The sequence below is a fragment of the Psychrobacillus sp. FSL H8-0484 genome (assembly GCF_038005325.1).
In the GTDB taxonomy this organism is placed as follows: Bacteria; Bacillota; Bacilli; order Bacillales_A; family Planococcaceae; genus Psychrobacillus.
In genome coordinates, this window is the sequence record NZ_JBBOSZ010000002.1 from 1 (window position 1) to 115,343 (window position 115,343).

114 protein-coding genes, 1 pseudogene and 2 CRISPR repeat arrays (1 of these 117 running past the window's edge) are annotated in these 115,343 nt (G+C 34.8%); of the genes and pseudogenes, 40 read left to right on the forward strand and 75 right to left on the reverse strand.

Annotation, left to right across the window (positions count from 1 at the left end; genetic code table 11):
* Positions 1-404: 404 nt before the first annotated feature.
* The 5 genes from MHH81_RS20465 to MHH81_RS20485 all read left to right on the forward strand — a co-directional run bounded on the left by MHH81_RS20465 (position 405) and on the right by MHH81_RS20485 (position 2,790).
* Positions 405-839, forward strand: coding sequence for a hypothetical protein (locus MHH81_RS20465; protein ID WP_340925417.1), 435 nt, complete (start codon positions 405-407; stop codon positions 837-839).
* A 120-nt stretch (positions 840-959) separates the two neighbouring features.
* On the forward strand, positions 960-1,445 hold the full coding sequence (locus tag MHH81_RS20470; RefSeq protein ID WP_340925419.1) for a hypothetical protein: 486 nt from the start codon (positions 960-962) through the stop codon (positions 1,443-1,445).
* Between the two features lie 205 nt (positions 1,446-1,650).
* A complete protein-coding gene (locus tag MHH81_RS20475) occupies positions 1,651-1,944 on the forward strand; it encodes a hypothetical protein (protein ID WP_340925422.1) in 294 nt (97 codons plus the stop codon).
* Positions 1,941-2,084 carry a hypothetical protein gene (locus MHH81_RS20480; RefSeq protein WP_340925424.1) on the forward strand — a complete coding sequence of 48 codons (144 nt, stop codon included), beginning with the start codon at positions 1,941-1,943 and terminating at the stop codon, positions 2,082-2,084. The genes MHH81_RS20475 and MHH81_RS20480 overlap by 4 nt, the downstream gene beginning before the upstream one ends.
* Before the next feature lies 1 nt (position 2,085).
* Positions 2,086-2,790 carry a TraX family protein gene (locus MHH81_RS20485; RefSeq protein WP_340925426.1) on the forward strand — a complete coding sequence of 235 codons (705 nt, stop codon included), beginning with the start codon at positions 2,086-2,088 and terminating at the stop codon, positions 2,788-2,790.
* A 131-nt stretch (positions 2,791-2,921) separates the two neighbouring features.
* Here MHH81_RS20485 and MHH81_RS20490 read toward each other — a convergent pair whose 3' ends face one another.
* Positions 2,922-5,189, reverse strand: a complete 2,268-nt coding sequence (locus MHH81_RS20490) for a type I restriction enzyme HsdR N-terminal domain-containing protein (RefSeq protein ID WP_340925428.1) — start codon at positions 5,187-5,189, stop codon at positions 2,922-2,924.
* Positions 5,190-5,816: 627 nt separating this feature from the next.
* Here MHH81_RS20490 and MHH81_RS20495 point away from each other — a divergent pair.
* The 6 genes from MHH81_RS20495 to MHH81_RS20520 all read left to right on the forward strand — a co-directional run bounded on the left by MHH81_RS20495 (position 5,817) and on the right by MHH81_RS20520 (position 9,864).
* On the forward strand, positions 5,817-6,569 hold the full coding sequence (locus tag MHH81_RS20495) for a PadR family transcriptional regulator (RefSeq protein WP_340925430.1): 753 nt from the start codon (positions 5,817-5,819) through the stop codon (positions 6,567-6,569).
* Positions 6,570-6,639: 70 nt separating this feature from the next.
* The gene (locus tag MHH81_RS20500; RefSeq protein ID WP_340925432.1) at positions 6,640-6,885 is read left to right on the forward strand and encodes a hypothetical protein; all 246 of its coding nucleotides are present in this window, start codon (positions 6,640-6,642) and stop codon (positions 6,883-6,885) included.
* Between the two features lie 234 nt (positions 6,886-7,119).
* Entirely contained in the window at positions 7,120-7,287 is a 168-nt protein-coding gene (locus MHH81_RS20505; RefSeq protein ID WP_340925434.1) for a hypothetical protein, read from the forward strand.
* 24 nt (positions 7,288-7,311) lie between these two features.
* Positions 7,312-8,250: a DNA polymerase III subunit delta gene (holA, locus tag MHH81_RS20510; RefSeq protein WP_340925436.1), complete on the forward strand. Its 939-nt coding sequence runs from the start codon at positions 7,312-7,314 to the stop codon at positions 8,248-8,250.
* A 145-nt stretch (positions 8,251-8,395) separates the two neighbouring features.
* A complete protein-coding gene (locus tag MHH81_RS20515) occupies positions 8,396-8,632 on the forward strand; it encodes a hypothetical protein (protein WP_340925438.1) in 237 nt (78 codons plus the stop codon).
* Positions 8,633-8,934: 302 nt separating this feature from the next.
* Entirely contained in the window at positions 8,935-9,864 is a 930-nt protein-coding gene (locus MHH81_RS20520; protein ID WP_340925442.1) for a hypothetical protein, read from the forward strand.
* Between the two features lie 106 nt (positions 9,865-9,970).
* Here MHH81_RS20520 and MHH81_RS20525 read toward each other — a convergent pair whose 3' ends face one another.
* Positions 9,971-10,399, reverse strand: a complete 429-nt coding sequence (locus tag MHH81_RS20525) for a hypothetical protein (protein WP_340925444.1) — start codon at positions 10,397-10,399, stop codon at positions 9,971-9,973.
* Between the two features lie 100 nt (positions 10,400-10,499).
* Positions 10,500-10,679 carry a hypothetical protein gene (locus MHH81_RS20530; protein WP_340925446.1) on the reverse strand — a complete coding sequence of 60 codons (180 nt, stop codon included), beginning with the start codon at positions 10,677-10,679 and terminating at the stop codon, positions 10,500-10,502.
* A 501-nt stretch (positions 10,680-11,180) separates the two neighbouring features.
* Here MHH81_RS20530 and MHH81_RS20535 point away from each other — a divergent pair.
* The 14 genes from MHH81_RS20535 (at position 11,181) to xerS (ending at position 24,929) form a co-directional block, all read left to right on the forward strand.
* Entirely contained in the window at positions 11,181-11,429 is a 249-nt protein-coding gene (locus tag MHH81_RS20535; protein ID WP_340925448.1) for a hypothetical protein, read from the forward strand.
* Between the two features lie 86 nt (positions 11,430-11,515).
* On the forward strand, positions 11,516-13,558 hold the full coding sequence (locus MHH81_RS20540; protein ID WP_340925450.1) for an ATP-dependent helicase: 2,043 nt from the start codon (positions 11,516-11,518) through the stop codon (positions 13,556-13,558).
* A gap of 431 nt (positions 13,559-13,989) precedes the next feature.
* A complete protein-coding gene (locus tag MHH81_RS20545) occupies positions 13,990-14,655 on the forward strand; it encodes a hypothetical protein (protein ID WP_340925454.1) in 666 nt (221 codons plus the stop codon).
* Between the two features lie 435 nt (positions 14,656-15,090).
* The gene (locus MHH81_RS20550) at positions 15,091-15,432 is read left to right on the forward strand and encodes a hypothetical protein (protein WP_340925456.1); all 342 of its coding nucleotides are present in this window, start codon (positions 15,091-15,093) and stop codon (positions 15,430-15,432) included.
* Positions 15,433-15,703: 271 nt separating this feature from the next.
* The gene (locus MHH81_RS20555) at positions 15,704-17,047 is read left to right on the forward strand and encodes a helix-turn-helix domain-containing protein (RefSeq protein WP_340925458.1); all 1,344 of its coding nucleotides are present in this window, start codon (positions 15,704-15,706) and stop codon (positions 17,045-17,047) included.
* Positions 17,048-17,240: 193 nt separating this feature from the next.
* On the forward strand, positions 17,241-17,960 hold the full coding sequence (locus MHH81_RS20560; RefSeq protein WP_340925460.1) for a thermonuclease family protein: 720 nt from the start codon (positions 17,241-17,243) through the stop codon (positions 17,958-17,960).
* An 89-nt stretch (positions 17,961-18,049) separates the two neighbouring features.
* A complete protein-coding gene (locus tag MHH81_RS20565; RefSeq protein ID WP_340925462.1) occupies positions 18,050-18,724 on the forward strand; it encodes a response regulator transcription factor in 675 nt (224 codons plus the stop codon).
* A gap of 123 nt (positions 18,725-18,847) precedes the next feature.
* Positions 18,848-19,276 (forward strand): hypothetical protein, encoded by a 429-nt coding sequence (locus tag MHH81_RS20570; RefSeq protein WP_340925464.1) that lies wholly within the window; start codon positions 18,848-18,850, stop codon positions 19,274-19,276.
* Between the two features lie 227 nt (positions 19,277-19,503).
* The gene (locus MHH81_RS20575) at positions 19,504-19,665 is read left to right on the forward strand and encodes a hypothetical protein (RefSeq protein WP_340925466.1); all 162 of its coding nucleotides are present in this window, start codon (positions 19,504-19,506) and stop codon (positions 19,663-19,665) included.
* A gap of 125 nt (positions 19,666-19,790) precedes the next feature.
* Positions 19,791-20,144, forward strand: a complete 354-nt coding sequence (locus MHH81_RS20580) for a hypothetical protein (protein WP_340925468.1) — start codon at positions 19,791-19,793, stop codon at positions 20,142-20,144.
* A gap of 107 nt (positions 20,145-20,251) precedes the next feature.
* Entirely contained in the window at positions 20,252-21,094 is an 843-nt protein-coding gene (locus MHH81_RS20585) for an endonuclease/exonuclease/phosphatase family protein (protein ID WP_340925470.1), read from the forward strand.
* A gap of 501 nt (positions 21,095-21,595) precedes the next feature.
* Complete coding sequence (locus MHH81_RS20590) at positions 21,596-22,594, forward strand: hypothetical protein (protein WP_340925472.1); 999 nt, start codon at positions 21,596-21,598, stop codon at positions 22,592-22,594.
* Positions 22,548-23,465 carry an S-4TM family putative pore-forming effector gene (locus MHH81_RS20595; protein WP_340925474.1) on the forward strand — a complete coding sequence of 306 codons (918 nt, stop codon included), beginning with the start codon at positions 22,548-22,550 and terminating at the stop codon, positions 23,463-23,465. The genes MHH81_RS20590 and MHH81_RS20595 overlap by 47 nt, the downstream gene beginning before the upstream one ends.
* 330 nt (positions 23,466-23,795) lie before the next feature.
* Positions 23,796-24,929 (forward strand): tyrosine recombinase XerS, encoded by a 1,134-nt coding sequence (gene xerS, locus MHH81_RS20600; protein WP_340925476.1) that lies wholly within the window; start codon positions 23,796-23,798, stop codon positions 24,927-24,929.
* Between the two features lie 440 nt (positions 24,930-25,369).
* On the opposite strand, the gene MHH81_RS20605 is transcribed toward xerS, so the two are convergent.
* The 31 genes and pseudogenes from MHH81_RS20605 to MHH81_RS20755 all read right to left on the reverse strand — a co-directional run bounded on the left by MHH81_RS20605 (position 25,370) and on the right by MHH81_RS20755 (position 62,359).
* On the reverse strand, positions 25,370-25,519 hold the full coding sequence (locus MHH81_RS20605) for a hypothetical protein (protein WP_340925478.1): 150 nt from the start codon (positions 25,517-25,519) through the stop codon (positions 25,370-25,372).
* Between the two features lie 38 nt (positions 25,520-25,557).
* Positions 25,558-27,798: direct repeats of the CRISPR family, unit length 33 nt; unit sequence ATTTCAATCCACACTCCCTATGTAGGGAGCGAC.
* Between the two features lie 98 nt (positions 27,799-27,896).
* Positions 27,897-30,018: direct repeats of the CRISPR family, unit length 33 nt; unit sequence ATTTCAATCCACACTCCCTATGTAGGGAGCGAC.
* A gap of 170 nt (positions 30,019-30,188) precedes the next feature.
* Complete coding sequence (cas2, locus tag MHH81_RS20610; protein ID WP_340925480.1) at positions 30,189-30,479, reverse strand: CRISPR-associated endonuclease Cas2; 291 nt, start codon at positions 30,477-30,479, stop codon at positions 30,189-30,191.
* A 9-nt stretch (positions 30,480-30,488) separates the two neighbouring features.
* Entirely contained in the window at positions 30,489-31,520 is a 1,032-nt protein-coding gene (gene cas1c / locus MHH81_RS20615) for a type I-C CRISPR-associated endonuclease Cas1c (RefSeq protein WP_340925482.1), read from the reverse strand.
* The gene (cas4, locus tag MHH81_RS20620) at positions 31,520-32,173 is read right to left on the reverse strand and encodes a CRISPR-associated protein Cas4 (protein WP_445678149.1); all 654 of its coding nucleotides are present in this window, start codon (positions 32,171-32,173) and stop codon (positions 31,520-31,522) included. The genes cas1c and cas4 overlap by 1 nt, the downstream gene beginning before the upstream one ends.
* Entirely contained in the window at positions 32,160-33,008 is an 849-nt protein-coding gene (gene cas7c, locus MHH81_RS20625) for a type I-C CRISPR-associated protein Cas7/Csd2 (RefSeq protein ID WP_340925487.1), read from the reverse strand. Before cas7c ends, cas4 begins: the two co-directional genes overlap by 14 nt.
* 3 nt (positions 33,009-33,011) lie before the next feature.
* A complete protein-coding gene (gene cas8c, locus MHH81_RS20630; RefSeq protein ID WP_340925489.1) occupies positions 33,012-34,931 on the reverse strand; it encodes a type I-C CRISPR-associated protein Cas8c/Csd1 in 1,920 nt (639 codons plus the stop codon).
* Complete coding sequence (gene cas5c, locus MHH81_RS20635; protein ID WP_340925712.1) at positions 34,932-35,648, reverse strand: type I-C CRISPR-associated protein Cas5c; 717 nt, start codon at positions 35,646-35,648, stop codon at positions 34,932-34,934.
* 255 nt (positions 35,649-35,903) lie between these two features.
* Positions 35,904-38,360, reverse strand: coding sequence for a CRISPR-associated helicase Cas3' (cas3, locus tag MHH81_RS20640; RefSeq protein WP_340925491.1), 2,457 nt, complete (start codon positions 38,358-38,360; stop codon positions 35,904-35,906).
* Between the two features lie 42 nt (positions 38,361-38,402).
* Positions 38,403-38,735: pseudogene (locus MHH81_RS20645) on the reverse strand (DEAD/DEAH box helicase family protein); the annotation flags it as partial.
* A 42-nt stretch (positions 38,736-38,777) separates the two neighbouring features.
* A complete protein-coding gene (locus MHH81_RS20650) occupies positions 38,778-39,065 on the reverse strand; it encodes a hypothetical protein (RefSeq protein WP_340925493.1) in 288 nt (95 codons plus the stop codon).
* 287 nt (positions 39,066-39,352) lie between these two features.
* Positions 39,353-39,529 (reverse strand): hypothetical protein, encoded by a 177-nt coding sequence (locus MHH81_RS20655; protein WP_340925495.1) that lies wholly within the window; start codon positions 39,527-39,529, stop codon positions 39,353-39,355.
* Between the two features lie 144 nt (positions 39,530-39,673).
* Complete coding sequence (locus MHH81_RS20660; RefSeq protein ID WP_340925499.1) at positions 39,674-39,949, reverse strand: hypothetical protein; 276 nt, start codon at positions 39,947-39,949, stop codon at positions 39,674-39,676.
* Entirely contained in the window at positions 39,949-40,446 is a 498-nt protein-coding gene (locus MHH81_RS20665; RefSeq protein WP_340925500.1) for a hypothetical protein, read from the reverse strand. Before MHH81_RS20665 ends, MHH81_RS20660 begins: the two co-directional genes overlap by 1 nt.
* Positions 40,447-40,542: 96 nt before the next feature.
* Positions 40,543-41,121: a hypothetical protein gene (locus MHH81_RS20670; protein ID WP_340925502.1), complete on the reverse strand. Its 579-nt coding sequence runs from the start codon at positions 41,119-41,121 to the stop codon at positions 40,543-40,545.
* Positions 41,122-41,139: 18 nt separating this feature from the next.
* Complete coding sequence (locus tag MHH81_RS20675) at positions 41,140-41,694, reverse strand: hypothetical protein (protein ID WP_340925504.1); 555 nt, start codon at positions 41,692-41,694, stop codon at positions 41,140-41,142.
* Between the two features lie 111 nt (positions 41,695-41,805).
* Positions 41,806-42,312 carry a hypothetical protein gene (locus MHH81_RS20680; RefSeq protein WP_340925505.1) on the reverse strand — a complete coding sequence of 169 codons (507 nt, stop codon included), beginning with the start codon at positions 42,310-42,312 and terminating at the stop codon, positions 41,806-41,808.
* Positions 42,313-42,318: 6 nt separating this feature from the next.
* Positions 42,319-42,831, reverse strand: coding sequence for a hypothetical protein (locus MHH81_RS20685; RefSeq protein ID WP_340925506.1), 513 nt, complete (start codon positions 42,829-42,831; stop codon positions 42,319-42,321).
* Between the two features lie 51 nt (positions 42,832-42,882).
* Positions 42,883-45,042 carry a C40 family peptidase gene (locus tag MHH81_RS20690; protein ID WP_340925507.1) on the reverse strand — a complete coding sequence of 720 codons (2,160 nt, stop codon included), beginning with the start codon at positions 45,040-45,042 and terminating at the stop codon, positions 42,883-42,885.
* Positions 45,043-45,057: 15 nt separating this feature from the next.
* Entirely contained in the window at positions 45,058-46,986 is a 1,929-nt protein-coding gene (locus MHH81_RS20695; protein WP_340925508.1) for a type IV secretion system protein, read from the reverse strand.
* A gap of 16 nt (positions 46,987-47,002) precedes the next feature.
* Positions 47,003-49,495 (reverse strand): hypothetical protein, encoded by a 2,493-nt coding sequence (locus tag MHH81_RS20700; protein ID WP_340925510.1) that lies wholly within the window; start codon positions 49,493-49,495, stop codon positions 47,003-47,005.
* Between the two features lie 3 nt (positions 49,496-49,498).
* A complete protein-coding gene (locus MHH81_RS20705) occupies positions 49,499-51,484 on the reverse strand; it encodes a VirB4 family type IV secretion system protein (protein ID WP_340925512.1) in 1,986 nt (661 codons plus the stop codon).
* Entirely contained in the window at positions 51,435-52,370 is a 936-nt protein-coding gene (locus MHH81_RS20710) for a hypothetical protein (protein WP_340925513.1), read from the reverse strand. Before MHH81_RS20710 ends, MHH81_RS20705 begins: the two co-directional genes overlap by 50 nt.
* A gap of 42 nt (positions 52,371-52,412) precedes the next feature.
* Positions 52,413-52,718 (reverse strand): PrgI family mobile element protein, encoded by a 306-nt coding sequence (locus tag MHH81_RS20715; RefSeq protein WP_340925514.1) that lies wholly within the window; start codon positions 52,716-52,718, stop codon positions 52,413-52,415.
* A gap of 69 nt (positions 52,719-52,787) precedes the next feature.
* Positions 52,788-53,084, reverse strand: coding sequence for a hypothetical protein (locus MHH81_RS20720; protein WP_340925516.1), 297 nt, complete (start codon positions 53,082-53,084; stop codon positions 52,788-52,790).
* 189 nt (positions 53,085-53,273) lie between these two features.
* Entirely contained in the window at positions 53,274-53,660 is a 387-nt protein-coding gene (locus tag MHH81_RS20725) for a hypothetical protein (RefSeq protein ID WP_340925517.1), read from the reverse strand.
* Positions 53,661-53,946: 286 nt separating this feature from the next.
* A complete protein-coding gene (locus MHH81_RS20730) occupies positions 53,947-54,702 on the reverse strand; it encodes a hypothetical protein (protein ID WP_340925519.1) in 756 nt (251 codons plus the stop codon).
* Positions 54,703-54,878: 176 nt separating this feature from the next.
* Positions 54,879-56,015 carry a hypothetical protein gene (locus MHH81_RS20735; RefSeq protein ID WP_340925521.1) on the reverse strand — a complete coding sequence of 379 codons (1,137 nt, stop codon included), beginning with the start codon at positions 56,013-56,015 and terminating at the stop codon, positions 54,879-54,881.
* Positions 56,016-56,031: 16 nt separating this feature from the next.
* Entirely contained in the window at positions 56,032-58,242 is a 2,211-nt protein-coding gene (locus MHH81_RS20740) for a DEAD/DEAH box helicase (RefSeq protein ID WP_340925523.1), read from the reverse strand.
* A gap of 60 nt (positions 58,243-58,302) precedes the next feature.
* Positions 58,303-59,415, reverse strand: coding sequence for a hypothetical protein (locus MHH81_RS20745; RefSeq protein WP_340925524.1), 1,113 nt, complete (start codon positions 59,413-59,415; stop codon positions 58,303-58,305).
* Between the two features lie 237 nt (positions 59,416-59,652).
* The gene (locus MHH81_RS20750; protein WP_340925526.1) at positions 59,653-60,903 is read right to left on the reverse strand and encodes a replication initiation protein; all 1,251 of its coding nucleotides are present in this window, start codon (positions 60,901-60,903) and stop codon (positions 59,653-59,655) included.
* Between the two features lie 694 nt (positions 60,904-61,597).
* A complete protein-coding gene (locus tag MHH81_RS20755) occupies positions 61,598-62,359 on the reverse strand; it encodes a hypothetical protein (protein ID WP_340925527.1) in 762 nt (253 codons plus the stop codon).
* A gap of 689 nt (positions 62,360-63,048) precedes the next feature.
* Between MHH81_RS20755 and MHH81_RS20760 the strand changes: the two genes are divergently transcribed.
* Together MHH81_RS20760 and MHH81_RS20765 are read left to right on the forward strand one after the other, a co-directional pair.
* Entirely contained in the window at positions 63,049-63,489 is a 441-nt protein-coding gene (locus MHH81_RS20760) for a DUF4262 domain-containing protein (protein ID WP_340925529.1), read from the forward strand.
* 30 nt (positions 63,490-63,519) lie between these two features.
* Positions 63,520-63,789 carry a hypothetical protein gene (locus MHH81_RS20765; protein ID WP_340925531.1) on the forward strand — a complete coding sequence of 90 codons (270 nt, stop codon included), beginning with the start codon at positions 63,520-63,522 and terminating at the stop codon, positions 63,787-63,789.
* 49 nt (positions 63,790-63,838) lie between these two features.
* On the opposite strand, the gene MHH81_RS20770 is transcribed toward MHH81_RS20765, so the two are convergent.
* The 9 genes from MHH81_RS20770 to MHH81_RS20810 form a co-directional block, all read right to left on the reverse strand.
* Positions 63,839-64,735, reverse strand: coding sequence for a DNA polymerase III subunit delta' (locus MHH81_RS20770; protein ID WP_340925533.1), 897 nt, complete (start codon positions 64,733-64,735; stop codon positions 63,839-63,841).
* A gap of 48 nt (positions 64,736-64,783) precedes the next feature.
* On the reverse strand, positions 64,784-66,811 hold the full coding sequence (gene dnaX, locus MHH81_RS20775) for a DNA polymerase III subunit gamma/tau (RefSeq protein WP_340925535.1): 2,028 nt from the start codon (positions 66,809-66,811) through the stop codon (positions 64,784-64,786).
* Positions 66,783-67,670 (reverse strand): ThiF family adenylyltransferase, encoded by an 888-nt coding sequence (locus tag MHH81_RS20780; RefSeq protein ID WP_340925537.1) that lies wholly within the window; start codon positions 67,668-67,670, stop codon positions 66,783-66,785. Before MHH81_RS20780 ends, dnaX begins: the two co-directional genes overlap by 29 nt.
* Positions 67,671-67,677: 7 nt before the next feature.
* Positions 67,678-68,718: a Mov34/MPN/PAD-1 family protein gene (locus MHH81_RS20785; protein WP_340925539.1), complete on the reverse strand. Its 1,041-nt coding sequence runs from the start codon at positions 68,716-68,718 to the stop codon at positions 67,678-67,680.
* A gap of 246 nt (positions 68,719-68,964) precedes the next feature.
* Complete coding sequence (locus MHH81_RS20790) at positions 68,965-70,053, reverse strand: hypothetical protein (RefSeq protein WP_340925541.1); 1,089 nt, start codon at positions 70,051-70,053, stop codon at positions 68,965-68,967.
* Entirely contained in the window at positions 70,028-70,591 is a 564-nt protein-coding gene (locus MHH81_RS20795; RefSeq protein ID WP_340925543.1) for a hypothetical protein, read from the reverse strand. Before MHH81_RS20795 ends, MHH81_RS20790 begins: the two co-directional genes overlap by 26 nt.
* A gap of 31 nt (positions 70,592-70,622) precedes the next feature.
* Positions 70,623-70,940, reverse strand: a complete 318-nt coding sequence (locus tag MHH81_RS20800; protein ID WP_340925545.1) for a hypothetical protein — start codon at positions 70,938-70,940, stop codon at positions 70,623-70,625.
* 60 nt (positions 70,941-71,000) lie between these two features.
* Entirely contained in the window at positions 71,001-71,213 is a 213-nt protein-coding gene (locus MHH81_RS20805; RefSeq protein ID WP_340925547.1) for a hypothetical protein, read from the reverse strand.
* A 30-nt stretch (positions 71,214-71,243) separates the two neighbouring features.
* Positions 71,244-72,134, reverse strand: coding sequence for a 5'-3' exonuclease (locus tag MHH81_RS20810; protein WP_340925549.1), 891 nt, complete (start codon positions 72,132-72,134; stop codon positions 71,244-71,246).
* Between the two features lie 478 nt (positions 72,135-72,612).
* Between MHH81_RS20810 and MHH81_RS20815 the strand changes: the two genes are divergently transcribed.
* From MHH81_RS20815 to MHH81_RS20825, 3 genes are all read left to right on the forward strand, one after another.
* Positions 72,613-73,563, forward strand: a complete 951-nt coding sequence (locus tag MHH81_RS20815) for a hypothetical protein (protein ID WP_340925551.1) — start codon at positions 72,613-72,615, stop codon at positions 73,561-73,563.
* Positions 73,564-73,628: 65 nt separating this feature from the next.
* Positions 73,629-73,925: a hypothetical protein gene (locus MHH81_RS20820; protein WP_340925553.1), complete on the forward strand. Its 297-nt coding sequence runs from the start codon at positions 73,629-73,631 to the stop codon at positions 73,923-73,925.
* Positions 73,926-74,067: 142 nt separating this feature from the next.
* Positions 74,068-74,703 carry a hypothetical protein gene (locus tag MHH81_RS20825; RefSeq protein WP_340925554.1) on the forward strand — a complete coding sequence of 212 codons (636 nt, stop codon included), beginning with the start codon at positions 74,068-74,070 and terminating at the stop codon, positions 74,701-74,703.
* Positions 74,704-74,958: 255 nt separating this feature from the next.
* On the opposite strand, the gene MHH81_RS20830 is transcribed toward MHH81_RS20825, so the two are convergent.
* The 3 genes from MHH81_RS20830 to MHH81_RS20840 form a co-directional block, all read right to left on the reverse strand.
* Positions 74,959-76,179, reverse strand: coding sequence for a hypothetical protein (locus tag MHH81_RS20830; protein WP_340925556.1), 1,221 nt, complete (start codon positions 76,177-76,179; stop codon positions 74,959-74,961).
* A gap of 289 nt (positions 76,180-76,468) precedes the next feature.
* Positions 76,469-77,725 carry a Y-family DNA polymerase gene (locus MHH81_RS20835; protein ID WP_340925713.1) on the reverse strand — a complete coding sequence of 419 codons (1,257 nt, stop codon included), beginning with the start codon at positions 77,723-77,725 and terminating at the stop codon, positions 76,469-76,471.
* The gene (locus MHH81_RS20840) at positions 77,725-77,946 is read right to left on the reverse strand and encodes a transcriptional regulator (protein WP_340925557.1); all 222 of its coding nucleotides are present in this window, start codon (positions 77,944-77,946) and stop codon (positions 77,725-77,727) included. The genes MHH81_RS20835 and MHH81_RS20840 overlap by 1 nt, the downstream gene beginning before the upstream one ends.
* A 235-nt stretch (positions 77,947-78,181) precedes the next feature.
* On the opposite strand from MHH81_RS20840, the gene MHH81_RS20845 reads away from it, so the two are divergent.
* The gene (locus MHH81_RS20845) at positions 78,182-78,778 is read left to right on the forward strand and encodes a hypothetical protein (RefSeq protein ID WP_340925558.1); all 597 of its coding nucleotides are present in this window, start codon (positions 78,182-78,184) and stop codon (positions 78,776-78,778) included.
* A 40-nt stretch (positions 78,779-78,818) separates the two neighbouring features.
* On the opposite strand, the gene MHH81_RS20850 is transcribed toward MHH81_RS20845, so the two are convergent.
* The 4 genes from MHH81_RS20850 to MHH81_RS20865 form a co-directional block, all read right to left on the reverse strand.
* Positions 78,819-79,163 (reverse strand): helix-turn-helix domain-containing protein, encoded by a 345-nt coding sequence (locus MHH81_RS20850; RefSeq protein ID WP_340925560.1) that lies wholly within the window; start codon positions 79,161-79,163, stop codon positions 78,819-78,821.
* Positions 79,153-79,632, reverse strand: coding sequence for a hypothetical protein (locus tag MHH81_RS20855; RefSeq protein WP_340925562.1), 480 nt, complete (start codon positions 79,630-79,632; stop codon positions 79,153-79,155). Before MHH81_RS20855 ends, MHH81_RS20850 begins: the two co-directional genes overlap by 11 nt.
* A 105-nt stretch (positions 79,633-79,737) precedes the next feature.
* A complete protein-coding gene (locus tag MHH81_RS20860) occupies positions 79,738-80,922 on the reverse strand; it encodes a RecB family exonuclease (protein WP_340925564.1) in 1,185 nt (394 codons plus the stop codon).
* 293 nt (positions 80,923-81,215) lie between these two features.
* Complete coding sequence (locus MHH81_RS20865) at positions 81,216-81,455, reverse strand: hypothetical protein (protein ID WP_340925567.1); 240 nt, start codon at positions 81,453-81,455, stop codon at positions 81,216-81,218.
* Positions 81,456-81,921: 466 nt separating this feature from the next.
* On the opposite strand from MHH81_RS20865, the gene MHH81_RS20870 reads away from it, so the two are divergent.
* Positions 81,922-82,314, forward strand: coding sequence for a hypothetical protein (locus MHH81_RS20870; RefSeq protein ID WP_340925569.1), 393 nt, complete (start codon positions 81,922-81,924; stop codon positions 82,312-82,314).
* A gap of 112 nt (positions 82,315-82,426) precedes the next feature.
* Here MHH81_RS20870 and MHH81_RS20875 read toward each other — a convergent pair whose 3' ends face one another.
* The 10 genes from MHH81_RS20875 to MHH81_RS20920 all read right to left on the reverse strand — a co-directional run bounded on the left by MHH81_RS20875 (position 82,427) and on the right by MHH81_RS20920 (position 90,569).
* A complete protein-coding gene (locus MHH81_RS20875; protein ID WP_340925570.1) occupies positions 82,427-82,756 on the reverse strand; it encodes a hypothetical protein in 330 nt (109 codons plus the stop codon).
* 79 nt (positions 82,757-82,835) lie between these two features.
* Positions 82,836-83,306 (reverse strand): hypothetical protein, encoded by a 471-nt coding sequence (locus tag MHH81_RS20880; RefSeq protein ID WP_340925573.1) that lies wholly within the window; start codon positions 83,304-83,306, stop codon positions 82,836-82,838.
* A 15-nt stretch (positions 83,307-83,321) separates the two neighbouring features.
* Entirely contained in the window at positions 83,322-84,395 is a 1,074-nt protein-coding gene (locus MHH81_RS20885) for a hypothetical protein (protein ID WP_340925575.1), read from the reverse strand.
* 89 nt (positions 84,396-84,484) lie between these two features.
* Complete coding sequence (locus MHH81_RS20890) at positions 84,485-84,850, reverse strand: hypothetical protein (protein WP_340925578.1); 366 nt, start codon at positions 84,848-84,850, stop codon at positions 84,485-84,487.
* The gene (locus MHH81_RS20895; protein ID WP_340925580.1) at positions 84,844-85,275 is read right to left on the reverse strand and encodes a hypothetical protein; all 432 of its coding nucleotides are present in this window, start codon (positions 85,273-85,275) and stop codon (positions 84,844-84,846) included. The genes MHH81_RS20890 and MHH81_RS20895 overlap by 7 nt, the downstream gene beginning before the upstream one ends.
* Positions 85,276-85,357: 82 nt before the next feature.
* The gene (dnaN, locus tag MHH81_RS20900) at positions 85,358-86,458 is read right to left on the reverse strand and encodes a DNA polymerase III subunit beta (RefSeq protein ID WP_340925583.1); all 1,101 of its coding nucleotides are present in this window, start codon (positions 86,456-86,458) and stop codon (positions 85,358-85,360) included.
* Positions 86,459-86,544: 86 nt separating this feature from the next.
* The gene (ssb, locus tag MHH81_RS20905; protein WP_340925585.1) at positions 86,545-87,054 is read right to left on the reverse strand and encodes a single-stranded DNA-binding protein; all 510 of its coding nucleotides are present in this window, start codon (positions 87,052-87,054) and stop codon (positions 86,545-86,547) included.
* A 44-nt stretch (positions 87,055-87,098) separates the two neighbouring features.
* The gene (locus MHH81_RS20910; protein ID WP_340925587.1) at positions 87,099-87,401 is read right to left on the reverse strand and encodes a single-stranded DNA-binding protein; all 303 of its coding nucleotides are present in this window, start codon (positions 87,399-87,401) and stop codon (positions 87,099-87,101) included.
* A 12-nt stretch (positions 87,402-87,413) separates the two neighbouring features.
* Positions 87,414-88,790, reverse strand: a complete 1,377-nt coding sequence (locus MHH81_RS20915) for a CHC2 zinc finger domain-containing protein (RefSeq protein WP_340925589.1) — start codon at positions 88,788-88,790, stop codon at positions 87,414-87,416.
* A gap of 711 nt (positions 88,791-89,501) precedes the next feature.
* On the reverse strand, positions 89,502-90,569 hold the full coding sequence (locus tag MHH81_RS20920; RefSeq protein ID WP_340925591.1) for a hypothetical protein: 1,068 nt from the start codon (positions 90,567-90,569) through the stop codon (positions 89,502-89,504).
* Positions 90,570-91,026: 457 nt separating this feature from the next.
* On the opposite strand from MHH81_RS20920, the gene MHH81_RS20925 reads away from it, so the two are divergent.
* Positions 91,027-91,215 (forward strand): hypothetical protein, encoded by a 189-nt coding sequence (locus tag MHH81_RS20925; protein WP_340925593.1) that lies wholly within the window; start codon positions 91,027-91,029, stop codon positions 91,213-91,215.
* Between the two features lie 417 nt (positions 91,216-91,632).
* On the opposite strand, the gene MHH81_RS20930 is transcribed toward MHH81_RS20925, so the two are convergent.
* From MHH81_RS20930 to MHH81_RS20995, 14 genes are all read right to left on the reverse strand, one after another.
* On the reverse strand, positions 91,633-92,319 hold the full coding sequence (locus MHH81_RS20930; RefSeq protein ID WP_340925594.1) for an MBL fold metallo-hydrolase: 687 nt from the start codon (positions 92,317-92,319) through the stop codon (positions 91,633-91,635).
* Between the two features lie 232 nt (positions 92,320-92,551).
* On the reverse strand, positions 92,552-92,827 hold the full coding sequence (locus tag MHH81_RS20935) for a CD3324 family protein (protein WP_340925595.1): 276 nt from the start codon (positions 92,825-92,827) through the stop codon (positions 92,552-92,554).
* A 759-nt stretch (positions 92,828-93,586) separates the two neighbouring features.
* Positions 93,587-95,479: a hypothetical protein gene (locus tag MHH81_RS20940; protein ID WP_340925597.1), complete on the reverse strand. Its 1,893-nt coding sequence runs from the start codon at positions 95,477-95,479 to the stop codon at positions 93,587-93,589.
* A 2-nt stretch (positions 95,480-95,481) separates the two neighbouring features.
* Positions 95,482-96,909: an AAA family ATPase gene (locus tag MHH81_RS20945; protein ID WP_340925599.1), complete on the reverse strand. Its 1,428-nt coding sequence runs from the start codon at positions 96,907-96,909 to the stop codon at positions 95,482-95,484.
* A 96-nt stretch (positions 96,910-97,005) separates the two neighbouring features.
* The gene (locus MHH81_RS20950) at positions 97,006-97,839 is read right to left on the reverse strand and encodes a hypothetical protein (protein WP_340925602.1); all 834 of its coding nucleotides are present in this window, start codon (positions 97,837-97,839) and stop codon (positions 97,006-97,008) included.
* Between the two features lie 33 nt (positions 97,840-97,872).
* Positions 97,873-98,433, reverse strand: coding sequence for an NYN domain-containing protein (locus tag MHH81_RS20955; protein WP_340925604.1), 561 nt, complete (start codon positions 98,431-98,433; stop codon positions 97,873-97,875).
* Positions 98,426-98,851 (reverse strand): hypothetical protein, encoded by a 426-nt coding sequence (locus MHH81_RS20960; RefSeq protein ID WP_340925606.1) that lies wholly within the window; start codon positions 98,849-98,851, stop codon positions 98,426-98,428. Before MHH81_RS20960 ends, MHH81_RS20955 begins: the two co-directional genes overlap by 8 nt.
* 282 nt (positions 98,852-99,133) lie before the next feature.
* Complete coding sequence (locus MHH81_RS20965) at positions 99,134-100,342, reverse strand: hypothetical protein (RefSeq protein WP_340925608.1); 1,209 nt, start codon at positions 100,340-100,342, stop codon at positions 99,134-99,136.
* 235 nt (positions 100,343-100,577) lie between these two features.
* Positions 100,578-101,024 (reverse strand): hypothetical protein, encoded by a 447-nt coding sequence (locus MHH81_RS20970; RefSeq protein ID WP_340925610.1) that lies wholly within the window; start codon positions 101,022-101,024, stop codon positions 100,578-100,580.
* Between the two features lie 77 nt (positions 101,025-101,101).
* Entirely contained in the window at positions 101,102-101,341 is a 240-nt protein-coding gene (locus MHH81_RS20975; protein WP_340925613.1) for a DUF1292 domain-containing protein, read from the reverse strand.
* A gap of 17 nt (positions 101,342-101,358) precedes the next feature.
* A complete protein-coding gene (locus tag MHH81_RS20980) occupies positions 101,359-102,480 on the reverse strand; it encodes a replication-relaxation family protein (RefSeq protein WP_340925616.1) in 1,122 nt (373 codons plus the stop codon).
* Positions 102,470-103,336 carry a S1 RNA-binding domain-containing protein gene (locus MHH81_RS20985; RefSeq protein ID WP_340925617.1) on the reverse strand — a complete coding sequence of 289 codons (867 nt, stop codon included), beginning with the start codon at positions 103,334-103,336 and terminating at the stop codon, positions 102,470-102,472. The genes MHH81_RS20980 and MHH81_RS20985 overlap by 11 nt, the downstream gene beginning before the upstream one ends.
* Positions 103,337-103,531: 195 nt before the next feature.
* Entirely contained in the window at positions 103,532-106,369 is a 2,838-nt protein-coding gene (locus MHH81_RS20990; protein ID WP_340925618.1) for a type IV secretory system conjugative DNA transfer family protein, read from the reverse strand.
* 147 nt (positions 106,370-106,516) lie between these two features.
* Positions 106,517-107,512, reverse strand: a complete 996-nt coding sequence (locus MHH81_RS20995) for a hypothetical protein (RefSeq protein ID WP_340925619.1) — start codon at positions 107,510-107,512, stop codon at positions 106,517-106,519.
* A 1,003-nt stretch (positions 107,513-108,515) separates the two neighbouring features.
* On the opposite strand from MHH81_RS20995, the gene MHH81_RS21000 reads away from it, so the two are divergent.
* Together MHH81_RS21000 and MHH81_RS21005 are read left to right on the forward strand one after the other, a co-directional pair.
* A complete protein-coding gene (locus MHH81_RS21000) occupies positions 108,516-108,884 on the forward strand; it encodes a hypothetical protein (protein WP_340925620.1) in 369 nt (122 codons plus the stop codon).
* A 5-nt stretch (positions 108,885-108,889) separates the two neighbouring features.
* On the forward strand, positions 108,890-110,260 hold the full coding sequence (locus MHH81_RS21005; RefSeq protein WP_340925622.1) for a cell division protein FtsZ: 1,371 nt from the start codon (positions 108,890-108,892) through the stop codon (positions 110,258-110,260).
* A gap of 139 nt (positions 110,261-110,399) precedes the next feature.
* Here the strand turns inward: MHH81_RS21005 and MHH81_RS21010 are convergent, their stop codons facing one another.
* Positions 110,400-110,627 (reverse strand): ATPase, encoded by a 228-nt coding sequence (locus MHH81_RS21010; RefSeq protein WP_340925625.1) that lies wholly within the window; start codon positions 110,625-110,627, stop codon positions 110,400-110,402.
* Positions 110,628-111,437: 810 nt separating this feature from the next.
* Between MHH81_RS21010 and MHH81_RS21015 the strand changes: the two genes are divergently transcribed.
* The 5 genes from MHH81_RS21015 to MHH81_RS21035 form a co-directional block, all read left to right on the forward strand.
* Positions 111,438-112,310, forward strand: a complete 873-nt coding sequence (locus MHH81_RS21015; protein WP_340925626.1) for a hypothetical protein — start codon at positions 111,438-111,440, stop codon at positions 112,308-112,310.
* A 69-nt stretch (positions 112,311-112,379) separates the two neighbouring features.
* The gene (locus tag MHH81_RS21020) at positions 112,380-113,297 is read left to right on the forward strand and encodes a hypothetical protein (RefSeq protein WP_340925628.1); all 918 of its coding nucleotides are present in this window, start codon (positions 112,380-112,382) and stop codon (positions 113,295-113,297) included.
* 168 nt (positions 113,298-113,465) lie between these two features.
* Positions 113,466-114,890 carry a hypothetical protein gene (locus MHH81_RS21025; protein WP_340925630.1) on the forward strand — a complete coding sequence of 475 codons (1,425 nt, stop codon included), beginning with the start codon at positions 113,466-113,468 and terminating at the stop codon, positions 114,888-114,890.
* 23 nt (positions 114,891-114,913) lie between these two features.
* Positions 114,914-115,171, forward strand: coding sequence for a hypothetical protein (locus tag MHH81_RS21030; protein ID WP_340925633.1), 258 nt, complete (start codon positions 114,914-114,916; stop codon positions 115,169-115,171).
* Positions 115,172-115,194: 23 nt separating this feature from the next.
* Positions 115,195-115,343: the beginning of a hypothetical protein gene (locus tag MHH81_RS21035; RefSeq protein ID WP_340925634.1), read on the forward strand. The gene runs 823 nt beyond the window's last position; the window shows 149 of its 972 coding nt (coding positions 1-149); the start codon lies at positions 115,195-115,197; its stop codon lies beyond the right edge, outside the window.

Consider the following 115,343-nt stretch of genomic DNA (forward strand, 5'->3'; position numbering starts at 1 on the left):
ATAATATCAGAGAACTAATTTTTGATTTGTGGATAGGGGTTTTCTTGTTAAACTACCATGAAAATTAGTTTCTTCAAGAAAAGAAAAATGACAATACTTAAGAAGACCCCTACTTAATCGTTAAAAAAAGAGGAGAGCATAAATAAGTCTATGGATTACGGAAGACTGGATTAAGGTCAGTATCAGTATTGACACTTCCTAAACATTTTCATTCTCTGTGGAGCAGCACTGATTTTGTGCTACATGGATGGCTAACGGGTGCTTTAGTCAAGATCATAGGGTTGTTTAGGCAGCTCTTTTTTCTTATTGAACTAACGCAGCAGGTTAGTTGAAGAACGAGGTATTTTCGGAAATGTGTCGAATAATAATTAATAATTCAATTCAAATTTTTGGGGGGAGTTAAGTTGCAGAAAATAATTACTTTATTATTTACTATAATGCTTTTAACAGCTTGTTCAGAGACTACGAACAATGACTATAAATTTAGTGGAGAAAGTGAAAAATGGGAAGCTGAATATTTCTATAAAGGAACAGAAAAATGGGGGGAAAAAGACGGAACAAAAACTTATTCAAACCAAGATAACTATGAATTTGTATTAAAATATAAAGGTTCTTTAGAAGAGTTGTCTTCAATACAAAAACTTGAATACTCTTATGAAACAAATCATAGTGGTGGGAAAAAAACTGAGCAGTTCACAGAACCCCCGCAAACGGTAATATTTTCGACTTCAGGTGCTTCAAAAGGTGGGGCAAAGGTAAGTGAAGACGAAGTTATAAAAGTAAATGTAAAATGGAATGACTTTGAAGAGTCCTTTGAACTGAATAATACTAGTAAGTAACTCTGTTGAACTCCCACATTCTCTGTGGTGCAGCATTTTTTTTGTGCTGCATGGATGGCTAACGGGTGCTTTAGTTAAAGATCATGGGGTTGCTTAGGTTACCTAAAAGGAGGGGATAACTTGTATTTATATCACATGTTCATTGAAAATGATAGTGACCCAAGTATAAGTCCACAAAGGGTTTTAAAAGAAGGATTAAATCAAAAGACGGCAACCAAATGGTATTCTAATAGCTTTAATCTATTTCCAGATTTAACAAACCGTTTTAGACCAGCAAATTCACCAAAATGGATTGATTTTAAAGTTGCTTTCAGAGCAGACTTGGAAGTGTTTGAAAATCCTTACTATCGATTTCCAGTGTTTAGTGATAAAATTTTAGTTTTTAACCGAGATATATCAAGTGATTTATTTGCTTATAAGGAAGATATATATGATGGTGGCAAAGGACGTTTTGTTGAAGGATTACCTTCAAAGGAAGATTTAATGAAAAATTATTGGGCAAGTATTAACACTCTCGAAGAATTTTTAAAGAATAAGCCTTTTAATAATCCTGAACTTTATATTTTTGAACAAGTTCCTGCACAGTTAATTGACTATATAGAGTAAATTCTTATTCAACTAACGGGTGCTTTAGTTGAATATTCGCTTTCCGAAATAATTAATCTTTTTTAAAATCAAGGTGTTTTCTGCTATACTAAGTTTAATTATTAATGTTTTAGCAAAAGTCAGTGGAAGCACCACTAAACAAAAGGGAATACCTTTGTTTAGTGGTGCTTTTTGTTTTCAAAATTAGAAAGAAAGTTGGTCTACTATGGAACAGTTATTTAATATTATGCTATTATTTTTTGCCACTCTATTAATGATTTCAGCACTTAACAAAAGTAACGAACAACAATCAATTGGAATATGGGTAGGAATGTTTCCAGTCTACTTATGTATCTTAATTCTTACTGTAGTTGGTGTTTTTGTTCCATCGGCGCAACACTTGTTTAATGGTGTAAAAGACGCTTTTATTTTATGCTTCTTGTATGGAGCTGGACTATTCGGATTAACCGATTTCTTAAAAAATAGAAAGTTTAATAATGTTGAGGAGAAAAATGTATGAAGAATTATGAAAGAGAGTACTTAATTAAGGAATTACTTCAATATCATGTGGGTAAAGGACCGCGTGGGGAAAACCTACAAGATATGGACTATTTTTCACTAAGAAGCTTATTAGCAACAAAGAGAGCAGCAAGAGGATAATATGTGGAAGAGGTTACAGTTGAATCAAGGAATACCCAATTTCAATTGGTTTAGAATGAAAAAAGCTTTGAATGTAAGTGAACAAATACAACGTGATGGAAGAGTGGATCTGCTCAAGTGGATAGCTCTCATAACGATGATTATTGATCACATCGGTATCGTATTTTTTCCAGATGAAGCTATATATCGTGTTATTGGTCGCATTGCATTTCCTATTTTCATCATTTTACTTGCGGAAGGAGCAGTTCGGACAAGGAATAAGAAAGCTCATTTGATAAGACTATGGGTATTTGCATGTATTAGCCAGATTCCTTATCTACTCCTAATAGATCCTTACGTATTGAATGTAATATTTACAATGGCAATAGCGGTAACTTGTATTCGATTACCGTATCTTATACCAGTAGTATTTATTGGTTTAATGATAATTCCAGTTGATTATAGTTGGTATGGAGTAGGGTTAGCGTTAATTTATTATTACTTACGGAAGTGGCCAGGGATTGCATGTATCCTTGCAGTTAATTTAACCTTCCTCTATGCGATTCAAATAGGTTCATTCATTCAATTTTGGGCAGTCATAGGATTAGTATTGCCGCTTATAATACGTAAAGTATCTTTTCGAATACCGAACACATCTAAATATTTCTTTTACTGGTTTTATCCAGTACATCTAGCGATTCTATTTATCATTTCAAAGGTGTATTAATCAAAGGGCTTGATATCAACTCTAGTGTTTAAAAATACTCCAATATAATATGTAATTGGATTATTTTAAATAGCAAAAAAAGCGTTAACTTTTTTTGCTATTCCATTAAAATAATCTTCAAATTCTAAGATTTAGTGTACGTTATTAAGTATTTTAAGTGCTTGTGTTATAGTATTTTCAATTTTTTCGTCAGTTACACCAATCATGCTGTTTGCTGCATTGTAAAGTCGATGCTTTAGGAAAGGGTCCTTCTCTTTTACAGCATATTTACAAATTTCAAGTAACTCGTCGGGTAGTGTACTAAAACCAGACATCATTGCATAAGTAATAGGCTCAATAATTCCCACTTCACCACAAAGAACTTCTCCTTCTTCACCATTTTTGTCTATTAAGTTATGTGTGAGATATTCCATGACATTTTCAGGATGTGCTATTGGATCATAGCGTCTAAGGATATTCCGATAACTACCAACGGTTTTTATTATTTCACGATACGCGTACCCCGGATCTTCGGGATATTCAGATAATAATGGTTTTGTCGCCAATTGTGAAAGGACCAGCCAAGGAAATATATTCGAAATTAACTTACCCTCTTCAGGACTTTCGTTCAGCGTTTCTTTAGGGATATTAACTAGCCCTGTTTTGTCGAAGTATAATGCTCCATTGAAATCATTTCGGATTTTCTCAATACGTGGTGGGTTGTTGGCTAACCGCACAATGAGTTCATACAATGGAAATTTGTCCTCTGAGCTTAATCGATCAAAAACATTGGCCGCAATTAAGTCGCTATAAGGAAGCCTTTCACATAAATTTAATACATGTTCAATTGCTTCATCATACCCCATTTTTTTGACCTCTCTGAACAAAGCTTCAACTGCCGATGCTGCGAGAAGTTCGGGTGATTTTGGGGCTATATAACGGTTCAGTTCTTTATCGACAAACCAGTCGATATGCCCTTGATGACGAAGGCGCTCAATTCGGATCTCACCCAAGATAGATTCAGCTTTCTCATAAGTAACAAAACCTCGACCATAAGAAACCATTACCTCCAAAGGTGATTTTAAATCTTGACGCATGGAAACATTCACTAACTTTACCATGTCATCTATAAATGTAATGTCACTACTAAATCCTTCTAAAACTCTATTGAGAGAATAGAATGGGAGAAAACTTGAAATTACTATCTGGGTATCTTCTTTTCTTTCGCTCGGAAGTTGCGATAAAATCATACGAATGATTCGCGGGGTGCGAAGCTCCCTGCTATATTTTGCGCCTTTTTGGAAATCAATGGACCACTGCTCCATTAAATAGTTACGTGCATTTTCAAACTCATCATCGTTCAAATTATCAACTTCTAATTTCAATGACTTTTTTCCAAATAAAGTCTTACCTTGGCGCCCGGAGATCTGAGACATTAGATTAAAATTACTACTATCACAGCCGATAACCAATGAAAATGATTTGCTGGAAGAACAGAAATCGATAAGTTCATTTATTTCCTTAATAATCTTGTCCTCATAATGACGAACTCCATCAACAATCAGTACAGTTTTTCCATCGCTACGCGGATTGCCAACAATACCATTTAGAAACCACTGTCGAACTTCATCTGTTGAAGTAGCTGAGAAGAAATGTTTAGTAAAGTGGTTAGCTAAGTATTGAAAAATGCCATATGGACAATCCTCAACATTGATATATATAGGAACAAATGGAGTATTTTTTAGGTAACAAAATTCATACAACACGTTGGTCTTCCCAACAAGTGGGGCACCCGTTAGAGCTATTACTGGATTATTACCAACATAGTCGATTAACTTCTCAGTACTTTTCCTAGGCAAATGTAAAGATTCAGAAATAGGTAGTGAAAGGGTATCAAGACTACCAATATGATTACTAATACTTTTTTGATTAAAGTCATCAATCACATGCTTCCAAATTAAAGGGTCTTTCCCTAATAATATTTGAATAGCTTCGTCTTTTTTACTTGCTGCAATTTCAAGTACCTGAGTAAATAGCATCTCTAATTGTTCAATGTCAGGATTGGTGATAGCTATTGGTCGGCCCGAAATAGTTTCATAAAACAGAGTTTCTTTACCGTTAGAAACAATTACCAAAGGTGGCATTTGTTCTAGTAGACGCGCATAACTCAGACCTTGTTTACGATCATCGTCAGTAAGAGTAATCGTTGGTTTTTTCAATTCTAATACAGCTAGGTTTCTTTCCTTATGTTTAATTAAAATATCCAAACGAGGTCTTCTAATACTTGGCTTCACTTCGACATTTTCATGCCCTAATTTCACAGTAAAAATCACTTGGTGAGTTATTTCTAAACGAGAAAAGTTTGGAAATATACTTTCAATGGCTTTATGGGCCTTTGCTTCAAAAGTAGCTTCATTCATTTAATTCCCTCCGTTCTATCATCTAAAGTAATATTACCATTAATTTCTTTATTATTAAGACGTTATAGTAGATTAAACGTCACTATTTTCTAGTCAAAGTCATATGTTTTCTTCTAGTATCTTAACAAATCTATGGGAAAATAGAAAAGTAAGGAAGATGTAGATAGAGTACAATAACATAAATAATACACCTCGATAGTCCATATTATGCACCTTATCCCGACCAAATCACTCTTTTCCGTTCCTGGTTGCTGCTCCGCTATCCGGAAGTTACTACGCATATCCATTGCACCAACCTTCCTTATCCCACTTGTTTTAAACCTGGTACCCCCGATATTAATTTGGAAACCAAAGGTTTCTCCCAAGCCAACCTTGCCCCAAAGCAAACGCGAAGGTCAAACCCACCCCCATTCGACAAATACATAGATTCGAACAAATACATTAATTCGAATTAATACATAGATTCGAATTTCTAACTTCGATAGAATAAAAGAATTCGAGGAAACCCAAAGATCAAAACCATGAAAAGAAGTGGATAAGGAGGGGAGAGAAACACGTCAGAACGGGACATAAGGCTACCCAAGTGGACTATCGAGGTGTATAATTATTGGAAAAGGAGTGTTTGTTATGAGCAAAGATACAATGGTTGCAACCGTTGGTTTTAGTCGCAAAGATACCCTCACCCTCTTTTGGTTATTTGAAACACAAACGTCTGCAAGGTACCCAAAAGAATTGACCGATGCTTTTTTAGTGCAGTTCCCAGGGCATCCGATCGGGTACGATTATGTCGCACGCATTGCTAAACAATTAGAGCAAGCTGGCCATCTTTCCATGTCTTTAATGGATGGCAAAAAGTATTATGTATCCACCTCTTCTGGTTCGGAGCAGCTCCGTCTTTACGAAGAACAATATTACCAACGATTCTTTGAAGTAACGCTTGTCATTGATCGTATGTATTATTACCTTACCAAAATCGGACCAGCTCCAGAGAACCCAACTGCTCCACTTGATGAAGCATTTCGTCCTTTCCTTGCCAAACTGCTGTCGGTCAAAGATGTAATTCGATACGTTGCGCTCAAACTCAGTCAAACACGTCCTTCTTTCTACATGGCACAAGTTGCTGATCAACTAGATGATTTGTTTGGATGGTCTCCATCTAACGGATATTTATATCTCATTGCACGCGAAATGGAAGAAACAGGACTTCTTATTGGACACTGGCCAGATGAACGGCGAACCGTTCGTCATTTAAAAGGGACAGATGAAGGACAGATGTTTTTCCAAACCGTTGAAGAATCTTTTGCAGAACGTTTAAAAGATGTTCGCTCTCATTTACATGCTATTCTTTCTTTTTTACAAGGTTCAGCAAAACCCCAGTGATTATTTGCGTCCCTTTCTACATTCACCTAAACTAGATATAAACCTACTAGTTAGAAAGGAGCTAATTACGATGCAACCTAAAATTACTGGACTTACATCACTCGACGCTGCTGTACTTATGGAGAAAGCAATTCTACTAAACGGCATGATTTTACATGGTACTGCAGAGCAAAAAGCTTATGCGAAAGAGGAGTTTCCAAAACTTTCTTCCGTTATACGCAAACACATTAACCTAGAAGCACAAGAAATAGCAAAACGTGAGCTGGCATTAGAACACGACTTTGATAATTTGGATATGCTACCTAACGTATTTTGAGAAGCCACTACGGCTTCTTTTTTTCATTGCCAAACCCCGCTCATTTCGTTATGATAAGTTCATATCTTTTATTTGTTTTTTATTATTCCACCCACGCGGGAGGAACGTTTTAACAATAAACACTTACGTTTGTTTAAGCACTTTTTTGAAAGAGTGAAACAGGTTTTTTCTGTTCATTCCTTGAAAAAAGTGCTTATTTTTTTGCACTAATTTTAGGGAAAGGAGATGATATGAATGTTCACAGCACTGTATGAACAATTTGGTTGGGTTTTACTAGTTGTTGGCGCAGCTATATTATGGGTGATTTTTAAATTCATTCGTAATGCCTTAGTTAAAGTAACAAGTCTGATATTTGCGATTTACGGTATTCTCCGTTTCGCATCATTACTGAACTTGTTCTAAACCATTTTTAAGGAGGAATAACAGATGACAATTCATTTATTGTACGGAGCAGAACCCTTTTTAATAAGGGAACATAGGAACGCTATTTTAGAGGGAGTAGATCCATTTACTATCTCCTGGTTAGATATGCGTGAAACAACTCTTCAATCAGCTATCGAAGAAGCACGAACAATGGACTTATTTGGAGATACCAAGACGCTTATCCTTCGGGATTGCTACTTTCTATCAACGGAAGTGTCCAAATCCAAATTGCAACATGATTTAGATATGCTACTGGGATATATCGATTCTCCGAATCCTTCCACAACGCTAATTTTGATTGTATCGCATGAAAAATTGGATAAACGGAAAAAAGTAGTGAAATCTCTACTAAAGGTAGCAAATACCTTTGAAGCAAAACCACTTCGTTATGTTCAATCGTTTATTCAAGACCGATTCAAGTTGGAAGGGAAAACTATCTCCAAAGATGCGCTCTTCCAAATGGAGCAGCAATTAGGATATGACCTATTTTTACTTCATAACGAAATCCAAAAATTAGGCCTAGCATATCCTGATGCAAATCAAATCGAAGCATGGATGCTTGAAGAAGTAATGTCTCGAACATTAGAGAGTGATGTTTTCAAATTAATTGAACGCATTATACGTAAGCAAGCATCTGCACTAACGATCTTAGAAGATTTATTTCGACTAGGTGAAGATGCAATTAAAATCAATCTATTAATTGCTCGACAGTTCCGTATGATTGCACAGGTAAAAGCAGCTCAAGCAATTGGTCAAAAACCTTCCAGTATAATTAAAGCAAATCCTTTTGTGATTAATATTGCTGAAGAACAAGCTGATCTATACTCAACCGAGGAAGTTCAATCTCGATTGATTGAATGTGCAGAATTAGATGTTTCCATGAAACGCGGTCTTGTCGATAAACAAATCGCTCTGGAAACCGCGATTATTAAATGGATTTAATCCAAAACTTTTTTACGGAGAATAATATCCTTAGGAGAAACGAATAGGAATAAACACAATGATCTTGCCAGTTCCCAATTGGAACTAGTAAGGTCATTTATTTTATTCACTAAACAGATAAAAAAATGGAAGGCGAGCTGACATTATGCAGTTGCAGTTATTCGAAATAAATGATTATAAACAACACAAGAAATACGTTAATGGCGTATTAAAATCAAAAAAGGAAATTATTGAAATTGCTAAGAGTGAAGGAAAAACAAAGATTTATAGAGTATTATCGTTTGACGGTGGGACACAATCAAGCCATTTTCTTGAAGCTCACTTCCGTAATGAGATCGAATATGATTATGTAGTTTTTTCCGATGCAGGCGTATCTCTATAAAAAAGTATGCACATAAATCCTAAATCAATTTCTTTTCCTTAAAATCAATAATATCTAAGTAATTTTTACTGCACTTAATTATTTTGATGATTTGTACATAAATATTTAACTAAAACACACAGAGATTTTATCTTCGATACCCCAAACATACATATAAGTCATTTCATAAACTCAATCCTAGATAAAAATAATTAAAGTTATAAGTCTTTATATATACCGGAATAAAATTCTACCAATAATAACTTCCCTAAAAAATCTATCTGTGGAATAATAAACCTATAAAGGTGTAAAGGGGTGGTTTTATGGCGTATTTAGAAAAGCGTTTTCCTTTAATAATGCATGCTGCTATTCCTGTACGTTTAAACGAGGAATTAAGGAGTAAAGTTAACATAATTTTAGATAGATACACATCGATCCTATCAAACGTTATTAAACAAATGGGAAGAAATATAAATGACTATATATTTTTTGCTCCACATGATTTAGCCATTATATTAACTAAAGATCAATTGATATTTACATTATGTAAAAATAATAAATCTCTTTTTTTGACGGGATTATATTGTTTTGAACTTGATTTCGAAGTTGACGAAACGGTATTAAATCAAATTCTAAAAAATCAATTCAATTTCCATGATTTTATACATTTCAAATTTAGCAAACAAATATTAGAATTAAGCGGTTCAGAATTGGACGAATATTTATTAAAACAAGTTTTGGAATTTGAAGAAATGGAAGCCGAAATAATTAGGAGAGGAAAGTCTATTATGGATGTTAGACCTAAAGTGTTTTCTAATACCGATGTAAGGATTAAGGAAAAATATTGTTTTGTATTAATGCCATTTAAAGATGAATTAACAGAAGTGTATGAGGATTGTATTAAGTTAGCTTTAAATGAAGTAGATTATCAGTGTGAGAGAGCAGATGATATTTTTCACAATACATCTATAATAGAAGTTATTTGGACCAAAATTTGCAGTGCAGAAATAATTATAGCTGATTTAACAGATAAAAATCCTAATGTTTTTTATGAAGTAGGGATTGCCCATACTCTTGGAAAAGAAGTAATTCTATTAACTCAAAATTCAGAGGATGTTCCTTTTGATTTAAGACATTTAAGATATATCCATTATTCAAATACAGGTAGAGGCTTATCCTCTTTAAAAGACAATCTAATTACTACCATTAAGTCCATTAACGCTGATGGTATGGAATATGTAGAACATCAATAAAAATGAACGCCATCTCTTCTTCAGTGATGGCGTTACATTTTCTAATAAGTATAATTTGAAAACTTATCTTCTTCTGTTATACCTTTCTATAAAAACATTCTTTTTTTTACTGAAATCTAGATAAAAATTCTTCTTCATAAAATTTTCTTACAGCCAAATCAACTTCACGAAGACTTATTTCATATAACTCTTTATTTTGAATTTCTAAGACTTCTTCAACAGATTGATACAAATTTAACCCCTTGATTTTATTTAAATAATCATTATATGAAACATTAGAAACTTCGTTAAAATCAAAAATCTTTTCAAAAAAATAACTTATCTTAGTTCTGATGATTTGATGGTCTAAGTCTAAATCTAAATTCGTTTTTAGACTAGTATATAAAATAGTTAAATATCTGAAAGGTACTTCTCCTCGAATATAGGGTACAAATTCAAGTGAAGACATAGTGAATAAAATGTTCATTCCTTGAGACAAATAACCTATTCGAGAAATGAAAAATATTTCGCTTGCGGGAGCATTTCTATTTCCCATATATTCCGAGTCTACAAAACTTAAAAATCTATCTTTTAAAGATAGATTCTAACCCCATCGTCATCCCAACCAAATAGTATCCAATCTTTTACTGGATCTTTTAAGTAACTTCAATATCCTCAAAAGTATTTATTTTAGTAAAGTAATCCTCGAGACTCGATACATCTTCAAATAAAGAAACGAAAAATTGTTCTGCAGCTTTTGTAACCATTTCAATAGGAATTTCTGTACGGATTGGTAAGGTAAAAAAGTCATGTGAACATATCTCAAATAATTCCAATGAGTCTCTTATAATGCTTAATCGTATCTACGCATTTAAAAAAAAACGATTAAGACTTTAATTGAAATTGGAAATTTATCTGAAACTCCCCTGGAGGAACAAAAGAAACGAAAAAAACAAGGCTTTATGGCGTGAACAATGGGCATTCAAAACATTCTCATGGGTTATCCAAAACGAAAACATTACAGAACCATGCATAATTTGTTCTACTGAATACTGAACAGTGCGAATATTAAACGACATTAATAGAATGCGTTAATATATATCTTATCTTGACGGAAAAAGAACAATACTAGTACTTAACAGTTGAATGAGAATATGGTATAGTTACCGTATATTCTCATTCATGCATTTAATTATCTCACCCATGCGGGAGAGACGTTTTATCAAAAACACTTTGTTTTACAGTGTTCATCTGTCTTTTGACAGTTTGACGTTGTATTCAAAGTGTTTTTTTGCGTGCTTTTGAATACACAAAACTTTTTTAAGGAGTGTTACGTTATGCGTATCGATTCATATAACAACAAGCAAGAGGGATTCAAATCAACTGCAATTGAAAATTTTCGTGCTACTAGAGAAATGAGAAAGCAAGTTCGACTAGAAGCAAAAGAGTATTACAAACAAGCAAAAGATAATGAAGAAACTGTTTCGTGGAAAACTATATTTATGACAGCAGGAATGTTTGCTGTAGTCCTTAGTTTTTTCGCTCTTCTAACATTTTCTTTATCTTTCCTAAGCATTTTCAGCTAAGAATACTTTTGCTCAACTGTACTAACAACAAAAAGGACCTTAATTTAGAATTAAGGTCCTTTTTCATTTTATCCAAGAGGTGATTCATGATGAATTTATTTGCTAATTCCTTTACCTATCCAGTAGGTTCTAAAAAAAAGACCAAAATCGCTGCTCCTATTGCAGCTCCACTAACTACGGAGGATCTTGTAATGGATTCAGAAGTAGATGCTCCTTTTTTCCGTTCCTTAGAAAAAGAAGGCATTTATTTAAACCAAGAACAACTGCAAGCTGTTCGTTCCTTAGAAGGACCGCATCTTTTAGTTGCAGGAGCTGGTGCAGGTAAAACAAGAGTATTAACCGCTCGTGCCAGCTATATCTTAACTTATCAGAAAGAAGTAGAGCCCAATCAAATATTGTTGCTTACCTTTACAAAAAAGGCGGCCAACGAAATGATTGAACGCATGAAAAAGATGCCCCATTTGTCTGAGGAAACAGTAGATAAGATAGACTCAGGTACTTTTCATTCCTTTCTATTACGATTGCTAAGAGAAAACGGATATAGACAGCGTATTCTATCAAGCGACAGATACCGTCAAATAATCCTAAAAGACATTTTAAAATCCTTGAAACTACATGAACTCTATGCTGCTGAAACCGTATTAGCTACTATTTCCCATTGGAAAAGCCAAATGATGCAACCAGATCATATTGAGCTATCCAATCGTACAGAAAAAGAGTTAGCCGCTTGTTACTTAGCATACGAAGAATGGAAACAAGAGAACGACTATCTAGATTTTGATGATATCTTATTAGAAACCTACGACTTGTTCCTAAAGGCTCCTGGTTATGCAGCTGCTTTACGGGATCAGTACCGGTACATTAGCATTGACGAGTTTCAGGATACGAACAGGATTCAAGATGCCATTATGAAAATACTTACACATGATACATCCAACGTCATCTTTGTTGGAGACCCAGATCAGTTAATTTATTCGTTTAATTCCTGCTCCAACGATTTTATTTTAAATTTACAGGATTTTTATCCTACACTAAAAACAATTACACTTACCACGAATTATCGGTCGAATCAACTAATTGTAGGTGCAGCGAATAAAGTGATTTCCTTCAATAAAAATCGTATCGATAAATCATCAGATGTGATCGGAGAGGTGGAAGATGCTATCTGGTATAGCCGTCCTGCAGACACAGAAGAAGAAGCATCGTGGATTACCAGTCATCTAATGGAGGAACAAAAGCGACGTGTATTAAATGATTTTGCTATACTTTATCGCACGCATAGTACCTCCCGTGCAATTGTAGACGAACTTGTTTATAAAGAAATACCGTTTATCATCTATGGAAATGATACTCTTTTCTATGAAAATGGTTTTATTGTGCCACTGTTGGCTCATTTACGATTACTCGTTAATGAAGATGACTTAGAAGCAATTGCTGAGATGGCACCTACTTGTTATGTATCACGCGATGTAGCTTATCAAAATGCAAAGGATTATGCAGAATTAAATCCGGACAAACCAGCCATCTTCTCTTTACTGCAATTACAAGTTTCTGAATTTCAGAAAAGACAAATTGTTAATCGATTATCTTTATTGAAACAATTGAAAACAAAGAAACCAAGAGAAGTGATACAGCATTTACGGAAAGCATTTTACAATAAGCATGTTGAGGCGAGAGAGCGAGAAGTAGATACTATGCAAAAAGAGTATGTACAAGAGATTTTGAACGAATTTGAAGCATCCTCGAAACGATTTGATACCACTCATGAATATATTTTGTTTATTGATCGAATCATTTCCATATATCATGGGATGGAGGAATTACGAAAAGACCCAAATGCTGAAGCAGTTCAACTTATGAGCATCCATCAAGCAAAGGGACTCGAATTTCCAACAGTATTTTTGATTGGCGCATCCGAAGGGATAATGCCACATGCAAGTGCTACTAATGCAGACCAACAAAAAGATCGCGTTACTGGCACAACTAGTTTAGAGGCTATAGAAGAAGAGCGTAGACTACTCTATGTAGGAATGACTCGTGCCGAGAATGAACTATTTATTAGTTCTCCTAGACGTTATCATGATAAAGAAGTTGATACCTGTCACTTCTTGCTACAAACTTATTCTTAAAGTATAAATGTTCCTAGTGAAGCACTCTTTTCCCCAGGGGATAAGAGTGCTTTTTTTTTCGAAAGGAGATTTACTTTAAAATATTCATATGGAAAACTCAATATATCCTTAACTTGTAAACAGAAAATAAAGTTGTTCAAAAACTAAACTAAAGGGACTATACTTAAACTTATTTTTGTATTTATATATCTAGCAGCAATAATGGTTCCTAATACAAGTTTTGAATTATAAAAAACTTCAATACATAGTCCAGTTTGATGTTAAACATGAGGATCATCATATTTATTTATATCATAACAATTTGACTGGATAGATTAAATAAAGTTTTCGAGTAGCGTTTACTGCTCGTTTTTTTTTTTTGACATTTACTCTTATAATTCTACTAAAAATCGTATAGAATGCTTTAAAACTATTATTAAGGAGGAAATTATGTGAAGAAAATTTATGAAAAACTACGAACAGCAGAAGGGTGGACTAAGTTAAATATACTTTTTAGATTATTAATCTTTATATTATTTATCACTACTATCGGGCAGCTTTTCTTTGAAAAAGAAGTGACACTATGGGAAGTTGTCAAAAATGGATTTTCGGGAACATATGTAATAGGGCAATATATTATTTATGGATTTTATGTTATTGCCAAAATGCTTGTAATTATCGTACCAACAATCGGTGCAGCGTTACTTATTCGATTGATTAACTATAAAGACACTTTGAGTGTTAAAGCATACAGAATAGCAAGTACAGGAGGAATTTTCACCGCCGTTGTTATTTGGGTTGTTCTTTTATTCGTAGGTTATATTTATAAAATAACGATTGAAGAAAATTATCTATTCTTCGATGCACTTAATAATTGGGAAGCAATTTTCCAACTGTACGAGTATATGTTGCCAGCACTTGCACTGACTTTCATTGATAATACTTTTACCGAAATTAGAAGTGCTAAGAAAATTAAACAACGAAAAAAATTATCACAAGTTGTCGAAAACGAGATTGTTGAAATTTTCTCTGAAGGTAATTTAACAACAGCAGAACAGCTTCACTTATTGAGAAATTTAAAAAAGCAAACCAATAAACATCTCAAAAATAAACATTAATTCTATACTAGCCAATATAAGATAATACAATTCTTGTTCTTTAAAAATAAAGTTGTTCCTTTTTGTGCTGTTCAACTGCTATGGTTGAAATCAAAAATAAAATTGTATTAATATATATAACTTTTGTGATACCAATCAATAAGGTCCTTTATACAAAGTGGTTTCGTTACATTTTGTACGACTTTATTATTTTTGTATGACTTAATTTTCAGTTCACACAACTAACTAATGTCCTTCTGGTAGGGAATCCTGAACTTGTATTTTCAAATAAATCTAAAACTGATATATTACCCTCGATTTTTTGCTCAACCCACATGGTTCAGTTAAGATAAAAGAACCAACATAGTAAGTAGGAAAGCACACAGAAAAATATACAAATAATAGCCCCCCTTTCAGATGGCATTAAAATACTTAAAAATTAAGGAGAGATTTCGAATGTTAGAAAAATATCCTAGAGCTAAAAAAATTGTAGATGATCTAAATTATCATGAATACTTAGCAGATACTAAATGGATTCAAATGACTCCTGAAGAAGCTGCTATAAATTTAGCAAAGTTAATTTTAGTGAATGAATCACTCATTTCTAGTTCTATACCATTAAAACGTATGGCACAAAAACAAGTAGATAATGATTATAACGAAATAGGTAACAGCCTCCATGTATTTGCAAAAGAAGAAGGCCGTTCGCAAGTAGGATTAACAAATGAAGATGTGACAAAACTATTTGCACACATTGAACTTGGTGGTTCACGATATTCTCAACAGTCATTACACTAATTGTGAATATCACTGTTGAGGCAGTATGAAACGAAAGAAAATTAATATACAACTAAAGACAAGAGAAGAATCTAATCTGCAAGTTAAAGAATAGGTTCTTCTCTTTTTTTATTGATATTCTTATTACTTCGTGTATTATAATGGGTTTACTAAAGTATACAATTTGTCCTATTATTACATATAGTCAAAAATAGTAAAATTTCATTTATTAGTATACCAATTTATTATAAATATCGGATGATACTTATTAAATATAGAAGGAGATGACATTTTGGAAAAAACAACAGACAGGCTTAAAGTTGGTATAAGGATACGCAAAATACGCAAAGATAAGAAAATGACCTTAGAAGAGTTATCTAAAGGTATTTGTTCTGTGGGAACAATGTCAAATATTGAGAACGGTTTATCCAATATTAGAGAAGAGACTCTCATTCTTTTAGCGAATAAATTAAACGTTTCTATAAATGAATTTTTCCCCAAAAAAACAGAGGAAGAAGTACGCTTTTGGGATATGTTAGAAATCATAAAACATATGCTAGCATATGATCGTGGAGCGGATGCTCTCGATAAAATTCATGATATTAGACAAAAATATAAGGTGCTTTTAAACAATAGCTCATCTCTAAGAAAACAAATCAAATATACTGAAGCATTGGCATACAAATCATTAGGTAATGAGTTAAGTATGTCATCCTCACTGGAAGAAATACTTGATTTCCCTGCACAGAATCAGAGTGATATCTTGATTCGAAGTAAAACTTATCATTTACTAGGAGAATTATATGTAAAAAGAAATAGTTTTCATATGGCAATAGAAAAATTTAAAGCGGCTGCTAATGAGTTACAATCATATAATTTAGATATACCATGGAGGATTAATTACAATCTATGCGTTTTGTACATGTACCAACATGAATATAATAAATCATCTATTTACTTATCACTTATTAAACAAAAGAATACCCGACTTATTTACGTAAAAGCTTTACTAAAATTACTTACTAATGATTATGAAGCAGGTATGCAACTATTAGATGTAATCCGCTTGGAATTATTAGATAAAAATGACTTAGAATTATTAATTAAAGTATCCATTGCTTCTTTATATTTTGCTAGTTTTTCACATTCACACTATCTAGATCGTATTGATGGTAGTAAATCTTATATGGAAAATGAATTATTAAACACAAAGTTTATAAACGAAAAAGAGATTAAATTAATGGTGCTAAAATTACAATTTCACATTGCAACAAATATTCATTACAAAAATAAACAATCAACACAATATCTATCAATTCTTTATGAATTTGAAAACAAATATAATTATCATGAAACCCATCACGTTACCTTGTTATTAGATGCAATCAACACTAAATCATTAACAAAAGATCCTAAAAAATATGAAGATAAGTTAATGTTAGCTAAACAAATAATGGAGAAAAAAGAAATTTTCAATAACCATTATTTTATGATTTTATACGAAATGGCTTTACTTAATAACGAGACAAATACATTTTCTTTTAAAGCTATCGAACATTGGCGAAATTATTCATCTATCGACTTTCTTGATTTAATTCAATTTGAAAACTTTTTCCCAGAAGTAGTCGAATTATAGAATAGCTAAATTTATAATGTAATGCTAATATTCACTTTTCTAAGTGTAGAAAGTGATACCAAAACATGGTATACTAAATGCAAATAATGTAACTATTCGAATGCGAAGCACGCATCTCTCTATTGAGGGATGTGTGCTTTTTTGTTTTAACCCGTAAAGCATAATAAAATGATGAAGAGAGGTAATTTATGCCATGTATAAAAAGTTGACCGCTATTACACTCAGCACATTACTCTTATCAAGTTGTAGTGAATCCTTTACTGCACCAGATTACACCAATGCCCCATCAATAGAAGTAAATAAAGAGGTGAATGCTCTACAAGTTCCAGAATCAAAAGCTGTCATTGACGGTGTAGTAGTTGAAGTATTAGATGGAAATCAATTTAAAGTACAAGTAGGTGAAAATGCACTATTGCGAGGATTAGGACTTTCTCCAAACCAAATTATATTAGTTCGGTTAGCACTCACTCAGGCACCAGACCGGGTGGATGGCCAACCATTTGGTGAAGAAGCTTATGTCTTTGTGAAAAATATATTAGAAGGAAAAGAAGTTGAATTAGAGTTAGATTTAGACAATCTTGCAATAGAATCAGATTCCCTTTCTGCATTTGCATATGTAAATGGTAAAAGAGTACAAGATTTATTACTTGAGAATGGCTTTTCTATGCTTTTAAACAATCCTAATTCTTCTTTTTTACACATTTCTGATTTACGCTCATTAGAAGATCATGCAGCTCTAAACGGCAAAGGAATTTGGTCTATTCCCGAATACGCAGACTTAGAAACTGGCTTTAATCAACTAGCAATTAAAACGAGTGGAATGAGTAAGGAATTTATAACATCAGTCAGCCAAGAATTAGGTAAGGAAAGTCAACGAATCATAAATGATTTGAATTCTGAAATTGAAAAATAAGAGTTATCCCACTAGCCACTGGTAAAAAAATATATTCAATAGAATAGAACTTTTTGCAATAAAAGATGAAATTACAGGAGGAATTATTCATGACACAAATAGTCATAATCGATAAACATCAAATTTTCCGTGAAGGTTTAAAAGCTTTATTAACTAGAAATGGCACAATAGAAGTAGTTGGAGAGGGAAACAAAGTATCAGATCTCTTTCCACTAAACAAGAAATACAGACCTGATATTTTGTTAGTCGATATAGATCAACATTTTTCTGAATTTACTTCTATAGTTAAAACTTTTTCCTCAATATATCCAGATACCAAAGTCATTGCTTTAACTTATTCAGAAAACGATGCATATGTGTTGGATTGCATTAATGCTGGAGTAAGTGGCTATTTATTAAAAAATATGGAACCCGATAAGATTATATATGCTATTCAGAAAGTGATTGAAGGTTACGCTTATTTTGGTCCAACAGCTACTAAGAAACTTATTAAAGAGTACCGAAAAATGAATGATAATGTGATTACAAATAAATTTATCCAAACAAATCTTCATCCCCCTAGAAAAATATTATCAAAAAGAGAATGTCAAATTTTGCAGTTATTAACCGATGGCAAAAGTAATCGTGATATTAGTACTGACTTGTTTATTTCAGAAAAGACAGTAAAAAATCATGTTTCAAATGTATTGCTAAAACTAGCGGTAAATGATCGTACACAAGCGGTTTTAAAGGGGATTAAAAATAGTTGGGTAGAACTTCGTTGATGCTGTTTTTCTCAGCTTCAAGTGTCACACTTATAGAGGAAGTAAAATCGCAAAAGAGGTTGCAAAGAATAACAATACATTTCACTCATTATTTTAGTATTCGAATCGATCGGGGGATTTTCATTGTTTCCTAAGTATATATTTAGCACAACCAGGTTTCTATTAATAATAGGGGTAATATTATTTGGAGCAGGGACCTATTATTTTTTCGATAACACAGGACATTCTATTTGGATGTTTGGAATACTTACAAGCATGTTTAGTACTTCTTATTGGTTTCTCTTTAGGTTTATTGGAATCATCGATAGAACAGCTAAATTAGAAGAAATAGAGCACCATTTATTAAATGGTCATGAAATAGTAATTAACAAACCGACCAATTGGAGCAAAACTAAACCAATTGATCGGACCAGTGAACAAAAGATAGCAGCCCTTCGATATTACAAACTCGTACTAAAACGAATTAGAGATTTAACCTTTGCTATTTCCTTATTTGCAACTGGGACAATTATTATGAATTATTCGTCATTCATTGAATTCATTCAAAAATAGCAACAATAAAGACAACTATGACAATACAGTAGGGGGGGATAGTTTGAATGACTATGACAGTACAAGTTATATTAGCCAATCTTATACTATCAGGAATAGTTTCATTAGCTTACTATATTGCAAATCCACTAAAAACCAAATGAATTCGAAAATTACATATTAAGAGAGGGAGATATCTTGATGATAAATCAATTAGAAAAAAGAAAAAATTGGAGGTATTTTAATTCATGGCATTAAATGAATTAAAAAAAGAAGATTTTTATTTTGTAAAAGAAGTAGCACTCCGTGGCACGACACCATCTAAAATAAATATGTTTTTGATTGGTGCAACCATATATAGTTTCTTAACAATAGCTGTTTCAACATATGCAGTAATACTAAGGAACTAGTATATGCACCTGTTTTATATAAGTTCAATATGGCTCTTCTAATTGCATTTATTGTTCAATTAATACTCGTTATTTTATTTGTAAAGAATAATATTTTACTCAAATTTCAAAAATTGCAGGCATGGATGTTACCAATCGTAGGATTTAAAATGTCGATTGACTTATATGTATTATATTTCTTTTTATGCATCGATCATAATGCGCCTGAAATAATGTCAACTATAGCACTTATTATGCTAATTATCGGACTTGTACTTTTAATTATTTCTATACTCAGAATTATACAAAGTGCAAAAGCTGGGACTTTTAGAAGAGATGGAAAAGGCCTATTTAAAAATCAAAACAATACCAGTTTGTGGTTTTATGTTGGCGGTGTTTCTGTGATTGCCATTCTAAGAAGACTATGTGTTTGCATTTATTTTTGGAATAGTAAAGATAATAATAGACGCTTTTTAATGCTATTTGAAAGTGAATTTTAATACATATATTAAACATTGAGAAATTAAATTGTTCATTTAACAATACGATTGGTTTGCTAACCAGAAAAGAGGACTGTCGAAATGCAGTATTTACTGGAGGGAATTACATGAAGGAAATTAAAGTGATGGCATGGAACATTGAATCGCTAAAGACAAAAGTGAAAAGGCTCGCAATACAGACGATAATACAGAACTCTTTAGCAGATATTTTTGTTTTATCTGAGTTTCCAAATAATCAGGACGGTCTTAATCTATTGGAAAGTTTATCAAAAGATTATAGCTATATTTTACCTACTGGAAAAAAAACGTATAGAAAAAATAAATCCTCCTTCCCTATTGATGTCGGTCAGAAAATTAAAGTTGGATATGTAGTTCCACCTAAAATTGACACTATTATAGAGCCCAAGGAAAGACTCTGGATGATTACAATAGTGCTGATTCGTAAAGGTAATAATATATTACAAGATGTTAAGATTGAGGATGTTAAAGTTGCCCATTCTGAAGGGAAAGAATTAACAATGGATACACCTTATAGATGGTTAGAAATAAAAGGCGTCCTTTGGGGTGAAGATATTTCGATAATAGGGGTTCACATTAAACAATATCCAAAGGGCATGAACTATTGGAACTATCTACAAAGCCATTTACAAATAAGTGGAATAGACCGTAAAGTAATAATTATTGGGGATATGAATGTTTCAACGGAAAAGAATGCTTGTCAGACTGCATTTGAGAATTTGAAAAGTATATCGAATTTAGAAGATCTTGCTGAATTGGATAAAAATATGAGCAGGACATTTAAATGGGGTACTAGAATTGATTATGTGCTTCTATCTAAGACCTTCTTTGATGAAAACGTAGAAGTAGAATACTTATATGATGAAGGTGGCATGGGTTTTTCAAATTCAGACCACGTAAACATTGGTGTCACTATCAAGAGAAACGATTAAAAATTTGTAAAAGGACATAAATGCATGTTCATATATGCGATTGTACATACATTTTTGTCCGAGCTGTACATACTTTTATGTCGTTGTACAAAACAACATTATTATTTCCACACATAAAAATTAACTAAAGGCGATAGAAGAGTTTGAAAATACAAGTTCGCAAAATACTAATTTAACGAACATATAATGATAATCTAATAGTATTGGTTATAATAAGTAAAATGTTGCGTGATAATAAAGTTGTTTAAAAATAATAAAGTTATTTAATTTTTTGAATGAATTTGAGTTGTTCTCTTTTTGTTGTTGATACTCTGCTAAACGATGTAATTACATCGTTTTACACCAGTTTTCGGGAAGTAGAATCTTACTTCTCGGAAGATAAAAAACCTTAGAATCCGACTGGTTATGACTATAGTTTTTTGGGAAGGTAGATTGGTAGTAAAAGTTAGCATGTAAGGAAGAATATTGTTATAATTTGTTTAAAAGATAGGAGATAACTCGGTGGCGAAAAATATATTTACATCCATTAGCGATTTTTCCAAGAACTGTGTTGATTTAGATCCGACTAGACTCGGAACAGCAAGAAGCAGCCGAAATTGGCTTGTTGAAAAAATTGAAAATTTTGAAAACAGAGATGAGTACTTTCCTGAAATTTATAGTAAAGAAAACAATGTCCAAATGGGATCGTTTGCAAGACGAACAAAAATTCGCCCGTTGGATGACATTGATTTTATTATAGTCTTTTCAGCAAACGGAAGTACTTATAACACAAATTCTAATAACGAAATTACTATTTCCGTTCCTGAGACAGCAACTAATTTAAGGCGTTTGACGAATGACAACTATACCTTAAACTCGGTTAAGCTTTTAAATAAGTTAAAAAGCTCTTTACAGAATGTCCCGCAGTATTCAGCGGCAGATATTAAACGTAATCAAGAAGCTACAACACTTAAACTAACTAGCTATGATTGGAATTTTGATATAGTTCCGGCTTTTTTAACGGCTCCTGATAGCTTTCAAAGGACATACTATCTAATCCCCGATGGTTATGGTAAATGGAAAAAAACTGATCCGCGGGTAGATGCTAAAAGAGCAACTGAAATAAATCAAAAGCGGAACGGGAAAGTATTAAGGATTATAAGGCTTATTAAGTATTGGCAAAAAAGACCGGTTGTGCCGGGCATTGGCTCTTACCTGTTAGAGAATTTAGTTTTAAATTACTTTGATACTAACGAGGTATCTCCTACTGACCAGTTGGCTTTAAGCGATGTTTTCTATAATTTAAGCAACAGTATTTATTCTAGCTGTTATGATCCCAAAGGAATACAAGGGGATTTAAATACACTTCCTTTTGAAACCAAACAGAAATTCTCTGAAGCAGCCGCAAAAGCTTATTTATGTGTACAAAATGCTATTGATTTCGTGGCTAAAGATAACCATAAAGCAGCCCACGATGAATGGAAAAAAGTTTTTGGAAGTGATTTCCCTGAATATGGATGAAATTTACATTAATGGAAAACAGAATGAACCTGAATCATTGCGTCTTTTGGCTGCCATGCGTATTCTGTATGGAAGAGCGAAGATCTTACGTTCTTTTAGAGTCTTTATAACAGTATTGCTTCCTATTGTTAGTGTTTTAAGTTTAAAATATTTCTCTAACTTTAAGGAAGAATTAGCATTCATAGCTGGAGTTTGGCTGGTTCTTAACAGGATTTTCTTTATAGAAATTGAAAAAAGCATGGTAAAAGACGCGGCAAAAATTCAGGAAAAATTTGATGTGGATTTATTTCAAATTTCTTGGAATAACCTTTTAGTAGGTGAGAAGATTCCAATTGAGCGGATAATGAGGTTGAATGAAAAGTCACAGGAAAAAGAGGAAAATCTTAAAAATTGGTATCCTGGATTAAAAAGTCCCAATCATTTTTTTAATGTTTTATTGGCTCAAAAAACAAACATTATTTGGGATATAGAACAAAGGAAGTTTTATAAAAATGTATTATACTGGATCCTTATTCTGTATATTTTAATTTTGTTAGGAACTTGCTTCCTAATGAATTTACCTACCCAAACTTTGATAATTTCCTTTTTAGTTCCATCTTTTCCTTTGATCCTGCACTTAATTGAGACAGCTAATGGGCATAAGCAGCGGCATGAATCATTAGAAAAAGTTTTACCGAAAGTGACAGCCGATGTTGAAAATTATTCAAGAACTGGTGATGGCATAGTAAATACCAGCAGGGGTTACCAGGATATTGTGTTTTTAAAACGTTGTGACGTAAACATGGTCCCTGACAAAATTTACTGGTTAAAGAGAAATCTGTTTGACAAAATAGCAAAAGAGACAAATGAAGCTCAGAGCGATATACGATAAACAAAAAACCTCCGGTTCTTAACCGGAGGTTTTTTGTGGCAGTTACGTTTACCAGCCGTATCTGCAATGCTCATGTCAGTGACATTCCAAACAATCACGCGTAGCCGCATTTCAAGAGCCTAGTTCCTTACTCTCTAATTCCTCAATTATGCTTTATAGCGACAAAACTCTGTACCTTCTAGGTTAAGCTAAATGGGTGTTTTCATCCCCCCACACTTCTGTTACAATAAATTTAAGAACTAATGTTCGTTAATATTTTATTTTGCGAACAGTACACTAATTATTATCGCAATTGTTAAATTATTTTATAAGAATCGAGATGACACCCCTATGCTCCTTACACCTGAAGCACAAAACGTGAATAAACTTATAGAAAAGCATTTATCTACAATGCCATTTTACATCCAAGAATATATACGCGCTAAAAAACGCTCAGGGTTATCCCCTAACACGCTTTTGCAATATCTATACAGATACATCCATTTTTTAAATTGGCTGCTTAGAGAAGCGATAGTGGACGTTGAGAGCATAGATAAAATTCCTCTCTCCTCTTTGGAAAATTTAAAAAAGACAGAAGTTGAATTGTATATTGAATATTTAAGAGAAGAAGAAATCCCAGCTGAAAAAAATGCAAAAAAACATCGTGGTGATCAAGTCGTCTTTCTATCAGTTCAATCTCTTAAATCTTTGTTTAATTATTTAACAAAGGAAACGGAAACTACCGATGGCGAATGCTACTTCTACCGTAATGTCATGAGTAAAATTGTATTACTAACAAAAAAAGAAACGGCAAATCGTCGAGCAGAAAAAATAAGTTCTGTTATTTTAAATGAAGAAGAAATCGATGACTTTTTATTTTTTGTTGAAAATGGATATGAACATACATTATCGAATAAACTTTCTCGCCAACGATTCCTTCGTGATAAGGAACGCGATAAAGCCATACTCTCCCTAATGTTAGGTTCCGGGATTCGTGTTAAAGAAGCAACTCAATTGGAATTAAAAAAAATTAATCTAACAAAAAATAAGATTGGAATCACTAGAAAAGGAAATGGCGAAGATACAGTAGGTGTATTAGATTCCGCGATGCAGGATTTAAAAAGATACCTGGATATTCGTAAAGAGCGATACCCTGGTGCAGTGGACTCCCCGTTCTGCTTTATAACGGACTATAAAGGGATTCGACCTTTATCTAGCCGAGCTGTACAAAAATTAGTACATAAATACACTGGTGCTTTTTCTTCAGATAAAGGAATTAGCCCACATAAGTTACGTCATAGTTTTGCTGCAGATTATATTCGTAAAGGCGGAGAATTAATATTATTAAAAGGTCAAATGGGACATAGAAACATAGAGACTACAACTCTTTATACAAATTTATCAAGTAAAGAGAATCAAGTGATATTAGATCGTATGGATGAAAGTCGTCGCTCCCAAAGTGATATCCACAAAGAAACTGAGTGATCAAATATCACTCGGTTTCTTCTAATACTGACCAATCCTCAGCTTGCGAGAGTTCAACCTCAAATTCTTCCAGGAATATCTTTAAGACAACCTCTGCATTATCTGGTCCGCCTATATGACAATCCTCTGGGGAAAGTGCAACAGTAATTGTATCCCATACGTATATTTCTTTTAGCGTTCTTAAGTTTCTTCGGATCTACTCAATCTCTTTTATAAATAACAAATATGCCCATATTCGATTTCGGTCTTTACCGCAAAAAAATCTAAATCCAAGTCTAAGATTAAGGAGCTCCTATTAGTATAATTCATGAGATTTTTTGTGCTTGTTATACGAGATCTACGTCCCAACCAGCCTCAAACATGTTTCTACAAGTAGGGGGTGGACAGTTTAGTTCACGGGATCATTGTCCCACGCACCCGTTAGTGAAATAAGAACCTAATTACCAATCTGGTCCATCATCACTATCAGCCACTTTAAGGTTAAATGCATTAGAATCTAAATTATTCTTTTTAACTATCCCAAAGAAAATTGATTTTACCTCTTCTTGTTCGGATTCAGTAGCGTCTTTATTGTTTAAGATATATTTCACCTGAACATCATCCACAGAATACGTGTTTGGCCATAATTATTTCAATCCACACTCCCTATGTAGGGAGCGACTCTTTAACTTCCTCTTCATATTCATAACCAATAGCAATTTCAATCCACACTCCCTATGTAGGGAGCGACATATGAAGGGACGGTTAAATGGCGATTACTAAAATTTCAATCCACACTCCCTATGTAGGGAGCGACCACCTTGGAAAAATTAAAAGACATTGTAAATCATATTTCAATCCACACTCCCTATGTAGGGAGCGACTAAATTCACAGTATCCCATACAATTACTGCATTATTTCAATCCACACTCCCTATGTAGGGAGCGACCGAACAAAATCAACATAAACAGAGGAACGATTGCAATTTCAATCCACACTCCCTATGTAGGGAGCGACTGATGGAAAAGAGATTTCATTCTCCATCTCAATATTTCAATCCACACTCCCTATGTAGGGAGCGACTGAACAAAAATAATATCGCTCTCATATTTTTCAATTTCAATCCACACTCCCTATGTAGGGAGCGACATATCACTTAATGATGAATTTATTTCATCTAAAATTTCAATCCACACTCCCTATGTAGGGAGCGACAATATGTTTTCCTCCACGGCATCTAGTACACAAATTTCAATCCACACTCCCTATGTAGGGAGCGACAGCTGTGGTATAGAACGGCACAGGGCTTTCTTTATTTCAATCCACACTCCCTATGTAGGGAGCGACGTTGTTTCCAGTGATTCCATTTTCTCCTCCAACTTCTATTTCAATCCACACTCCCTATGTAGGGAGCGACTGCGTTCCCAATTCCTCTTTCTAACATAGATCATTTCAATCCACACTCCCTATGTAGGGAGCGACGGTTGCTTCACCAGACTACTACTTAGATACAATTATTTCAATCCACACTCCCTATGTAGGGAGCGACTTGCTCTTTGGATTTTTGTAGTAAGACCGATGTTATTTCAATCCACACTCCCTATGTAGGGAGCGACAAACCTTAAAGCGCAAGAGAAGCAAGTCCAACTAATTTCAATCCACACTCCCTATGTAGGGAGCGACCTATATAAATGTTGTTCACTGTTGTTTGTTTCGATTTCAATCCACACTCCCTATGTAGGGAGCGACGCGAAGTTGGGTTCGACTGCTTCATACGGTATATATTTCAATCCACACTCCCTATGTAGGGAGCGACTTTTGGTCTTTCGAATTCGTATTCCTTCTTTGTATTTCAATCCACACTCCCTATGTAGGGAGCGACAATAGCCACTTTTTTTTCCTCCTTATCATTTTTTAACTTCAATCCACACTCCCTATGTAGGGAGCGACATCAAGCTTTCACAACACATAAAAGTAATGGTGGATTTCAATCCACACTCCCTATGTAGGGAGCGACGTCTTTTTTGGTCTATTTACTTTAGTACACTAAAATTTCAATCCACACTCCCTATGTAGGGAGCGACTGCTCGACTACTAGAGGTAGAGCTGAATGAGATGCAATTTCAATCCACACTCCCTATGTAGGGAGCGACTACCACTCCTGGTAAACATCTTGAAAAAGTTGATTTATTTCAATCCACACTCCCTATGTAGGGAGCGACCGTTTGTTGTTCTTGTAGATTCAAGCCATTCAATATTTCAATCCACACTCCCTATGTAGGGAGCGACATGCGGCAACTGTGGGCACGTACACCCAGCTACCATTTCAATCCACACTCCCTATGTAGGGAGCGACTTTAATCTTCGTCATATTATTTCCCCTCTTGCTGATTTCAATCCACACTCCCTATGTAGGGAGCGACGTAACACTTTTACCAGGCGATACAGAGCCATCGATTTCAATCCACACTCCCTATGTAGGGAGCGACATCGATTTATAGATTCAGCAGCGTACACATTTATTTCAATCCACACTCCCTATGTAGGGAGCGACCCCCTCGCCGGGTGGCAGGTTCTCACAATGGGTGAATTTCAATCCACACTCCCTATGTAGGGAGCGACGCTATTCAAATCATCCAATGCATTAACTTTGCGATTTCAATCCACACTCCCTATGTAGGGAGCGACGAATACGCAGGGCAATTATTAAAACCCTTTGTTATTTCAATCCACACTCCCTATGTAGGGAGCGACCTCCTTATTAATTTAATCCAACGTGCCAATACACATTTCAATCCACACTCCCTATGTAGGGAGCGACGCTGTTCGTACCATTGAAATGTTATTCGAAACAAATTTCAATCCACACTCCCTATGTAGGGAGCGACGCTTTGTTTAAGAGAGGTGATCGCATGGAAACAGATTTCAATCCACACTCCTATGTAGGGAGCGACGCCATTGTAAAAGTGGATGCTGCCAACTATGAAATTTCAATCCACACTCCCTATGTAGGGAGCGACGATGAAGTCTTTTGGTCTTTCTCACGATACTTCTTATTTCAATCCACACTCCCTATGTAGGGAGCGACTCATAGTATATTGTGATAGATGTCGAAATAGGGCATTTCAATCCACACTCCCTATGTAGGGAGCGACCAAAACTAATTAATCACATGGATGATCTACAAAAAATTTCAATCCACACTCCCTATGTAGGGAGCGACCACAGATCCAGTGTTAAAGAGAAGACATTGGAAATTTCAATCCACACTCCCTATGTAGGGAGCGACTTAACCACCTCCAACAGGTGGTGTAGTACCTGTGTATTTCAATCCACACTCCCTATGTAGGGAGCGACCTCGGTGAAAAATATGATTCTCCTGTTTTAAGAATTTCAATCCACACTCCCTATGTAGGGAGCGACTTTTGGTGGCTGCTGTAAAACATGTGCTGATAAGATTTCAATCCACACTCCCTATGTAGGGAGCGACGTACTCTTAAACTAATGAGGGGGTTACATAAATATTTCAATCCACACTCCCTATGTAGGGAGCGACGCAACCCAGGTAAATTACCAAAAGCACCAGAACCAATTTCAATCCACACTCCCTATGTAGGGAGCGACCCAGAACCAGAACATTGGGATGGTTTATTACCAATTTCAATCCACACTCCCTATGTAGGGAGCGACACCACCTAAAAATCCAAGCGATACGATTATAATTATTTCAATCCACACTCCCTATGTAGGGAGCGACGCGGTTCCAGTCTTAGGGATGCGGTACAAGATCCTGATTTCAATCCACACTCCCTATGTAGGGAGCGACCTTATCAACAAATTTCATTGCTTAACACCAACTAATTTCAATCCACACTCCCTATGTAGGGAGCGACGTAAGCGGTCTTTGGTTGCTGAATTCGCATAACTAATTTCAATCCACACTCCCTATGTAGGGAGCGACAAAAAGGAGTGTTTTGATGGGGCGATTAACCCAAATTTCAATCCACACTCCCTATGTAGGGAGCGACTGTTTTGTTTCAACTTGCCAACGTAAACCAAGTTATTTCAATCCACACTCCCTATGTAGGGAGCGACCATTGTCCCTATTGCGAGCATGGCCATACAAACCTAATTTCAATCCACACTCCCTATGTAGGGAGCGACTAACCAACAGCCCCCATTAATACATCTGTTAATTATTTCAATCCACACTCCCTATGTAGGGAGCGACACTAGCCCCCAGCGCTGCCCGCTATTGATAATCGATTTCAATCCACACTCCCTATGTAGGGAGCGACGATACCTCCGAAAAGGATTAAACCTGCTCCTGCTACTATTTCAATCCACACTCCCTATGTAGGGAGCGACGTAAACTATGCTGATATTTACGCAAAACAAGTAAGATTTCAATCCACACTCCCTATGTAGGGAGCGACCCTGACTATGAGTTTAATGGAAACGAAATGAATGTAATTTCAATCCACACTCCCTATGTAGGGAGCGACGTGAACAAATTGACACCTGTAAATATTTAATGCTATTTCAATCCACACTCCCTATGTAGGGAGCGACACTTTACGCACACTTTTCCCGTCAATTGTAACTATTTCAATCCACACTCCCTATGTAGGGAGCGACAATTTTAAAAATTGGTGCTTCAGGTTCGACATTATTTCAATCCACACTCCCTATGTAGGGAGCGACATCTGCCGTTGGTGCCGCACTTGCCATAGTTGTTATTTCAATCCACACTCCCTATGTAGGGAGCGACTCGAATTGGGTAATTGCGAAGGCGCAAATATATGTATTTCAATCCACACTCCCTATGTAGGGAGCGACATTAGGCTTATCTGGAATATCTAACCACGATACTATTTCAATCCACACTCCCTATGTAGGGAGCGACTTCGTAAAATGTCAATAAAATTTTTAGGAAAAGATTTCAATCCACACTCCCTATGTAGGGAGCGACTGTTTACCCTCATAAGCCGTTTTTGCAAAATCACGATTTCAATCCACACTCCCTATGTAGGGAGCGACCTTGATATCATTGATAATACAATTGCTTCATAATCAATTTCAATCCACACTCCCTATGTAGGGAGCGACTGCGAAAATCAACAAAAAAATATCTATTCGTTAATATTTTCACTAAAAAATATTTTTTATATAATTCTAATAACCTAAACAATACATCTTAAAATAGCTTTAATTCATAAATTCTTGGTGCGAATCCTCTTATACTTTTATGCTCACTTAATGTTCGCACCAATAACTAACTATAAAATTAATGTATCTTCTACATTAATCGTTTCTTTGGCTCCGATATGTTCTACTTTCATTTTGTAATTTTTACCTAGTTGATAAAAACGTAAACTATCTTCTTGTTGGTTGATAATTTCAGCTAAAGCTAATTGAAGTTGTTTGAATTGTGTTGCGTCTACTATACATTCGAACACTGAGTTTTGCACACGTACTCCATAATTCTCACAAGTTTTAGCAACTTTCCGTAATCTTTTTCGTCCTGCAGCGGTTTTTGTTACAACATCATAGGTCACAAGTACAAGCATTACTCTACCTCATTTCCACAAAAAGGGGGGGTACTCTTCCAAATCACCACGTAAAAATCTTGCTAACAACATTGATTGTGTATGAGGTACTAGTCCCCAATTGATTTTTTCTTTTAGAAAAGGATGAGTTAATGACTCTTGCTTTCTCTCTTGCCATGCTTTAATAAACTTTTTACGCCCTTCATCTGTTAACAGAACAGCCCCATTCTCCTTTTGTACAAAATCATTTGCAGTCAAAATCTTCTTATTAATGACTTTCAATACAAAGCGATCAGCTACTACACCACGTAATTCTTCCATAACGTCTAACGCTAAAGAAGCCCGTCCTGGTCGATCTCTATGCAAGAAACCGACATATGCATCCAATCCAACTGCTTCTAGAGCTGCAGCAACATCTGAAGAAAGTAATGTATAAGCTAAAGATAATAATGCATTAACATTGTCTGTAGGTGGACGACGGTTTCGTGTTTTAAAAAAGAATGACTCTCTTTGTTGTAATATCATTTGATCAAAACATTTAAAATAACTATTGGCGGCTTGACCTTCAAACCCTCTTAGTTGTTCTAAATCCTCTGTTTGTAAAATATCTTTTAGAATACCCGATAAACTACTCGAAGTTTTTTTGATCATAGGGACATCAATTCGCATTGGATAATCACGTGTCATACGCTCCAATATCCATTTCTGATTTGCCACTTTAGCAAAAATAAAATTTCGTGCAATTTTTGCACTTTCAATTTCATTATCTGAAATACGATATTGTATTTTTCTTAACACAACATTTCCTCTCGATTCCCCAATAACACGAGCCAAAAATCTACCAGACCGAGATAAAAAGGTCAAAGATATATTTTGAGTAGCGCAGGCATGCATTAAAGAAGGACTTGCTCCAGCATAACCAAATGTACAAATTGCCTCTAAATTATGAAGTGGAATTCTCCCCAATTGTGTATCATCTTTTGTGATAACTACGTTTTCACCTTTCAAAGATATATAAATATCTGGCGTCGTAATAAACAATGTATTAAGTAATTTTCGCATTATAAATACCTCTCCATATAGCGACGTACAGAAATTGTTTGTTCTAATACTGGCAGGCACAGATTAAGTAAAGAACAACTTTGACAGTGCTTACCCATTTTCACTTTTGGCGTAAACTGGTTTTTATAATAGTGATGCATTTGCTTGAATATCTTACTCACTTCATCACGCATTGATTCTGTAATTTCTATTTCCACTCTTCGTTTTATTTCGTCATAAAAGAGATAGGCCACATTTATTTCACAAAGCAGCATTTCTTCTAAGCACATAGCCTGCGCAACAAGCTGCACTATATCTTCTTGACCTTTTTTTGGTTTTCCACGCTTATATTCAATAGGAATTGGTTGATATCTTCCTAATTCTCCATGGAGTTCAATACCATTCTCATCACTGATAAATTCCACTACATCACAAATACCAGACGTTTTTAATTCATGCGAGCGAACAGGCATTGCTCGCACAATTAATTTATTTCCTCGTTTTTCACGAACAAATGGTCGATCCGCTTTTTCATGAATATATTGCCCTTCAATAGTACGAACATTTTCTTCCCACTGTTGTTCAATATGAATAAGTGCCCATTGACGTTGACAAAATCGGAAATGCTGGATGCCTGACAGCATTAAATAATCTGATTCATCATTTTCCTTCAAATTCATGAACATCTAACCCATCAAGTTCATTTAATTGAATTGTCACTTCATCAAATGACTTAGCATCTTCAGCCATTTTCACTTGCAATGAACGATGAACTTTTGCAGAAGAATATTGACCTAACTTGGAATTATGTTCCCACCAATATACTTTGTGAACTTCAAGAGAACCTTCTGGACGAGCAGAAGATGCATCATTTTCGAATAATGAAATGAAAGCTTCCTTTAATTTTTCTGCATCTTCATTTGTAAAACCGGTTTTCTCTGCTAATTGGGTATTGATACTACCGACAAATTTATACACACCAAAATCTACACGATGCTTCATACCCATTGTGTCCGAGCCTTTTTTGTCACTCGTCACAGAGTTCACACTTTTTGTAATTTGAATGCTTGAGATGTTGATTGGCTGTAAACTAATAGCAGGATGGATTGATACAGGTCCACGAACACCAACAGACAAAGAATCTCCTTTAAAAGCGAACACTTGACCAAAAGCCCGCACATCGTACCAATTCTCACTAGCTAGTAATGCAAATGAATCTGCATTTCCTTTTTTATCGTTTTTTATCTTTTTAAGTTCAGGAACCGACTCCGCACGATCATTTAAACTTTTAAAACCATCGTTCGCTCGGTCATCTGATTGTACAAAAATGGTTTCACCTAAATCTTGCAAGCGATTACGGATTTTCCGTTTAATACAAACATCTGATACTTCACCGTAACCATCATAGTTTTGACGAGGACGATTCCCATTTAGTGGATCTCCATTCGGATTAGCATTGTGTACAGAAAAAATTACTGCGAAATCAATTTTATGATCTAAAGTGGCCATGTTTTATTTCTCCCCTTCTTCTATTTTCTCTTTTTTCGTATATAAATCTTGACGTTGACTATAATATCCAAGTAAATACTTCCCACTTAACGGTTTATTACTGTAACTTTCAATTGGAATCGTTGAAGCAATTTCATCTATTAACTTCGAATAATAAATCCCTTTTTCTCGTAATCTCATTTGATAGGGTTGCAAATTCATTTGAATTGTTTTCCACGTACGTTCAGGTTGTCTTGCAAATGCATTCATATAGCGAAGCGCATTCGTTGAGCGATTTTCTTCTCTACCTAAAGCTGAACGCTCTAATACATCTGCTACAGCTAATAAGCGACCAAATAAATAATCTCGATCAGTATTTGTCTTATCTAATGCCACTCTGTATTCCTCCTTCTCATATCGTTTTTTTACTAATGAACACGCTACCATAAGCGCTCGCTCCCATTCCCACGCTTGCTCGTAAAACTGCGGATTAGATGCACGTACTATAGCACTATTAATAATATCTAGCGGTACTCTTCGACCATCTAATACACAAGGCATTAGACGTTCTACTACACCTTTTATGACTTTATCATTCGGGTGTGGTCCATAAGCAGCATGAGCAATGGTATAAAAAGAGGGTGAACCATAATATTCAATCCACTTATCACCTTTTTTATGCACTTGACGCCAGCTCGCGGAAGTATGCCACTTCAATAATTTTTCCAAATAATCATTCACTTGAAAATCTCTATAATATAAAACGGCTATTCGCCCAGGTGTTGCTGCATCAATCGTTAACACATAGATTATTTCATCATCTACTTCTGTAATGTGCACCTTTTTTCTTATTCCAGCAATAATTTCTTTGTACTGTCTTGCTAATACCTCTTTCGTATCCGCATAAGATGAGTCGTCCGTTTCATATTCCATTAATAAACTATTAAAATCCGTAAATGTATCATCAGATAAATCATCCGCAACATAAGGAACGTCGGGATTTTTTGACCCCCAAATAAGAAAAACTCGTCCATCAATTGTTTTCCCTTGGCGTTCAATTAACCACTTTAGTGCGTTATGTGCTTTTTGTGATACATCATAGCTAATATTGGCAGCTTCAATGCTTTCTTTGAATCTACCACGAAATGTAAATCCAGTACTATCATTAGCAGAAATAAGCTTAGCCTTATCTCCTGAATTACGTAATTTATTCGGATGACGTTCGATAATTGGCTCATTTTCCCCTGAAACATAGCAAATATCTTTTTCTTTCAGTTTCGTATTATAGAAGTTTATATACGCATCAAAAATGTCTTTATTACGCCAGATAGGTTTTGTTATTTCACCTGGTATATGAACATTAAATCGAACAAACGTACTTTCTTGTTCTCCTGTTAACACGGTGAATATTTCTGCCTTTTCTTCAGCTTTTACATTCTTCTTTGCGATTAATAAACCATCATCATTAAGCTGTAGTATCTCTCTAGAAACTAAATCTCGAATGACAGTACCTTTTTTTACATAATTAAAAATAGCCTTTACATGTTCATGACAATACGGTGATTCACACCATTCTTGTAGTTGTTGTATATAAGTCGTAAAACCTACTCTTTTTTCTATGTCGTTAGTATACGCCACATAATCTCCTGCTACATACATCAATTTGTCGTGCAAAACATGTGGTGAAGTAAAATTTTTGCCAGCCCGACTCCCAGATCCTTCAGTAAAAGGTAAAATAGTGCTAATCTTATTAATCACTGTTGCGTTATTAAAGGTACCATCAAGATTAACCGTCAGTTCAACATGAGCAGTTTGTGTGGTATGAGAAATGGGAAGTAACATATATTCAATCATTTTATGATCTCTTGTCTCTTTCGTGGCCACTTCTCCAACTGCAGTTAAATTATTTTCATACGTTGAAAATAGTGCTCTTAAATAACTCACTTACACCCCTCCCTCTAGCTCTTTGCTGACTTCATGAACACTTTGCATTGATTCACCAAGCACAAAAGATTTTGCTGACATTTCATGAATCGGACGGACAAACTCGCATTCCTCTGGACGAATAAAATGAATAGAGCCATTTCTCATGACAGGATGCCACAATCTTGTTTCAAGCATATTGCGCCCCGTTTCATCTGGATAATTCAACCCATGAACCATTGTGCCAAAATGCATTTCATCGATTTCATCATAGAAGCTGGCTCCCTCACCATAATTACATGGTTCCACATATGCTTGGCATTCTCTTGTCCCTAGAAAGACATCTCGTCTCCCACCTGCATTAACACAACGTTTCGCAATGTTGTGATGCTTATGTTCATTAAAATCTTCGCTTAACTCTAAACGATTTTGATTGAACTCAAAATGGGCTCTTACCTGGTACTTTACATCACGCAAATAACTATAATGTGCTAATGTATTGCCACCGCTCATATTAATAGGTCGGACACCTTTCGACTCCATACGAATAGCATTCATTACACGAATCTCATCAATAACCCATATAATACTTGGTTTCCAATAGATTGATTCTACGATTCCTTTTATCGCTTGATACGAAGGGATTTGCGTGGTCATTTTTTCGCCGCCAATTTTCATCAAAGGATCTGTAAATAAGGCATAATCTCCGTATACTTCAAATTCTATTTTATTTCTAATTTTTGTCATAAAAAAACACCTCCAATTCTATTCTAGTTAAATATTACCAGTATTATATAGATAATATATCTTAATGTTTTGGGAATATCAACCTTATTAATTTTAATAATATATTATATGAAAGTTTTAAAAAATCATATTTTTTGTTAATATTAAATTGTCGCCTAATGAGCGCGGATTGAAAAATATAGTATATTATTAAAAAATGCAGCTCTAACGAATACAAAAGTTTGTATTCGTTAGAGCTGCACCTTATTAAAAATGATATTCCTCCAGTTTTGCCTCTCCATCTATATTTAGACCATTTTCTAAGCTATATGCGTTTTCCTTAGCTACATAAATTTTACAAAAACCAAAATCCACTTCTCGTATTAATTTATTTCTATCTAGCTTATTAAACTCATGTCGAAATACATTAACACTATATTGTTGCGCTTTTCTAAAAAAACGTTTGAAGTTGGAAATCATTTCTTTTCCTGTAAGTATATTGATTAATTCTTTCCCGCCACCGTAAGGAACTAAAATTGGATACGTATTCGCCTCAATCACCTCAAAATAGCTTGCTGCCGTCTTAAAGCTTGCAACCATTCCTAATGGTTGTCTGTTATTATTCTCAGATTTAAATTGACTATTAGCACCTAATAATATGTCATATATAGATGTATTCAAATCATAAATCGGATAATCTAATCTTGTTTCAAATGCTGTAAAGTACATTTTAAAATAATGTTCTAGAGAAGCATTCGATAAAAAATTCCCCTCGAAAAGATTTGGATCTTTTTCTATATCACTGACAATATATTTCGAACATTCTCCACCCTGCTTAATTGTCGGAAGTTTCTCCAGTTTTTCCTCTGCATGATTAATTACATATACTTCACGCAACGAAACTTCACCATTCCGGTTACACCGACCCGCTGCTTGTGCGATTGAATCCAATCCAGCCAAAGAACGAATGACACTGTTAAAGCTCACATCAACCCCAGCCTCAATCAACTGAGTACTAATACAAATAATTGGCTCGCCTTGTTTTAATTTTTGACGTATCTCTTGAATGATGACTTTCCTATGAGCAGGACACATAGCTGTACTCAAATGATAAATTTCTGCATTACAGTTTACTAACTTGTCATATAATGCTTTTACTACTTTCTTTGTATTCAAAATGACAAGAACATTTCCACATTCATACAACTTATCCGCTACAAATCTCGCTAAATCTTCTGTATGCCAACCAGCATTTTTCAATAATGGCACTATCTCCGTACGTTTAAACGCTTTAACTATTTCAGGTAAATTCTCAACAAGTTCCCCATTTATTTGAATATTTCTTTTTACGTATTGAAGGGCCGGTTGTGTTGCTGTACATAAAAGGATAGTCGTTTGACATCCTTTTTTTAAAAAATTTAGCGCTTCATTGAAAAGTGAAATACATTGAATTGGAACGGTTTGCACCTCATCAAAAATAATGATTGTATTTGCCAAATTATGAAGCCTTCTTGTATTACGAGATGCTCCATTATAAAAAGTATCTAAGAATTGAACCATGGTCGTAAATATTATCGGAATATCCCAATCATCCTTCGCTATTTTCATCTTTTTTATTTGTTGATACTTTTCAAATGAGACATTATCAAAATCATCATATTCAACTTCATTCAATATGACATTGCTATGATGTTCTAATATATAGTCCTCAGCTCTTAGTATTTGTCGTACTTCTTCTGCATTTTGTTCAATAATAGTTGTAAATGGCACAATATATATGATTCTTTTTTTACTGTGCAACTGTGCATGTCTTAAGGCAAAACGAAGACTCGCCAACGTTTTCCCACCACCAGTCGGGATAGATAATGTATAAATTCCTGTTGGCAATGCTGCTTTTGTAAAACAGTGATCAGACATTTGTTGACGTAGTCTCGTAATTTCATTTGGAATAGCACGCACTTGTTTTTCTCTTAATTGTTCTTCCAATTCCATTTCAAATTGTTCAAATAGCGCGTTAATTTCTATTGGAATCTCCTCTGATTTTTTAACCTCTTCCTCAAATTCTCTTGAATTCCGACGATCCGCGTCAATCAATGCACTAAATACAAATTTTGTTAGTAGTGCCAATGTCTTTCTCAACAATGCCTTACCTTCAGTTTTTGAACTAACTTTCTGTAAAGTTCTATCGATAAATTGAATAAATTCATTATTAGCTTGCTTTATATACTCTAACAAGTATGTCTCATCGCATACCTCATGAAAAAATCGTTCTGCGACACTATTAATTTCGATAGGTTTTGTTGGTGTCATCCTATCTATGAACGGGGAATTACCCTCAGGATTAATCATGTCTAGTAATTGTCCGTGATGAGAAAAGATGACGTTTGAAATACATTCAATCAATGCTGGATAAATTTTTGATATTTTATTAAAAGCACTATGGTATCTCTCCATCAAAAATTTCCCACCAGCCGTAGAATGATTAACACTCCCCCTTTTTGGTGGATTTAACTGATTTGCATAAGCTTCTCTTAAATAGTTTTGAAATTCATCGCTAAATTTCCCCATATCATGGAGCATCCCAGCCAACCCAGTCACATGTGGTATACCAATCTTCTCTCCAATATTCTCTGCAATCACTTGTACCTCTTTTAAATGATCCACTAATGATTGCTCTGCACCATCACTTTCTCTTATGTGTGCGATATATTGTTGACTTTTCATTGGCTAACATCCTTTTAATATTAGATTTATATAATTACTATAACTTAAATTTTCTTCAAAACGTGGTGTTCCAGTAAAGACAAAATATTGAGCGAACTTATAATGATGAGAAATAGCCGTATGCATCTTGCCAAATTGACTGCGATGACATTCATCCAAAATGAAAATAACACGTTCATCTTGATACTGTTCAAAAATGGCAGAATACTTCGAATTCTTTGCGGCATTGGCCATCTTTTGAATGGTAGTCAGGATAAGTGGCTTCGTCATATCTTGTGTTTGTTCCACCAATTTATCTGTCTTATCTGTTGTATCCACAGAGCCTTTTTCAAATTCTGCAATTGTCTGGCTGTCTAAGTCTTTACGATCCACTAATAAACACTTTTGGTTCTGGCGTGGGTTTTAATGATTTACTTTTTATTTTGGGATAAACAAATATCCTATATGTTCGTCATATTCATTATTTACATTGAAACAAATCTCACAATCAGTAATTAAGTTAGCGGGTTTAAGACATTCAGTTATTTTGTTTTTTGACCACACATGAAAGTTCCCACCTACAAAATCCACTGTTATTCCACTGTCATAATAAGGCACAACACTTATAACAGTTGCGTTAATGCACAATCCACTTTTGTATAGATGGTATACCATATTTAAGGGTTCTGTACTAAATACAACATCTTTAAACTTTTCATAGCTCATTAGTAATCACTCCTATATTAATCGCATTACTATTCTTTCTATCTATTTACAAAAATATCCTTCCTTGCTGTATAAAACATAGCTTTATTCAGGATATTTAACTTATTTCTCGTCAGTAACGCGCACTTGAGCTTCAAATATTTTCTGATACGGAAATTCTCCAAGTACGATTATTTCGAATATGAAAAAACGAATGAAACAGTATTTCTGCCTCACTCGTAGATTCTATGTATATAGTAGGGCGTATAAGTAAACTATCAATCAAATTTGCTGCCACGCAAACGGTATTAAATAATTACTTGAACCATCTCTCGAAAGAAACAGGATATATCAAGTGGTGTAGAAAGAGTAATTCTAGTATCAATTTGGATAACTTCTTGTTCTTCAACTGGTGCCGTGCTATATCCGATCACTTTATACTTTTGTGGTTCTTCTTCGATATAGCGTTTAATTTTTCTAGGCAAAGCAAAACCCCCTACAATAGTTCTATGTAAATGTTAATATACCCGAAAATAAACAAAGCACCACCTTCGAATACGAAAGTGGTGCTTCCAACTTTTGATTAATTTTAATTTTTATGGAATTAGATTTACTCTTAATTAATCTGATTATATCACAATTTTTAATAGATTGTCACACTGTTTTTTCAACATTTCCATCGGAATATCAAATATTCTATCAATACTTTCATTTAAATATGTTTTTTTACTATTACAGCTTGCTATTACATAACCCTTTTTAATTAATTCTAAGTTTTCGTGTTGATAGGTTACTTTCCATCCCTCCAATTCATAGGATACATCAGCTGCTCCCGCTTCCTGCAAAGAACTCCACCATTTAAATAGGGATACATGCATATTAGATCGAATATCATTACGGTCCATTACCATTTCTCCTCTTCTTTTGCTAACCAGTATGTTTTAGGATCATGAGTTTCTCTTCTTTTACGAGTTAGTAGGTATTGCTTTTTCTCTGCTTCAATACCTACAGATTGTTCTTCCCCTGGTAGTACAAGAAGGTCTACATTTCTACTATCTGCTACTTCTTTGGCTAGTTCTACTCCTAAGTCATGGATTAATTCTCGTTGTCCTTGAAATGTTAATACTTTATTTACACCAAGTAACATGTCTCCTCGGAGTTGAACTTCTTTATTAGCAGGTATTGGTCTTTCCATTCCCCGTTTTGTCATAACGAATAAAGGTACTCCATTATCATCCTTTGGAAGCTTTGATAGATTGATTCGATAAGTGGATGGTACTACCTCTTCAGGTCCATATATATGATACGCATCTAAAACTACATTCATATCTCTAAGGAAATCCCCATTTTTTACACAAGCCTCTGGTTGTTCTTGATTCATAGGTGTAGTTTGCATTTCCAAGCGATTACATCTATTAGAATTCGGTTCAAAATGAACGCAGAGGGAACAAGTTGGATAATATTTCATCATTTTTCATCCTTTCAACGTGTTATGTATCTATTTGTTCTTTTTCAAGTGTTTTGGCACATGCTCTAGACAATAAGGAATTCGAATATCATTGACTTGCAAAAATAGATTATCTTCATTAGTTATCGGCTTCCGACATCTTGTACATAAAATTGAAGTAACTCCTCCAGTTGAAGTAACCGAAGTACCGTTTAATTGAACTCCTGGATTATTAGACCAATCTCGATAAGGAGCTAGATCCTGCCAACCCATTAAGAATTTATCACAAGCATTCCGTATCGCATCGGACTCTGCTGAACTAACTGCATTTTTAAAAGAGGTGACATTTCGGACCGGTTCTTCCCGGATATATCGAGCTGCTCCAATTCCGCTTCGGGTAGAATCCATGATCGTAAGCTCTCCACGAACAATCATCGCTGCGTCTTTTTCATAATAAGTTGGTTCTGCTACCAGCCTCCATGACCATTCACCAGTAGCAACTTCTTCTAAACGGCGAATATACACTTGAACAGGTATGTAAGCATGTGCTGTCGTTTGACCATGTTCTACAGTTCCTTCAGGAAATTTTGCTTGTAAGGCATCCGCTATCAATTGAAATGATTTTTCCATGTCGTATGTCCCTCCTTTTTATAAATTAGCTAATTTCATTTTCCACTTTGTTGAATGAATTCTTTCTTGAAAAACTTCTATATGTTCACGCCAATTATCTTGATGATTTACGACAAATTCGATGAATAAATAATACAAAATCAGATCAGCAATATCATGCACACGCATATCTGTCATATATCTTGGAATATCAGACGGGTAAGTATCGCTCTGTAATGAAAGTTCTGGCAGCAGTACATAACCGTTCGGAGCAATTGTCGTCTCTAATGAAAAATTGATCTGGATCTCATAAGACTGCATCCAAACAGCAAAAAATTCGGATGGATGAAAGGGAGATGGAATGACGCCCCTTTCTAAGCAAATAAAACAAGGTTCATCTTCTACCTGGCCATTTCCTTCGCAATGAGGACAGGTGTTCTTTGCATTTAATACTTCTATATATACTCGCTGATTAGCTGGTTCTATCGAAAACAAGAGGTGAGTTCCTGTATCCGCTTTTAATACATCCCGTATTTTTTTGGGTAATGTGACTTGCCCTTTGGAAGTCATCTTAGCGATGGGAGCCTTCTTCATTCTGAAACCCTCTTTCTAATTCCTTACTTTTCTCCTTACTTATTAACTTTAGAATAAGTCTAGCAAGAACGATTGTCAAACAAAAAAACAACCTTTTTGAAAAAGGCTGCTTTATGATATGAAAATATGATAAATGGTTGGTCCAAGCAAAACGATACCCCACAAGAATGGAACGCCAATTAAGATACCTGTGCCCAGCCTTTTTCTCCCTGGATTCTTAGCTGCTAGATAAGAAACTCCTAGTCCAATACAAAACAATATGGCTAACACTGGTTGTAAAATGATTTCAAATACATGATAAATCGGTGCTCCTAATCGTTCTACCCAACTAACCATCACCTCTACACCTTGTCCTTCTTCATTTGCAACAGGAGCAGTGACCACAAACCTCACAACAAAGAGAATTCCATGTAAAAATCCTAAAAATGCTATTGGTGAAATCACTGTGAACAAAAAAGCAGCTCGACGCTTCATTGGGTTTTTAAATGAAAAGATAAATAAGAATATACCTATTAATGTCATGATACCAAAGAGAGGAACCATAATCATTTGAATAACTTTAATAAAAACAAGTAATGAGTCAGCAACTCCATACTTCCCTGCAAGTATATCTTCCATTTACCATTAAGCCCCTTTCTTTTCTATCCGAATAATTTCCCCGTCTTTCACAGTAATCCAATATAAAGGATGTTCACTATCTTGTAGGAGATCAAAAGTTCCTTCATAAACATATAAACCTTTATCTGTATCGGTTTCTGTCTTATTCAACACTACTTTCATATCAATGATCGCTTTATTATTCGCGAACAGATTATAGATGTTTTTTCCTGTTTCATCTACATTTTCAGTTTTCACTACATCCATATTAACAAGTGTTGTAGTATCATTTCCTACCATCCCACTGACACATGAATATGTTTTATATGCATAGGACATTTCCATACATTGTTCAAAAGAGAGCATAGTCGTTTCATTTTGAATATTTTCATCCATTACCCCGAAGGAATCGAGATACTCTTGCTGTTCTTTTTCATTCATATTTGTTTCATTACTAGGTTCTAAGAATTGTTCTGTGAGAAATTGATACCCAAAGAAGATCACACTTACAAATACAATAACAAATAGTAATTTTTTCACTTTACACCTCTTTTATAAATGCCTCCGCAACTAAGTAGCGAAGGCATAATTTTATGGTAATATACTACGAACGTGCCCTTTAAATTTGGACATCCAGTAATCAGAATCTACATTGGATACGGCTACTCCTGAAGAAGTATTACAACCAATCCACTTTCCAGAACCGATATAGATTCCAACATGACTATCTTTGTAACCAGTTGTATCCCAAAAAATCAAATCGCCTGGTTGAGCTTGATTTAATGAGACAGCTCGTCCATGTTTTTTTATGGTTTGTGTATTGGTATTCGATGGTTTTCCAAAATCGTATCCGCCCTGATAATAAGCCCAGCGAACAAAGGATGAACAATCGCATATATAATTGTTAATATCTCGGTCTGTTCGACCTCCACCTAATACATATCTCGAATTACCCACCCATGTCATCCCTGCATTAATAATGGTTTGACGGTTACCACCGACTTCTCCGTTTGCAAAGTTACCTGCAAACATACTTCCTCTTGCTAAGACTTCACTTACATATGACCAATCTTGGTTATACGAATGAAGTGCATTCTTGATGCTCTCTTCATTCCCTGGACGATATCCACTTCTACTTAAATAATTTGCAGCTGAGAATACAGCATCTTGTAAATTCCACGGATCCGCAAGACCATCCCCATCCCCATCTACTCCAAATCCACCATACTTTCTAATGTTAGAAGGTTCTTTTAAGAAAGATAAATCTCCCATAATATGTCCTAAATCAGATGTGTCATAAGCCGGATCGTTTCTCACCCCCCAGCCAACCCAAGTCATTGGCATAAACTGCATGTGGCCAACTGCCCCAACAAAGTTTCCGTTTGCATCTTTAGAGCCTTTCGATGGATCAGATGCTACTGGATTACTACTAAAACCAGTTTCTTGTCCATGAATAGAAGCAAGAATCCACCAGTCTACTTTGTATTTATCTCCCGCCGCTTGATAGATTGCTAGATAATTGGCTGGATACCACATACCATTGATGCTTCCACCAAATCCACTAGAACCTCCTGTAACAAATTCAGTGATACATCCTAATACGTCACTCTTCTGGGCACACTTAATGAATTTTGGAAAGTCCATTACGACTGATGGGAAAGCAGGATCTACTTCTTTTCCTAAATCTAATGTATACTCTACATCGACAGGTCGAATATGTTGAGTAAGTTTCCCTTCAGGAGCAGTTCCAGTCAAAAATGATACTAATGTTGTTGGGCTAAACGTAACTGAAGGCGGAGCTCCATCATCTAGAATGTACAAGAAATACTTTTCACTCTTTTTGACTTCACAATCTCCACTTTCTTTTACTTCTTCTGATGACCAATCTGACTCATAATCTTTATATGGGACATCTGCAGAGTTATAAAGAAGCGTCATACTAAGAACAATTTCCCTTGTTGGTAGTACTACTTTTTGAATACTCTCTGTTTCTGGACCATATTCCATTTCATCTGGGTCATTTGCAGATGGTCGCAGACAGCGTCGCGTGGTTCTTATTTCTTTATATTCTTCCTTTGGGGGAGTACCCCATACTAAATCGGGTTCATATGTTGAATCTGAGTAAAAATAGTCCCATTCTTTTGAGATTACTTTTGTAAAATCATTCTTCACCTTTTGCTTTAGGGCTTCTGTAGAAACATCTCTCACATCGAAATCTTTATGCCATGGCCTATAATTCTCATTTTTTAGGTTTTTATAATAATGAAGTATGGAAGGAACAGCATAACTAATTTTCATTAATTCTCCTGTTTGATATAACCAAGACTCCGATATAGAAGGATACAAACTGTCATTTTGTGTTTCTCTTAATGCATTCCGTATCGATGTAGGACCTTCTTCATTGCGATTTTTAACCACTTCTAAGACTGTTTCATCAAACAAGATTTGCGACTCTTCCCGTTTTCCACCTTCTTGATGGATATCAAAAACATCAATGCTATCAATAACAAGAAGTAAGAGAATAATAATCCCTATTACCAACAATACGTAAGGTCCAAAAAAACCAATAACGGCTTTGAGTATGACCAGGACGATCTTTTCCATAATAAACTTCAGCATTTTTAAGGCAAATTTACTTCCCTTACTCAACATTTTCAGCATGTTTTTCCCGCCAAGAACTTTCTTTCCTGCCGATTTACTTCCATCCATGACACTCTTGGCTATATCTTGACTGTCCTTATTTTCACTCACCGCTTTACCTCCCTTCTACACAAATCCTTGATGACGTGGAGCTAAAAAGTCTGCCATTCGGTCTGAAGGTGTTCTATTTTCAGCACCGTTCATTCCACTAGCATAATAGCTCTCCGGATTAAGTTGGTCTGACTTCATGCGGGGGTCACTAAATGTATTACCTGTTACATCTTTAATGTAAGGTTCGGATGTTCGTTGTAATGAATAGCCCGAAGTTAATGGGTTTTCCCCCATTTCTGTTGCGTTTTGATTTTCTGATTTAAAATCAATCATTCTATTTTCTCCTGGAGCAAGGGAGGGATCTGCTGCTCCGAGTGGAGAAACGAGACTCATATCTCCACCGTTATTCATATAGAAACCACTTCCTTGATTGTTCTGCATCCATGCTATATTCGCTTCTGGATATTTTTGAGCAATGTCGGATAGTGTTACTCCACCAAGTCCACCTAACTCTGAAGAGTTTAATAGACGTTGACGCGATACACCGCTAAATCCATGTCCTAAACTTCGACCTAGTTCTCCTTTTCCTGCCATGGCTCCGATAGACTCACCCATACTACCGAAGAAATTCCGTCGGTCTTGTAAGTTACCCATTGTGTTTTTATAACCTGCGTTTTTCGTTTGTTTAATCGTGTCAATGGCACCTTTTGCTCCACCCGCTATATTGCGAGGAACTTGTAACATAGCACCCGCTCCTGCACCACCAATACTTGAACCTAGCATCATTCCACCTGGTCCCAATACACTTCCTGCAGCGGCACCGACGAGCATGCCAGACTTTTGAAATATCGATTTAGTTGCTCCCCATGACTTCGAATTAGCACCAGAAGCAACAGTCGAAATACGGGTTTGATTTAGCTTTGAAAAGTCCGGGGATTTACCTACTTTGCCATTTCCAAGTCTTGCTTTCCCCATTTTCGCCATACGTACCGCTCCAGCCATACTATTTACACCAGACATTCCAATGCTTGTAGCAAGTGCTCCAGAAGATAAGTTCATCCAGTTCATAATCGCTGTAGATAATGGGATAAACATAATTAGTAATATTAATTTAAAGACAACAGCTGCTTCACCAGATAACGTAGATACAAACAACAAGACAATCGTCAAATAAAAGGAATGAATCGCTTGCATAAAAACTGCACCCGCAAAGTCTTGCAACCATGTTTTAAAATAATCACGAGTTGTCTCAAACAAAAGAGAAACAATGGCTAGTCCACCTAATCCAAGTAATATCGCTATCATAAAAGTTCGTAAGATATAGACGAAATTCAAGAACAAAACGAGTATCCATTCTGCCAAAATGATGATTATATCCGTAAAATTAAAATCATCTTGGGAGGATATAATCGTAGCTCCGTTTAAGTTAATTCCTTGATTAACTAATAAATCACGGAAAGTCTGCACAATAGCCCAGTTGACATTTAAAATCTCTTGAATAATTATCCAGTATCCCGCAAGCAAGATGGTGGTTCCTACGTACATGTATAGATCCTCTGTAAACGCTACTTTTTTACCGCCTAACGGTTCATACGCTCGTTTTAAAGAACCTATCATAATTGCTAAAATCATGGCTATAACATAAAAACCTGTAAATATATTAAACAGGGGATCAATAATCTGCTCTTTTTGCTCTTTTGGAAAGGTACCATATACAAGCTCTGTTTCTTTATCAAACCATATACAGTAGGGATTTCCGAAGACTAGCGTATCCAATGTATTGATTCCTACAGCGTTCCATAGTGTTTCTATTAAATCCACAGCGTAGCTTTCTTGCAAACTCGCATCTTTTTCCTTAAATTTTTCTATCGATTCTTTCTTCTCTTCTGTCATGAATGGCCCACAACCAGTAGCTTTATCTACAGTTGTTGACTCTTCTGCATAAACAGATAAAGAGGGGAAAAGAAAGAAAATTAGGATCCCTACTACCAGGATTTTTTTCACCTTTCCTCCCCCTCTTCTAAATGATATTTTTTCTTCGTTCTTCTGTATTCTTTTTAAACGCACTACTCCAACTTGATCTCACATTTTCTTGAGATTTAATTGAAGGTGTATGAGAAGAGACTACTTGTTTAATCGTATTCGATGTGCTCAATAATCTATCTGCATTTCTGTCGCTTTGAGTACGTGTGTCTACATTTGGAATATTATGTGCTACAAATGAAGATGGATTAATATTTTCCGCTTTAAATCCACTATCTGTATACCGCTGAACTGATCCACTTGTCGCTTGTCCCATCGTTTCCATTGAGATTCGACCATTACCACCTGTACCCACCACGTAAGCGTTGGATGTTCGCATCACTTCAGGGGTAGATCCGGACAATCCTGCTATCGTATTTTCCATATGACCTGTGGAAGCAGAAATCTGTTTCGTTTTATAAACTCCATTGTTTTGCAACTCATAACTTTGTGCTGGATTTGATAACTCATAATCCGTCATACGCATTGCACCTTTTGCTAAAGTAGGATCGGCTGCACCAGATAATCCAACTTGTTTCCAATCGTTTGCTCCTTGTGGTTTAACCCACATAGAACTTTCCATATTAGTTTGAGCAAAACGTACATCTGCTCCTGGGTATTGTTTCGCCATCGATTCAAAGGATGTTAATTGATTTGGTTTTGAAAGTGAATCATTCTTCAATGTTCCACCCATGGATTGACGCGATAAAGTCGCTCCACTTAGTTTGGTAGGATTTCCTGTATAGACAGGAACTGCACCACCATTAGCAGTTGGAATGGCTCTCATTTTGCCATCTAAATTCATAGCAGACGTTGGTAGATTGGAACTTGCTAATCTTTGACGCGAAACCATACTTAAAGACTGACCAATATGTCGCCCAGCTTGTCCTTTCCCTACCATTGCTCCAACACTTTCTCCCATGTTTCCAAAGAACGCACGACGCTCTGCTAGATTACCCATCATCCCTTTAAATCCTTTGCTACCATCAGCACCAACATAATTTTGGGCACCTGATATAGCACTTATTGCGTGTTTCATTCCAAATCCCACGTTTCGAGGAGCTTGTAATAAGGCGCCCGTTGCAGCACTACCGACTTTAGAGGCAATCATCGATCCACCAGGACCTGCAACCATACCTGCAGCACCAAAAACAGCACCAGCAGTATTGGTTAATTTGTTTTTTGTATCTGTCCAGGCACTTGAATTCATTCCCATTGCATCCATGGAAATCGAAGTTATGGAACTATCTGATCCTCCACCTGCAGCTGATAGAGAATTACCTTCATTTAATGCTCCACCCATCGATGCCGTAGAATTAGAAGAGTTACTCATATCGCCATTACGCATAGAGCCACCTCTCATGATGCTACCCGCCTGACTGGTTAACATCATGGTTGACATTACCCCTCCAAGCCCCACCATCGTAAGAGCAGAACCCATTTTAGAAGAACTGTCTCCGAGTTTTAACCACTTACTTATCATTCCGGTTAGTGGAATAAACATCATCATTAAGCCGAGTTTATAAATAACTCCTGCTCCCATCGAAGCAAACATTGCCATTCCGTATAAAATTATTGCATGAATTGACTGTAAGAAAACATTTCCTAGTAATTCACGCATCCATGTACCAAAGAAAGCACGGGAGCGATTAAATAATAAGCTATAAGCAGCAACATAGCCGAGAGCTAGTAAGATCAAAATAACAACCTTCCGAGCGATGTAAACAAAGTTCAATATTAATGCTAGAATCCATTCACCTAAAACCACAACTAGAAAACTTGGAATCGGCATAATCGTTATTGTATCTGTCCAAGAAGACATAATGGAAAAAGAATTAACATCTACTCCATTACTTTCTAACAAACCCTTTAAGGAAAGTACGACTGCTGCATTTAACTGAAATATCGCGTTGGTTATAGTGCTATATCCTGCAATGAAGAATAAAGCAAAAATCCACATCTTTACATCTTCACCAAATTCGGCTATACCACGACCTCGTACTGAACTAAATCCTAATTTTAACCCCGAAATTAACATGGCAAGAGCAAGTAACGTAACAAATAACGCACTAAACATTTTGAGGATAGGATTAATAATTTTTTCCCGTTCATCTACTGTAAAAATTCCGTCTGGAGCCATCTTGATTTCCGTTTCATCTTTGAAAGCACCATCAGCCCAAACACAATAGGGATTACCGAAGATTAAAGTAGATAAACCGTTGATGTCTCCGATATTCCAAAGATTTTGCATTTGGCCAGTCATAAAGCTTTCAGCCATATTGGCATCATTTTCTTTATAATCCGTTACCTTTTCATCTAATTCCTTGGAGAAGAATCCATCTTTCGAACACTTAAAACCTTCTAAAGTGTTTTCGCCTAAAGCTGCATTGGCTTGATTTTCACCATCAACATCTACGAGTGCTGCTGAAGTATAAGTTGGTAGGAGGAACATGAATAGCATCCCAACGAGGAGAATTTTTCTCCACATCATGTATCACCGCCCCGCCATAAGAGATTCTGCAGAAATATTTTGATTGGTATTGATGTATTCCCATTCCGAAGGGGTTGGTTGACTTTGGAAAGTGACAATTTCTTTCCCAGCTTTTAAAATGACATCTCCCGTTTCTGCAGTACGAATCATTTGACCAACATCATCTGAAAAGCGGAATGTACGTAAAATCGGTTCAATATCCTGGTCAGACTGTTTCATAAATGCAACAGTATTTAACTGAGCTATAACATCTTGTGCTTCTTCGGAGCGGTCAAACATTTCATATCGTTGTGATACAAGTGTTAACGACACGTTCCATTTACGCCCACGGGCTGATAACAATTTGAAGAAATTCATCATCGATGGATATTCAAGCATCATCCAAGCTTCATCCTGAATTACTCTTTTTTTCGGTTTTGGATTATTAGAGATGAATCTATTCCAAATCCATGTCATTAATACATGTTGTGCAAGAGGACGTTCAATCCCATTTTTCGAAAGGCGACTAATATCAAAGTTTACAATCGAGGCAACATCAAGGGCATTGTCCGATAAGATTTCCCCTTCGCTATTTACGATTTTCGTTTGACAATCGAACATACCGTAAGCTCGTCCTCCAACAAATAACCCGACTACACTGTTTAAATCATCTAGGCCAATTGCATTTTCTTCTTTAATCCGTCGTTCAATTTCCTTTTTAACATCTGAAATTTGTGGCATATTAATGTAGCAACGTTGATATGTAATACGTCCACCCGGCTGAACAGCCTCCTGTTGAACAAAGAGAGATTCTGGATCTTCCGTAATACCACGATCACGATATTCATGTTGCAGGATATCATCAAGCGCTCCTAATTCCTGTGGAGTCAAAAACGGAGCTTGAGGTGAGGCAGACTCTTTCATTACTTTAAAAAACTCAATTGCTTCTTTTACTTTCTCGTTAATATTTACTTTCTCGACAATGTATTCATCTGGTCTATAGCGATTCATAATCTCTTTTTCTACATAAATATCAAGAGGATTAATACAACTAGTATTCTCAGCTGTCGTATCACTTCGAATCTCAATAACAATACCGCCAAGTGCGTGTGTAAGCGCAACGTACTCTGGCTCAACATCCATGATTACCGTCTTTTCTATCCCGTCCATTGGACCACGACCAATAATCTGTTTGACGAATACCCCTTTCCCTGCTCCTGACTCACCAAATATCCCCATATTATAGTTATTTAATTTCGTGTCAAAATTATTGAAATAGACATATTCGTTCCCATATACACCAATTGGCATACCGCCCGTATGATTTAATTTGGAAGAAGTATGCGGGAAAATAGCGGTTAAAGCCATCCGATCTAAGTTACGATGTGATTTTTTTAAATAGTTATTTGCTAATGGAAGTGTTGATAACCAGCCTTCTTTTTGACGGTCAAACGCATTGATTAGCTCAATTGATTCCGCTGCTAAAGAACGCTCAATACTGACACTCTTATCATTCAATTCGGTTAAACTTTCTGCATAAATGGAAGCTGAAATACTAACATAATACAAACCATTTTGGTTATTCCGTATTTGATCCCTTAATGCTTTAGTATCCATTAGTTTTTGATAAGATTCTTCATAACGAGCGGCGTTATCATTCTTTTGTGCAGAATACATAACTGCTTCTAACGCATCAATTTTATCCTTCAACTTACGAATAGCATCAGTTCGGTCAAATGGCTCAATATGGACAGAAGTATCCATGTCTTCCCCTGTAAACAATCCTTCTAACCAATTTATCCTTACAGTACGTGGATACCCACTTGGTTTAACGAAGAAGGAGCGACCAAATCTTTTTTGACCTAATCCTGTCTGCACTTCAAAATAATCAGTGGAGAACTTTATTCCGTCATTAAGTGCATTATCAATCAAGGAAGGAAAGGAAAATTCCAGTTCATCATCAACCGGCTGTGGTAATGTTGGTTTCTTCTTCTCGCGGATCTTGAACAATTTCTAACGCCTCCTCATAATCATGTACTAATTCTGCAAATCCAGGAATAGTCGTTGGGTCCATCGTGACAAATGCGGCCATTTTTTCTTTTTCGGCAATATCTTCAATTGGATGCAATACTGTTCGGTCACGATTTAATGCCCTTTTAAGCACTTCCATCGTTAATAAGGAATCCAATACTTCCGATTCGATTTTCGCACGTCTAAGGGCGCGTTTAACGGTATTCGCACGTTGATATAGACTATTGACAATAACACTTTCTCGTTGGTCCTTGTTCAATTTCGCCATTTTGGATGGCTCATAAATGTAATTGATTACATAGTAAATCCGAAGAGTAATACGGAAATCATTCATGGTTCTTGATTGGATGTGTTCAATTACTTTCATGTTGTAGTCGCGTGTTAGCGGATTCGCATTTTTTAAGTTTTCTTCAAAACGAGTTCGATCTTTACGGAAATCTTGACGTACTGCTTGAGCGAGTATCTGAATAGGAAAATTCACCACATTATAGAGCTGCTGATAACCTTGTAAAATACTTAATTGCTCAGATAGTTTCAATAAATCAAAGTTTACAAAGTCGCTACTTAGAGTAATTGAAAATTCATTACGTTGTTTATGTACGATTCCATATTGAATATCCTTTAAACTAAGTAAATCCTTTAAACTCTCTACATCTGGATCTTCAGAAGTTAGCTTTTTCTTCTTCCACTTTTCACTTGAAGAGGATACAGGTTCCCCAGTGCTCTCTCTTTGTTCTTCTAAAAATTGCTTTCGCTTCCAACCAAAAATTGGTTCATTGTTGTCCATTCGCTTTTTAGCAACATAAACAAACCCCAGTGTGACGAATAAAAAAATGATGCTAAATATGACAAAAATATCGAACAAAGTAACACCTCTTTCACAATACGGGGTGCATCCCGTAACTTGTTAGTAGTAAATTTTTTTGCTTCGTATAAAGTGCAATTTACTTATAATAAACTCTGATAAATATTGGTCACGTCTATCAAGCTTAACGAATGCCAGTAGAATTGTTGTGACATTAACAGTCAGAAATAGTAGGAATCGGAGCCCAAAATCTACAAACCCAGAAATGAAAGGTAGATTGAAAAATAACAATTGCATAAAACTCAGGACACCTGCAGGAACTATTATTAAAAATTGTCTTGTCGACAGAACCGCAAGAATCGTTTTTTCTTCTTCCGTTAAGTCGATAGGCACAATAATTTCATTCATCTAAATCCCCTCTTTCTTATTTAAAAAGGAGCGGAAGAAATAGTTCTCCACTCCCTTTACCCTTCCTAATTATGCAACTATTTTTGCGATTGCCGGTGCAAGGAAATATGCTGAATAGAACAATAAAGCGCCGCCTAGGCATGAAAATAAGGCTCCCCAAACTTTCCCAATATTTTTGGAAGATATCGATCCAAAAATGATGACTATTGCGATGATTAAGATTGCTAATGTGAATGCAGTACCCCCAATTCCACCAACCATCTTGATAATTGCGATACCAGCTTTATTGATTTCATTATCTTGTGTGGTATAAATTGTGTTATTGATTGGATTTGTTAACAATGTGATTGTGTTCAAAAAGTTCATTGTTTCACCTCCTTCTATGGAATAAAACAAAAAAGCACCGCAAAACAAGAGATTACTCTCGTTTTGCGGTGCTTCCGCTTTAAGTGTATATGTATTTCATTCACAATTATTCTATAAAGTACTAAAAATGTCAATGTAAACTTGTCATTGAAAATAGAGTCTATATCGACAATAACGTAAGAGGCGAGATCAGAATGTCATTGAACCATTTCGATGCAGCTCACGTAAAACAGAATAATTTACACTTGTAAACTCGTTTTCGATTTTATCGTAATTCCATGAGACTTCAATGGTTTTATAATTGAGGTCAAATTGGATGCTCTCGACTTGTTTACTTATTAATAGACATGCATTTTCGTAAATTTCCTTTGGCATTTCACAGTATTCTTCTTCTTCATTTTCAACTTCTTTCAATGCGTCAACGTTTAACTCTTCGTAATTAAATTTATTTAATGTGTTAAAACGGATAAACATGCGAATTGTAGTTTTTTCCATCGAACGTAAGGTCATAGAAACCTCTTTACCCAACATAACACTATAAATATCCTTAGCAATTATCGTATTGTCAGAACCCATTTACTCTTCAACTCCATTTCAATTTCAATTTCAATTTTCAACATAATATTTGAATGAATTTTTCAATTATTTACTTTCATGAGTATATCGGACCAAAATACCTTTTTCAACAATAATATGATAGATTAATCGAATTTTGGCGAAAAATAGTTATTTTATACCATTTTTTTGAAATTAATATCAAAAAATAGTTATTTAGATATTAAACAACATCTTTCCACTCCCTATAAATACTTATATTATTGGTATTCATAGGGAGAGGAAAGAAATCTTCCCTCTTTTAGAATCACAGTATCATTTTACTATGACCCATTTGAAAGTCGGAGTAGCCATGAGCCACCATTTCCGGATCTTCCCAGTGTTGAACAAAAAATGTTCCATCATTCAAGAAGTTTCCTTTCACTAAAAGAAACTCCTTATCTAATTTTTCCAATTGTTCGAGAACATCACCACTTAATTCGACATAATCGTCACTGAATTTTAAGTGATTTCCCTCCTTAAAAAATTGTCCAATCATAATCTGTGGACCTGAACTTCCTTGTAATGGTGTCCATGTAACAGTTTTAGCTACTTTTTCTCCAAATTGTTTTGAAATTGCTTGAAACTCTTCGTCTTTCAGTGGAGTGAAGCCTTCCAAATTTTCATAAATTTCGTAATCTAGTACCTCTAAATCATTCTTGTCTTGCACTTCAACAGATACATCCATTGTCGCTTTTAATAGTTTAGAGATATTATCGATCCCTTCATTACTTGGTTCACTAGCTACCATATTCATGAAAGCAGAGTCTGTTTCTTCAGGCATTTTATCCACGGTATGTATTTCTAAATCGAATGCTGGAATGTATGGTATATCAACATTCACATGTGTCTGCGTGGCAGCAATTACACTTGAAACTTTTGCATTTGATTTTGAAACAGAAGAAACAACAGTAGACGCCCAAGGTGATGGTCTTTTTTCCGCACTAATAGCAGAAAAAACAGGCATAATACCAATCATTATTACAGCAGCAATGATCAGCATGAGAAAAAGAAACGTTCCCATTCTTTGAAACCTCCTGAATTCAGTTTTTATCTATATAAAAAAAGCCCATGAAAGGACGTATATAGATATACGTATCCCTTCATGGGCTTATATTACGATTAGTCAAACCATTCTCCCGCGTGGGTGAACGAAAAAAATTAAGTAGAAAGATATAAGGTAATTATACAGTTCAGACCTTAGAAAAGCAAGGTCTGTCCTGCTCCAAAATCTTCTTTTTTCGCCTTTTTTCTTGGTTTTTTCGGTTTATCTAGCACCTGAACAGAAGGCTTTCTTCTCTCCATTTCCACCTCTTTAGTCGGACTAGAAACAACCACATCTTCTTCGGTTGTAATAGTCTCTTCCGTAACGGTCAATGGGATATTCTCAGGATCCTCTTCTTTAATAGTTTCTTCCTCTTCTTGAACAAGTTCAAGTGGAATTGGATCACTATTCGTTATTTCTATGGTTGGTAGTATATCCTCTACAGTAATCTCTTCCAGTTCCTTTTCAATGACTACTTCAGTGACTTCATTTTCAGAAATGGGTTCCACTGTGTCAGGAGTTATTACATCGTCTAATGAAATTACTTCATCATCATCAATTTCTATAGTTGATTTTCCTGTAAATAAATCATCTAGTACAAAATCCTCTGATTCAGTAACTTCAATAACAGGAGTTGTTGTTATGAAGTCATCCATATCTAAAGCTTCTTCTTCCTCTTCATCATCCAAAGTAGGTAATGCTATCTTTTCAACTGGTATTTCGCGTTCAATTAAAAGTTGTTTAACTGCATTTTGATACGCTGGCCAATCAGTTAGTGTGCAAATACCATCTTTATCTTTGGGAAATAAATCTTGTTTCAACACCAACAAGCCTAATTCTCTTTTTTTGAGTTCATGACTAAAGAGTATTCCCTCTTTCGTTAACTCTTCTGGAAAGTAAAATAGATTTTTTTTCACGATGTCGATATTATCAACCAATCGCTTTTCATCATTTCTACATTCGTCTGGCAAATTTTGAAACCATTCTCCAATCATTCCTTCGACGGATGGAGTTGACAGGTTTATATAACCATTTGCATTGCCATAATCAGCTATCCACCAACCCTTACCTAATTTAGTTGACGTTTCATTTGTTTGATATCCAAATTTCCTAGCAAAACGTTCAATCCATGCCGGTTGAGCTCCTTTAAAGTACGCTCTATAAATGGTACCTTTTCTTGGATGCAAGATTATTGTTACTGGATTACGTCGCAAATAATGATGTTCATCTGTGCCATTTTTTGCTTCTAGCCATTCGAACGTTACCATCCCTTTATGTTCATCCCAAATCATATTGGTCTTTTCCTCCTTAGGAAGCATAGTCAGCGCGAGTATTTCCGCTGGCTAACATCTTCGATGCAAATTCTTGATAATCAAGTCCTTTTTCCAAATCTGTTGTGCCGTCAGTTACAAACTCTTTCGCTAACTGCTCCGCGTCCATCACTACACGATCGATGGCGAGGTCCACCCCAGATTTCTTAGATAATACAAGTGCATGGATATTTGCGTCGATAGTATCAACTCCGATAAGCCATATCACTTCTACTGAATCTTTTTGTCCTAAACGCACCGCACGAGAAAAACATTGTTCTATTTTCTTTGGGTTAAATTCAAGGTCATATAATATTACTCCTTTTGCTTCAGTTAGCGTGTAGCTTTCAGCTCCTGTACGCATAGTCATCACAAGGATTGATAAATCATCATTTGGATTTTGAAATCTAGCCATTAATTCATGACGGTAGTCCATTGCGACACTACCATGAATATAAGCTGCTCGCATCCCTGGAGAAACGGAGTCTAAAATAACTCCTAACTCTTCTGCCGTTTTTTTATGAGCTGTAAAAATCAGCATTTTTTTCCCTGTTCTCGCATACTCACGAATTTTATCCTTAACTGTCGTAAGTTTAACTGGCTCTGTCATAGACTTAGCATCATAATCTTCTTGAACCCAAGGACAAGATGCTACTTTACGGAGTTTATCTAACCAAGAACATACCTCGATTGTAGAAATGCGATATTTATCCCCTCGCATCTCAGCGGCTTCTTTTTTAAGATGTTCTTCTTGATACCATACACGAAACTCTTCCAAGCGTTTATCGTATAAAGTTCTCTCTGCCTCACTCAATACGAGATGTAAGCGGTGGTGTGTGGGAGCAGGAACATTAATCTCGCTCTTTACATCCACGTCCGTTTTTTTCTTACGTAACATAAACAAATCAAGGAGTTCCCAAAGTTTTTCTTGATTAGATACACGAGCTTCGATACTTTTTGTGTCCATCAATGCTTTTTGAGTTCCTCCACCAAAGTAAGCGCGGAAATGCTCTTCTCCTTTTTTCCCATATCCACGGAATACTTCTTTTTCATAAGGATCTTCAAAGTGATGACTGTCGCCATAAACCCATTGAAGAATCCAATATAAATCATCTGTACCGTTTTCTGCAGGCGTTCCAGAGAGTGCAATACGAGTTTTAGTTTTGATTGCTCGTATAGATTTTGAAGTCAGATTTGCTCCATTCTTAATCTTATGTGCCTCGTCAATTGCAGCTGCGTCATAACTTCGATCAATAAAACGGAAAAGACCTTTTTTTCGTTCTTTTACGACGGTGTAACCACAACCACAAAATAACTGTCCCTTTTTCCACGTTTTGTTGCATCTCGTACAATCTTCTGGCAACGTATCTCTCGTATATAAATCCTCAGAATTTTTATGTGATTTGTTACAAGCTTTACAATGTTGACGTTTCATATTCCAATAAAATGTACTATTGCAAGTGGGACATGAAGTGTATTCTTTCTCCTTAAAAATGATGGATTCTTGTTTCCATTTTTCATACGAAACTAAATGTATACGCTTATCCGATTTCATATCCATTCGATTCATTAATTTAATATAATCATTTTGAAATCCTAATAAGTGAATCTCTCTTTCCCAATCGGAAATATTTCGACTCATAGTAACAATTAGGATTTTTTTGTTTTCCTCACGCGAAGTTAGTCCAATTAAGGTTGTCATAGTTTTTCCTAAACCCATATCAAACCCCAAGACTAAACGTTTTTTTGAACCAATCAACGCTGCTCCTGCTTTTTGATATTCAAATACATGACGTCCATCAGATAGCTTTCCGCTATAAGCATTTTGAATGCGTTGAAATGCCAACTTGTATGCAGGCTTATTCTCATAATCTATTAGACTAATACCTTCACTACCATACTTTCTTTTCTTTGATTCCAATGTATCCAACACAAAATTGGGTGTTTCAACATTTAAACCCCAATTATTCAAAATGGGGAATACCTTATGCTCTTTGAAAGGTTCATCTGTTCTCGTAATAAGTGAATGCCAATTAAAACTGTTAACGACTTTCTTTTTACGCTTTGTATGTCCCTTTTCCAAAATATCGTAAAAGTGAGTAGAAGTACTTAGCTTATTATTATGCATCGCTTCGTCTGCGCGAATATTTTCTTCTAATTGGTCGCCTTCAAAGAAAAGACCTGTTTTGTTGTATGTTGTTGTTAGCATAATTAGAAAGACACTACGAATATTTTCGTAGTGCCTTTTCACCTCCTTATATCGAGTTAGTTACTGTTTTGCATATTGTGCAATCAGTGATTTTATATCATCATTACCTTCGTTTAAGATTGTTAATGGTTTGTCATTACCATCTAAACAAAGTACGACTTCATCTGAGCGATACAGAGATAAGCAAAATTCTAAATGATCACTATGAACAGTGAATTCTAAATCATCTCCTTCAATCATTGCTCCTATTTGTTCAATCAGCACTCCTGGAAGTTCCACAAAAGCTTTGGTCCCTTCTTTACGGAACACCATAATTGATTCTTTTACTGCTAGACGCTTAATACGTCGAGCGGTACTTAAAAGTTCTAAACGGTCAACTCTCCACAAGGTAGAAGTGCCCTTTTCATTCGCAAACTTCGAATCAATGTCAGGAAACTCTCCAACCAAAATACGTGAGATCGCTCTTGTATGACCACATTCAAAAACTAATAATGTTTTAGCGGCATTGAGTGATACTTTTACATCACCATCTGACGATAAAATTTCAGCTAATCCTAAAATAGTCTCCGACGGAATAGAAGCTGTAAAATCTCCAAACCAATCTATTCCTGGTACACGATATGTAACTGCTCTGGCACCGTTGGATGCACGTACATTTACTATACCTGTATCTTCTTTTGTCATGAAAAGACCACGTAAAGTAGGAAAGCGTTGCGCACTACTATTCCCTTCTAATGCTGTAAATGATGGAATAGTTCTACTCATTAATTGCACCTTACCAGGGCTCCATTGCACACTTTCGACAATACTTGGCATATCAATTAATGGTGCAGTTTCAGGAATTGTATCCATGGAAATTTTTGAAGAACGGCCCCATTTCAAAAATAGTCGTTCATTTTCTGTTTCTACTTCTGCTGTAATGATTTCATCATCTGGTAAAGCACTTACTTTAATGTCGAGTTCATGAACAGATGTTGCGAAAGCAAATGGGGCAATAACCTCACACTCTACTTTCTTTTCCACTTGCAAATCATCCCCCACAAAATAGAAAACAACTTCGTTTGCTACTGTAGAAGAAACAAACACGCGTGATTCTCCTAGACGTGCTCGCTTTGCTCCTTTCGTTAAACCTCCAACAACTTGCTGTAGTAATTCTCCTTTGATCTTGAACATAAGTATGTTCCTCCTTAAAAAAGTTTTATTGTATTCAGAGAACGCAAAAAAAACACTTTGAATACAATGTCAAACTGTCTAATAGACAGATGAACACTTGTAAACAAAGTGTTTTCGGTAAAACGTCTCTCCCGCATGGGTGAGATGATTAGGTTGCGTACAATAAATATAAGGTAATCATATCATAAATTATTTTATAAGAAAAGATACGTTCTCCTAGGTAGGAAAATTAAAAGTTCAATTATGTGAATATATGTTACTTACAACTTCTTTACAAATAGCTTGTAGATATTCATCTTTAAATTTCTTTGGGCTAACTAATTTATCATATGTTCGTTCTTGATACTTTTGATAATCCATTAATTGTAGATATATGGCTTCTTTTGTCTCCTCTGCACTTGTTCCAAGTAACTCTTTCAACTCTTTTACTTTAAGCATATGTGCTTCTATTTCCTCTATCGGTTTATCGAAACGTTCTCTTTCTGCTTCTTCATTATTTCCTTTTAAATTCTTTAATGTTTCCTCTTGTTTATCGATTTTTTTAGGTGTTTCTATTGAGGAAGAAGCGTAATTGTCTTCGATAGCTTTTATTACATATGCTGCTGGATTTTTAACTTCCCCTAAATGCATTTTATCTTTCGTGTAAGCAATATTTAGTTCAATTTGTTCTTTGCTATATTTATCAATTATTTCACTCATGACTTTTGGCTTTAATCCAAATTCGCTTAACCTGTTTTGTTCTTCTAATACCGCGTCAATTATTAAATTTTTTATAGGCTCTTTTGGACCATTTCGATAAATATGAAATTCAATTTTATCGACGGATCTTCCTTTTTTTATTTCAACAAAATCAAAATAAATATCTGACTCTGCTTTTAATTCTTTTTGAGCTTGTAAGATAATACGTTGCTTAAAGTTTGCGTATTTCGGGTACTGGTCTGGCTCAATCCCCATCTTTGCTCTTAAATCTTGTAATGTAATAACACGAATCGAATTTAAATTTACTCTCGATTTTAATAACTCATATAATCGTAAAGAATAAATACTTTTTAAGTTTGTAATATTAAAAAGTTTATAAGAAGTGAAGTTGCTTGTGAGGGATAACAAATACTGCTCCCAGAACTTATGAATTTCAATCGTAATCGTGCCTTTATTGTCGTTATAGTTTACCAAAGATAACCATGTGAATTGATATGTTTGATTTTCTATAGTAATAGCGATTGGTTTTTTAAATAAATCTAAGGTAATTTTCTTTAATTCTAGATAACCTGATTTCCCCTTTAGTTCCAAAAGATCTAGGAATTCTTTGATAGGGAAAGAATATGTATGTGTTTTTGTGTCACTTGGTTGTATATTTGAAAAGATCGTTTGAATCAATTTAAATTCAGAAGAAGAAAGTTTATAAGCTGCTTCAATTAGTAAATTCGATTTTGTAACAGTGTTTTCTTTACTTATTATTAATGCTAATTCTTCTACTTTTTCTGTCATTCCAAACACCACCTATCAATAATAATGATAGTATAACATAAAAACAGGTGTGTTATATTTTGATTATAAGTACCAAATCCGTTATAGTTCCGTCCTCGTACCATTTTTGTTATAGTTCGTACCAAATCCGTTACCTTTCGTTTTTTCGTACCATTTTCGTTATAGTTCGTACCAAATCCGTTATCTTTTGTGTTTTCGTACCATTATCGTTATATTTCGTACCAATTTCGTTATAATTCGTACCCCAAATCTGTTATCTTTTGTACCATATTTGTTATCTTCTGTACCATTATTGTTATCTTTCGTACCAAAAACGTTATCTTTCGTACCATAATCGTTATATCTAGTACCAAAAACGTTACCTTTTAACTCTATTAATCTATGTGTAACAAGGGATTCAGAGATTAGCAAACAATTAAACATACAAACAATTGAAACAATTAAACAATATAAACATATTGTATATAAACAACTAAACAATGAATCTACTAAGTTGTTGTTACTAATTAAATTATATTAAGAGACTTACAATAAATATTATAGTGTTGGTTTGAAATAAAGATTGATTAAAAACACAGCTAAAAATGCTGATTCTAATAAAAAATCATAGCCCCTTATTTGAACAATGATTGTTCAAACAGGGGCTGTTTTTCATACCAGTATTGTGCTTTTTGTAATAAAGATTTAAGAGTTTTTATTTGTTTACAAATGATTTATATCCGTACTTTCTATCTTCAAGTATCCCATTAAAAACTAAAGATTTAACTTCATCAATCGGACTTAATGATCTGAACGTCATTATATCTGCCCAATTAACCAAATGTTTCCCTTCAACATTTTCCTTTGCAATATATTCTCTCATTTTTCTTTCGTAAACATATTCTAACTCCTCATTCATATTTTCTTTTAATTTTAATAACTTTGATTGCAAATAATTAAAGATTACTATTGCATAATCCAGTGTTTCTTTTTCAGTTGGGAAGTAACCTTTATGAATAACTTTATTTCTAAACTCTACTTGTTTGGTTGTTATTAATTCAGGAGCGAATTTATAAACTGATAGATATAGCATTGTATATGCACCTAATTGTCGTTCCGATGAGTTACTAATTTTGCTCCATGCTTTATCGTATTCAGATGTTTTATTTTGCATTAGCCATGGACTCGTATTTTTTGTATTAAATAACTTTTGGATGAATATTTCAATTGAAAACTCATGAAATCTCTCAATGCTAGTCGCAAAATTGGAAACGGCTTCTCTATAATAACCATCCAGCATTGCATAAATTCCCATTTCAAATAATAACTCGAACTTATGTGACTTATAGAAAATAATAGATTCATGACCATAATCGCACTTAATAGAATAAGTATTATCATCCCTTAATTCAAAGCTATATTCTTTTTTAAGATCTGGATCATTATTGCATTCAATACAAGATAGTTTGATTTTCACTTTTATTCCTCCCAAATTTTCCTTATTCTATCTACATTTTAAGCTTATTTTCACTTCGTTCTATCGTACCTAAACCATATAAGAAAAAAGAGCCGTCTGAACAGGTTTTATTAAATGTTCCTTATACGCTCTGTGATTTAACATCAATGTCCACTTAAAACTTTTGCCATCATCACTAAAACTATAATTAAAAATATAGCAATAACAATAAGACATCCACATCCTGATCCATTGGGATGTCTATCACCGCAATTTGGACACATTTCTGCACGAAAAGATACTTCTTTACCGCAGGATCTACAACGACTGAGTTTCGAACTAATTTTATTTTTATTCACCTTCATTACCATATTTATTCCCTACTTCCATAAGTTCTATCATATTTCCTATTTTACTATAGAGGTTGTAGAGAATGTGCAGAATTTACTATATTCCCATATAAAATAACTTAGCTAATGCTGCGTCTAATGTTCCGACTACAACAAAAAAGCCAACTATTTAAATAATATTTACTCCGCGTTTTTTGTGTTTATTTTCATAAAAGGTAAAACTAAGGTAACAAATAAGTCTTAAATCGCAGAGATATTTTGTATATAAGACAAACAATTATTTGAAAATAAGGAGAAATTGTCGATTGGTGAGACTTGGCTATCCTACATGCTTAAAAAACACTAAATGGAGGTTTAATAATGGGAAATAGAATTATGGAAGAAAGAATTAAAGCGTTTATGGAACGTGAACAAGCTCTAATGAAAAAATATGGTTATATAGTTCATAATGTGTTTGAAACTGGCAAAAAAGAATTTGATGGGTTGGCTAATAATCATACTCATGGAATAATAGAAAATTTTGGTCATGATGATTTTCAAATAGTAATACCATTTGAACAAAAAGAAACTATTTTACTGTTTTATCATTTAGTTGAATTGATTAAAAAAGGAGAAACTTTTGAACCTGATATTGAATACAAAAATATTATTCAAAATGGCTCCGTGCATTTTAAAGAGTTTGAGGACGATGGTAGAAAGATTTTGCGATTAATCTTGCCAGATGAAAAAGGAAAAATGCCAAACGACGAGGATTGCTCAGAAATATATAAGAAGCAATACAACGAATTAAAAATTGTGTAATGAAATATTTTTAGGTGGAGGTATACATTAGTGAAATGGTCATTTAATTATTTAGGGGATAAAGATAATAGGCAATACTTTTGCATAACAACAGATGACGGCACTGAAAGAGGTCAAGGAATAAGCGTAAGATTTCATTACTATTCAAGACAGTTAGACGGCAGTTTGAAGTCATTAAACTATATGGAAATCCCAATCTTCGGTCATAAACCTAGTAAAGAAGAAGCAAAAAAACTAATGGATATAATAACAAGATTCTTTCACGGGTGGCTTCCCTATAATATGATCATATCGAATTAATAAAATAAAACAGACAGTGAGTTAATATTAACTCACTGTCTGTTTTATTTTATGCTGCAGGTTTCGTCAAAAAGAATCTTTCTAATCCCAACAAGTAATGTTGATTGGAAAAGAATGCTCTACCTAATTCATCTGCTAAAGATTGTAATAGAATTAACTCGTTCCATTTATAACGAGGTAGCTTCTCCACATTCCAAACATTTGGTTTGGATTGTTTCCCTAACCACATTGCCTTTACATAGGATTGAATTAATTTAATGCTAATGAGTTGTCTCGGTTTATCATGAAACTGTTCAGCCCAAGCCGTTTGTACGGATAATAAGGCTAGCATAGTGTCTTGATGAAAGGTTTCTCTAACTAAAACCACCCATCCCTCTACTTCCTCTTGATAGGCTTCAAATTCTTCAATGTCTTGCAACACGGTATTCAAAATCGGAAGTGAAGGATAGTTGTTATACCCCTTCCCCCTTGCTATACGCTCTAAGGAATGCTTCTTCGTCATTTTAACCGATTGCACACGGGACAAAATGGTGGGTAGAATCACATCTCTATTTTCCGCGACCAATATGGCTAACGTATCTTGAGAAGGTTCCTCTAAGAATTTCAGCAAAGCATTGGAAGATTGTGCGTTTAATTTATCGGCATGTCGAATGATAAATACCTGTTTACTCCCCTCAACACCTTTATATGCTGCTTCTTTCTTTAACCCACGTATTTGGTCAATCTTGATCGTTTGACCGTCTGGCTCCACAATAAACACGTCTGGATGATTATGATTGGTGATTCGTCTACAAGAAGAACATGTCTCACATGGTTCACTCTCTCCACTTATACAAAAGAGCAACTTGGAAAGCCATAATGCAAACGGATAACCATCTCCTTCAAATAAATACGCATGAGCTAAATGGTTGTTTTTAACTAGCTGTTGAAATTGTTCTTTCAGCATGGTTTTACAGCTCCTTATTAAGAAAACAAGAGGAAAGGATCCCCTTGTTTAACTGTTTTTTTGTTTAATCACATTTGTTATTCGTTCCCATTCTTGATCAGACACGACAACCAATTGAAGTGCTCGTAGCTGTTCCTCCAGAATGCTTTCGACTCTACTTTTATTCGTGATTTTATTCATCAACTTCACGGTTATTGGGTTAGGATGCGACATAATAAGATTCGTATCACTTACCGCAAGAACCTTGAACTCTCGAAACAAAGTATGAACAGATAATCTTTCAATTTTTATCATCTCTGAAATGTTATTTGAAACCTTCATAAATTCAGATCTCAATTCCTTTGAACATGCAGATAAGAGTTCTAATACTTCTGCTTCGTATTCTGTTAATACTACTGCTTGTTCAGTAGATTCAACAGGTTCAATAAGTTCATAATTTTCGTTATCCTCGATAGCTGGTGGAATGTTGTGTTCATCAACCCAATGGGTCCAATCTTCCGGTCTATTTAAAGATTGGTCAATAAAACCATTCACATCATTAATAACAACACTATCATTAGATGGACCTGTTTCTAAATCCACTTTTTCTGATACCACTAAATTATCCTGGTCTTCCATTTCAGTTTTTACATGAGGTTCTTCCACTATTTCAGTACTTGACTCAACAACTGCTATAGTGCCTTCAGAAGATAAGGATTTTTCCTTCAGCTCTTCGAATGATGGAATAGAGGACAAATCTTGCATTAAATCAGTCATGGTGAAAGAAGGTATTTCGATTGGTTCTTCTTTCCCTACTTTTTCGTCTACCGTAATCTTTTCTTCAATTGGTAGTTGAATTTCTTGAGAAGGTAATCGTTCCACTGTAGCTGCTATTTCTGCTTCTACAAGCGGTATACTAACCTCTTTATCAATGGAAGGTACAATAGCTACACCTTGAGCCACAGCTTGTTGTAAATCCTTTACAGCCTGTTTTAAAAGAGCAATCTCTGCATGAACATCTGAACTATTATCGTTCGACATTTGCACGACTGCCATTTCGACCAATAACTGTGCATCGTGATGGAATTTTAATTTCCCCATTGTATCTTGCAATACTTCTAAATAATGATAAATGAGGGCCGATTCCACATTACTAGCAATCGTCTCAAAGTTCCCGTCTGTTAGCCCCTTTTTTAAGGTCGCCTTTTTCCCTAGCTTTTGATGTAGCAGAATGTCACGATAGTAGATCATCATTTCTTCTACAAAAAACTTTGGTTCTTGTCCACTTTGGAAACATAAATTGAAATGCTCTAAGGCACCTTCTGTATCTTTATTGGCAATGAACTGAATCAACTTCCCAATTTTGCGAGTATCGACTGCTCCTGTTAGGTTAATAACGTCTTGCAAAGTTACCTTTCCAGTAGCATGTGAAATCGCTTGGTCCAGTAAACTAAGAGCATCGCGCATTCCACCTGCAGCAATTTGTGCAATCAGTTGTAATGCTTCATCATCAATTTGAGCCTCTTCTTGTGCCACAATAGAATTCATACGTTCCACAATGTCTTGTTGTGAAATACGACGGAAATCGTATCTCTGGCATCGAGATAGAATCGTTAATGGGATCTTATGTGGTTCAGTCGTAGCTAAAATGAAGACAGCATGAGCGGGAGGTTCTTCTAACGTTTTTAGAAGCGCATTAAACGCTTGCGTTGTAAGCATATGTACCTCGTCAATGATGTACACTTTATATTTTCCGAAAACTGGAGCATAGATTACTTTTTCACGAAGTTCACGAATTTCATCAACTCCATTGTTACTAGCTGCATCCATTTCCACAATGTCTGGGTTAGAATCTTTACAAGAATCACATTCTCCGCAAGGCTCTAAACTATTCGGTTGTAAACAGTTTAACGCCTTTGCTAAGATTTTAGCTGAAGACGTTTTCCCTGTACCTCTTGGTCCTGAAAAAAGATATGCGTGCGATACCTTATTAGTTTTTAATGCGTTTAATAAAGTCGTTTTAATCGCATCTTGGCCTATTAAAGAATCAAATCCTGTAGGTCTATATTTACGATACAATGCTAGATGTTGCGCCATTGTTAGTCATCTCCTTAAAAAAGTTTTGGTATTCTTTTTCGACATGATTCGACACAAACCTTGCTTGTGCAGTACCATATCGTGCATTAAAAAGTATTTCTTCTTGAACAATCTCACCTGAATAGAAAAGGTTATTTAAGAAGGTATTAGTCATCTGAGCTGCCATTTTATTCGTTGCAGATCGTTGTGGATTATTTAAGATTAAATCTCCACAAGATTGTGTTGGAAAAACACTCTCTGCATCTTCTAAAACACTTGGATATACATCGGCAAGAGGAGGTAAAAAAACTTTCCCCTTTTCTTTATAACCACATACAACTTGGCCAGAAAAGCCAGATGTTCGTATCTTTTCTTCAGCATTCGTATCTCCTACTAACTCTTCCTTCAAGAGCACCCCTTCTACACCAACATCGATGTATAGTAGATGTTCTACTTCTTTGGAATGAAAGTATTCGTGGAGTAGCATACGAGTTCGATTATTATCAACAAGACCTACTAATACAGGTATGTCGTTCGGTCCTTTAAGTGCAAATATGGCATTTAATTCTTCTAATGTAGTTACATACATATCAAAAGAACGCACATCCACCTTATAATGAGTACCATAACGATCAGCTAAAGCATCCGTCTTTGATAATCCTATATCTTCCGAATCAAATAATTGATTAGCAAGATTTTTCTTCTCTACTTTATCTCCATCTACTAATGCCACTTTCGCCAGGGGATAATAAGAACGATAATTATTTTTTGGTGCATAGGTTGCTATATCTTGAAGCAAATTACGCACGAAATGACTTCCATTTGCACCTGCTCCAATACATACGATAAAATATGTTGCATTTTCATCCGTAATCTTCATTGAATAATCATCCTTTCAATTCTACGAGATTGTCCCATTCTGGAGGGTATGAACAGCCGCCGTTTAGACTTGCTGGCAATTCAAATATTTCCGTAACAGGTACATTAACTTGGGCATCATTCGCTTTAGCACGAACAATAATCTCCAATTTAGGAGTATCTAATTTTCCTACAACAGCATAGATACCAAATCTTTTTTCGTCTCGATCATCGATCTCAGAGAAAAAAGCAGGCATAGTATTATGCGAGTGTATTTCTACTACCGGTAAGTACCGAATCGAATTACGACCAATGTATGATTCATTATAGGTCGCATCAATATGTGTATGAGTTACTACTTGTTTAGGACATTCCACCAAATAACTTTTGGTTTCTAGATCCCAATAGATTCGATTCATCACTTCAAATCTTCCTTTTTTCGTATAAGCACAGAAAAAAGCTAGTATCTGTGCAATTAACTCTTTCGGAATCTTTGGTAATGTGAATGTGAAATTAGGTTTTAATACTGGTTTATCAGCTAAATGCTCGGCTTTAGTAAGCATTTCACCAAATATTGATTTTCGCATTTCGTATACCTGTGCATCTTGCCCGACAATATAAGCAAAATTACCATCGTATGCTTGAAGTTCGTCTATAGATAGAAAATAAGGGGCTCGCAAAGGCGATACCCCTCCCTTACTTCCAGCAAATGAGTCTGGAAATAAACGTTTATTCTCTTTATCCACGTCCCATTTAGTCCGTGCAGCTGAAAACTGTGCAAAATGTTTTTCCATTTCAGCACGAATTTCATCTAAAGTAACTCCTTCTTCTGGTACTTCTTCCACAAAATCCGTCACTTTAAATTTTTCGGCTCCGAAATGTATTGTCCAGTCATCTGTAACCTTTATTGGTTCCTTTGGTGGTGTAGGAGCAGCCGTTGGCGTTTCCTTTCCTGCTGGTTTTGAAGATGATGTAGTTGTTTTGGTTTTTGGAGAAGTTGTTTCTTTCTTTTCCTCTTTCTTCTCCTCCACTTTTTCCAATCCTAAATCCCACAATGTTAATTCTTCCATTTCGTATCTCTCCTTAAAAAAGTTTCATTCATTCAAAGTACACAAAAAAAGCACTTCGTCTAAATGGTTCGGCTGTCCTTAAAATAGACAGATGAACACATAAAAACAAAGTGCTTTTTATAAAACTTCTCTCCCGCATGGGTGAGACTAATAAGTGTACGTTCAATAAATGTAAATTAACTATAGCATATATACATAAAGATTGTACAGACAGAAAATGCAATTGCATCCCCTGTCTGTAGCTGTTTAAACGAACTCTTTTAATGTTTGTTTAAAAGGAAGCAATTGATTGTTAGGAAAGTCTTTTCCTTGCAACTTTTCAAACATCTCTCGCACATTGGAACGTAAGTGATCGTTGCTATTACCCCCTAGAAATACAAAAGGAAGCATACTCACATCTTGAGCAGAATTTATCTTTTCTCCTTTGTATCCAGACCAACAGACCTGCCCGCTTCCATGTACATTGGAGAATGGAAAGTGACACATTTCTGTATCGTTAGTTAGGGGTGCATCTCCTTCTACTGCGAACATTTTCATTTCAGATACTCTTCCTTGTGTCACGTAAATAAAACTAACAAGCCGCGGATGTCCAACATCTTCAAATGGAATATCATGATACTTTACTCGCATTCTCATTTTTGGAATATCTAATACATAGATTGTGCGTTTATTAGTTTTTTTCACCATAACACAATACTTTGGTATTTCTTCATCCAGTGTTAAAACTTCTTCCCCGTCTTGCATTCGTTCCATTGCTTCCAATAACCATACAATGTCTAATTTAGGTAAGATCATCGTAAGCCACTCTTGTAGCAAACTTACATTTGCATCACGCGTTATTTCCATAACTTTAGGTAAAACACGCTCCGCTATCTCTTTCTTAGATTCTAAAGAAATGGTTTTTTGGAGTAATTCGACTAACAAGTCTACATATATAGGTTCATCGGGTAGTTTTTTAACATTTAATAGTAATGTACTAATCAATCGTTCAATATGTTCGTTAGCCAATTCACTCAGGTCTAATTTTTTGAACACGGATAGAATGAATTGCATAAATTGTTCATGCTCCATAATGTCATGTCTAGTGATGTACTCAAATGTATTCGTGATAAATGCAAATAATTCTTTATCATCGTCAAGAGCTTCTTTCAAAAATTCCTTAAAATCTGGTGTTCGTCGGAGAAATGAAACCATCACATTCTGTATCGGTAATTCGTCCATTAATCCATCGACAAAATCATTAAAATATAATCGCTTTGTCCCACTTTTTAAGCCGTTTTCGTGCCGTTCAATCTGCACCTTTTCTCCATCACGAAGCTTTACTAATAGTTCCATTGGTAAATTCCCCTTTCACCTGTTTTTCATCTAACAGTGTTTTCACAAATTTGTGTAAATTTATAAAACAATTGCAAAATTCATAACTAGGTCCCGAAAAAGAAATAGGCTGATACATAAACCTCGAACCTTTCAGTATGGGTTTCTTTTTGAACTCTGCATTCGTATTTTCATCGAAATCACCTAACAAATAATTGATTAATTGATTTAGCCTAGTTTTCTCTTTTTCTGTTAAGTTGATTTTTTTCAATTGGTTTAATACATCTAGTTGAATGGAAAAAGTTAATTGCTCATTTTCTATATCCTCGGTAAGAATGGAAAACACCCCAATCTTCGAATAGGTAAAGAAATCAGATACCGACTGCAGATTAATATAATCGTAATCCATTGTAATCGCATCATTTTCTACTAGAGAAAAAGAATCAGGAACCGTTCCACCTACTTGTTCAATCATTTTGACGATCATGATACGATCTAATCGTTCCAATATAAAATTTTTATCTTCCTTCCAGTATTCAAAATAACTAAAAAAAGCCATTCATAACACTCCTTAAAAAAGTTTATTTTAATTAAAAGAAACGTTTCTTTTCCTTATACAAATTCCATACCGTTTTTGGTAATCCGTTTAGCAATTGTACTTCGTGTAATCCTAGATAGGTGGTATCGTGCAGATAGCCAAAATATTTCTCTTCGGAAGCACCTTCATCAAAAGTAGGAATACAGTCATAAGCCTGTAGCAATGATTCTATCTCCTGTTTAGTAAAACTATTTAAAAGGTCTCTAATATCTCCTAAGACGCCATTTTCTGTATTAAGTAATTTCTGCAATAGTTCAACATCTGCATCTACTTCCATTTTGTTTTTCATTGTTTTCCAGAGCTTTTCCATCTGGTATCCCTCCTAATTAAAAAAGCAGCAGTTCGTTTATACGAACTACTGCACTTAGTTTTATAGGTGAAACTGAGGTAATTTACGAAAGCCTTTTGGGGCCTCGTCTCCATACCCAAGATTTAAAACTGTTTTTCCTATCTTATGTTGAATATAGTCGGTCGCTTCTTTTAACGACATTTCAGGTGGTACTTTCATTACTGCCCATTTGATCTGATTGTTATCCATTACGAAAAACCAATAATCAATTGGGCGATTAATTGTTTCGTTCAAAACAAACGCCTCCTTTTCTTAGTGTTTCTTTTAGTATAGCAATTTATCTATATTCTTAATTGCTAACTTATTACATATAGACAATAACCCTTTACTGTTAATTGTTACCTCTTTAATATTCAAAGGAATATCTCTATGTAACGTTGTTAATTTTTTTGCAAAAAGTGTTTGTTCTTTACTGTTTGCAACTTTCTCTTTATAGCGGTTTAAATGCGTAGGAAATTCAGAAACCAACATCTTTTCAATAGTTCCAAAATGTTGGATCAGCTTAATCGCTCCTTTATCTCCTATCCCGTCAATTCCAGGAATATTATCTACACTGTCTCCGGTGATTGATTTTAAATCGACAATTTGGAGAGGTGATAAACCAGCATACTCTAATTGGAATAACTCTGGTGTCATCCTAACATCCTCTTTACCTTTTCTAACTATTACCGTCACGCGTTCATTGATTAATTGAAACACATCTCGGTCATTCGACAAAATGTAAATATCCCCGTCTGCCTGTTCTGCAAAGGAAGCAATAAAATCATCAGCTTCAAATTCTGCATTACTATAGACAGGAATTTCCGCATGTCCTAATACCTCTTTGATCAAAGGAAATTGTTCTTTTAATTCAATCGGTGTCTCCTTACGTCCATCTTTATAAGCAGGATAGATTTCCTTTCGATAACTTTTCCCTTCGTCAAACATCACGATGGGAGCAGTTCCTAATGATTGATTCAACTTTAGCATCATTTTAATAAACAAAGATACAGCATTCGTGTACCTTCCGTCTGGTGCTTTCATTAAATTGTTGGGATCATGGGCCGTTGCGTAATAACAGCGATTCATTAAGTTATTCCCATCAATTAATAACCATCCATTAGACGACTGAACTGTTACTTCGGTTTCATCGAAAAATGACAATTGTTCGCCCATTTAATACTCTCCTTAAAAAAGTTTTGTCATTATTTATTCTTTAATCCTCAAAGTATCTAAAAAAAAAGCTCGTTACGATGATTTGTTGAACGTCAAAAAAAACGTTAATAATCTCGTGTCGAGCTTGTTACTTGAAAAGTACTTTTGAAGGACACTTCTCCCGCGTGGGTGAAGTAAACAGAAAATAAAATAATTACATTAATTGTATCACAATAACGTGACTATCGTATAGTGGGCAACAGTGAAAAGTAGACTAAAAGCTACACAGAGAGTATCTTATTCTAAGGAAATCATTCTATTATTCCTAATTAGATTATGATATGATTTGAATATATTATTTTATTTACCTTTTGTACTTCACCCATGCGGGAGAAGCGTTAGACCAATTGTTAAAGCATTCTATTAGAATGAATGAGCGCGAGCCATTTTTTCCTATGGAATGCTTTTTTATTTATCAAAAAATAAAGGAGTGATTCAAATGGGCAAAGTTTTACTTTGGGTAATATTATTATATCCGCTATTATGGGGAATCGACTTTTTAGCAGATGCTGAATTGTTAAGCGCCTATCATTCATTTTGGATGAAATGGTGGGAAATCGGATTAGTTTTGGTGATATCCTATTACGTTGTACAAAAAATGCCAAAGTTTCGAAATGAAATCTTAGAGCAACTTCGAATAAATCAATATTTTGAAGAAGTTCGTCGTTACCGTAATACACCTTATATTTCTCCATTAATGGCGATGTATTTAATAAGTCCACCAATTGCATATAGTCCGTATGATTTGGATTATGTCAAAAACACATTTTATCGAACAATAGTCAATACGTTTCGTGATCGTGTATATGTATTATCCGACTATAAAAATGCTCAACCTTCTGAAAGAAAACCCTATTACCAAATAGTTGGTTTTAAAATGATTGCACAATTCATTTTCTACTTTGGATTGTCATTCGGTTGGCTGGCATACTGGGTAATCAAAGATTATTCCGTATTAATTGTCGAGTGGCAGCTTTTTAGCTTACCTTTCGTCATCTATGGACTAAGCAAATCGACAATGTTGCTTCAAGCTATTATGGAACATCTCCCTTCTCGATTAGATCGCAAAATAGAAAGAGAAACAGTCAATGGAGAAAATATTAACTGGCGTGATGCTTTTCCAGATAGACCTTTTGGAGAAACTATTATTCGTGCGTATTATAGCGAAAAAGAAAAGAGGATGCGTTACTTCTATGCAGCGACCAATCAACCTGTCCCTGCGACAACAGCAACCTTCCGACACGAAGCTTTACCTCCATATCCATTCCCTACAAAGATAGTACCAGAATGGGCAAATGATATAGAGGAGCTTTATGAAGCAAAGAAACACGAATGGAATAACCCCAAAAAAGTTTCAAACGTTGTACCGTTAAGGAGACGTTCAAAATAAGAAAGAAGGTGAGGGCGAAAAATTTTCGCCCTTTCTTTTTTTTAGAAAAGAGGAATATAAAAGAAATGTCTATTATGGAAAATGTACTAATGGAACTTCAGTCCAAAATTACAGAAGATATGGTTTTATGCAATTTTATATTAGAGCTTACAAATAATAATCTATTGACCGATGAAATGTATGAGATTTTCATAACTGAAGAACGAAGTTATGGAGAAGTTCCTTTTGTTTTAAACAATGGAATATTTGAATTTCCGTTTATGGATTGCTCTAAATATGAAGAAAATTTGAAGCCTACAACCATCAAGGAAGAAATGTATATTCATATTTACCATATGGTGAACAGCATTTTATCCCATTGAAGTAATAAATAAAGACTACTTACACCTGGGATAACCCTAAGAAAGAGTCAAACGTTGTACCGTTAAGAAGACGTTCAAAATAAGAAAAATAGTCGGAGCGAATAATTTTCGCTTTTTATTTTTTAGAAAAGAGGAATATAGGATGAAAAATTATAAAGTACAAACAAAAGAGTTATTTGAAGAGCTGTGCATGGAAATGAAAATAAAAAAACCGCCATTTAGAATTTCAGGAGGCGGGTTAAATGCTTTTGAGCGATTTGGGAGGATTATTATCACTAAGGATTTAGCAAAAATGATTTCAACAAATTATAGAACCGTTCGATATTTGTTAACGCATGAATTAATCCATTTAAAATATCAAGATAGCAAAACAAGAGTGGCTCGTTTAGGGATTTTAGCATTTTCTATACCAGAATGGATTCCTTTTGAACACAGAGTTAAGGCTTATACTTTATTAACGGAATTAAGAGCAAGCATTGAAGGGTATTCCTTTAACAAGTATAAAGAGATAGATGAAATTATTAAAATAGAAAATTCCACTAAAGATCCGAAATTCTTCAATAAAGAAATAGCATATAAATACGGATATCCATCTACAGAACAAATAGCTAACTATGCCAGTAAATATGAAAAGTTAACCGAAGAATTAGCTCGTGAAGTCTTAAATGATTTCTGCATGGTACGAAAAATAAAAGATGCAGATAAAGATAAATTTATTAATAAAACGTTAGCGAGATTTCGGGTTTTGTTTATTGACAATAGAAAAGATAATTTGTAAGATAAATACATGAGAGACGAACCTTCTCCGGGTTCGTAATTCTCCTTAAAAAAGTTTGGGAAAACCTCGTAGATTATTCTACGGGGTTTTCTTACGTCTTATTCTAAAATAATAGCCAAATCTCCACATCTCTATTTTTTTATGCTCCCATGATTCCGCATTAGGTGACTATATATAATAAATAGCCCCCGTAGCAATATAAGATACGGGGGCTTTATGTTATCGCTGAGATTTAAATTAATCTTCGAAAGAAAATTATGTAATCATCATATGAAATACTTTTTCACAATGGTTCTGTCGAGTGTACGCGACAGTTTCTTCCTCAAACAAGGCCTCTTCATCCCAACCTTGAAATACACATCTCTTAACTTTATTAGCTAAAGCAACTAAAGCAATTGAAGGCAATTTAAGTGTTCCCTCTATCCCTGAAAGTCTAAATAGATCAATACCTTGTTTTTTATGAAAATAATATAGTTTGGAATCAGAACCATAAATATTTAAGGAAAGGCTATTCATTTCTTTGAGTATTTCAGCTTCAATTGCCTTTCTATTTGGTAAACCACTTGCTGTTAATATGACATTAACATCTAAAACTTTTTTATCGATGAGTTTGAAAATATCAATGTCTGATTCTACTAAATTCTCTAATAAAGCAAGAAAAACGGTGGTTGGCGTAAGTTCCTTATTACTGTTTAGTAAATCGTTTACAATCCCTTTAAATAAAGTCCCTTTTGTTCTCTTTATTTTTTTGTAAAACTTTAAGGGTAAATTTAAACTAATACTTGAAATAGCTTTACTTAATTTAAATGCATGTAATATAGACCCTAGATTACAAAAAGATGATGTCAAATGAGCAGCTATAGAATAAACAAATAAATTAGGATTATATAAATATGCCTCATAATGTGCCTGAATATTAGATAATTCAACCAAACCTTGTTCTTCATCTATTAATCTTACTCTATCAAGGTGATATTCTATTTCTGACCACATTGCACTAGTTTCCCATAAAGATTCAATTGTAAATGGCACTTTCGCATAGTCAGTTCCAAGATTTTTAAAAGTAACTGTTAATATTTTTTCAGTAGAAGAATGTTCAAATAACTCTTTAGCATTGAACGTTTCAAAGTTAAATTTCCAATCTTGATAATGTCTGGTATAATCCTTTGTCTTGTAAATAGAGCGATATGGTGTTCTCTTCCATTTTTCGAACATAGTCAAAAATTCAAGTATGTATGGTACAGAAGGTTTTTTATTCTGGACATAATTATTATTAAAATGTTCATATTCGTTAAGAGCGTTAAACACTTTCACAAGTAAATGTTGACCAGATAATGTAGCATGATGGTCAAAATAATGAGTTACTTCATGAACAATTAATTTACCACTATTAATAGTAAAATAATCATATGAAAGTGTTTCAATTTCTTTTATTAGTACATCTAAGTGTTTTTGAGTTAAATCATTAAAATTCATAGTTTGGCTCATAATATTATATGAAGCAACTGTAGATATGCTTGCAAATGTAGCTTTAATATAAACTCCCCCTATTATTATTTAAATATACAGTGTACACCAATATACTTACAATTTGGAATATAAATCTAAATAAAAAACCCTTTAATTAAAGGGTTCTCTTTACATATCTTTGATTTCAATTCTTTCGGAGGCATTATTCGCTATTCTTTCATTGCTTGGCTATTTTGATTTAATAGATGCGTGTAAAAGCGTAATACGCACGTTCTTTTATCAATATTGTCCCTCTTTAACCTTTATGTCCGCCAACCATTTTAGAGCGTTTTACTGCAGTCCCAGCTGGTGTATATGATACCGCTCTTAATAAAGCTGCGGAGCCAAATCGATTTCGAACACTATCCAAAGCAGCCGCTAACTTTCTGTTTTTCCAATTATCTTTCTCGAAAAGGCTTAACTGCATAGAGTGTTCATCTTCTAGCTTCGTGATGGAAACAGACAACTGTCTCACTGGTTTGTTATCGTAGTTTTCTTTTAATAGATCTAAGCACACCTTGTATATTTTCATCGTGTCGTTGGTTGCTTCGTAAATTGTTCTAGCTCTCTGAAATCCTCCACCGAACGCATTCTTGCTATATCCCAAACCTAATGTAATCGCTCTAGCTGCTTGATAAGTATCTCTTGCCCTTTTTGCCACATCTTCGCACATTTCAAGGATGACTGCTTTTACATCCTCGATTTTATTGTAGTCTCTCATTAGGACCTGACTTTTACCGTAGCTAATTTGACCTTCTTCTAAAGGAGCTCCTAAATTGGATAAATCGATACCCCATGCATGATGGTAAAGCTGATTACCCATCACACCAAATTTACTCTCTAATACATTCAAGGGAGTTCTGGCTAACTGCCCCACTGAGGTGATTCCCATATTATTTAGAGTCTTTTCTGTTCGAGAACCGATTCCCCACATTTCACTTAAAGGACTCACTGGCCATAATTTTGTTTGTACATCATCGTATGTCCATTTTGAAAATCCAATTTTCTTTGCTTCTAAATCTAGCGCCAGTTTTGCCATAAGAATGTTTGGTCCCATTCCTGCAGTTGAATGCAATTGTAATGAGTCGAATATTTCTTTCTGAATATGCTTTATGGTTTGTTCTGGTGGTCCCCATAGTTTTTCTGTGGTAGTTAAATCAATCAGGCACTCGTCAACGGAATAGACAAGTATAGCTTCAGGTGGAACATATTTGTGTAGTATTTTCGTGACTGCCATCGACATCTCAAGGAAATAACTCATTTTTGGTTCGAATAATCGAATGTCTGGATGGTTTGGTATTTCAAACAACCTGGTTCCAGTCTTAACCCTAAAGCGCTTTTTCATCGCGGGCGATGCCGCCAATACCACGCTGCCCTTTTGTTCTAGGTTTCCTACAACTGCAATAGGGACGGTTCTAACATCTAAATTGTGTAAGACAGCTATACAACTTGAATAAAAACTAACCATGTCAATAATAGCTATCGATCGGTTAGGCAATTTACTGTAATCCATCATATAATATCACGCTCTTTAATAGTTACGGGAACAAGTGCTAATACGTTGTTTAATGTAAAAGTGCGTTTAGACATCCTTGTATAACAATAGGCCCTAAATGATACTTCACCTATTTGAATTACTTTAATATACCTTTTACTTATCTGACCATCTTTTGCTATATAAATCATTTCTAATACATCACCATACCGCTTGGACTTCATTAACAGATTTCGCAATCGAGTTCACTCCTTATCTTTTCATTATAAAAACAAACACTTGTTCTGTCTAGTGTATGTCAATTTACATGAATGATGCTCTAATTCCATTAGCAATAGCTACTCTTTAATATGCTGGTTCAATAGAGGTGGCACAGTGTTATTATTTGTGATATTAAATTCAATATTAGGGGTTATACTTTCTTCACATGGAGATTGATTTTGCTTATTCGAAAAATTTTAAAGGGGAATACAAATGGAGACATTAAAAATAAATGATATAAGAGATTCAATTATGAAGTTTATTCATAGTTTAAACACTCAAGATAAAGCAGAAATTGTACTAGAATTTTTACAGGTTGAAGCTAAGAAGAAAAAAGATGAAGACGCACTAAATGCAATGATGATTGCAGATATTAAAAATAATAAAATTAAGATCTACCCAGAAATTGTACAATTAAGTTATGAAAAAGGTAATTATAGAAATAATTTTAAAATTAGTCTCTTAGAGTTCTTCAATTTGGTAATATGTCATGAGTTTGGTCATTTTGACGATAATTTTGATGTTGAAAAAGAAAAAAACGAGCTACATTCACTATTTGAGAAAAGCTATAAAGAAGGTCAAGTAAGAGGTATTAATAGTTCAATTATTCCTGAAATCAATGCTTGGAATTATGGAGAAAAATATGTAAGCACATACCTCTTAGAAGCATATAAAACATTTAATGTGAGCAATTTATTAACGTACACCAAAAGGTATAGAAAACTATTAGGTGAAAATTTAGAAGTCTTTATAGAGCATACAGACGAAAGAGTTAAAAATATTTTTAATTATGAAGAATTATTCAACTAAAAAAAGTACAAATTCGTGATTAGCGAATTTGTACTTTTTATTAATTTCGTACTAATGTATCTTGTTCGTTACTAGAATCTTCAATCAAGTCAATATTAAAGCGTTTCACACCTAATGCTTTAAAAATCTTTGTATAAGTGTCTGATTCGATCACAGCATCACCATTTTCAACTAACGAGATAGTTTTTTGAGTAATCTTTTCTCCTTGTCTAATCACAAGATCTACTACATCTGATTGCGTTAATCCCTTATCAATTCTTCGTTGTAGGATTTTCTTACCCATTTGAACTTCAAAACTATTCATATGCTCTTGTACTCCAGGTACTTGATTTAATAGTTTGACGAGTTCATTAAAGTCCTTATCCATATTTGAATTATTCAACATGACCACTTCTTTCCAAGTATTTTTTAGGGTTTTTAAGAAACTCTAAATAAATCTTGTAACTTTCAATAATCTTTACTTGCAATTCAGGAGGATTCGGATCTCCCTTTTTTAACAATGACTTCGTAAAAATCAAGATTTTTTCGTTATCATCATTATCATATTCAAAATAGATTGCTCGAAATGCACCTGGTACACTTCGATTGATCCTTAGTTCTAACAATGGTGGATTATTAGGAAATGGTTTGGTGATACTCAATGTACGTGGATCTCCATTATCTTCTTTAAAAAATGCTTGAAGCTTTTGATTAGGAGGTAACTGAGTTGTTTTTAGTATATCCAACCCTTCAAGAATATACCTAGCCAAATGTTGAGCATCTTTATCTCCTGCTATCCCTAGCCGAGCAATTTCAGTAATCTGTACAAGTACCTCTTTTACACCGTTCTCTTCCCAGAATATTATTTTCGTCATATTATACCTTACAGTATATAAATTGTCTAACTATTATATGCTGTAAGTTTTTTTCACTCCTTCGTTAATGAGTTTTCTCAAGAAAATAAGGCATTTATATAAAAATCAAACACCTTCTTCTTTAATATCAACTTCAACCTCTTCTGCTTCTACTAAAGTAGGAGTTTCTGCAAACTTCAATGTTTTCTTTGGCTTGGTCCAGGTGATTAGCTGTTTCATCATGCCACTTTCATCTTTATCTAACCAAACTTTTATCTTTTCTGAATCAGCCTTTAATACTTCTGTGAAAGTTAGTCCGTTTTCTAATGCAAAACGTTCTAACTCTAACATATCCGTCACTTTCGGAGATGGTTCTCCAAAAGTAATTTGCCAGCTTTTGTTACCAATTGTCACAGGTTCATGTTCTGAGACAAAGTCTTTTAAACCTGCTTTCATATTTTTGATCAGTCTTTCTTGCATGAGTATATACTCACCCATTTTTGTCGCTTCTTCCATAGTCGTGACTTTCCCACTTCTCGGAAACCCTTCTTCCATCATTCCACTGGCACATAAACCAACAAACGGGCAGGTATCACATTTGCCCTTATCAGTTGTCCGTTCCCAATCATCGATGTCTAATGAATTTGCTCGTATAGTTTGAACGTTTTGGATAAACCAAGATTTTGCTTTGTGGATGTGTTCTGTAGTTATCTCTACTTCATTCCACCGATTTATCCGTGGAAAGAATAAACGACCAAAAAAGGTACTACCAATCGTATTTCCTCTTAGTTCTGACAGTATCCAAGCATAAAGAGCTAGTTGCATCGATTCATTTGCAACTTGTTCCTTCCAACCCGATTTATAGTCCCATATTTCCGTTACATCGTTAGCAAGGTCGTCAATTATAATATCAATATACGCTCGAACGATTCCTAACGTCGTCTTTATGGAAACATACACTTCTGATTGGACTTCCATTGTATCCAAGGGGATCTCATAAATTGCATTTACAACCATACGGAGTAGTTCTTGAAATGTTTCTCCTTCTGGTATTCCCCCAGCCTCATACGCTGCAAATCTAAGTGCGTCACTCGTATCATAGCCTTCTGATACTACCCATTGAATTGCCTTATGCATGATACTACCTATTCGCATTGGTACTGTTGAAGGGGTTGGTCTTTTCAATACGTACTTATAATAATAGCTACGATTACACCATTCATAAGACGATATTTTGGAATAACTCCACATCTCTTCTTCCACCGAACTAACCGCTATTGGTATCGCGCTAGGTTTTGGATTTGGTAACATGGTTCCTCCAACTCCTTTTCATTTCGTTTTGGGAGCAGCACTAATGGAGTCTTTTTCACAACACTTATCTCCACACTCTCACCAAACATTTCTTTTATTTTTTCAGTTATACTTTGCATGAAAATTCTCCTTAAAAAGTTTTGTTATATTCAAAAAAAAACACCTTGAATACACGTCAAACTGTCTAAAGACAGAAGAACGCTGTAAACAAAGCGTTTTTGGACAAAACATATCTCCCGCATGGGTGAGATAAGTAAAAAGTTTAGATTGAATATAAAAAAACTATCACAATTTTATTCTTCATCATTTATAAATTCCATCGCCAATTCTTTACTTCTAAAATAGGAGTAATCATTGGTAAGCAAATCTATCTGATCAGGTGCATCACTTGTATCGTCTAGGATGATATACACTTCGTATATTTTTTCCTTGTGTTCCCATCCTTCTAACACTTCCGATGCCTTTTTCTCCTCTTTAAAAGCTTGATCGAATACAAGAAAATATCTGACCGCTCTTTTTGAGTTATTCTCCATTCCAAACACTCCTTAAAAAAGTTTTAACTACCTCACAGCATTAATTTAAAGTCATTTAGCAAGCTCCATCTGTGCACTATAAAAAATACAAATAATACTCTTTTGGTTGCATAAATTCTCTCCTTTTGTTTCTAAATTTGAGCAAAAAAAATACGCCCATTCATTTATAAACAAAATTAGAACCTTATTAATAAGGTCATTTGTTCGCAAATGAATACGCGTATGATATGTCATTGGTAAAACGTCTCTCCCGCATGGGTGAGATGAATGAAAAAGTAAAATTAGATATAGAGGTATTATAGCACTTAGTCTCATGAAAATCCAAACAATCTTCCGAGTGCTATTGTTTTAATCAGCTGGATTTCCATTAACCTACCCTGTCTGATGAACAAAAAAAGACCTAATATTTAGTTTCTAATTTCACCTACTTTGCATATATTGGTAAAAAAAGCAAAGGGTGAAAAATATGAAGGTAAAAATTAGAAAAGATAGTTGGAGTGCTGACGAAGACAATCTCCTTAAAGATATTATTTTAAAGAAAATAGAACAAGGATACACGCAGATTTCTGGATTTGAGGAAGCTAGCATCTTGTTAGGCCGCTCCAAACAGGCTTGTGCATTCAGATGGAATAAAAATCTTCGCCCATTTCATTTTAAGAGAGAAGCACCTCCTAAAGAAGAGCTCATTAAAGAGGCTTCTGATTCACCGTCTGTTCAAAACCATATGCAACTGGCAATGGAAAGTTATGATGAAATGAAACAATCGTATGGTCAAATTTCTCAAGAATACAACTTACTAAAAAGAGATTACGAGCAATTAGTAAATTGGGTCAAGCAAGGAATTACGCATTTAAAATGAATAATTGTATAGATATCTCTGTGAAATTGTATTCACTAAACCATCAACAAAAATATAAAAAGCAGAGTTAATCTGCTTTTTATATAGTAATTAAATTAATTCTTGTTCCTACTTATAAAGATAGGGTATAATTTCGTCCTATATCGACAGGAACCTTGGCTACAGTTAATTCGAAATCATCATCTGCAGACTGCTTTAAGTCTTTAAATGTATTGATGCCTAAATCAATTCCTGCAATTAATTCAGCAGGCTTACATATAGCATTCGGACAATATCCTAGTTTAATAATACCTTCTATTAATTTATCTACTGTTTGTTCAAATGCTTTTAAGCGTTTTATCTTAACGCTACTTAAACACTCCTTAGTGTAGTTTGCATGTTTATATCCAACAAGTACCGCTCCAATAATTTCTTCTACATTGTCTTTCGATATTTGATACATGTTATATTCCTCCATTTATCTTATTTATTCCTTCTCAACTTGAAGGTTTCATTTGGTTAGTGTAAAAGGATATTTAATCTTATCCAACCATTAATAAAACTAATGCCTTTTTATCAAAAGTAGCATCGAGTTCCTTGGCAATTAGTTCAATAGATTCTTCCTTTATATAAAAAGGTTCTTCCGGTAATTTCATGGCAAGATTAGCTGGCTCTGTCTTTGGCTCAAAAACTCTTATATAAACGTGAGGAAATCGTTCTACATATCTCCAACGCTGATACAAAGCCTGATAGGAAGATAAGCCATCCCCATCTAAGTAACAGCTGCCCAATCGAATGAGAGCGTGCTCAGAATGGAGACAATCTCGTCTTTTAACTATTTGATAAGTTTGTATATCTTCGTCTGAAAGCCAAAGTTGGAATGCTTTCATTAACGAACGATATCCTCCATCCATCCAACCACAGCCATCTAATAAATCGACCAAATGTGGTTGCCAAATAAATTCTTTAAACGCTTTGTTAAAAGCCCTTTTAGATTGATATATATTCTGCATTATATAACCCCCAACTCAAAACAACTGTAGTTGCCCTATACTTGGAATATCCTCAATTACATCGATAGGAGCTTGAAGGGATTCATAAAATTGTATATTTTCCTTTTCAATAGTCTTCATTTTTTCAATATCAAGTGCATTCATTTTTCCAAAAGGTGGATTACTCATAACGACCGTGAATTTATGCTCCCTTGCCATAACTCCAACAAGGATCTTTCGACGCTCGACATCAATAGAACTCCACTCTTCTTTTAACCAATCTCGGTATTGATGAATTTCCCTAAGACTTTCTTGGTATGGATTGACGTATACATCTTCAAATTCACTATCCTGAATAAAAATGTTTTTAGGAGCTTGAAACTCACCAAATAATGAGTTTCCCCAATATATACGACTATCTGTTTTCACTTCAAAATATTGATGAATTCTTTTTTCCACGGGATGTGCATGTATACCTACAATTGGTGTCGGTACAAATAATAATGAGGGTTTATAAAAGAAAGCTTGAATACAAGCTGCTTTCACCATTAACAAGCTCAGATCCATCCCTACCAGGTTTAATGCCTTAACTGGTAATAACATTGCTCCTGGTCCAAGACAAGGCTCTAAAACGGAATCTGTTAAGTTTGGCTCCACTGATATATTGAGCATACGAGAAATGGCTGTAGTAATAGTCATAGGAGTAGGATAATATTCTAAGTTACCCGATGATCCATTAAGCACCAAAAAGGTACTCATATAATCAGCAGGATGTTGAATAAGCCCCTCCCACGGAAAGTGTTCTTCTAAGAATAATTCCACTTTTTCCGTGATATTTGGTTTTTCACTACACCATGCAATACCAATTGCATATCCGATCCAGTCGATAAAATCTGTGGCACGTTTACCTGTTAAAGAGAAATAATCAAAGCATTTCTGTAACGCTTTTTTTACATCTTCCTTTTCAACTGTAGATACAGGTACATACGGAATAGCATCCCCTTCACAGAAGGTTCCTTTGTTCAGTATAGCGAACCAATTTCCCCATACGTTATGGCCTTTTTGATCAATCTCAAAACATACTTTTCGTTTCCAACCAAATGATTTCATTATTTGTTCCTCCTATAGAAAAAGAGACACCAAAATGAATTGGTGTCTACTTCCCATTAATCTTATTATCTAAAGTTTGTATCGTTCACTCACGAATAGCCTTTTGTAATCCCATGAAGTGTCCAATTATTTTCTGCATTGTTATTATAGTTAATAATAACTCCACATCTTGGAGTTTCCACCACAACGCTAAAACGTTCTTGGTTGTATTTTAACTTCACATATTGAGCGATTTCTTTCAATGTAAGAAGTATGGATCCATTATCTTCTTTCCTACAAGGAAGTTCATTAAATGAAATACAATGATATACCCCTTGTTGTAGAAAGCTGTCTGATACCTCAAAATGAACATTTAGAGAGTCAATCATTCCGTCTATCTCCAAGTTTTCATCCACAAGCTCGCCTAAACTCAAGCCTAAAATTCTACTTTGAACTTCATAAATAGATCTCACCATGGAAAAGCCTCCATAGCTTCCATTCGTTTTCTAAAGGCATCATACATTTCTGGAATCTCTCCAAAAATAGATGTCAATTGGTTGTTTTCATACCGAAGTAAATAGGAGTTTTTTTTGTCTATCAACGGATTATGATTTATTTCATTGAAGAACTTTTCCACTATTTCACCTGAGATGGGTTCATGGAAACATCTAATTCTAAAGTCGTCTGTGATATAAGAAATAAACAGTGATCCATATCCATCTTGAATTGTAGTTTGATAATTACCGTCAGTTGGATTACCATGTTCATCACGATTTAGTAAATGTTCAAACGTATAACCGCAATGAGAACAAAATTTATCTTCTTCTGAAGTTCGTAAATCAAAATCAACATAGGCTTTACCACCGCATTTACATTTCTCAATGTCTTGTACTGAACTCATATTTTGTTTCCTCACTTTTTTCATATTAGTTGGAAAAAAGGACGAATCTCTTTTATAAACTAAAGAGTTCGTCCTTTTTTATTTATGCAGTACGCATTGGTAATATCAATTCTGTAATATTTGGTTCTTTATCAGAAGAGATAAACACTGGTTTTAAATTACTTTGAAGATGCAAAGTTACCTCTTCGGAAGAAAAAACTTTTAAAGCATCAAGCAAATACTTGGAATTCATCGTCAGTTTAAATAGTTCTCCTTCTGAGGAGGCTACTATTTCCTCTTCAATGGACCCATTATCTGCTCCACTTGAAATACTTAGTCTATTTTCAAATGCTTCTAATGTAACGGCGTATCTTTTATCATCTTTTGCAAATGTGCCAGCTCGGTCAATCGAATTTATTAAATCTTTGCGATTGATTTTCACTTTTAAAGTAGGTAAGTTTTCGAGTAATTTACTTATATCTGGATATTTGCCATCAAGTTGACGAATATAGACTTCTTTATCTTCAGATTCAAGTAATACATGATTCCCAGAATCAAATAGTGATAACGATTCATTATCTTCAAACGCTGCCACAACATTTACTAATTGTTTAGCAGGTATGTTGAGTGCCGGTAGTTTTAATGGTTTTGGAATTAAGTTTTGACTTATACGATGGCGATCGGTTGCAACAACTTTAAAACTCTTTTCATCACTTACCATATGAATCGACTTGAGAATTGGTCTGGAATTATCATCTGCTGCAGCAAAAGCGGTCTGTGTTACAAGAGCAGCTAGTACCTTTGCATTAAACTTAATCCCTTCCCCTTTTTGTTGGTTAGGAATACCAGGGAAATCTTCTCCTACGACTACATTTACTTTGGCTGAAGTTTTAGCTTGTTTTACTTCGATTTGACCATTAGCAAGAGTAGTAATACTAATCATACCCGAAGCTAGTTTTCGCGTTATCTCGTCCAATTTAGGTGGTAATAATAACTCCCCAGCCTCGTGGATCTCTGCATTCACATCTTCTCCAGTTTGAATAGCTACTTTTTTAATAAATGTAACCTCTCCGTCTGTCGCACGAAACGTTAATAACGATTCTGTTGCATGAAGATGAATATGCTGCATGATATCTTTCCCTCTGAATTTCGAAAGATCGTTAAACACCGATTTTATTAAATTCTGTTGAATATTCATTTTCATGATTATATCCTCCTTAAAAAAGTTTGATAGGAAGGAGCAGTTGTTGCTCCCTCACTTTATTTACATACCGTAAACACTACCCATTCCTAAAAAGGCAGGTCATCGTCCGAGACTTCGATTGGTCCACTACTATTTGCAAATGGATCTTCATCTATACGAGTGTAGTTTTGCTGACTCATTGATTGGTTTTGCTGATAAGTCGGATATGAGTTTTGCTGCTGTTCACCGCCGCCAAATGATGGTGTTTGTCCACCTTGACTTCGTTCTCCAGAACTACTACGTGGCTCTAAGAACTGTACACTGTCTGCAACAACATCCGTTGTATAAACTCGTTTGCCATCTTGTCCTTCATAACTACCTGTTTGAATACGGCCTTCTATACCTGCAAGACTACCTTTTTTCAAAAAGTTTGCGGAGTTTTCAGCTTGCTTTCTCCAAACCACGATATTTATAAAGTCTGCTTCTCTCTCACCTTGTTGGTTAGAGAATGTACGATTAACGGCTAATGTAAATCTAGCCATTGCTACCCCACTTGGTGTATGACGTAATTCCACATCTTTTGTAAGTCTACCTACTATTACGACTCTGTTTATCATGCGAATGCACTCTCCTTAAATAAGTTTGATTTTTGTATTGTTCATCAATTAGATGTTTTAGCTGGAGCATCATAAAACTCAACCTCATATACTTCCACTTCATACCGAACAGAATCCTGATATGGTCGGGAACGTAGCGCTCCTTTTATGCCAATCCTTTGTCCCTTCACCGTATAATTTGCAATAAGTTCTGCAAGTTCACGCCATGCTACACAAGGAATATAATCTGTTGACACAAAAGTTCCATTTCTAGAATCAACCACGATTGTAAATGTCACTCTAGCTTGATTGCCGTAAGTTAATACAGGTACTTTGGTTAAGCGCCCTACAGCCGTAAAACTCTGCATATTCATTTCCTCCTATCGATTTTGCAACTCAGATAAGTTTACCAATTTTCGTTCCCCTGTTCGAAGGTTTACTTCAAGTGGCAGTTTATTTTGGAGTAGCAAATCATCCAGGCCTTTACCATCTTTCAAATTCCATGACCACAAATACACGTCTATCCCTAATTTGATCACTTCTTTTGCAAAGATCGTAAGTGTATCAAAGAGGGTTTGTTGTGTCTTCGCGGATTTTACCGAATCATCTACTTTCTGCAGAGTATCCATATCATAAGCGATGATGAATTTCTTCACCCCCCACGATTGGATCATCGGAATCATGTCTTTGAAATTACCAACACCAGGAGCTCCCCATATAGGAATTTCAAGTTTGTTGGCGGAAATGTATGATTTATGTTCCCCCTCTGTTGAGAGAACTGTATCCACTCGGAAAACGTCGGTAATATGAGTTCCTGGCTTCCAATGTTTCATAAAAGAAGCAGGCACAACTACATTTACTGGTGCACCACTGGTTACACCATTTTTACGTAATTTTAAAAGATGTTCTTCCACTTCTAAATTATGTTGGGAAGAGAACCACACGTACTTAGGTTTCCCTTTGTCTTTCCGAACACGTAGTCGAATAATTCGTCCATATTCATCACGAACTGGGATGAAATAACCTTCAGAAGCACTTGGAGCATAATGCCAAATACCTTTACGTTCGTTATCCTGCTCCACTAATGCTTTAGGAAAAGGATGTTCCATAAATTCTGGTATAAACTGTTGAGCAAATCCAGGAATCCGTTCAAATGGGTAACCTTTACTATGCATTAGTTCATAAATACGAATCCATTCTTGGTTCGAAGGAACAGAACGCAGCTGCATAATCTCAATTTGTTCTTTTGTGTATTTACGTTCTTGTAGCCATTCTTGTGAATGATGTGGCCGAATGGGACATAAAGATAGAAATACACGATACACTCGATCAACAATTTCTGGTGACTGTGCTTCCAGTTCAACATAACGTTTGATTTCACGGGGTTTATATGTTTCGCTTCCCTTAGAAATGATATTGCCATCTACCGTTTTAACAGGAATCCCCATCAAATCTGCTATGCCACGAACTGACTTGATAAAATGTTCACCTGGTTCATAGCCACCAAATTCATGCCAGCTGTAGTATGGAATAGAATTATTTCCTTTAGCACCACATCCACCCGCACCGAAACAAGTAAAAATATTCCGGTTAGGATCAATATAGGTATCAGGTGTTTTTTCCGTATGGGACTGGTTAGGGCAGTTTACTTGATATGATTTACCTAACCTTTTTGGATGATCACCTAATTGCTGTGCTAATTCTAAAATACTAACCGCTTTTACTTGTTCGATGGTTTCTTGGCTGATACGTGCCATGAAACAGCACCTCCTTAAAAAAGTTTTTAAAATGGGTATAACAAAAAAAAACACCCATCTCAATAAACGATGCTATCCGAAAAATGGACAGTCGTTCACTCAGATGAGTGTTTTAGAAAAATTAACCGAACGTTCCTCCCGCATGGGTGGAATAAAGAAAAAAAGTAAAAAGTTATATATCTCAGTATAAATCAATCTATGGGCTTTGTCATGTTGTTTTTCTTACTTACTGCTCCTTCCTTTTATTATATGAAATATACATTATTCTTTTATTTTCATTTTGTTATAGAAAACAAAATAATAGGAACAATAAATAGTGATTACAATCTTTTTATTATAGAGAACAATAAATATTTATAGAGAGAAGCGCCGGAGACAGTTAAACCTTAGAGCACCAAGGGATGAAGAGATTTGGTAATTACATAGGTTCGTATTATCAACCGATTTTTATCACAAATAAGAATCTATCCACTAATTTAGATACGTTTAAAAGGATTATTCACAACTAATAAGATTTATATGTATATTATTCACAACTTCAAATAAATCCCGTTATATGGATATTTGGTGATTTGTAATACAAAAAGGAGAAAATAAAGGGGAAACAGAAAAATAAACAAAGAAAAAACCACCTGCCAATGGCAAATGGTTAAAAATGAACAGGTTTATTTTTTTAAAAGCCACGACAAAAAGCCTTTTGCTATGGTTCTTTTAAGCTAAAGGCAATGACTTTTCAGGAATGAAGTTTGGTAGCTTGTGTTTATTCAATTTCATAGCTATCCTCAACTCTATTACCATCGCTGGAGTTAACGATTCAAGTAGATTTGCTATGAAAGAGCGGCCAATTTTACGCCAAAAACCACCAAAGTTCTCGATAGAAGCCTTATTAGATTCTAATAATCTAGTAGTATAAGCGACTGTATCTAATAGCATGAAACGTAATGCTCTCTCCCCATTTTCCGCTTTGATAATTGGGTAAAAAGGATTTAAGCAATCTCGTATAGTTGCGTTGCAAGCATCTTCGATATCTTTACTTGAAAGAGATAAAGGTAAGCGTGACAATGCTGTTTGAATTTCTTTTCGAACATTTGCTTCTAAACGAGATTTTTTAGGATCTTTAACCTTCTCGATAAAACAATCATCTACAAAGGTAAAGGTCCATTCTTTTTTACGTCTATGTTTTCCTTCTTGTGATTCAATTTTAATAAGTGAACTAATCCGTTTGATCCAATCCAAAATATTTCGAGTGGTTTTTTTCATTTTCCGGAGCAGCGTCGTGCATTTTAGGAGGTAAGAAAATTTTCCCTTTTTCGTATTTTCCCTAGATAGTGAATTAATCAAATCTAATAATCCGATGATTCCCGAAACGTCGCGTGCATGAACAAACTCAGCTAGAACACGAGAATCCAATATGTATTTAGGTAAAATAAAGTAGTTTAAGTTACCTTCTTGATTAAGTACATCATAACCACTGATTTGGATATAACGAATACCATGTTCATCTATGTATTGAAGTAAGCCTAGATCAAACAACTCGTGAAAACCTTTATGTAATGTACTGTAGTGAAAACCATACTGTTCAGCTAATGGTTTTAAAACAAATTCATCTTCGCGAATACGCCCAAGTGTATCGATTTTGAAATGTAACAATATATAAACAGCCAATGAAGAAGATTTTACAGTTGAGCCACCTGGAGCTTCGAAATGTAAAGCCTTGATATGATTTAATTCCATTTGATGGAATTTAACGCCATATAGAGATTTAACTTCAGTATTCACCAGGTTCCCTCCTCTAAAAATTCTTTATTTTTTATGAAACAAAACAATGTTTTAGCATTGTAAATCACGATGAAAATCAGTATAATGAGAAGTAACAGTTAAAAAAGACAAAATTAAACCGAACCACTAAGTATTCATTTTAAAAAATGAACTTACTGGAATAAATTGTATTTAGTTAAACAGTTTATTTTGACGGTTATCTACTCAGAGATTTTCCTACCGTGATTAACAGTTGGCGCTGTTCCTCACATCGTCCAGTTCAAAACTCGCAATTTTGAAGGACTAACTTTTCCTACTAATCCGATCGCCGGCAAGCGATGGGATTTTTTTCTGTGTAAAAACAAAAAAATCAATTGTCGACTCACAATTGATTAACGTTATGGGAAATATAGGTATACCAAAAAAAGGTACAACATGTCCCGTAAGGTTAATACAATAATTTCAAACAAGAATTTCAATGAAACTTGAAAAAGTTCCAGGGAATCCTCAAGAAAAAACTTCTAAATCGACTATTTTTATTCTAACACATCCAAATCCTAGACGTAAAGATGAAAAACGGTGGTCTTTCAAAAACATCCAAAAATATCCACAAAAAAGAGCATACGAAATAAATCGTATGCTCGGTGCTTCCGATGCGAGACGTTAATAGGAAATATTCAAAATTGTAATGTTATAGAAACAATTATCACGAATTATGTCGGAAAAGTCAATGGAACGTATATTCTTTCTGTTGGTTTGTAATAAAGATTGATTGAAATACAGCTACAAATGCTGATTCTAATAGAAAATCATAGCCCCTATCTTGAACAAAGATTGTTCAAAAAGGGGCTATTTTCTGTATAAGTCTTTTTGTAATAAAGATTGATTATTTCGGAAAGCGAATATTCAACTAAAGCACCCGTTAGCTTAATAAGGAATTTTTGTTACTCCTCTTCACTATCAAGTAAATAACCAACAAATTCTTCGTGTAAAGCAACTTCTTTTTTTAATTGTATTCACGATTATTGTTATAAAACTGAATAATAAAGTTGTTTAATTCGAGAGCTTTTACGTTTGCCCTCAATTATAAAGAAAATTTCCCACCATGATAACAATAGTAAGTTTCAGCTTTAAGATTTTTAATCTTTCTTAAAGACTGCTGTGCATTATCGACATCTAGACAAAAGTTTGGATTTGCAATGATCAATTCCTGTTTTTCATTAACAGCTGCATCACCAGTAATTACGCTATTCAAACTAGGGAAATACAATGAAATATGCCCTGAAGTATGCCCAGGAGTTGCTATTATCCTACATTTATCATCTAAAATCATATCACCATCATGTACCTTTTCATCAACTGAAATATGCTTCAAATTCTTTAATTGCTGTATAAACCAATTACCAAAATCGACTTCGCTATTCGGCATAGTCTTTAGCATTTCTTCAGCTTGAATCAATCTCTCTGACTTCATTTCACCACTAATGTATTTTGATTCAATTTCACTAGCTATAATGTTAATCCAAGGATACTTTTCTTTGAAATCATATAAGGAACCTATATGGTCATCATCATAGTGAGTAATGATAATATTCTTTAAATTCTTCATTTCATATCCATTTTTTAAAATTTCATTTTCAATTAAAGTTAAAAAATTTGCATACCCTGTATCGACCAAGGTTAATTCATTATTCAATATAATTAAGCTAGGATAAATGTAATTTTTTTGTCCATTAAATTCAAATTCAACTGGTAGTTCCAATATCTTCATGTTTCTTCCTCCATAAATTATTTATTCAAACACTGAACAAGCATTATTTGTTTTTAAGATTACATCATAATTATTAGTAAAGATAGATAAAGAATAGTAATGAAACATTTAATACCTAATAATACTTTTTACCCATACTGATTTGTAATTAGACAGCATATTTTAGATTTTAAAAAAACAAAAAGGCTATCTGGTGTATTATTTTAATAATTCCCCAGACTAGCCATATCAATTATTTTATTTCTTTTTTTGCATAAACAATTTTTTTGATTGTTTCAACTGATAAAAAATACTTTTCAGATATTTCTTGGATGTTCATTCCACACTCAAAGTTTTCTCGAATGTTTTGATTTCGATGATTCAGTTGCTTTTGTATACCACTAACAGAACCCCACTTTTTTCGAGTGGTTTGTTGTATTGGAATATATAATGTTTCCCCTTGTATATATTTTTGAACTTCTGCCAATAGCTCTTTTGGTAATACTTTTGTAGCATTTATATAATTCAAATTTGCTCGCTCCTTATTTCGATTTAACATAAATAAGGTGCAAAGCCAAAATATTAGAAATACTATCTAGCGATTAAATATTTTTCCCCATGCAAAGTATCGCTCTTCTAATTAAAGGCTTTGCATGAGTTTGAATTTTATTTCTTAATAAAATAGATTTATTTTTCAATTAAAAACACCCCTTTGGATAATCATATCCAAAGGGGTAAAACGATGCAACTTTATAAAAACGGTACATCTTTACAAACGGTATAACTTTATTTCAAACCTACAATTGGAGGGGGCCATTTGTAATGCAAGAACTAAACAAGTAGAAAGTCAATTGCCCATCACCCACGCAACCAGAATTCAATATCAAGTGAATCAGAAATTGCACCAATTTCTCTCAATACTTTTAATTGCGATTCAGTTTGTTCATCGAAAACTTCATGTTTCATATGAGTCCACCTCTTACTCAATTTTTAACTAATTAGAGAGTTGTTATGACTACATTCTTATTCAACTAAACTGCTGCGTTAGTTTAAGTGAACTACTTCACAAACTTTATAGTGATATTAACATAAAATGGCTAATAAAAGAAAAACGAAGAAGGCTCCCTGTAAACAGGAAGCCTTCTTCTAGTCGATTTCATTTGAAAGTATTAATTAACCTTCATATTAAGTTATAAAGTGATTGTAATATAGATAAAAATAAAATGCAATAGTTATTTATAAAATTGCACAACAAATAGTCACTCCCATAGGAAGTGACTATTTGTGGCTACCGTCGTGAACGAATAATACGTTTTACATGTTTTTGTAACTCGCTAGCAATTCCCTTTTGTGCAAAAATCACACGACCAGGATACATGCTCTTCACTCGTTCTACAGTATATTCGGAATGATTACCAATGAATAAACAAAGGACATCGATTCCCTCTTTTTCTGCTTGCTTGACCATTTTTTCAATTGTCTCAGGACCTTCATTTCGTTCGAAGATTGGTTCTCCGTCTGATAGCATTATTGCTAAACGAATTCCTTCAGATCGTTTACGTACTTGCTCTAAAAGGAAATTTAATGCAACAGTATCTCGGTTTCCTTCCGAATGCGTGATTCCTCCAATAGCTGCTCGATTACTTTCAGTAAATAGGGTTGCTTTAGGTTTTAAACGGAAAATATGTGTATAGTACTCTTTTGTATAGTCAACCTCTTTTTCTGTAAATGCATAGGCTTCTGAAGGTAAATGAATAGAATGAGAAGCCTCCAACAATAAAGTTAAAGAACGACGCATTTCTTCCACAATAGTATTACCTGTTTGTAGTCGAGTGTAAGTAGAACCACTAATATCCGTCATACATCCAATAAATGCATCCTTTTTAGGTACACCAGGATTGTGTTTTTGGAATACATTCGAATCATCACAATGAATTGCTCGCCATGCTTGATTTGGCATAAAACGACCACTTCGCACGTTTCGACGCACTTGCTCTGGTTCCCCTTCTAAAAGAGATTCCAACTGTTTAGCAACAGGTTTTACGTACCGTCGGACATGTTGGAAAGAATCTTTGTATTGTTGCAGAGAAGGCTCTGGATAATCGGTTAATTCAACCGTAGCAGATACTTCTTTTCCGTCATTTCCCGAAAAAGTAGCTCTCATTCTATAGTCAGCTGAATCAATTAGTTCTTGCTCAACTTCCTTCGCTTCTTTTACTATTATTTTTGCTAGTTTATCAAGCATTTGTTTTACTTCTTCCTTACGTTTTTCCTCTTGTTCTTCCTGGGAAGGCTCGGAAGGTGTTGCTGCTCCTTCTTCCTCAGTCGGATCATCAGATGAATCTTCGGTAGAGGTAACACGTTCTAGTATTTCGACACTTCGACTCATAGCTTCTTCTTCCGAATCTGCCCATTGTCCTGAAGTCATATCAGAACTTTGTTCATCGTTTTTGAAAGGGTCTTCCTCTTCATCCAAGTCATCCAGATCTATATCCATCCACTCAAGGAGTGTTGGCCATACTTCCTGAATAAGCGCTGTTACGTGTGCTAAACACAATGCAGTGGTTGGAGCAGTCCGAATCTCTTCGACAAGATGTTGAACACTATCAACAAGTGCTACAGCCTCTTCTTGCCAAAGCGATAAGTCTGTCATTCCTAATACGCGATGTGCATAACAAGAACGGAAGTCGTTTACTAAATCTTCTCCCATTCCCTTTTCACGATGACCAAAACGCCAATCATAGTTATTTAAATCTAAATAAGGTTGCTGGTTCGGAGATTTTAATACAATTAAACGCTCCATTCGACCATCTAGAGCCATGTTGCCAAAAAACTGCAACCAAGATAGAGGATATTTTAGATTCTCCTTCCAATCTTTATTACAAGTAGCATTCATTTCTTTTTGCCAATCGATATAAGCCTGTAAATAATCGAACTCACTATGGCCTGCTTCATGTACACCATGCCCATGACGAAGTGCTCGTAATTCGACATCTGTAAATTCGCGGTGATTTCCTGTTTGTAAATCATATTTAACCCAAATATCTTTTCCATCATAGAAAGAAGTGTCTTTATTGGTCCAATGAAACCCAAATGGTTTAGCGAATAAACGACGAAGGGACACGACTAATCGTGAGCCCTCTCGTTCCTTTATACGTTCTATACGGTCTGTGCTAATCATAATTAAAAACCACCATCCATATATTCTTGTTCTTCTTTAGAAATAGGGAAACCTGGCCAAGCATCTTCACGAATCATATGACGTAAGGCCATATATTCATCCAAATCCTCGACTTTATTTAATACAAAATCTTCGATAACCTCCGTTTTTGTATCAACCGTAACCGCGTATTCTAAGAAATATCGTGCAGCATCAATATATCCTCGGATCGTAGAAGCTGCATGTCCTTGATTGTTTTCTTTGATAAGTTTTTCGACTGCATTTTTCACTTTTTCTAAAAAGTCTAATGCATGGGTGTCGTGTAAACTTGTCTTTTGCGAAATCATTTCTTTAAACTCTTGCGTGTATGGTAGGCGAATGATGCTGAAGCGGTCTTTAAATGCGTCATTTAATGCACGAACCCCTACATACCCTTCTCCTACGTTCATAGAACCGATCATAATAAAATACGGATGACGAGCAACAGCACCAACCGGAGAAGCAAGTACTCTGTTTTCATCTAGTAAAGAATGATAAACAGAAGTGACATCTCCTAGTAGCATATTGATCTCAGCCATATTCGCAAGCCCTCCATTTTGAACAGTTTGAGCAAATTGACTTAAATCAAATGTACTTTGTCCATCACGGAAAGCAGGTTCTCCTACAATCGATTCTTTCGTTTCATCTTTATTCCCTACGTGAATAGATACCGGTAAGCCAAGTATCCAGCTAATCGTGTTGATTAGTGTGTCTTTCCCAGTACCTTTGCCACCAACAAGGATTAAGTCTTTACCTAATGCAATGTGACGTAATGCGCGGGCAAGAACATCACCAGAATACGGAAAGTCCGGCTTTTTAGGAGCAATCATCATGGGCAAACAAGAAACCGTTTCATGAATTGTTTCTCGACGTGTTCTTAATCGGTTAATTAAATCAACCGAACACCTTTCACTTCTTAAATAAGCTTGGATGTCTCCCCAACCAATCGTCCAATCACGTTTATCAGCAATCGGGGATGGTGCAGGAGCAGATGCTACAGGGGCACCACTTATTTCTTCCTCTGAAATCACAGTTTCTACATAAGGTTCGAGTAACCCGAAATAAGTATTTACATTATAGAAGTTAGGAGACTCGACACGTTCTAATAGTTCTGTCATTTCTTTCACGGACACTTTAAATGCAGCCTTATCCATTTCCCCTCCGATTTGGTCTGCAATTGCTCCAAACATCGTTAAATGAGAACAAGTGGAGCCATGTTCATTAGATTCACAGTAATGAATGGCTACGTATTTATCATCCTTTGGGATTAATAAGCCCTGTAATTCGGATCCATTAAACGTCACACGATAATTCGCCGCTCCGTCATATTCTATGTTGCTTATATAATCAGGTAAGCTATCCTTCATCGTTTTAATAGATAATGGTGTCATCGTAGTCTTTTTGAAATTCATAATAAAATCTCTCCTTAAAAAAGTTTTAGTTTTGTTTTACTCATAAAAAAAGAAAGACAGAACAAATAATGTTCCATCTTTCGTGGTTTCGACAAGTTATCCTGCCTGATTAAGTTCTACTTGAGGTACGTCATTCGCAACACGAAGGCGGTCATTATTTAACCAACCTTTCACATTAATAACGTCGTTTAGTTTGAGTGTTCTAGCGAATTCCACATGCTGTTTAGGAATAACTAAACTCACGACTACCTGGGATTCTAATTTCACTTTTGCACTGGATGATCCATCTCGATTAAATACAACTTCTTCTACAACTTGACAACGAAACGGTTGTGGTGCATTACTTTTTAGTTCCGTAGAAGGAGTAGTGGTAGTTGTGCTTGGTTCTTCAATGAACCCAGCCATTTCATCTGCAGTTGCGATGACACCAGTTCCTACTAAACCATATCCTAAAAATCCAAGAGCACGACCAATAGCCGAGGTTTGAGCATTAGCAAAAGGATTTTTAGAATCCACTGCTCCCCCTTTTCCAACTTCAATCGTTCCAGTTGCAGAACCTAGGATGTCAGATTCAACCGTGACGGAAACAAGGTTAATGTCTCCAAATGGTTGAATGACTGGTGGGTGGATATTTAGTTTAGCTCCAGCTTCTAAATGCTGTTCACGAGCCATACAAACACGACCATCTGCCGTCATATATGGTTTTTCAATCGACACATAAGTACCCTTATCAAAAGAGAATACGCCTAACTCTTCTGCTTCTAATGTTAACTCATACTTATTATCATTGAGTTTCACATTTTGCGGTAACAACAGTAAGAAATCGTGATACTCTACAGGGATGCGTTCCTTTGCTTGTTTAATTTCAGCTGTGGTATGAAGCTGCGCTTCTTTTGCTTTTTTAATAATGAATTGAGGTACTTTTGCCATGGTTCGACACTCTCCTTAAATAAGTTTGGTTTATTAAATAGCTATCGGAACGATACATTCCGAGGACATCCATTTTAATACACGATCAAGTGGGATCACCACATCTGCTATAGCAGCCATTTTAGCAGCAGGAATGTTGTAAGAAATCACAACATGAATTTTTGCTCCATTTGCTTTTGCTTCTTCGATTGCAGGTACATAATCACTATCACCACTACAAACAATGATGTCCGTGTAGCCCTGGTAAGAGAATTTATTAATATCCATTGCTACCATGACGTCTACGCCTTTTTCCACTAATTTATCTTCAGAATCAAGTTGCGTGAAGCCTTCATGAACGTTAATTGATGCACGTTTTAAAGCATTAAAGAAACCTGCACGTTTTAGATGACGTTCTGGGAATAACTCTATTGGCACATTAGAACAATAAAAATGTTTTTCTGCGTTATGCCCTAAATAACTTTCCAAAGCTTCATAAAAAGAGAACCAGGGATTGACCCCTTTTACTCCAATGCTATGAAGTTGCCCCATTATATTCATCTCGTCGACTAAAATAGCGGATTTGAATGGTCTGGCTGATATACAATTATCCATATCCTTCTTCCTCCCATAAGTTGATTTGATGTTCCGGATGATAAATCGGTACGTGGTCTAAAATGTGCATTGGCACACCATGACCATTCCTTTTATCAATCTGTAAACACCATTCTTGTTTCCCATAAGGTACTGCAGCAATCGAAATCGAACGATGTGGGTACACGTACCATTGTTCTTCTTTGCTATAACCTAACAAAGATAGATCTGGTAACGGTCCTACAAAAAACAATTTCATGCTACGGCAAGAGAAACCTTGTCGTTTAATCTTCGTATACACCGTTTTGATTTGGTCATACGACACTTCCAGTTCACCGGTAATAATAGTCCAGTGTGGAGTTGTCTGTACTCGTAAACCTGGTATATCCTCCTTAAAAATGGCCGTCCTGCTTCCTCGCCAGACGGTATGCAATCGCATAATCATCTCCTCCTTTCAAATAAATGAGCATAAAAAAAATACGCTCATTTGCAAAGGATTGATGTTGAAAACTCCATAGAAAAAGAGTTTTATCAATCGCTTACAAATAAGCGTATAGCAAGAAAAGCTGTTGTGTAACGTCTCTCCCGCGTGGGTGAGATAAAGGAATCAAATAAATAAAATATAAAATTATCATACCATACAGACTTCACCTTGAAAAGTAAGAAAAAGCTCCTTCTAGTAAATAAAAAGGAGCAGGATAGACTATCAATTTTTAAGATGTTAGTACGGAACTAACTCAGAATTCAAATAAATTTCTTTATTAGGAATATACCCTTCCCCTAATTTCATCTCCTGCGTAATTAAGTAACATTCAAGTTCCGATAAATCTATATATTGTCGTATATCGCTGCTTAAAGTATCTACGCTACATTTTTGGAAATAAATACAGCTAAAATTTGATAGCTCACTCTGTATAAAGTTTACATCTAATGTTTGCAAACTTAAACGAATTCCATAACGAAAACGTCTTCCTAGTCTCAGTGAACGATTTACTAAATAAGAATAACACGGGTTATCAAAACAAGAATAACTTAGATCATGATAAAAGGAGATTCTCTGTTTATTCCTATTACTATCGTATGTAACACTAGAATTTTTTAATTGTTCATGGTAAACGTGGTCCGTTAATAAGGATACAAAGGAAATTAATTGATGACTCAACGAAGAAGCATCAAACAGCACAAGGTCAGAATCACTAAAATCTGGTACATTCGTTTGTCCGTTGAACATGGCAGAGTAAGGAGATAATTCCTCTGTAAAGCAACTTAATATCGATAACAATTCAATATGAACCATTAAACTTTGATGTAGACTATATAATGGTTTATGTTTCTCCAATAGTAAAAATTCTTTTATATTTTCTGGTTGATATTCAGAGTATAATTCTTGAAACACGTCCATCGTTAATTTTCCTTCTACCATCAAGTTTTGCAAGACTAATTCTTGCATTTGCCCCAATGTCGGTATAGATTTCTCTTCTTTTTCATCGAGTAACATATGAATATAAATGCCACACAAACGAGTATGTTCTAATTTCCATACAATCGAGAGCTCATTAGCTATTGAACGTAATAAAGAACAGATCTTACTTTCTGTATGTCCGATATTCTCGTAACAATAATCAAATGGATTGATGGTAAAGTCCTTGATTTGGTGTACTTGTACAGCATGAAAATTTTGAAGTATATCTGCGTAATCTTCTATTCCTCTGCTACTTACCACTATAGATGTAGTTGGAGCAGAGTCATTGTGTTCTTGCTCAATTAACTTTTTGAAGAAAGGTGTTTTACCGCTACCACTATACCCAACCGCTACTACATTATGATTTAGTTTATCCGCTCCATATAGATTGAATAAATAAGGCTCTTTTCCTTGAGGAATAGGAGTTACAATTTCCGTTTTTGTTTTCTTTTGAAATAAACTTATCATGTTTCTAAATTTCCTTCCTTTCCAATAGACAAAATCGTTCCATATTAGTCGTTCGCAGTATTCCATCCTTTGTAATGCTAAGATGGAAGTCAAAATACTGCTGTGCTTTATCCAAAACAGGAATTAACTCTATCATTTGAGACATCAAGATTAGATTTGTTTTTTCTGTTAGATTTTTAATGAAATCAACAGTAATATCTTTTGGTAACAGCAATTGAGCTTCATCAACTATTAACTAATCTAATGAGTTAGCCATATTTAATAATGTATCAGTGGAATAAGCTTTAGGTTCGATATAGTTTGGTGCAAGATAAGCAACACTTTTCTCAGACTGAATAAGATATTGTGCGTAATGAGCCATAGTGACAGTCTTTCCTAATCCTATTTGGCCAGTGATGATAAATGATTTATTTAACCATCCTGGTGCAGATATAAGTAATTGATATTGTTCATTAATAAATACACGTAGGGATATCGAATAAGATTTGTTAAAAAAACCGCTTTGTTCTTTAGTATCTAGAATTTCTAATAGTGTTTGTAGGTATGTTTCGGGTGCTAATGTTTCGACTTCAGAAATTTCACTATTTAATCCCAATAGGTATCCAGTTGATTGTCCACGAAAAAATTCATCTTGCTTTGCTATAACTTCTTTAACCCCTAATTCAAATTCTTTATAATACATCTTTTAATCCTAATTTCATCGTTAGAATTTTGTAAATCAATTACATCAAAACTTCAATTACAAAATAGGAGCAGCCATTAGTTAGCCGCTCCTACGTTTAAATAAGCTTCTTGAACTCTTTCAAACTCTTCATCGTCAACAATATCAACTAAACGCATGGTACCGTCAAATTCTTTTGTAATCTTACAAAAGGTCTGTTCTGTCGGAGTAACATGTACGACTGCGTATTGAATATCATCTATAACTAGTGTCATATTGACTTCTAATAAGTCACTTGTATTGTCCTGTTCGTCTAACATTAAGATCTTAATACGCACTTACGTAATGCTCCCTTCTAAAAATCCTCAAATTCATCATTAATGTCGATGACTTGATGGCTAAGATACTCACTAGCCTTCATACCAGGAGCATCTTTTAATAAGAATGGCATAGCGGAAGCAATTAGTTCGCCGTTTGGACCACATTGTAAAAAGGTTTGTTCATTCATTCCTTGTAGTAAGCGTTCATCTGTTGTGAAACGTAATACTACATCGGGCATATGTTCTTCTGCTAATGCTGCAATAATCGGTACACGGGAATCACTATCTGCAATCACAATAATACGGTTTGGTTTTTGTGAACCAGACGATTTTTCATAAGCCGCTTGTATATCGCGGAAACGTTGCACAATTCTTGTAAACCAACCATTAGTGATGCGAACTGGCTCAATCCAAAATTGGAGCAGTTCCCCAGCACCTTTGATGACTTCAGCTACAAAGGCAGGCTTAAAAGTAGTTTGATCGTCTAATAAGATATGAGGCTCTCTTTCCCATGAAATCAATCGATCTACGGATTTCAACTGACAAAACAATTCATTAGATGTTAAGTAAGGATAGAAAGAATTCATCTTCGGTCCTGCTCCATTTGGAAAGTTCACCGCATGGAATTTGTAACGATCATGCACGCGTATATGAAATAACTTCTCGGCAACTTCTGCTCCTACGCGAGTTAATCCGTATATAAGTGGTTTTTTACGTTCACCCAAACAAGGAGAAACCCACGAAAAGGCAGATATAATTCCACGATGATGACATTTTTGAATAAATTGTTTTATTTTATCGCCTGAATCTCGTTCCGTGAATATAGCACGAGCTATTTGGGAACGAGTAGCACAACGATGTTGGGATAAGAAGTTAATCAAATTTAGTTCATGATCAGTGAAAGAGTGATTCTCCATACGCTGCTCCATCCAGTAGCGAGCACTATGTCCACCTGCTTTTGGCATGTAGTAGACCATTTTTGCATACGGATCGGAGAATAAGCTAAATTGTTCTCCACTTGGTGGAAGGTATTGCAAGATATCGGGTGGTGAAGTTGCTGGATTATAAGGATTGGTCGTTGCCACGGGAATCTCCATTCTTGGAGACCCTCGATGGTGGTCTGGTGCATGGGTGAAATCAAGAAGATTATCTGCCATTTGACTTTCCTTTTTGTTTGTTCGTTTGACCGACTCTTGGAATAATAACCAAACCGTTTACACGACCGTTCACTTGATTAATATCCGTAACTTTGAAGTTCACTTGTTCGCCTTCTTTTAACAGTCTTTTTCCCAATCCAGCAGGGATATTAGAACGACCTGTAATGTTACGTGGTTCTAAGCGAACGAATATACCCGCATCTACATCAATATTGATGATTGTTCCGGCATAAAAACCACCTAATTTATATTCTTTTAGGAATTCTTTTGGATCTTGTTCTAATACTTTACGGCTAACTTCAATTCGTTTCGCTTCTTTATCAACTTTGGTAATACGAACATCTAGGGTATCACCAATAAATACTTCTTCTTGTAAATCTTTTACGAACGTATAAGAGTAATCCTCACGTTCCATACGAGTACGTACACCTTCGATTACTAAGTAAACACCGTATTTGTCAACACCAGATACAAAAGCTTCATATTCTTGACCGACATCAGCTGTTCTCCAGAAAGATTCAGCTAGTATTTCTAATGCTTCTTTACGATTACCTAAGAAAAACTTTCCTTCGCCTTCTTTATCCTCAAATACACCTTCTACGATAAAATCTAATTGTGTTCCTACAAACATTTGCAAACTCTTAAATTCATAATCATCCACTTTAGATATAGGGATATAACCATATATTCCTTCGTAGTACATTTTCAAGGCTTGTTCCTTTTTAGTACCTAGAGAAAGGTCTTCTAAACCGACTACATTCGCTTTTAATATGAATTTCTTAGCTTTCTTGTTATTAGCCTGTCGTAAATCTGCCCATGTTTGTGCTACCTGTATTTCTTGTTGCTTTTGAACCATTATTGTTTCCTCCTTTTTGAATTAACAAAACAAAAAACGGAAACACCAAATTTCACGCATAATAGCGCAAAACGGTGCTTCCGTTTAAGTTTCATTATTGAATTACTTTATACTATATCTTTTTTCAAATTAATTGACAAGTAGTATTTACCAATTCGCTAGGGAAATTAGATGCATATTTCTAGATATGGAATCTTAAATATCATCTACTACACTTGGTAATACCGCTACACTTGGTTTTTTATTAGCGGGTTTAAATTCGGCTTGCTTATTTTCTAATGTGTCTTCAATAGGAATATCCTCTTTTGGCTGTACCTTAGTTTCTTTATCTCCAAACGGTGATTCTTCTTTAGGGTCGTCTGGGCTATCAGAAGTTGTATTTATTGGTACAAATGCTAACGGTTCTTCTTCCTCTGTTTGTATAACTGGAGCAGCACTTACAAATTCTTCTGCTTCTTCCTCACCAACTTGATTCACTACATGAACTAATTCCTCGATCTTCTTGTCAATTTCCTCAGATGGTATACTCGCAATTCCATGGGTTTCATCGTTTTCATTTGAACGACCTAACATTTTTAGTGCATCATCTTTATCCATTGACAAATCGGTAAATAAATTATCCATATTAATCTGACCAGATTCACTTACAGCAATATTTCTTTGAGCATACTTTGTCTTAGATTGTTTTATTGGTAGTAGCTGCTCCTCTTTCACATCTAGTGGAATACTTAATTGTTCTAGTGACTTTGTTGTTTCTGAAGAAGATGTATTTAGTTCATCTCCCACTACGGACATGTCTGACAAATCATTAGTAGTATTTTCATCCGATTCGTTCATATCATTTAGTGGAGCAGAAAATGCTTCAATTTTAAATTTGACTTCATCGGTTATTAAGTCTGCTAATTCGAATTCCTTTTCTTTAGTAGATTTAATTTCACTCGCTTTCACCTTAAAGTAAGGTTTTAGAAAACGAGCTTCATGAACAAACTTACCGATAGCATGAGTAGAGATGGTAATACTGTTGTTTTCATCAACTACTTGCATAATCATATGCTTAAACTTTAGTTCGCGTATAACTGTTGGCGAGAAACGTGGCATGAATTTTTTTGCTGTGTTCATACGAAGTCCCCATGTTTGTTTTTCAGTAGTCATTGGAGTTGCACTTTCATTTAAGGATTCTTCAACTGTTAAATGTTCCCCGAACTCTTCAGAAAAATATTTATTATCTGATACAGTCCCACGTCCAAATACAGTTTTGGATGAAGCGTTGGATAATACGGTTTCTTTAAAACCCTTTACTACGTTATCTAACTGCCCTAATGATTGCATGGCGATTAATGTTCCAACTTTATATGAGCGTCCTAATGTTAAGAAACGTTCAAAGGCTTCATTCACATATAGAGGGAATTCATCAACATTTAAAAAGATAGGAATTCGCCCTTCTTTTGGTCGTCGGAATACAGCACTTTGAAATTGTCTTATAAAGAATTGACCAAACATCAAGGATAATTCTTCAAGCTCTGCAAGTGCCGTATTTACGAGTAGGACACCACCATTTGCTAAAAATTCATCTGCATCAAATACTCGATCTCCCTCGGAGCTGACAAACAGACTACTTAGGAGAGAGTTCGTAGCAATTTCATTTAGATATTTCTTAGCACCAGTAACATATTTGTCCTTTTTGTTCTCAATGACCTGTAGGCCAGGATAACGACTATCTTCACCATACAGGATAGGTAGTACTTCATCTTTCACACGAAATGTTTTATAGTCCAAAACTTCATCTTCAAAGTACCGAACAATTCCATCCCAACTAACTAATACTTTGCGAACATCCGAGGATAAATCCGGTTCTTTCATTCTATTAGATATTTGTAGACGTACTTCCTCCACCACATTTGCTAGGTAGCGTGGATCGGTAAACATTCGTTGTATATGTGTAATATTAGTTAAGTTACCATAACGAATCTTTGCTAACATGGTATACGTTTTCGCGGCTTCATTTTGTTGTCCTTTAAAGAATTCATCTTGGTCGCCTGTTAGTGCGTTCAATGTACCTTCGAAAGAAGCAGCCGCAGTTTCCAATGGACCTGCAAATGGATTGTATTTGATCGAGAAGGATTTAGTTGGGTCTATCACCATGATCTTTTCGTCGGGAATACCGAGCTTTTTACAAAGTGTTAATACATCATCTACACCATCACCTTTAGGTTCGAGAAAAACAACTCCCATTTTACGCCGACCTGTTGCAATTTTAATCAAGTCTTGTACTATGCGAAGTAAAATACTCGTGCTCGTTTTACCAGATCCAGTGGCTCCGAATATTCCTTCATGTAAGTATCGTTGGTCTTCTTTAATGACAATAGGTTTTTTTGTTTTATGGTCGTAACCTGCAATGACATCACAATTATTAATATCTAATGGATGGGTTAAACGTGCAAGTGCTGGTGATTCCCATTCGATGAATTGATCTGCTAATATGTCTTTGTTGATTTGATAATGTCTTGCTAGGGTAAATAATAAAAGACCTGTAATGATAATTGGAGCAGAATACAATAACAAAATAAAAGAATTTAAGTTATCTACTAAAAAGTACCCTTTCAATTCCTCTGGCACCTGAACACTTTTCAAGTATGTTAGATAGTGTTCTGTTATATATTTTGCGCCTGCAGCCCAACCCATTATTAAAAAGGTCCCTATGTTTAAAGTAATACTAGCAATTCGCCCTGCTTTTGTCTTTGACCAATCGAGGATTACCTTATACCCCTTCTTTATGGGGTAAGTTATTGTGGTATACACCCAGGTGAAATAAGGTAAGAACCATAATATTAGAAATACTGGCCAATTCAACTCATGTAACCATGTGACGGTAAACTGGTTGGTTAATGATGTAAACCAGGTGAATAAGCCAAATGGAAACAAGATTAACACATTAAAGCAAATTAATGCTGTGGCAAGATAGGTATGCCCTTTGAGCCGGATAAATTGAAATATTTCTGCCCTTCTCTCTGCATACCGGAAACGATTTTCCATGAATGCCCTCCTATGCTCCCTTTTAAAAAAACAAAAAAAGCACCATTAAGACATCGAAAAAATGTCCTAACGGTGCTTCCGTTTAGAAAAAAAGTTTATATTTTACTAGCTATCAGTATATGAAATGAATTAATGAACTGTCAATGTTTAAAATGGAGCAGCATCTAATACTTTATGTTGGTAGTCAAACCAAACAGAATCCATCCCTCCTGCATTTAGAAAGTTCATCGCCTTATAATAATTTTTCAATTCGGGGTTATCAATATTGTTTATATGTCCCTGACTAATTGGGGGAATAGAGTGATTTTGACTGTAGTAAGAGATCACTTTTAATTTTGGATATTTTCTTAAAAGTTCTTTATAGATTCTAAAACCATTTATCCAGGGAACATTTGTATATCCTTCAATCTCTTGAAGCATATAAAAAGTATGTTCATTATTTTGTTTAATTAAGGCAACTGGATATCCTTCATCAAGAGTAGTGCTTATGTCTGCTTGTTTCGGTGCGTCTAGTTTTAAGTGAGCTGTTACTCGGTCATATAAAACTTTCTTATTACCTGGGAGCAGCAATTCCATTCGTTGTTGAAAATCTTTTAATTCAACACATATTAATCTGAACGTATGTTCGTAATCTTTCAAGTGCTCGCGAAACAAAGTAAATAGTGAATTAAATCTCTGCTGTCCTTGTAGGTAAATTAATCGATTGTTATATCTTTCATTCCGATTCGTAAAAACAAAAATTACACCTTTAGGTAAACTCTTTTTTTGTGAAGTTAAATAATCTAAATACTTTTTATAACCTACAAACTTATCTTTAAGTTGTAGTCCTCTTTCTGTACTCATATCCGCTTCGATTAGAAAGCTATTATCCCCCACTATTAATTCCCCATCTGGTCGGAACTTAACAGAAGGTATGTTCTGTTTCGTTTGATAAGAAACCGCACTATGAAGATTATCACGATATGCAAATTTCCCATTATGTCTTTCTTGCAATATTAGCGCCTCGTTTTGAATATCAGTTTGTAGAGAAAAGTGTTCAGTTCTTAATTCAGGTGGTTTGGTATAGTCGTAAGGGAAAAACCCAAAATCGTTTCCAAAGCCAGTACCCGTATCCCCTTCTCCTATGTCATATTCTAACTGCATGAAGTCAACGCCCTTTTTAGTTAGACAATAGATACCAAACTCTCTCTTTCTAACGGGTATTGTGGTTACATACCCACTCTGCACTAATTTCCTTAAAGAATCATACCTAGAATATTGACGATTGCGGAAGTCTGTATGTTTAGGATAGATCTTATCTATACCCCTTACAATTTGTTTTATATTAGCTCCTCGGACTCGAAAAAGATAATGTAAAATTTCCATTTGTTTAGGCGAATTATATAAAGAACTATTATTCAATCTATTCACTCCAAAATTACTATTTTTTATGGCTCAATATTAAGCTATATACTTGCGCCTTGTAAAGAAGTGATTTTAAAAGGAGGTTTAAGCAGAAAATATAAAGGTTCAAGGGGGTTCAAGTATATCTACATATGTACTCTACATAATGTATCCTATTTAGTAAGGTCATTATGTAGACACTTCTCCCTTAAAAATAATACAAGATTATACTCAGTATTTTTGGAAAAAACCACAGTGAATATTAGACATCTTATAGAATTGTTTTCTTATTCCAGTAAAGTAAGTGCTCTAGTGTTATTGGGTAAAAACAATGACTTTTGTGTATTGCAGTGAGACATGGTGGTGTTGCTACTTTAGATGGAGCCAATGTGGATATGAGTACCAAGGTAAGAAGCCAGCTAGATTAAGGGCTGAATTTGATTGCCGAAGCAATCATCCCCCCCACTCCGTGTGAAGTTGCAACATTTGCAATGGCAATAATCTCTACTATTCCACTGCAAAATACAATTTATTAGTAAATGTACCAATGTGGTACACTATGAATGTACCACATTGGTACATTGAAATGTTTTTGATGTAAATTTGTATCTTATAATATTATGAAATATCATTTAACCGTTGGTATAAAAGAATTCATAATAATGTACCACTATGGTACATTATTATGAAACTTATTGTACCAACTTGGTACAATATGGTACAATGTCTATATGTTATTAAAACTTGAAAAGGAGGCCAATAAGTGAGTGACAACTACGATTTTGAAAACGAAAAAGAAGAAAAGCAAATTGCATATATCGACTTAGAACAGCTTCAATATGGGGTGGACGTTCTTTACTTTCTTAGAAAAAAGCTAGATAATTTTACGATAGATTGTTTACGAAAAGTAAAAGATTTTCACAATCTAGAAGGACTCCATAAAACGAAACTTGAAAATTACAAAGCGCATCGGAAGAAATATGACGCTGCTTTTCTAACTTTGGAAGTTCAAGGATTTATAGAAAAGAAAAACGATGGTAAAGCAAAGCCCTATTACCTATCTGTTCGTGGATTCCAGTTGATTCATTTATTAGTACAAGAAAAAAATAAGGAAAAAGCTGAAAGAGAGTGATAAATATGATTAAACTAGACAAATTACTTGGAGCAACAAAAACGATATTATCTGAGCATATGTTTTCCGAAGAAATTAAAAATGAAATGGAACGATTCCCATCAATGTCAGTAATAGGTTTAGGACAAGGTGGAGGAAGGATCGCGGCTGAATTTTCCCGTTTCGGATTTCCAACGTATCTAGTTAACTCTTCAAAATCAGATATGGATGAACATCATTTTCTAATTCCTGAAGAAAAAAGAATTATTACCAAAAGTGAGAACTATCCTGAATTAGAAGGAACTGATAAAAACGCTCAATTAGGATTTGAAATTGCAAAAGAAAATCAAGATATTTATAAAAAACTTGCTATTTCAGATGATGTTCAAAATGCGGACTTCGTATGGGTATGTGTCTCTCTTGGTGGAGGAACAGGAAATGGTGCATTAAAAGTTGCTTTAGCTTATCTGTCACAGGTACGGCAAAATCGAATGTTACCAGATGGCAGAATACCTCTAGGTATCATTTGTTCTTTACCATCAAAAGATGAACGTGGTTCTTCTTTCCGAAGAAATGCTTTAGCAGGTATTAGCCTTTTGCAAAGTATGATTAATACTAATAAAATAGGCTCTGTGCTAGTAATCGATAATGAAAAGATGAATGACTACTATGCGAATAGCCCGCTTAAAACCTATGGAGGAACGGAGATTGATGCAAAATCATATGGTAACATGTTGGTTGCATCATTGACTGTAGAGATTGCATCATTACCGCTACTTCAAGGGCGTTCTGTTTTTGATAAAACCGAGTATTTAGGAACTATTTCTACTGCTGGATGGTTATCAGTTTCTAAACTAACTGACATTCAGACAGATGATAATTTAGAAAAACTTATTCGTGAACTGTATACCAAAAGTGAAGTTCTAGCCGAAAATACTATTGAAAGTGTTCAATCTGGTGCTATAGCGGTTTTGTATCCTACTAATAAGAATATGTCTCCGAAAATTGCAGATGATGTTTATAGTTATGCATCCGAGCAATTAAATGCTAAAGTTCATAGATCCATTTCAGCTAATTCAAAACTAAAATATATAACGCTTTATGGGTTAACAGTTGCAAATACTCCACCAGTACGCATTTCCCATATACAGAAAGAATTAATAGAGTGGGAAAGAATTGAGAAAGAACAAGAAGAAAAGAAACAAAATGTAAGTGAATCATTGGGACTTGATGAATTTAATGATTTCTTTTCTGGTTCAACGTCTCAGAATAAACGCCGTGGTAATATTAGCCTTAGTTCTTTAGATGAAATGGAAGATAATAATCCAACAGTATTAAATAATTCAAAGGTTGCAGCTAAAGTAAGTGTAACCGATTTAAAGAATATAGATTTTTAATAGCAAAGTTATCCTAGCCCTCTCCTTACCAATTACTATTAATATAGTTCAAGTTTAAAAGCCATAAGGAAAATCTTATGGCTTTTTTGCTTACTTGATATAGAAGTTGGGCAAGGCTCTTTTTACATTGGTGATGTAGTTATTTGTTTTGGACTTTAACTCTACGTTCCACAATAAAGCCAACGACTAACCCGATAGCAATTGGAAGTAGAGCAATCTCCGCATCTAAAAGTGAACCATCCTTTAGTGGCTCATTTTGAAAAATTTTAAATTCTAATATAGATAAATCAAATATAAAGCCAATCAAATAAAGTAAACCCATTGTCCCGAAAGATGATAATAATGGAAACCATAAAGATTTTCTCATAAAATACCTCCTTATTTTATATATTAAAACAGAGTAAAATAATGTCAATTATTCGTTCCTTAAAAACAACAATCTTTACAATAATAGCGTATTAAAAACATAAATTGGATTCTATTATGAACAATATCTCCTTCAACAACAACTTTCTTATAATCGTAAGCATTATCATTCTTTATTGCAGTCTCCAAATGTTCCAGGCCATGCTCAATCGAATTATCTGCGTTCTCCCATAAAGATATCCCTATCATTTCTATTACCCCTTATAAAGCCCTTTCTAGATAATATTTGCATGCAAGTCATTGCTTTTCAACCGTGTCCTTATCCAGCTTCATTAGTTATTAACTATTTAGTAACTTTCTTTATTAAAATACTATTTTTATGCTTTCAACAACTTTATTTAAAATTTGATGAAAAATAATGCGAAAACAAGCGTTTTTCAAACTAAATCAAACCTAATAAACCAAATAATAGTTAAAAGCAAATATTGATTGAATCATATTGAATAAGAATATGTATTTGATTTTATTTGAATATGTATTTAAATAAAATATAACTCAATAAACTCAATTTATGTGATGACTCAATCAATACTCAATCGTATTTTGTGTTATATGAGAATATTGGAGTGAACTAAATATGATTTGGTTGTATTTAAGGTGAATCAAAGTCAATAAACCCAATACGGAACTTGTATTATCAGGCTTATTTCGTTAAAATGAGATAGGAGACAAACAATAAAAAGTATATATACCAATGGTTAATCAAACTAAATATCATAAATATAAAATATGGGAGATAGGAGGTTATAAAGTGAATACTCAATTGATAAGTATTGAACAAAAAATTGGTGAATTTAAAGAGATGTTTAATAATGATCCTTTGTACCAAAAGATAGAATCACTGGGATTAATGGATAAACTATTTAGTGAAGATAGTTTTTTTGGTGAGTTGGTATGGGGATTTGATTACTCAACTAAACAATCGGCTGGCTTACTTGGCTTAGATAAAAATCAAACAATAATAAACTTATTAAATCGTCATGACTTAGAAAGTTACTTTAATGTAGTTCAAGGTACAAATGGTTATTATTCTTATGATCATAATGCTTTATTTCAACTGAAAATGGCATTTTTATTAATGGAACATAATGTACAACCATTAGACTTAGCTGCACTCATAGGGACTAAAACACAATATGCGCGTGGGGAGAAACGAAGAAAAGAAGAGCCAATTAGCTCCGAAATAACGACTGATTATATTGACCAAAAGTTTAATGAGAACCTACAAGCTGTATTGCAACCATTCCTAGAAAGAATGAACAACAGTATAAATTTGTTAGGAAATAACCACAAAGCTCAGTTAGAAAGACTTGAAAAGGAAACTAACTTGAGGATTTGGGAGGCTGAAATGAGGAGTCTCGTTAATCAAATAGATACGTTAGAATATCAAGAAAGTATAATGAAAAAATCACCTAAAATTGAAGATAACTTTTTTACCAAATTATTTAAAATAAAAACTAATGATACAGATGAAATTGATGGCAATTTATTGGGGAAAATTGAACAGAAAAAGTTAAAGCTAGTAGATGAAAAAAATAAATTAGAGAAAAATAAAGAAATATTACTAAAAGAAATAAGTGACTTGAAATCTATCGAGCAAATTGTTACATTAGATAAAGGTTAAGTTATGCGAAGCACGCATCTCTCTATATGAGAGGTGTGTGCTTTTTTCGTTAAAAAGGAGAGGTTTAGAATGATAACAGTAGCACGAAATGATGAAGGAAGTTTTGTTTGGCATCATTTACATGAAGCACATGGCCGTCTAGGAATTGTGTCAAAAACCGCTCAAAGTCAGATTTTCTCTCAACTACAAAGCAACATGAGAGAATTGGAAGAACGAGTTTTTACAATTACGACAAAACCAAGACCAAATCAGGAAGGAGAAATTGATAAATTAAGTATCTTAGAAATGGAAAAATATCCATCTCCTGAAGATGATCCTACGGGGTATGCAGATGTCCGTTCTCGTTGGGTGCAAGAATACTTCAATTTATTATGTCACTTGTATAATAAAGAAAGATTGGATTTTATTCCATTAGCAAGATACCGCCCACATGTAGAAGGACCGTTATTGGGTTATGTTCGTTCAATTGATTCATTAGAAGATGCAGAACAAAAAAAGGTGTTATTCAAACATTTAGAAAAGCTAGAGAATGTTGATTGGGTATTGAGTGAAAATGGAGATTTAACCTATTACGTGACTGGAACCACTGAGAAAGAAAGGTTGGAATCCTTTTATATAGCTGCATGGTCATATTGGTCATTTACAGCGTTTATTCAAGAGCCTATCCCAATTAACTTGTTTATAGATTTAGATGAATGGTTGGTAGCATTCCCAGTACAAAATGAGAAAAGGGACTATATCAATTATATTATGAATAATCTATCTAACCTCACATTTAATTTATGTATGAGCTTAACGGTAAAGAGCGCGACATTATATCCATTGCCGGAATCAAAAGTGGAGCATGTTCTATATGAAACGAATGAGGTCGAAGATTTAGACTTGAGTGGTGTTGAACTATTTAATGCATCTGTGTCAACGGACCAAGTGATATGGGAAAATACGGGCATATATAGGAAAATGAAATTACTACTTGCCAATCAATAATTGTTATGATAAATTAACTTTTAGTGATAAAAACACATAAACGCCGAAAAAACATGAATTTTTTAAATTAAATATACCTTTTTAAAGATGCGAAGCACGCACTACTTTCTAGTAGTGTGTGCTTTTTTTTTGTTTTTTACGGCAATTATCGTTGGGAGGTGAGTAGAAATGGATTTGCTATTTGCATTCCATAACGTCAAATTTGCTAAAGACTTAAAAAGTAATTTTGAAGAACATGACGGGGTAAGGGTTATTGATATTGTAAGTTCCGAAGAAGACTTAATCGAAGCAATTGCTAAGAACCCGAATGTAAAAGGGGTACTAATTGCAACGGACATTGCAACAAATAGGTCCGAAAAACGATTGGAATTATTAGTTGACATTTTAGAAGCTGCCCGTGCCAAATTTACGGATGTTGTTTTTACTGTTATGTCGAATGAACGACCTGGGCATCCTCTACTAGCTGAATTAGTTGAGATGGGGATTTATAACATCTTTGTAAAAGATAAAGATGAGATTACTATTCCATTATTAATGAATTCATTTGAAGAACCTTATTCATTCTCTTCTGCAATGAAATATAGAAAAGTAAATACTGATATTCCATGGAGAAGAAATATTCAACACCAGTCGACATACAAAATCGAATTGAATAATGGAGCAAGAGGAGAAGAAAAATCTGCTGTCAATGTAGAAAAGTCTGAGGAACCTAAGAAAAAATTCAATATTAAATGGCCTTCAAGCGAAGGGAAAGCTCGAAAAGATAAACCAGATGAAGATAACTTAGAAAATGAAACGCCAACAACAAAAGAAAAGCAAGTAAAAGAAAAACAAGTAAAAGACGAGGAACAACAAGACGATTGGCTATCCATTGAAATGTTTACAGAATCTAATAAAGTAACAGAGAAAATTATAGGGACAGTTGTGATCGGAGTAGCAAGTGTGGCTCCGCATTTAGGTTCTACACATACTTCAATAGGAATTGCCACTGTATTACGTCGAAAAGGGCATATGGTCGCCTTAGTAGAGGCAAATTACACCTCGGACTTTGATCGAATACATGCTCTATATGAGGGTGAAAGTAGACCTATATTACACGAAGCTCAATTTGAATTAAATGGCATTACTCATTTTAAGTACCGCGAAGATCAGTCATTAGCAGATATTTTCGCTCTTTATGAATTTGTTGTATTGGATTTAGGAGATATGGAATCGATGGCCTATGAACAAGAGTTTAAAAGGTCTCATGTAAAATGCGTAGTCTGCTCCGGTCACGAATGGAAGTTTCATTGGATACAAGAGTTTAGAAAAGGAAACTTAGGAGTTGAAAACATAAAGTATGTCTTACCAAATGGTACGGATATGATTGCTCAAGATATGGAAAGTAGGTTAGAAGGGTTACATGTTATCCCTGTACCTAACGAACAAAATCCGTATAAACCATCTAAAGAGACCGAATTATTTGTAGAGAATTTAGTGGATGGGTTTCTTGGAACAGCTAAGAGGGCATTTACGATGGGCTCCTTAATTTTAACAAGCGTTGCAAGTATCTTGATCACAGTATTAATTATTAGTGCTTTTAAATTCTTTTGAGTATTAAATGGGGGTGAATAAATGTGGAAATAAAGTTAATACGTAATGTACTTCCGTTAAGGTCACCTGAAGTACAAAATGCAAACTTATCAGAGGAAGAAGAAACTATCATTCGCCAATTCATTTATCACTCCATCCAGGAAAAAATAAATAAGGTGAAACTGAGTCATTTCTATACAGGATTACAATCTGGTATTGATTTAACTTTACACATGTTAAACAGACAAGATCTTCTAGATTTAATCAAAGCAGAGTCATTACATCATCCAGAATTGAACTAGTCCTAAAAGGAGGAAAGAAACAAGTGAGCATAAGACTACGAACGAAGAAATTGATTTGGGCAGGCGTTATCGGAGCTGCCATCATGTTAATAATATCGGCTATCAGTGGTTACATCTATTACACCAATGCACAAGAGCGAGAATTAGAACTTCAAAACATGTACCAAGAAAA

Bases quoted from the DNA above. Each gene is read 5' to 3' on its own strand.
- MHH81_RS20725 (WP_340925517.1), bottom strand. From the start codon at position 53,660: ATGGGTTCTGACAATACGATAATTGCTAAGGATATTTATAGTGTTATG.
- MHH81_RS20860 (WP_340925564.1), bottom strand. From the start codon at position 80,922: ATGTTACCAAATCCAAAACCTAGCGCGATACCAATAGCGGTTAGTTCG.
- MHH81_RS20560 (WP_340925460.1), top strand. From the start codon at position 17,241: ATGTATAAAAAGTTGACCGCTATTACACTCAGCACATTACTCTTATCA.
- MHH81_RS20770 (WP_340925533.1), bottom strand. From the start codon at position 64,735: ATGCTGAAAGAACAATTTCAACAGCTAGTTAAAAACAACCATTTAGCT.
- MHH81_RS21025 (WP_340925630.1), top strand. From the start codon at position 113,466: ATGGATTTGCTATTTGCATTCCATAACGTCAAATTTGCTAAAGACTTA.
- xerS (WP_340925476.1), top strand. From the start codon at position 23,796: ATGCTCCTTACACCTGAAGCACAAAACGTGAATAAACTTATAGAAAAG.
- MHH81_RS20715 (WP_340925514.1), bottom strand. From the start codon at position 52,718: ATGAATGAAATTATTGTGCCTATCGACTTAACGGAAGAAGAAAAAACG.
- MHH81_RS20850 (WP_340925560.1), bottom strand. From the start codon at position 79,163: ATGTTGAATAATTCAAATATGGATAAGGACTTTAATGAACTCGTCAAA.
- MHH81_RS20915 (WP_340925589.1), bottom strand. From the start codon at position 88,790: ATGGCACGTATCAGCCAAGAAACCATCGAACAAGTAAAAGCGGTTAGT.
- MHH81_RS20990 (WP_340925618.1), bottom strand. From the start codon at position 106,369: ATGGAAAATCGTTTCCGGTATGCAGAGAGAAGGGCAGAAATATTTCAA.
- MHH81_RS20550 (WP_340925456.1), top strand. From the start codon at position 15,091: ATGTTAGAAAAATATCCTAGAGCTAAAAAAATTGTAGATGATCTAAAT.
- MHH81_RS20740 (WP_340925523.1), bottom strand. From the start codon at position 58,242: ATGCTAACAACAACATACAACAAAACAGGTCTTTTCTTTGAAGGCGAC.
- MHH81_RS20495 (WP_340925430.1), top strand. From the start codon at position 5,817: ATGAGCAAAGATACAATGGTTGCAACCGTTGGTTTTAGTCGCAAAGAT.
- MHH81_RS20760 (WP_340925529.1), top strand. From the start codon at position 63,049: ATGGGAAATAGAATTATGGAAGAAAGAATTAAAGCGTTTATGGAACGT.
- MHH81_RS20700 (WP_340925510.1), bottom strand. From the start codon at position 49,495: ATGATGTGGAGAAAAATTCTCCTCGTTGGGATGCTATTCATGTTCCTC.
- MHH81_RS20745 (WP_340925524.1), bottom strand. From the start codon at position 59,415: ATGTTCAAGATCAAAGGAGAATTACTACAGCAAGTTGTTGGAGGTTTA.
- MHH81_RS20575 (WP_340925466.1), top strand. From the start codon at position 19,504: ATGGCATTAAATGAATTAAAAAAAGAAGATTTTTATTTTGTAAAAGAA.
- MHH81_RS21010 (WP_340925625.1), bottom strand. From the start codon at position 110,627: ATGAGAAAATCTTTATGGTTTCCATTATTATCATCTTTCGGGACAATG.
- MHH81_RS20950 (WP_340925602.1), bottom strand. From the start codon at position 97,839: ATGGCAAAAGTACCTCAATTCATTATTAAAAAAGCAAAAGAAGCGCAG.
- MHH81_RS20980 (WP_340925616.1), bottom strand. From the start codon at position 102,480: ATGGCAGATAATCTTCTTGATTTCACCCATGCACCAGACCACCATCGA.
- holA (WP_340925436.1), top strand. From the start codon at position 7,312: ATGACAATTCATTTATTGTACGGAGCAGAACCCTTTTTAATAAGGGAA.
- MHH81_RS20870 (WP_340925569.1), top strand. From the start codon at position 81,922: ATGAAGGTAAAAATTAGAAAAGATAGTTGGAGTGCTGACGAAGACAAT.
- MHH81_RS20995 (WP_340925619.1), bottom strand. From the start codon at position 107,512: ATGCAGTTAGAATATGACATAGGAGAAGGGGATACGGGTACTGGCTTT.
- MHH81_RS20865 (WP_340925567.1), bottom strand. From the start codon at position 81,455: ATGGAGAATAACTCAAAAAGAGCGGTCAGATATTTTCTTGTATTCGAT.
- MHH81_RS20730 (WP_340925519.1), bottom strand. From the start codon at position 54,702: ATGGGAACGTTTCTTTTTCTCATGCTGATCATTGCTGCTGTAATAATG.
- MHH81_RS20660 (WP_340925499.1), bottom strand. From the start codon at position 39,949: ATGGACCGTAATGATATTCGATCTAATATGCATGTATCCCTATTTAAA.
- MHH81_RS20895 (WP_340925580.1), bottom strand. From the start codon at position 85,275: ATGAGTTCAGTACAAGACATTGAGAAATGTAAATGCGGTGGTAAAGCC.
- ssb (WP_340925585.1), bottom strand. From the start codon at position 87,054: ATGATAAACAGAGTCGTAATAGTAGGTAGACTTACAAAAGATGTGGAA.
- MHH81_RS20490 (WP_340925428.1), bottom strand. From the start codon at position 5,189: ATGAATGAAGCTACTTTTGAAGCAAAGGCCCATAAAGCCATTGAAAGT.
- MHH81_RS20500 (WP_340925432.1), top strand. From the start codon at position 6,640: ATGCAACCTAAAATTACTGGACTTACATCACTCGACGCTGCTGTACTT.
- MHH81_RS20945 (WP_340925599.1), bottom strand. From the start codon at position 96,909: ATGAATTTCAAAAAGACTACGATGACACCATTATCTATTAAAACGATG.
- cas2 (WP_340925480.1), bottom strand. From the start codon at position 30,479: ATGCTTGTACTTGTGACCTATGATGTTGTAACAAAAACCGCTGCAGGA.
- MHH81_RS20585 (WP_340925470.1), top strand. From the start codon at position 20,252: ATGAAGGAAATTAAAGTGATGGCATGGAACATTGAATCGCTAAAGACA.
- dnaX (WP_340925535.1), bottom strand. From the start codon at position 66,811: ATGGCGCAACATCTAGCATTGTATCGTAAATATAGACCTACAGGATTT.
- MHH81_RS20720 (WP_340925516.1), bottom strand. From the start codon at position 53,084: ATGAACTTTTTGAACACAATCACATTGTTAACAAATCCAATCAATAAC.
- MHH81_RS20880 (WP_340925573.1), bottom strand. From the start codon at position 83,306: ATGCAGAATATATATCAATCTAAAAGGGCTTTTAACAAAGCGTTTAAA.
- MHH81_RS20930 (WP_340925594.1), bottom strand. From the start codon at position 92,319: ATGAAGATATTGGAACTACCAGTTGAATTTGAATTTAATGGACAAAAA.
- MHH81_RS20845 (WP_340925558.1), top strand. From the start codon at position 78,182: ATGGAGACATTAAAAATAAATGATATAAGAGATTCAATTATGAAGTTT.
- MHH81_RS20960 (WP_340925606.1), bottom strand. From the start codon at position 98,851: ATGCGATTGCATACCGTCTGGCGAGGAAGCAGGACGGCCATTTTTAAG.
- MHH81_RS20535 (WP_340925448.1), top strand. From the start codon at position 11,181: ATGCGTATCGATTCATATAACAACAAGCAAGAGGGATTCAAATCAACT.
- MHH81_RS20825 (WP_340925554.1), top strand. From the start codon at position 74,068: ATGAAAAATTATAAAGTACAAACAAAAGAGTTATTTGAAGAGCTGTGC.
- MHH81_RS20890 (WP_340925578.1), bottom strand. From the start codon at position 84,850: ATGGTGAGATCTATTTATGAAGTTCAAAGTAGAATTTTAGGCTTGAGT.
- MHH81_RS20780 (WP_340925537.1), bottom strand. From the start codon at position 67,670: ATGAAGATTACGGATGAAAATGCAACATATTTTATCGTATGTATTGGA.
- MHH81_RS20885 (WP_340925575.1), bottom strand. From the start codon at position 84,395: ATGAAATCATTTGGTTGGAAACGAAAAGTATGTTTTGAGATTGATCAA.
- MHH81_RS20595 (WP_340925474.1), top strand. From the start codon at position 22,548: ATGAATGGAAAAAAGTTTTTGGAAGTGATTTCCCTGAATATGGATGAA.
- MHH81_RS20815 (WP_340925551.1), top strand. From the start codon at position 72,613: ATGGGCAAAGTTTTACTTTGGGTAATATTATTATATCCGCTATTATGG.
- MHH81_RS20505 (WP_340925434.1), top strand. From the start codon at position 7,120: ATGTTCACAGCACTGTATGAACAATTTGGTTGGGTTTTACTAGTTGTT.
- MHH81_RS20910 (WP_340925587.1), bottom strand. From the start codon at position 87,401: ATGCAGAGTTTTACGGCTGTAGGGCGCTTAACCAAAGTACCTGTATTA.
- MHH81_RS20565 (WP_340925462.1), top strand. From the start codon at position 18,050: ATGACACAAATAGTCATAATCGATAAACATCAAATTTTCCGTGAAGGT.
- MHH81_RS20955 (WP_340925604.1), bottom strand. From the start codon at position 98,433: ATGGATAATTGTATATCAGCCAGACCATTCAAATCCGCTATTTTAGTC.
- cas7c (WP_340925487.1), bottom strand. From the start codon at position 33,008: ATGGCCACTTTAGATCATAAAATTGATTTCGCAGTAATTTTTTCTGTA.
- MHH81_RS20810 (WP_340925549.1), bottom strand. From the start codon at position 72,134: ATGGGCGAACAATTGTCATTTTTCGATGAAACCGAAGTAACAGTTCAG.
- MHH81_RS20820 (WP_340925553.1), top strand. From the start codon at position 73,629: ATGTCTATTATGGAAAATGTACTAATGGAACTTCAGTCCAAAATTACA.
- MHH81_RS20970 (WP_340925610.1), bottom strand. From the start codon at position 101,024: ATGTATTATAAAGAATTTGAATTAGGGGTTAAAGAAGTTATAGCAAAG.
- MHH81_RS20830 (WP_340925556.1), bottom strand. From the start codon at position 76,179: ATGAATTTTAATGATTTAACTCAAAAACACTTAGATGTACTAATAAAA.
- MHH81_RS20480 (WP_340925424.1), top strand. From the start codon at position 1,941: ATGAAGAATTATGAAAGAGAGTACTTAATTAAGGAATTACTTCAATAT.
- MHH81_RS20855 (WP_340925562.1), bottom strand. From the start codon at position 79,632: ATGACGAAAATAATATTCTGGGAAGAGAACGGTGTAAAAGAGGTACTT.
- MHH81_RS20790 (WP_340925541.1), bottom strand. From the start codon at position 70,053: ATGGAACTATTAGTAAAGCTTCGTGATGGAGAAAAGGTGCAGATTGAA.
- MHH81_RS20875 (WP_340925570.1), bottom strand. From the start codon at position 82,756: ATGTATCAAATATCGAAAGACAATGTAGAAGAAATTATTGGAGCGGTA.
- MHH81_RS20735 (WP_340925521.1), bottom strand. From the start codon at position 56,015: ATGATTTGGGATGAACATAAAGGGATGGTAACGTTCGAATGGCTAGAA.
- MHH81_RS20475 (WP_340925422.1), top strand. From the start codon at position 1,651: ATGGAACAGTTATTTAATATTATGCTATTATTTTTTGCCACTCTATTA.
- MHH81_RS20520 (WP_340925442.1), top strand. From the start codon at position 8,935: ATGGCGTATTTAGAAAAGCGTTTTCCTTTAATAATGCATGCTGCTATT.
- MHH81_RS20515 (WP_340925438.1), top strand. From the start codon at position 8,396: ATGCAGTTGCAGTTATTCGAAATAAATGATTATAAACAACACAAGAAA.
- cas3 (WP_340925491.1), bottom strand. From the start codon at position 38,360: ATGAAAAGTCAACAATATATCGCACACATAAGAGAAAGTGATGGTGCA.
- MHH81_RS20795 (WP_340925543.1), bottom strand. From the start codon at position 70,591: ATGGCTTTTTTTAGTTATTTTGAATACTGGAAGGAAGATAAAAATTTT.
- MHH81_RS20525 (WP_340925444.1), bottom strand. From the start codon at position 10,399: ATGGGAAATAGAAATGCTCCCGCAAGCGAAATATTTTTCATTTCTCGA.
- MHH81_RS20580 (WP_340925468.1), top strand. From the start codon at position 19,791: ATGTTACCAATCGTAGGATTTAAAATGTCGATTGACTTATATGTATTA.
- MHH81_RS20985 (WP_340925617.1), bottom strand. From the start codon at position 103,336: ATGGTTCAAAAGCAACAAGAAATACAGGTAGCACAAACATGGGCAGAT.
- MHH81_RS20835 (WP_340925713.1), bottom strand. From the start codon at position 77,725: ATGGATTACAGTAAATTGCCTAACCGATCGATAGCTATTATTGACATG.
- MHH81_RS20800 (WP_340925545.1), bottom strand. From the start codon at position 70,940: ATGGAAAAGCTCTGGAAAACAATGAAAAACAAAATGGAAGTAGATGCA.
- MHH81_RS20540 (WP_340925450.1), top strand. From the start codon at position 11,516: ATGATGAATTTATTTGCTAATTCCTTTACCTATCCAGTAGGTTCTAAA.
- MHH81_RS20650 (WP_340925493.1), bottom strand. From the start codon at position 39,065: ATGAGCTATGAAAAGTTTAAAGATGTTGTATTTAGTACAGAACCCTTA.
- MHH81_RS20785 (WP_340925539.1), bottom strand. From the start codon at position 68,718: ATGGAAGAATTAACATTGTGGGATTTAGGATTGGAAAAAGTGGAGGAG.
- MHH81_RS20940 (WP_340925597.1), bottom strand. From the start codon at position 95,479: ATGATTAGCACAGACCGTATAGAACGTATAAAGGAACGAGAGGGCTCA.
- cas1c (WP_340925482.1), bottom strand. From the start codon at position 31,520: ATGCGAAAATTACTTAATACATTGTTTATTACGACGCCAGATATTTAT.
- MHH81_RS21020 (WP_340925628.1), top strand. From the start codon at position 112,380: ATGATAACAGTAGCACGAAATGATGAAGGAAGTTTTGTTTGGCATCAT.
- MHH81_RS20925 (WP_340925593.1), top strand. From the start codon at position 91,027: ATGAAACTTGAAAAAGTTCCAGGGAATCCTCAAGAAAAAACTTCTAAA.
- MHH81_RS20680 (WP_340925505.1), bottom strand. From the start codon at position 42,312: ATGGAAGATATACTTGCAGGGAAGTATGGAGTTGCTGACTCATTACTT.
- dnaN (WP_340925583.1), bottom strand. From the start codon at position 86,458: ATGAAAATGAATATTCAACAGAATTTAATAAAATCGGTGTTTAACGAT.
- MHH81_RS20670 (WP_340925502.1), bottom strand. From the start codon at position 41,121: ATGGAAAAATCATTTCAATTGATAGCGGATGCCTTACAAGCAAAATTT.
- MHH81_RS20965 (WP_340925608.1), bottom strand. From the start codon at position 100,342: ATGATAAGTTTATTTCAAAAGAAAACAAAAACGGAAATTGTAACTCCT.
- MHH81_RS21005 (WP_340925622.1), top strand. From the start codon at position 108,890: ATGATTAAACTAGACAAATTACTTGGAGCAACAAAAACGATATTATCT.
- MHH81_RS20675 (WP_340925504.1), bottom strand. From the start codon at position 41,694: ATGAAGAAGGCTCCCATCGCTAAGATGACTTCCAAAGGGCAAGTCACA.
- MHH81_RS20485 (WP_340925426.1), top strand. From the start codon at position 2,086: ATGTGGAAGAGGTTACAGTTGAATCAAGGAATACCCAATTTCAATTGG.
- MHH81_RS20750 (WP_340925526.1), bottom strand. From the start codon at position 60,903: ATGACAGAAAAAGTAGAAGAATTAGCATTAATAATAAGTAAAGAAAAC.